Source organism: Rhizobium sp. P28RR-XV, assembly GCF_012641385.1.
GTDB lineage: Bacteria > Pseudomonadota > Alphaproteobacteria > Rhizobiales > Rhizobiaceae > Rhizobium.
Window position 1 is genome coordinate 55,554 of sequence record NZ_JABAIG010000008.1, and the last position, 115,343, is coordinate 170,896.

105 protein-coding genes and 1 riboswitch (2 of these 106 cut by a window edge) are annotated in these 115,343 nt (G+C 60.8%); of the genes, 55 read left to right on the top strand and 50 right to left on the bottom strand.

What is annotated here, in order from left to right:
* The 6 genes from HGP12_RS17865 to HGP12_RS17890 all read right to left on the bottom strand — a co-directional run.
* On the bottom strand, positions 1–573 hold the 5' portion of the coding sequence (locus HGP12_RS17865; RefSeq protein WP_168879532.1) for a DUF763 domain-containing protein. 717 nt of this gene lie to the left of the window's left edge; only the first 573 of its 1,290 coding nucleotides appear in the window; it begins with the start codon at positions 571–573; the stop codon falls past the left edge of the window.
* 108 nt (positions 574–681) lie between these two features.
* Complete coding sequence (locus tag HGP12_RS17870; RefSeq protein WP_168879533.1) at positions 682–1,425, bottom strand: aspartate/glutamate racemase family protein; 744 nt, start codon at positions 1,423–1,425, stop codon at positions 682–684.
* Between the two features lie 4 nt (positions 1,426–1,429).
* A complete protein-coding gene (locus HGP12_RS17875) occupies positions 1,430–2,251 on the bottom strand; it encodes an ABC transporter permease (RefSeq protein ID WP_168879534.1) in 822 nt (273 codons plus the stop codon).
* Between the two features lies 1 nt (position 2,252).
* Entirely contained in the window at positions 2,253–3,164 is a 912-nt protein-coding gene (locus HGP12_RS17880; protein WP_168879535.1) for an ABC transporter permease, read from the bottom strand.
* A 63-nt stretch (positions 3,165–3,227) separates the two neighbouring features.
* The gene (locus tag HGP12_RS17885) at positions 3,228–4,526 is read right to left on the bottom strand and encodes a PotD/PotF family extracellular solute-binding protein (RefSeq protein ID WP_168879536.1); all 1,299 of its coding nucleotides are present in this window, start codon (positions 4,524–4,526) and stop codon (positions 3,228–3,230) included.
* A 32-nt stretch (positions 4,527–4,558) separates the two neighbouring features.
* On the bottom strand, positions 4,559–5,647 hold the full coding sequence (locus HGP12_RS17890) for an ABC transporter ATP-binding protein (RefSeq protein WP_168879537.1): 1,089 nt from the start codon (positions 5,645–5,647) through the stop codon (positions 4,559–4,561).
* Between the two features lie 268 nt (positions 5,648–5,915).
* Between HGP12_RS17890 and HGP12_RS17895 the strand changes: the two genes are divergently transcribed.
* From HGP12_RS17895 to HGP12_RS17905, 3 genes are all read left to right on the top strand, one after another.
* The gene (locus HGP12_RS17895; RefSeq protein ID WP_168879538.1) at positions 5,916–6,629 is read left to right on the top strand and encodes a GntR family transcriptional regulator; all 714 of its coding nucleotides are present in this window, start codon (positions 5,916–5,918) and stop codon (positions 6,627–6,629) included.
* 61 nt (positions 6,630–6,690) lie between these two features.
* Complete coding sequence (locus HGP12_RS17900; RefSeq protein ID WP_168879539.1) at positions 6,691–7,893, top strand: amidohydrolase family protein; 1,203 nt, start codon at positions 6,691–6,693, stop codon at positions 7,891–7,893.
* A gap of 48 nt (positions 7,894–7,941) precedes the next feature.
* On the top strand, positions 7,942–9,168 hold the full coding sequence (locus tag HGP12_RS17905; protein WP_168879540.1) for an amidohydrolase family protein: 1,227 nt from the start codon (positions 7,942–7,944) through the stop codon (positions 9,166–9,168).
* 29 nt (positions 9,169–9,197) lie between these two features.
* Here HGP12_RS17905 and HGP12_RS17910 read toward each other — a convergent pair whose 3' ends face one another.
* Together HGP12_RS17910 and HGP12_RS17915 are read right to left on the bottom strand one after the other, a co-directional pair.
* Complete coding sequence (locus tag HGP12_RS17910; RefSeq protein WP_168879541.1) at positions 9,198–9,338, bottom strand: hypothetical protein; 141 nt, start codon at positions 9,336–9,338, stop codon at positions 9,198–9,200.
* A gap of 442 nt (positions 9,339–9,780) precedes the next feature.
* Positions 9,781–10,035 (bottom strand): hypothetical protein, encoded by a 255-nt coding sequence (locus tag HGP12_RS17915; protein ID WP_168840160.1) that lies wholly within the window; start codon positions 10,033–10,035, stop codon positions 9,781–9,783.
* Between the two features lie 193 nt (positions 10,036–10,228).
* On the opposite strand from HGP12_RS17915, the gene HGP12_RS17920 reads away from it, so the two are divergent.
* The 7 genes from HGP12_RS17920 to HGP12_RS17950 all read left to right on the top strand — a co-directional run bounded on the left by HGP12_RS17920 (position 10,229) and on the right by HGP12_RS17950 (position 17,515).
* Positions 10,229–10,924 (top strand): FadR/GntR family transcriptional regulator, encoded by a 696-nt coding sequence (locus HGP12_RS17920; protein WP_168879542.1) that lies wholly within the window; start codon positions 10,229–10,231, stop codon positions 10,922–10,924.
* Entirely contained in the window at positions 10,921–12,087 is a 1,167-nt protein-coding gene (locus tag HGP12_RS17925) for a PLP-dependent transferase (RefSeq protein ID WP_168879543.1), read from the top strand. Before HGP12_RS17920 ends, HGP12_RS17925 begins: the two co-directional genes overlap by 4 nt.
* A gap of 40 nt (positions 12,088–12,127) precedes the next feature.
* Entirely contained in the window at positions 12,128–13,387 is a 1,260-nt protein-coding gene (locus tag HGP12_RS17930) for an ABC transporter substrate-binding protein (protein WP_168879544.1), read from the top strand.
* 90 nt (positions 13,388–13,477) lie between these two features.
* Positions 13,478–14,413 carry a carbohydrate ABC transporter permease gene (locus HGP12_RS17935; protein WP_168879545.1) on the top strand — a complete coding sequence of 312 codons (936 nt, stop codon included), beginning with the start codon at positions 13,478–13,480 and terminating at the stop codon, positions 14,411–14,413.
* A gap of 3 nt (positions 14,414–14,416) precedes the next feature.
* Complete coding sequence (locus HGP12_RS17940) at positions 14,417–15,247, top strand: carbohydrate ABC transporter permease (protein WP_168840165.1); 831 nt, start codon at positions 14,417–14,419, stop codon at positions 15,245–15,247.
* Between the two features lie 4 nt (positions 15,248–15,251).
* Positions 15,252–16,310, top strand: coding sequence for an ABC transporter ATP-binding protein (locus HGP12_RS17945; RefSeq protein ID WP_168840166.1), 1,059 nt, complete (start codon positions 15,252–15,254; stop codon positions 16,308–16,310).
* Positions 16,311–16,465: 155 nt separating this feature from the next.
* On the top strand, positions 16,466–17,515 hold the full coding sequence (locus HGP12_RS17950) for a DUF2278 family protein (RefSeq protein ID WP_168879546.1): 1,050 nt from the start codon (positions 16,466–16,468) through the stop codon (positions 17,513–17,515).
* A gap of 71 nt (positions 17,516–17,586) precedes the next feature.
* Here HGP12_RS17950 and HGP12_RS17955 read toward each other — a convergent pair whose 3' ends face one another.
* Positions 17,587–18,729, bottom strand: coding sequence for a M24 family metallopeptidase (locus tag HGP12_RS17955; RefSeq protein WP_168879547.1), 1,143 nt, complete (start codon positions 18,727–18,729; stop codon positions 17,587–17,589).
* 235 nt (positions 18,730–18,964) lie between these two features.
* On the opposite strand from HGP12_RS17955, the gene HGP12_RS17960 reads away from it, so the two are divergent.
* From HGP12_RS17960 to HGP12_RS17990, 7 genes are all read left to right on the top strand, one after another.
* Positions 18,965–19,192 (top strand): DUF1127 domain-containing protein, encoded by a 228-nt coding sequence (locus HGP12_RS17960; RefSeq protein WP_168879548.1) that lies wholly within the window; start codon positions 18,965–18,967, stop codon positions 19,190–19,192.
* Between the two features lie 69 nt (positions 19,193–19,261).
* Positions 19,262–20,113 (top strand): helix-turn-helix transcriptional regulator, encoded by an 852-nt coding sequence (locus tag HGP12_RS17965; protein ID WP_168840169.1) that lies wholly within the window; start codon positions 19,262–19,264, stop codon positions 20,111–20,113.
* Between the two features lie 81 nt (positions 20,114–20,194).
* On the top strand, positions 20,195–20,356 hold the full coding sequence (locus HGP12_RS17970) for a hypothetical protein (RefSeq protein WP_168840170.1): 162 nt from the start codon (positions 20,195–20,197) through the stop codon (positions 20,354–20,356).
* A 337-nt stretch (positions 20,357–20,693) separates the two neighbouring features.
* Positions 20,694–21,314, top strand: coding sequence for a hypothetical protein (locus tag HGP12_RS17975; protein WP_168879549.1), 621 nt, complete (start codon positions 20,694–20,696; stop codon positions 21,312–21,314).
* A gap of 341 nt (positions 21,315–21,655) precedes the next feature.
* On the top strand, positions 21,656–23,080 hold the full coding sequence (locus HGP12_RS17980) for an efflux transporter outer membrane subunit (protein ID WP_168879613.1): 1,425 nt from the start codon (positions 21,656–21,658) through the stop codon (positions 23,078–23,080).
* Positions 23,081–23,084: 4 nt separating this feature from the next.
* Positions 23,085–24,401, top strand: coding sequence for an efflux RND transporter periplasmic adaptor subunit (locus tag HGP12_RS17985; protein ID WP_246703467.1), 1,317 nt, complete (start codon positions 23,085–23,087; stop codon positions 24,399–24,401).
* Between the two features lie 3 nt (positions 24,402–24,404).
* Positions 24,405–26,360, top strand: a complete 1,956-nt coding sequence (locus tag HGP12_RS17990; RefSeq protein ID WP_168879550.1) for a MacB family efflux pump subunit — start codon at positions 24,405–24,407, stop codon at positions 26,358–26,360.
* A gap of 400 nt (positions 26,361–26,760) precedes the next feature.
* On the opposite strand, the gene HGP12_RS17995 is transcribed toward HGP12_RS17990, so the two are convergent.
* The 8 genes from HGP12_RS17995 to HGP12_RS18030 form a co-directional block, all read right to left on the bottom strand.
* Positions 26,761–28,026, bottom strand: coding sequence for an ATP-binding protein (locus tag HGP12_RS17995; RefSeq protein WP_168879551.1), 1,266 nt, complete (start codon positions 28,024–28,026; stop codon positions 26,761–26,763).
* Positions 28,023–28,754: a response regulator gene (locus HGP12_RS18000; RefSeq protein ID WP_168879614.1), complete on the bottom strand. Its 732-nt coding sequence runs from the start codon at positions 28,752–28,754 to the stop codon at positions 28,023–28,025. Before HGP12_RS18000 ends, HGP12_RS17995 begins: the two co-directional genes overlap by 4 nt.
* 472 nt (positions 28,755–29,226) lie before the next feature.
* Positions 29,227–29,409: a hypothetical protein gene (locus tag HGP12_RS18005; RefSeq protein ID WP_168879552.1), complete on the bottom strand. Its 183-nt coding sequence runs from the start codon at positions 29,407–29,409 to the stop codon at positions 29,227–29,229.
* Between the two features lie 141 nt (positions 29,410–29,550).
* The gene (locus tag HGP12_RS18010; RefSeq protein WP_246703468.1) at positions 29,551–30,264 is read right to left on the bottom strand and encodes a helix-turn-helix transcriptional regulator; all 714 of its coding nucleotides are present in this window, start codon (positions 30,262–30,264) and stop codon (positions 29,551–29,553) included.
* 1,344 nt (positions 30,265–31,608) lie between these two features.
* Positions 31,609–31,785, bottom strand: a complete 177-nt coding sequence (locus HGP12_RS34840; RefSeq protein ID WP_409526832.1) for a hypothetical protein — start codon at positions 31,783–31,785, stop codon at positions 31,609–31,611.
* Between the two features lie 1,142 nt (positions 31,786–32,927).
* On the bottom strand, positions 32,928–33,173 hold the full coding sequence (locus HGP12_RS18020) for a helix-turn-helix domain-containing protein (RefSeq protein ID WP_168840176.1): 246 nt from the start codon (positions 33,171–33,173) through the stop codon (positions 32,928–32,930).
* Between the two features lie 312 nt (positions 33,174–33,485).
* Positions 33,486–34,007 (bottom strand): NUDIX hydrolase, encoded by a 522-nt coding sequence (locus HGP12_RS18025; RefSeq protein ID WP_246703469.1) that lies wholly within the window; start codon positions 34,005–34,007, stop codon positions 33,486–33,488.
* A gap of 308 nt (positions 34,008–34,315) precedes the next feature.
* The gene (locus HGP12_RS18030; RefSeq protein ID WP_168879554.1) at positions 34,316–35,644 is read right to left on the bottom strand and encodes a dicarboxylate/amino acid:cation symporter; all 1,329 of its coding nucleotides are present in this window, start codon (positions 35,642–35,644) and stop codon (positions 34,316–34,318) included.
* Between the two features lie 233 nt (positions 35,645–35,877).
* Between HGP12_RS18030 and HGP12_RS18035 the strand changes: the two genes are divergently transcribed.
* Both HGP12_RS18035 and HGP12_RS18040 read left to right on the top strand, forming a co-directional pair.
* Complete coding sequence (locus tag HGP12_RS18035; RefSeq protein WP_409527227.1) at positions 35,878–37,740, top strand: ATP-binding protein; 1,863 nt, start codon at positions 35,878–35,880, stop codon at positions 37,738–37,740.
* Positions 37,737–39,110 (top strand): sigma-54 dependent transcriptional regulator, encoded by a 1,374-nt coding sequence (locus HGP12_RS18040; protein ID WP_168879556.1) that lies wholly within the window; start codon positions 37,737–37,739, stop codon positions 39,108–39,110. The genes HGP12_RS18035 and HGP12_RS18040 overlap by 4 nt, the downstream gene beginning before the upstream one ends.
* Positions 39,111–39,133: 23 nt before the next feature.
* On the opposite strand, the gene HGP12_RS18045 is transcribed toward HGP12_RS18040, so the two are convergent.
* The 3 genes from HGP12_RS18045 to HGP12_RS18055 all read right to left on the bottom strand — a co-directional run bounded on the left by HGP12_RS18045 (position 39,134) and on the right by HGP12_RS18055 (position 42,552).
* Positions 39,134–40,741 carry a hypothetical protein gene (locus HGP12_RS18045; protein WP_168879557.1) on the bottom strand — a complete coding sequence of 536 codons (1,608 nt, stop codon included), beginning with the start codon at positions 40,739–40,741 and terminating at the stop codon, positions 39,134–39,136.
* A 212-nt stretch (positions 40,742–40,953) separates the two neighbouring features.
* Positions 40,954–41,829: a glutathione-dependent disulfide-bond oxidoreductase gene (gene yghU / locus HGP12_RS18050; protein ID WP_168840182.1), complete on the bottom strand. Its 876-nt coding sequence runs from the start codon at positions 41,827–41,829 to the stop codon at positions 40,954–40,956.
* A 576-nt stretch (positions 41,830–42,405) separates the two neighbouring features.
* Entirely contained in the window at positions 42,406–42,552 is a 147-nt protein-coding gene (locus HGP12_RS18055) for a DUF1127 domain-containing protein (protein WP_015342994.1), read from the bottom strand.
* Positions 42,553–42,786: 234 nt separating this feature from the next.
* Positions 42,787–42,883, top strand: a riboswitch (TPP riboswitch).
* A 51-nt stretch (positions 42,884–42,934) separates the two neighbouring features.
* Here HGP12_RS18055 and thiM point away from each other — a divergent pair.
* Genes thiM through HGP12_RS18075 form a run of 4 tightly spaced genes read left to right on the top strand, consistent with a single transcriptional unit; the run spans position 42,935 to position 45,951 of the window.
* Complete coding sequence (gene thiM, locus HGP12_RS18060) at positions 42,935–43,738, top strand: hydroxyethylthiazole kinase (RefSeq protein WP_168879558.1); 804 nt, start codon at positions 42,935–42,937, stop codon at positions 43,736–43,738.
* On the top strand, positions 43,735–44,370 hold the full coding sequence (thiE, locus tag HGP12_RS18065) for a thiamine phosphate synthase (protein WP_168840186.1): 636 nt from the start codon (positions 43,735–43,737) through the stop codon (positions 44,368–44,370). Before thiM ends, thiE begins: the two co-directional genes overlap by 4 nt.
* Positions 44,367–45,179, top strand: coding sequence for a bifunctional hydroxymethylpyrimidine kinase/phosphomethylpyrimidine kinase (gene thiD, locus HGP12_RS18070; protein ID WP_168879559.1), 813 nt, complete (start codon positions 44,367–44,369; stop codon positions 45,177–45,179). The genes thiE and thiD overlap by 4 nt, the downstream gene beginning before the upstream one ends.
* Positions 45,180–45,186: 7 nt before the next feature.
* The gene (locus HGP12_RS18075; RefSeq protein WP_168879560.1) at positions 45,187–45,951 is read left to right on the top strand and encodes a 3-oxoacyl-ACP reductase; all 765 of its coding nucleotides are present in this window, start codon (positions 45,187–45,189) and stop codon (positions 45,949–45,951) included.
* 80 nt (positions 45,952–46,031) lie between these two features.
* Here the strand turns inward: HGP12_RS18075 and HGP12_RS18080 are convergent, their stop codons facing one another.
* The 3 genes from HGP12_RS18080 to HGP12_RS18090 form a co-directional block, all read right to left on the bottom strand.
* The gene (locus HGP12_RS18080; protein ID WP_168840189.1) at positions 46,032–46,904 is read right to left on the bottom strand and encodes an undecaprenyl-diphosphate phosphatase; all 873 of its coding nucleotides are present in this window, start codon (positions 46,902–46,904) and stop codon (positions 46,032–46,034) included.
* A 201-nt stretch (positions 46,905–47,105) separates the two neighbouring features.
* On the bottom strand, positions 47,106–47,318 hold the full coding sequence (locus HGP12_RS18085; protein ID WP_168879561.1) for a hypothetical protein: 213 nt from the start codon (positions 47,316–47,318) through the stop codon (positions 47,106–47,108).
* Positions 47,319–47,418: 100 nt separating this feature from the next.
* A complete protein-coding gene (locus HGP12_RS18090) occupies positions 47,419–48,123 on the bottom strand; it encodes a transcriptional regulator NanR (protein ID WP_168840191.1) in 705 nt (234 codons plus the stop codon).
* Between the two features lie 184 nt (positions 48,124–48,307).
* Here HGP12_RS18090 and oiaX point away from each other — a divergent pair, with 184 nt between their 5' ends.
* The 16 genes from oiaX (at position 48,308) to HGP12_RS18170 (ending at position 66,793) form a co-directional block, all read left to right on the top strand.
* The gene (gene oiaX, locus HGP12_RS18095) at positions 48,308–49,567 is read left to right on the top strand and encodes a 3-oxo-isoapionate-4-phosphate decarboxylase OiaX (RefSeq protein WP_168879562.1); all 1,260 of its coding nucleotides are present in this window, start codon (positions 48,308–48,310) and stop codon (positions 49,565–49,567) included.
* Positions 49,568–49,590: 23 nt separating this feature from the next.
* Positions 49,591–50,925, top strand: coding sequence for a four-carbon acid sugar kinase family protein (locus tag HGP12_RS18100; RefSeq protein WP_168879615.1), 1,335 nt, complete (start codon positions 49,591–49,593; stop codon positions 50,923–50,925).
* Between the two features lie 90 nt (positions 50,926–51,015).
* Entirely contained in the window at positions 51,016–51,843 is an 828-nt protein-coding gene (locus HGP12_RS18105; RefSeq protein ID WP_168879563.1) for a phosphogluconate dehydrogenase C-terminal domain-containing protein, read from the top strand.
* Between the two features lie 78 nt (positions 51,844–51,921).
* Positions 51,922–52,863, top strand: a complete 942-nt coding sequence (locus HGP12_RS18110; protein WP_168840194.1) for a D-ribose ABC transporter substrate-binding protein — start codon at positions 51,922–51,924, stop codon at positions 52,861–52,863.
* 78 nt (positions 52,864–52,941) lie between these two features.
* Complete coding sequence (locus HGP12_RS18115) at positions 52,942–53,586, top strand: DUF2291 family protein (protein ID WP_168879564.1); 645 nt, start codon at positions 52,942–52,944, stop codon at positions 53,584–53,586.
* Positions 53,583–55,136 (top strand): sugar ABC transporter ATP-binding protein, encoded by a 1,554-nt coding sequence (locus tag HGP12_RS18120; RefSeq protein ID WP_168879565.1) that lies wholly within the window; start codon positions 53,583–53,585, stop codon positions 55,134–55,136. Before HGP12_RS18115 ends, HGP12_RS18120 begins: the two co-directional genes overlap by 4 nt.
* Positions 55,133–56,197 carry an ABC transporter permease gene (locus tag HGP12_RS18125; RefSeq protein ID WP_168879566.1) on the top strand — a complete coding sequence of 355 codons (1,065 nt, stop codon included), beginning with the start codon at positions 55,133–55,135 and terminating at the stop codon, positions 56,195–56,197. The genes HGP12_RS18120 and HGP12_RS18125 overlap by 4 nt, the downstream gene beginning before the upstream one ends.
* A 1-nt stretch (position 56,198) precedes the next feature.
* A complete protein-coding gene (locus HGP12_RS18130; protein WP_168879567.1) occupies positions 56,199–57,233 on the top strand; it encodes a Gfo/Idh/MocA family protein in 1,035 nt (344 codons plus the stop codon).
* The gene (locus HGP12_RS18135) at positions 57,230–59,107 is read left to right on the top strand and encodes a hypothetical protein (RefSeq protein ID WP_168879568.1); all 1,878 of its coding nucleotides are present in this window, start codon (positions 57,230–57,232) and stop codon (positions 59,105–59,107) included. Before HGP12_RS18130 ends, HGP12_RS18135 begins: the two co-directional genes overlap by 4 nt.
* Before the next feature lie 170 nt (positions 59,108–59,277).
* Positions 59,278–60,297 (top strand): dihydroxyacetone kinase subunit DhaK, encoded by a 1,020-nt coding sequence (locus tag HGP12_RS18140; RefSeq protein WP_168879569.1) that lies wholly within the window; start codon positions 59,278–59,280, stop codon positions 60,295–60,297.
* A complete protein-coding gene (gene dhaL / locus HGP12_RS18145; RefSeq protein WP_168840201.1) occupies positions 60,294–60,938 on the top strand; it encodes a dihydroxyacetone kinase subunit DhaL in 645 nt (214 codons plus the stop codon). The genes HGP12_RS18140 and dhaL overlap by 4 nt, the downstream gene beginning before the upstream one ends.
* Before the next feature lie 81 nt (positions 60,939–61,019).
* Positions 61,020–62,273: an extracellular solute-binding protein gene (locus HGP12_RS18150; protein WP_168840202.1), complete on the top strand. Its 1,254-nt coding sequence runs from the start codon at positions 61,020–61,022 to the stop codon at positions 62,271–62,273.
* 95 nt (positions 62,274–62,368) lie between these two features.
* On the top strand, positions 62,369–63,268 hold the full coding sequence (locus HGP12_RS18155; protein WP_168879570.1) for a carbohydrate ABC transporter permease: 900 nt from the start codon (positions 62,369–62,371) through the stop codon (positions 63,266–63,268).
* Positions 63,265–64,152 carry a carbohydrate ABC transporter permease gene (locus tag HGP12_RS18160; RefSeq protein ID WP_168840204.1) on the top strand — a complete coding sequence of 296 codons (888 nt, stop codon included), beginning with the start codon at positions 63,265–63,267 and terminating at the stop codon, positions 64,150–64,152. The genes HGP12_RS18155 and HGP12_RS18160 overlap by 4 nt, the downstream gene beginning before the upstream one ends.
* Positions 64,153–64,190: 38 nt before the next feature.
* Positions 64,191–65,705, top strand: a complete 1,515-nt coding sequence (locus HGP12_RS18165) for a DUF5060 domain-containing protein (RefSeq protein WP_168879571.1) — start codon at positions 64,191–64,193, stop codon at positions 65,703–65,705.
* A 23-nt stretch (positions 65,706–65,728) separates the two neighbouring features.
* Complete coding sequence (locus HGP12_RS18170; RefSeq protein WP_168840206.1) at positions 65,729–66,793, top strand: ABC transporter ATP-binding protein; 1,065 nt, start codon at positions 65,729–65,731, stop codon at positions 66,791–66,793.
* 29 nt (positions 66,794–66,822) lie between these two features.
* Here HGP12_RS18170 and HGP12_RS18175 read toward each other — a convergent pair whose 3' ends face one another.
* Positions 66,823–67,185, bottom strand: a complete 363-nt coding sequence (locus HGP12_RS18175; protein ID WP_168840207.1) for a hypothetical protein — start codon at positions 67,183–67,185, stop codon at positions 66,823–66,825.
* A gap of 96 nt (positions 67,186–67,281) precedes the next feature.
* Entirely contained in the window at positions 67,282–68,190 is a 909-nt protein-coding gene (locus HGP12_RS18180) for a DMT family transporter (RefSeq protein WP_168840208.1), read from the bottom strand.
* Between the two features lie 110 nt (positions 68,191–68,300).
* Between HGP12_RS18180 and HGP12_RS18185 the strand changes: the two genes are divergently transcribed.
* The gene (locus tag HGP12_RS18185; protein WP_168879572.1) at positions 68,301–69,176 is read left to right on the top strand and encodes a LysR substrate-binding domain-containing protein; all 876 of its coding nucleotides are present in this window, start codon (positions 68,301–68,303) and stop codon (positions 69,174–69,176) included.
* Here HGP12_RS18185 and HGP12_RS18190 read toward each other — a convergent pair.
* Positions 69,151–70,143 (bottom strand): GlxA family transcriptional regulator, encoded by a 993-nt coding sequence (locus HGP12_RS18190; RefSeq protein ID WP_168840210.1) that lies wholly within the window; start codon positions 70,141–70,143, stop codon positions 69,151–69,153. The genes HGP12_RS18185 and HGP12_RS18190 overlap by 26 nt on opposite strands.
* 106 nt (positions 70,144–70,249) lie before the next feature.
* On the opposite strand from HGP12_RS18190, the gene HGP12_RS18195 reads away from it, so the two are divergent.
* The 9 genes from HGP12_RS18195 (at position 70,250) to HGP12_RS18235 (ending at position 82,046) form a co-directional block, all read left to right on the top strand.
* On the top strand, positions 70,250–71,152 hold the full coding sequence (locus HGP12_RS18195; protein ID WP_168840211.1) for a 3-keto-5-aminohexanoate cleavage protein: 903 nt from the start codon (positions 70,250–70,252) through the stop codon (positions 71,150–71,152).
* A gap of 7 nt (positions 71,153–71,159) precedes the next feature.
* On the top strand, positions 71,160–72,650 hold the full coding sequence (locus tag HGP12_RS18200; RefSeq protein WP_168879573.1) for a carnitine 3-dehydrogenase: 1,491 nt from the start codon (positions 71,160–71,162) through the stop codon (positions 72,648–72,650).
* Positions 72,651–72,662: 12 nt separating this feature from the next.
* Positions 72,663–73,823: an acyl-CoA dehydrogenase family protein gene (locus HGP12_RS18205; protein WP_168840213.1), complete on the top strand. Its 1,161-nt coding sequence runs from the start codon at positions 72,663–72,665 to the stop codon at positions 73,821–73,823.
* A gap of 4 nt (positions 73,824–73,827) precedes the next feature.
* Entirely contained in the window at positions 73,828–75,885 is a 2,058-nt protein-coding gene (locus HGP12_RS18210; protein ID WP_168840214.1) for an acetate--CoA ligase family protein, read from the top strand.
* Positions 75,886–75,891: 6 nt separating this feature from the next.
* On the top strand, positions 75,892–76,674 hold the full coding sequence (locus HGP12_RS18215; RefSeq protein WP_168879574.1) for a carnitinyl-CoA dehydratase: 783 nt from the start codon (positions 75,892–75,894) through the stop codon (positions 76,672–76,674).
* Positions 76,675–76,802: 128 nt separating this feature from the next.
* Positions 76,803–78,392, top strand: a complete 1,590-nt coding sequence (locus HGP12_RS18220) for an ABC transporter substrate-binding protein (RefSeq protein WP_168840216.1) — start codon at positions 76,803–76,805, stop codon at positions 78,390–78,392.
* 198 nt (positions 78,393–78,590) lie between these two features.
* Complete coding sequence (locus HGP12_RS18225; RefSeq protein WP_168879575.1) at positions 78,591–79,598, top strand: ABC transporter permease; 1,008 nt, start codon at positions 78,591–78,593, stop codon at positions 79,596–79,598.
* A complete protein-coding gene (locus HGP12_RS18230; RefSeq protein WP_168840218.1) occupies positions 79,595–80,422 on the top strand; it encodes an ABC transporter permease in 828 nt (275 codons plus the stop codon). The genes HGP12_RS18225 and HGP12_RS18230 overlap by 4 nt, the downstream gene beginning before the upstream one ends.
* A complete protein-coding gene (locus tag HGP12_RS18235; protein ID WP_168879576.1) occupies positions 80,415–82,046 on the top strand; it encodes an ABC transporter ATP-binding protein in 1,632 nt (543 codons plus the stop codon). Before HGP12_RS18230 ends, HGP12_RS18235 begins: the two co-directional genes overlap by 8 nt.
* Before the next feature lie 61 nt (positions 82,047–82,107).
* Here HGP12_RS18235 and HGP12_RS18240 read toward each other — a convergent pair whose 3' ends face one another.
* A complete protein-coding gene (locus tag HGP12_RS18240; RefSeq protein WP_168840220.1) occupies positions 82,108–82,893 on the bottom strand; it encodes a helix-turn-helix domain-containing protein in 786 nt (261 codons plus the stop codon).
* A 121-nt stretch (positions 82,894–83,014) separates the two neighbouring features.
* On the opposite strand from HGP12_RS18240, the gene HGP12_RS18245 reads away from it, so the two are divergent.
* Together HGP12_RS18245 and HGP12_RS18250 are read left to right on the top strand one after the other, a co-directional pair.
* A complete protein-coding gene (locus HGP12_RS18245; RefSeq protein ID WP_168879577.1) occupies positions 83,015–84,595 on the top strand; it encodes an ABC transporter substrate-binding protein in 1,581 nt (526 codons plus the stop codon).
* 23 nt (positions 84,596–84,618) lie between these two features.
* A complete protein-coding gene (locus HGP12_RS18250) occupies positions 84,619–86,622 on the top strand; it encodes a CocE/NonD family hydrolase (RefSeq protein WP_168879616.1) in 2,004 nt (667 codons plus the stop codon).
* A gap of 1 nt (position 86,623) precedes the next feature.
* On the opposite strand, the gene HGP12_RS18255 is transcribed toward HGP12_RS18250, so the two are convergent.
* The 23 genes from HGP12_RS18255 to cydD form a co-directional block, all read right to left on the bottom strand.
* On the bottom strand, positions 86,624–87,544 hold the full coding sequence (locus tag HGP12_RS18255) for an alpha/beta hydrolase (RefSeq protein ID WP_168840222.1): 921 nt from the start codon (positions 87,542–87,544) through the stop codon (positions 86,624–86,626).
* 113 nt (positions 87,545–87,657) lie between these two features.
* Entirely contained in the window at positions 87,658–87,780 is a 123-nt protein-coding gene (locus tag HGP12_RS34510) for a hypothetical protein (RefSeq protein WP_281408223.1), read from the bottom strand.
* 198 nt (positions 87,781–87,978) lie between these two features.
* Positions 87,979–88,377: a cupin domain-containing protein gene (locus HGP12_RS18260; RefSeq protein WP_168840223.1), complete on the bottom strand. Its 399-nt coding sequence runs from the start codon at positions 88,375–88,377 to the stop codon at positions 87,979–87,981.
* A gap of 170 nt (positions 88,378–88,547) precedes the next feature.
* Positions 88,548–90,179 (bottom strand): FGGY-family carbohydrate kinase, encoded by a 1,632-nt coding sequence (locus HGP12_RS18265; RefSeq protein WP_168879578.1) that lies wholly within the window; start codon positions 90,177–90,179, stop codon positions 88,548–88,550.
* Complete coding sequence (locus HGP12_RS18270) at positions 90,179–90,907, bottom strand: SDR family oxidoreductase (RefSeq protein ID WP_168879579.1); 729 nt, start codon at positions 90,905–90,907, stop codon at positions 90,179–90,181. The genes HGP12_RS18265 and HGP12_RS18270 overlap by 1 nt, the downstream gene beginning before the upstream one ends.
* 25 nt (positions 90,908–90,932) lie before the next feature.
* Positions 90,933–92,183 (bottom strand): sugar ABC transporter permease, encoded by a 1,251-nt coding sequence (locus tag HGP12_RS18275; RefSeq protein ID WP_168840226.1) that lies wholly within the window; start codon positions 92,181–92,183, stop codon positions 90,933–90,935.
* Positions 92,180–93,001: an ATP-binding cassette domain-containing protein gene (locus HGP12_RS18280; protein ID WP_168840227.1), complete on the bottom strand. Its 822-nt coding sequence runs from the start codon at positions 92,999–93,001 to the stop codon at positions 92,180–92,182. The genes HGP12_RS18275 and HGP12_RS18280 overlap by 4 nt, the downstream gene beginning before the upstream one ends.
* A gap of 75 nt (positions 93,002–93,076) precedes the next feature.
* Positions 93,077–94,162 (bottom strand): sugar ABC transporter substrate-binding protein, encoded by a 1,086-nt coding sequence (locus HGP12_RS18285; RefSeq protein WP_168840228.1) that lies wholly within the window; start codon positions 94,160–94,162, stop codon positions 93,077–93,079.
* Between the two features lie 198 nt (positions 94,163–94,360).
* Positions 94,361–95,245 (bottom strand): AraC family transcriptional regulator, encoded by an 885-nt coding sequence (locus HGP12_RS18290; protein WP_168840229.1) that lies wholly within the window; start codon positions 95,243–95,245, stop codon positions 94,361–94,363.
* Positions 95,246–95,475: 230 nt separating this feature from the next.
* A complete protein-coding gene (locus tag HGP12_RS18295; RefSeq protein WP_168840230.1) occupies positions 95,476–96,429 on the bottom strand; it encodes an ABC transporter ATP-binding protein in 954 nt (317 codons plus the stop codon).
* Complete coding sequence (locus HGP12_RS18300) at positions 96,430–97,446, bottom strand: ABC transporter ATP-binding protein (RefSeq protein WP_168879617.1); 1,017 nt, start codon at positions 97,444–97,446, stop codon at positions 96,430–96,432.
* Between the two features lie 5 nt (positions 97,447–97,451).
* Positions 97,452–98,366, bottom strand: coding sequence for a dihydrodipicolinate synthase family protein (locus HGP12_RS18305; protein ID WP_168879580.1), 915 nt, complete (start codon positions 98,364–98,366; stop codon positions 97,452–97,454).
* 20 nt (positions 98,367–98,386) lie between these two features.
* The gene (locus HGP12_RS18310; protein WP_168879581.1) at positions 98,387–99,262 is read right to left on the bottom strand and encodes an ABC transporter permease; all 876 of its coding nucleotides are present in this window, start codon (positions 99,260–99,262) and stop codon (positions 98,387–98,389) included.
* Position 99,263: 1 nt separating this feature from the next.
* Complete coding sequence (locus tag HGP12_RS18315; protein WP_168840233.1) at positions 99,264–100,223, bottom strand: ABC transporter permease; 960 nt, start codon at positions 100,221–100,223, stop codon at positions 99,264–99,266.
* A gap of 54 nt (positions 100,224–100,277) precedes the next feature.
* Positions 100,278–101,870 (bottom strand): ABC transporter substrate-binding protein, encoded by a 1,593-nt coding sequence (locus HGP12_RS18320; protein ID WP_168879582.1) that lies wholly within the window; start codon positions 101,868–101,870, stop codon positions 100,278–100,280.
* Positions 101,871–101,898: 28 nt separating this feature from the next.
* Positions 101,899–102,609, bottom strand: a complete 711-nt coding sequence (locus HGP12_RS18325; protein ID WP_168840235.1) for a FadR/GntR family transcriptional regulator — start codon at positions 102,607–102,609, stop codon at positions 101,899–101,901.
* A gap of 184 nt (positions 102,610–102,793) precedes the next feature.
* Positions 102,794–103,198, bottom strand: a complete 405-nt coding sequence (locus HGP12_RS18330) for a DUF983 domain-containing protein (RefSeq protein ID WP_168879583.1) — start codon at positions 103,196–103,198, stop codon at positions 102,794–102,796.
* Positions 103,199–103,397: 199 nt separating this feature from the next.
* Positions 103,398–104,801: a PLP-dependent aminotransferase family protein gene (locus tag HGP12_RS18335; protein WP_168840237.1), complete on the bottom strand. Its 1,404-nt coding sequence runs from the start codon at positions 104,799–104,801 to the stop codon at positions 103,398–103,400.
* A gap of 294 nt (positions 104,802–105,095) precedes the next feature.
* Entirely contained in the window at positions 105,096–105,221 is a 126-nt protein-coding gene (gene cydX / locus HGP12_RS18340) for a cytochrome bd-I oxidase subunit CydX (RefSeq protein ID WP_168840238.1), read from the bottom strand.
* Between the two features lie 18 nt (positions 105,222–105,239).
* Positions 105,240–106,394 carry a cytochrome d ubiquinol oxidase subunit II gene (cydB, locus tag HGP12_RS18345; RefSeq protein ID WP_168840239.1) on the bottom strand — a complete coding sequence of 385 codons (1,155 nt, stop codon included), beginning with the start codon at positions 106,392–106,394 and terminating at the stop codon, positions 105,240–105,242.
* A 6-nt stretch (positions 106,395–106,400) separates the two neighbouring features.
* Complete coding sequence (locus HGP12_RS18350; RefSeq protein ID WP_168879584.1) at positions 106,401–107,996, bottom strand: cytochrome ubiquinol oxidase subunit I; 1,596 nt, start codon at positions 107,994–107,996, stop codon at positions 106,401–106,403.
* A gap of 79 nt (positions 107,997–108,075) precedes the next feature.
* Positions 108,076–109,761: a thiol reductant ABC exporter subunit CydC gene (gene cydC, locus HGP12_RS18355; RefSeq protein ID WP_205926529.1), complete on the bottom strand. Its 1,686-nt coding sequence runs from the start codon at positions 109,759–109,761 to the stop codon at positions 108,076–108,078.
* Positions 109,758–111,482: a thiol reductant ABC exporter subunit CydD gene (gene cydD / locus HGP12_RS18360; protein ID WP_168879619.1), complete on the bottom strand. Its 1,725-nt coding sequence runs from the start codon at positions 111,480–111,482 to the stop codon at positions 109,758–109,760. Before cydD ends, cydC begins: the two co-directional genes overlap by 4 nt.
* 628 nt (positions 111,483–112,110) lie before the next feature.
* Here cydD and HGP12_RS18365 point away from each other — a divergent pair.
* The 4 genes from HGP12_RS18365 to HGP12_RS18380 form a co-directional block, all read left to right on the top strand.
* Positions 112,111–112,566, top strand: a complete 456-nt coding sequence (locus HGP12_RS18365; protein WP_168840242.1) for a universal stress protein — start codon at positions 112,111–112,113, stop codon at positions 112,564–112,566.
* A gap of 117 nt (positions 112,567–112,683) precedes the next feature.
* On the top strand, positions 112,684–113,940 hold the full coding sequence (locus HGP12_RS18370; protein WP_168840243.1) for an arsenic transporter: 1,257 nt from the start codon (positions 112,684–112,686) through the stop codon (positions 113,938–113,940).
* Positions 113,941–114,002: 62 nt separating this feature from the next.
* Positions 114,003–114,596, top strand: a complete 594-nt coding sequence (locus HGP12_RS18375) for a TetR/AcrR family transcriptional regulator (RefSeq protein ID WP_246703470.1) — start codon at positions 114,003–114,005, stop codon at positions 114,594–114,596.
* Between the two features lie 41 nt (positions 114,597–114,637).
* Positions 114,638–115,343, top strand: partial view of a zinc-binding dehydrogenase gene (locus HGP12_RS18380; protein WP_168840245.1) — the 5' portion only. 272 nt of this gene lie beyond the right edge of the window; 706 of the gene's 978 nt are visible here — the first part of the coding sequence; its start codon is at positions 114,638–114,640; its stop codon lies off the right edge, out of view.

Below are 115,343 nucleotides of genomic sequence, written 5' to 3' on the forward strand. Positions count from 1 at the left end.
GGCCGCATGCGGCGAATCCAGAAAGCTCGTGAGGCCTTCGGATAACCAGTGATAGCGCCGCGCCTGCCGCCGTTCGCCATTCATGCCTTGCTGGATGACGACCCACTTGCCGTCATCCGCGACAATGAAGCCATGCAAGTAGAGATCGAAGCCATCCTGCACGGCTGCACTATCCACCTTCGCGATCAGCCGGCTCTTGGTGGCAAGGGACGCACCGTCAATACCGACGCGATCGCCGATATCAACCAGCTCGCCCGGCGTCTTGCGCGATTGCGCGCCACGGCCACCGCAGACATGAATGCCGAGTTCGCCGGAAAGCGGCGTCAGGCCGCGTTTCAAGGCGCCAAGAACGCTTGTCGTGATTCCGGAGGAGTGCCAATCCATGCCCATGACGGCGCCGAAGGACTGGAACCAGAAGGGATTGGCGAGACGACGAAACAGCTCGTCCCGCCCATAATGCTGCACGATCGCCTCGGTGATGACGGCGCCCAGGCGCGTCATCCGGTCTCCAAGCCAGCGCGGCACACGGCCGCCATGCAGGGGAAGGTCAGCCTTGCCAGCTCTTTGTGCCAAATCCACGACTCTCGTTCTTCATCGCGGCATTATAGGCTCGACACGCGAGATATGCCATCCGCGGGGCGAAGCGATCTGCCGAGGCTGCAATATGGGATCGCGATAAAGTTAAGCTGGCATCGGCATGGGCGCAAAATCCTGCATTGCGCCCGAAAACGGCTTGGGCAACGGCGAGGCATAGGAACTGCGTTTGCTGGTGGATAGCCCGAGCGACACCAGCGCCTCGGCCTGCTTGACCGCTGCGGCGACGCCATCCACGACCGGGACGCCATAGATCGATTGCAGTTCTCGTGCGAGATCCGCCATGCCGGCACAGCCGAGTACGATCGCCTCGGCTCCATCCTCCGCAAGCGTGCGCTCGATTTCCGCCCGCAACTTTCCGATCGCGCCGGAAGACGGGTCTTCGAGCTCGAGAACGGGAATGTCCGACGCTCGAACCTTCGCCCGCCCGCCCATGCCGTAGCGCTGGACGAGATTGTCGATGAGGATGCGCGAACGCTCGAGTGTCGTCACCACGCTGAAGCGCTGCGCCAGAAAACCAGCCGTGGCAACAGCGGATTCACAGAGCCCGACAACGGGAACGTCACAAAACATGCGGGCTGCTTCCAGGCCGGTGTCGTCGAAACAGCAGATGATCGCCGCATCATAGCCCACTGCCTGCCTCTCCCTCAATTCGCGCAGCATGCCAGGTACGGCTAGCGCTCCGTCGTAATAGCCTTCGATCGAAGCCGGCCCCATCTGTGAGGTGGCGGCGATGATTTCCGTGCCGGCGCTTGCCACGGCGCGCGCGGCGATCGCCGCCTTCTCCGTCATGGAAACGGTCGTATTCGGATTGATGAGCAGCAGGCGCATGATCTCAACTTTTCTTGGCTTGGCGGCGGCCGAGCATGGTCATGACGGCAAGCGCCAGCAGGATAATGGTGAAGGAAAAGAGCGTCGTCACCGTTCCGAGCGCATAGAGCACCGGCGTCGTCACGTTCGTCGTCATCCCGTAGATTTCAAGCGGCAGGGTGTTGTAGGTGCCCGATGTCATCAAGGTGCGAGCGAACTCGTCATAGGACAACGTAAAGCCGAACAGGCCGACGCCGATCAGGCTCGGCGCGATCATCGGCAGCACGACGTGGCGAAAGGTTTGCCAGGGGCTGGCCCCGAGATCCCGAGCGGCTTCTTCATAGGCCGGCGAAAACCGGTTGAAGACCGCGAACATGATCAGCACGCCGAAAGGCAAAGTCCAGGTCAGGTGCGCGCCGAAAGCCGAGGAATACCAGGCGGGCGCAAGACCGCCCTGCTGGAAGACTACGCCGATCCCGAGCGAAATGATGATCGACGGCACAACGAGGCTCGCAACGGTCGCATAGAACAGGAATGTCGATCCGCGAAAACGGCGGCGAAAGGCGAGCCCCGCCAGCAGCGACACGACGACGGTCACGAGCATGACCATCACGCCGAGTAACAGCGACCGCTGGAACGAAGCGCCGAAATCGCCGACCGCCTGCTTCTCGAAGAGATTGGCAAACCAATGAAGCGACACGCCGTTCAAAGGAAAAGTCAGCCCACCGTCTGGCCCCTGGAAGGACAGGATGACGATCGCCGACAGCGGGCCGTATAGGAACAGTACGAAAATGGCGAAGAAGATTGCCAGGACATAGAATTCGAGGCTGCGCTTTTCGTGGTTCATCTCAAAGTTCCTTGCGGATATCGACGACGCGCAGAATGGCTGCGACCATCAGCAGGACGACGATCAGCAACATGACGGCATTGGCGGCGGCGGCCGGATATTGCAGCAGCGACATCTGGTTCTTCATCATCAAGGCGATGGAAGCGCTCTGGCCGCCGGACATTACCTGCACAGTTGAAAAATCGGCCATGACGAGCGTGACGACGAAGATGCTACCGATCGCTATTCCCGGCTTGGCGAGTGGTATCACCACATTCCAGAGCACCTGCCATCCGCTAGCTCCGGCATCGCGCGCGGCCTCGAACAGCGAGCGGTCGATGCGCATCAGCGTGTTGAAGATCGGCGTCACCATGAACAGCGTGTAAAGGTGCACCATGGCCAGCACGACGGCGAAATCGGAGTAGAGCAGCCATTCGATCGGCTTTGGAATGAGACCCATCTCGATCAGTGTCGAATTGACCAGCCCGTTGCGCCCGAGAACGGGTATCCACGAGATCATGCGGATGATGTTGGAGGTCATGAACGGCACCGTGCAGACGAGAAACAGGATCATCTGCGTCGAGGTGCGACGGATATGAAAGGCGAGGAAATAGGCGACCCAGAAGCCGATGAACAGGGTCAGTGCCCAGACAATAGCAGTGAATTTCAATGTGTTGAGGTAGGTTTTCCAAGTAACCCATGAACCCAACGTGTCGGTATAGTTCGTGGTCAGGAAGGCAGGATAAAGACTGGCGAAGTCATAGTCCCAGAAACTGACGATGCCGATCATCGCGATCGGTAGCAGGAAGAAGAAGCCGAGGATCAGAAAGAGCGGAGTCGCCTGCAGATAGGCCACGGCCCAGGCAGGCACGCCAAATCCACGTCCAGCTTTTGGTGTTTCCTGCCCCGCGTCCGAGGAAGCGATCGTCGCCATGTTCAGGCCTTTCCGTTGATGAGCCTCTCCCCGCGAACGGGGAGAGGAGATGATGGACGCAGTTTATGCCGCGATGAATTCGTTCCAGCGGCGGACCATGTAGCGGTCTTCGTCCATGACGGAATTCCAGCAGGCGACCGCACCCATGCGGGCTTCGAACGAGCCACCGTCGCGAACGGCGCCGGCCTTCTCCATGACCTTGCCTTCCGGAGACAGAATATCGCCCTGTGCCGGCTTGCCTTCGATCCAGTAGCCCCATTCGTCGGCGGACATGAAACCCTTCGCGGTGTCCATGCAGGCGGAATAGTAGCCCTGGCGGTTGAGGTAGCCGCCAACCCAGCCGGAGGTGTACCAATTGATATACTCGTAAGCCGCGTCGAGCTGGGCACCCTTGAGATGCGAGGCAAGGCCGAGACCGCCGCCCCAGGCGCGATAACCTTCCTTGAGCGGCTGGAAGGTGCACGCAATACCCTTCGAGCGTACGGCGGCAACCGCCGGCGACCACATGGACTGGATGACGACTTCGCCCGATGCCATCAGGTTGACGCTTTCGTCGAAGGACTTCCAGAAGGCGCGGAACTGACCGTCACCCTTGGTCTTGATCAGGAAGTCGATCGTCTTGTCGATTTCGGCCTTCGTCATATTGCCCTTGTCGGCATATTTGATCTTGCCGGCAGCTTCCATGATCATCGCGGCGTCCATGATGCCGATCGACGGGATATTGAGGATCGCGGTCTTGCCCTTGAAGGCCGGATCGAGAATATCGGCCCAGCTGGTGATCGGACGGCCGGTGAGATCGGGACGGATGCCAAGCGTGTCGGCGTTGTAGATGGTCGGAACCATCGTCATCCACTGCGTCGGCTCCTTGGCGAACTTCTTCGAGCTTTGCCCCTCGACGAAGCCGACCGTATGCGGCGCCGTGCCCTGGGCAATGACGCTGTCGGGCTTCAGCTTGCCGTTGATGAAGAGCGGCACGATCTTGTCGTAATATTTGAGCTTCTTGACGTCCATCGGCTGCAATACGCCCGATGGAAACACCTTCTTGGCGATCCAGTATTCGATATCGGCGATATCGTAGCTGTTCGGCTGCGTCACGGCTCGCTGTGCAGCGGCATCGGAATCGGTCGCGGTCATCTCAAGCGTAATGCCGAGATCGGCCTTGCACTTCTCGGCAATGGCATTGATGTTCGAAACGCCGGTGCCGAACTGGCGCAGTGTGATGTTCGATTGCGCCCAGATGGTCGGAAAGCCGGTGATGGCACCGGAGCCGGCCATGGCGCCGAGAGCGGCGGCGCCGGTCTTCAGCAGCGAGCGGCGGGAAATGCCTTTCGTCGTCTTGGTAGTCTTGGTTTCAGTCGTCATGTCAGTTCCCCTTTTTTTGATGCTTCGGATTTTCATGCGGACATACGGCCCAGAAGGATCGCGTCCTCCTGAGCCCAGCTCAATGAGACGGCATCGCCGACCGCTATGGATTTGGCGGCGTCATCGTCGTTGCTTGCGATTACGGTGAAATCGTCGCTGCCTGCGCCGATGACGGTGATCTTCAGGGTCGCACCGCGATATTCGACATTGGAGACCACGCCGTTGAAACCGAGTCCTTTGTTGTCGGACTGCGAAAGCCGGATACGATCGGTGCGGATGGCGATATCAGCGGCTTCGCCGCTCCGGCGTCCTGACCCTTTTACGGAAAAGCCCTGCCCTTCCGGCACGGTCATGGTGATGACGCCGTCATCGCTCGACGTTACCCGGCCCGACAGGACATTATGGTCGCCCATGAAGCGTGCGACGAAGGCCGTTGCGGGGTGCTCGAAAACCTCCCGCGGCGAAGCGGCCTGCTCGATCCGTCCATCATTCATGATGACCATGATATCGGCGAGCGCCATCGCCTCTTCCTGGCTGTGCGTGACATGGACGAAGGTGATGCCCAATGTCTTCTGCAGCTTCTTCAACTCGGCGCGCATGCGGATCTTCAGGAACGGATCGAGCGCCGATAGCGGCTCGTCCAGCAACAGCGCCTCCGGATCGGTGATTAGCGCGCGCGCCAGCGCGACACGCTGCTGTTGGCCGCCTGAAAGCTGCGCCGGGCGCCGGGTCGCATAGGCCTCCATCTGCATGAGCTTCAGCATTTCGAGCGCCTTGGCACGACGCTCATCCTTTGCGATACCCTTCATCTTCAGGCTGAAGGCCACATTGTCGATAAGGTCGAGATGAGGAAACAGCGCGTAAGACTGGAACATCATCGCCGTGCCGCGCTTGGCGGGCGGGAAGTCCGTCACGACGGTATTTCCAAGGCGGATGTCGCCGGAGGAAATGTCTTCGTGGCCTGCGATCATGCGCAGGGTCGAGGTCTTGCCGCAGCCGGACGGACCAAGGAAGCAGCAATAGGAGCCTGCCGGTATCTTCAAGCTGATCGCGTGAACAGCCGTGGTCGCCCCATAGACCTTCGAAACGGACACTATATCGATCTCTGCCGCTTTCGACATCATCTTCCCCTTTGGTTTGGGAAAGACATTGCATCAATCGTGCCAGTTTCGCTGCAGCGCACTAAATTACTGAGATGCCTGCCTTATTCCGGAGAAAAGGAATTCTTGCCCTTCTTGGGGCAGTCCGATATCTGCTCATCAAATAGGCTATTGTGCTCGATTTGTGCAAATTATTGTATACAATTTAGCATCATCTTTGCATCAGATTTCGTTTAACTTCGGCCCGAAACCGGGCTATCATTTTTGCCAACCATTCAGGTAAGCGATTATGAATTCTTCAGCAGACGAGTTTCTGACTCCCATCGATTCCGCGGAGACCGGCGCACAGCAGATCCGCGACGCCATTCGCGACGCGATCGTCGAACGCAGGCTTGCACCCGGCACGAAGTTGTCCGAGAGCGATGTCGGCGGCCTGTTCAATGTCAGCCGCACTCTGGCGCGCGCCGCCCTGCAGGCGCTTTCCTACGAGGGTCTCGTCAGCGTCGAAAAAAACAGGGGCGCATTCGTCGCCTATCCATCGCCCGAGGAAGCCAGGCAGATATTCGCCGCGCGTCGCCTGGTGGAGCCGGGCATATTGAAAGCGGCGGCCGAGCGGATCACCCCGGTTCAGCTGAGGCAGCTGAGGCAGCTTCTCCTGGAGGAAGGTCGGCTGATGGGCGAGCGCGGTCAGTCCGCCCGCCGGGCCGAGATCAAGGCTTCGGGTGATTTCCATCTGATGGTGGCAGCCATTTCCGGCAATCTTATCATGCAGCGCTTCATGGAGGAGCTGGTCGCCCGCTCATCATTGGTGATCGCACTCTACGGACAATCGAGCGCCTCCAGCTGCGGCCATTCCGAGCACGGCGACATCATCACCGCTTTGGAGCAGAAGGACGTCGATACGGCCTGTGGCCTGATGCTTCATCATATCGCGCATATCGAAGCCGATCTCGACTTACGCGAGCGCAAAAGCTTCGGCCTGAAAGAAGCGTTCGAGCGGTGAGACGATCGTCTTACAGACCGCTCCCACTCAGGTCGTCAGCGATAGATCCAAGGAGAAAAAATTGAGCGCGATCGAAACCCTGTTTGCCCGGGCCAAGCTCGCTGACGGCTCTACCAAAGACATCGGCGTCGCGGATGGCCACATCGTGTCGATCGAGGAGGCCGGAGCAACCGTCTCCACATCTCAGACTATCGACCTCGAAGGCGCACTGGTGGTTCCAGGCTTCCTCGAGGGACACATCCATCTCGACACCAGCTTTTATGGTGACGCATGGATACCGCACAAGCCGTGCACCAACGGCTTCGACGTTCATGAACGCGTCGCGTTTCAGGCACAAAACATGGCGCAGGCCGCGCCGATGAACGAAAGAGCCAGAAACCAGCTCGACCTCTGCATCGCCAATGGCAGCACGCATATGCGCAGCCATGTCATGGTGGATGGCTCGGTCGGGCTGAAATCGCTCGAGACTATTCTTGCCGTGCGCGAGGAATATCGCGAGCTGATCGACATCCAGCTCGTTGCCTTTCCCCAAAGCGGCATCCTGAAAAGCCCTGGCACGCCTGAGCTTCTAGACGAGGCGATCGCCATGGGCGCAGACCTTGTCGGAGGGCTCGATCCGGCGAGTTTCGACCGCGATATTGAAAAGCATCTCGACGTCGTTTTCGGCGTCGCCGAAAAGCGCGGTGTCGATATCGACATCCATCTTCACGAAGGCGGCACGCTCGGCCTCTTCACCATCGAACAGATCTGCGCCCGAACCCGTGAACTCTCCATGGGCGGACACGTCACGATCAGCCATGCCTATGGGCTTGGCGATCTTTCCGTCGACGCCGCAAAGCGGGCGGCGGCACTCATCGCCGCGAGCGGGGTCTCGATCATGACCAATGCACCGGGCGCTCACCCCTTCCCGCCCGTCGCCTTGCTGCGCTCGGCTGGCGTTACCGTCTTCAGCGGCAGCGACAATATTCGCGATTCGTGGTGGCCCTACGGCGATGGCGACATGCTGGGGCGCGCGATGATGATCGGCTATCGTTCCGGCTTCTACACGGACGATGAGCTGAAGGCCGCCTTCGACGTCGTTACGGAAAGTGGCGCCAAGGCATTGCGGCTCAAGGACTATGGCTTGCGCGTTGGCGCAAAAGCCGATTTTGTAACGCTGAAGGCGGAACACGTGCCGGAGGCGGTCGTCGCGGTCCCGAAGGGACGGTCCGTATTCAAGGCCGGCAAGCTCGTCGCCAGGAACGGCGCTGTCGTGCGGAACTAACCCATAAGACAGACCCCTATCCCACCCTCTAGTGAACGAGGCAGTTTAATGCTCGATCTGGTGATTTCGAATGTCCGCATCGCCAGGCGGGAGGGTTGTTTCGATATCGGTATCAAGGATGGCAGGATTGCCGCGATCGAGCATGAGTTGATTGCGGATGCGCCGCGTCGCGATATGTGCGGCTGCCTGGCCTTCGGCGGCTTTGTCGATGGCCACATCCATCTCGATAAGGCCTGCATTCTCGATCGCTGCTTCATATGCGAAGGCACGCTGGAAGAGGCCGTCCGTGAGACGGCCAAGGCAAAGGCCGCCTTCACAGTCGAGGATGTCCATGCGCGCGCCGCTCGCGTGGTCGAGAACGCGATCGTCAACGGCACCACGGCAATGCGGACCTTCGTCGAGATCGACCCACGCGCCGGTTATCGGTCATTCGAGGCAATCAAGCAGATCAAGCGCGCCTATGCCTGGGCGATCGATATTCAGGTCTGCGCTTTCGCGCAGGAAGGGCTGACAAACGAGGCCGAGACGGCGGGCATGCTGAATCATGCACTGCGCAAGGGAGCGGATCTCGTCGGCGGCTGCCCCTATACCGATCCCGATCCTCTGGCTCATATCAGCCGGATTTTCGATCTAGCGGAACGCCATGATGTCGATGTCGATTTCCATCTCGATTTCGACCTCAACCCACAGGGCTCCGCAATCCCCGCCGTGCTGGCGGAAACGAAACGGCGGGGCTATGGCGGCCGCGTTTCCATCGGCCACGCCACCAAGCTTGCGGCCATGCCGGCGACCAAGGCCGGCGAGATTGCCGCGCGTCTTGCCGATGCGGGGATTGCGGTAACCATTCTGCCTGCGACCGATCTCTTCCTGCTTGGCCGGGACAGCGATCATCTTATCCCGCGCGGCCTTGCCCCGGCGATGCTGCTGACGGCCAATGGGGTCACCGTAACGGTCGGGACAAACAATGTCCTCAACCCGTTCACCCCCTTTGGCGATGCCTCGCTTGCCCGCATGGCCAATTTCTTCGCCAATATCGCCCAGCTATCGCGGGACGAAGACATCGCTGCAGCGTTCGACATGGTCACGATCAATCCCGCGCACGTGATGGGGCGTGACTATGGCCTCAAGCCGGGTGCCCAAGCCGATATCGTGGTGGTGGATGCGGTCGATTCGCTGTCGCTGGTTCGCGAGATCCGGCAGCCGATCGCCGGCTGGAAGAACGGCAAGCAGACTTTCACGCGCCCGCAGGCGCGCCTGCTGTCACCCGAAAGCTAGCAGATGAGGCCGGTCGCGTCGCGATGCCTCTACCGCTTCAATTCCCGTTCGAATTTTTCGATCTGCTGAAGAACCCACGGATCATCGGCGGAATGTTGAGCAACTTCCTGCTGCAGCCGCGGTTGGCGGCGGCGCAGGATCCAGTCGACGAAAGCGCGAAGCAGCCGCATGCCCATATCCAAGCTCATTTCAGTATTTGCGAGGCTCGGCGACAGGCCCGAAAGCCAATCGGACGCCGAGCCTCGACAACCGCAAGGCGTTGCGGCGATTGCCTTTTTGCGTGCGCGAAAATGAACGGTAGCTGAACAATGTTGCACGGTATAATGGTTTTCCCCTGTGTTTCTCGTTATGAGCAAGGGTGCTCTTCCTTGAGATCGACGGCGTTTCCTTCAAGCGAAGGGAAGGAATGCTTGCCGATATTTTTCCACCACCTCCCGAGCGGGGTTCACGAATGAAGAGCTTTTTTACGCAAGCGTACCGTTATCGGCAAAACTGACCTAGCCGAGAGCGAGAGCGGCTATTAAGAACGCCGCGTCGCTTCCGATTTCCCCGGAGCGGCACAAGCTTAGCCTCGCCCGTGCGAGGCTTTTTTCTTTTCTGCTCGCATTTTGTTCAGCGGCGCGGCTCGCCGCCGGGTGCATAGGCCGTGTCCTGCTCGAAAGGAAATACGGAGCCGCAACGGCAGCGCATCATATGCTTGCGCGGATCGGGTGATGGACGTTCGGTGGAAAAGCCACCGGGCATGTCATCTACCTTGAAATCCCGGCTGGGAGCCCAGCGGTCGTCGGTTTCGGAAACCTCGGCAAATCCGGTATGAGCGCATTTCGCGCATTCCAGCTTCCGTGAATATCGATCTCGCGCGGCCATTCTCTTCCAATCCGGGACTCACATTCGCCTCCTTCTAGCAGTGCCGTCGCTGCACTTGAAGGCCGTGAACGATCTGCCTCACAGCTCGATGTCCTTCCTCTCGAATTGCAGGCACGGAAAAAAGCGCGTCTTTTGAAAAAGAGATTGACCTGATGGCAGATGTCAGACCAATTTATCGACCATGACCAAACCGATGCTGACACCTCTCCCTTCCATCGACCGGACGCGACAAGTCATCGACGCGCTGTCGACCTTCATCGAATCGTCGAAGCTGCAGGCAGGCGACAGGCTGCCGACCGAGCGCGAGCTGATGGCGGCGCTTTCGGTGGGGCGCTCGACCATCCGCGAGGTGATCACCTACTTCCAGGCGCTCGGCGTCATGGAGACGCGCAAAGGCAGCGGCACCTATCTGCTGAAGCCGGTTTCTAAGGCGACCATCCACATGCCGCTTTCCCTCGATCCGCCGCACCTGCGCGATGCGTTGCTGCAGACGCTGGAGGTCCGCCGCGGCATCGAATGCGAGGCCGGCATGGTGGCGGCGAGAAAGCGCACGGACGAGGATATCGTCATCATCGAAGAGAAGCTCAACGAGATGGAGCGCGTCCATATGGCCAAGGGCACGTCCGGCCCGGAGGATCTTGCCTTTCACCTGGCGGTCTACGACGCCACGCACAATCCGCTGTTCCGGCAGCTTCTCGAACAGATGCGCGAAACCTTCGAACGCTTCTGGGATCATCCCTTTGATCGGCAGGATTTCGCCCGTCGGTCCTTCCCTTATCATCGCACGCTGTTCAACGCGATCGTCGACCAGGATCCCGAGGCGGCGCGCGCCGAAACACTGAAAATTCTCGACGTTGTCGAGGAAGACATCAAGGAAATGTCCAAATGACTGACGGGCTAGAGCCGTTCGAACTTGCGTCCCTTATTACAGCCCATGACGACGGCAATTTCGCCGAGGCCGTGGTGCCGCCGATCTTCCAGACGTCGCTCTTCACCTTCTCCAGCTACGACGAGATGATCGCCTCCTATCGCGGCGAAAAGGTACGGCCGATCTATACGCGCGGCCTTAACCCGACGGTGCGCATGTTCGAGGAGATGCTGGCAAAGCTCGAGGGAGCCGAGGATGCTCTCGGTTTTGCCAGCGGCATGGCGGCGATCTCATCGGCCGTGCTGAGCTTCGTCGAGCCGGGAGACCGCATCGTCGCGGTCAAGCATGTTTATCCCGATGCCTTCCGCCTCTTCGGCACGGTTCTGAAGCGCATGAAGGTCGAGGTGACCTATGTCGACGGCCGCGATGAGGAGGCCGTTGCCAAGGCGCTTCCCGGCGCCAAGGTCTTCTACATGGAGAGCCCGACCAGCTGGGTCATGGACGCGCATGATGTCGGCGCGCTGGCAGCACTTGCCAAGCAGCATGGCGTCGTCTCGATGATCGACAACAGCTGGGCCACGCCCTACTTCCAGCAGCCGCTGAAGCTCGGCGTCGACCTCGTCGTCCATTCAGCCTCAAAATATCTCGGCGGACATAGCGACGTGGTCGCCGGCGTCGTCGCCGGCTCGAAGGAAATGATCGCGCGCATCAAGGCCGAAGCCTATCCCTATCTCGGCGGCAAGCTTTCGCCCTTCGACGCATGGCTTCTGATCCGCGGCCTGCGCACCTTGCCGATCCGCATGAAGGCGCATGAGGCGGCGGCGATGACGATCGCCAAGCGGCTGCAGGAGCTTGATGCCGTCGAGCAGGTCTGCCATCCGGGCCTTGCCAACCGGCTGCCGGCCGGCCTCAACGGCACCTCGGGCCTGTTTTCTTTCATCTTCCGCGAGGGCGTCGATATCCGCGCCTTCGCCGATCGCCTCACGCTCTTCAAGCTGGGTGTGAGCTGGGGCGGGCATGAGAGCCTGATCGTGCCGGGCGAAGTCGTGCTGCAGCAAAAGGCGCAGCCGAATTCGGCGCATACCTTCGGCATCAATCCGCGCTCCGTACGTCTCCATATCGGCCTCGAAGGAACCGAGGCTCTATGGAAAGAGCTCGAGGAGGCGATCGCCGCCGCCTCGTAAAGTCGTCAATCTGAGAGGAAGACCTAAAAGGGGAACCAACATGAAAAGACTGATAACAGCAGCACTCTTCACCGCCATGATGACGGGCACCGCTTTTGCCGATACGACGCTGAAGCTCGTCGAAGTCATCACCAGCCCGGAGCGTACCGAAACGCTCAAGTCGATCGTCGCCAAGTTCGAGGCCGCAAATCCCGGCACCAAGGTCGACATCATCTCCCTGCCCTGGAACGAGGCCTTCCAGAAATTCGCGACCATGGTTTCGGCCGGCGACACGCCGGACGTGATGGAAATGCCGGACACCTGGCTGTCGCTCTACGGCAATAACGGCATGCTCGAAAGTCTGGAGCCGTACCTGGCGAAATGGGAGCATACGAGTGAATTGACGCCGCGCGCGCTCCAACTCGGCCGCGACGTGAAGAATACCGCCTATATGCTGCCCTACGGCTTTTATCTGCGCGCCATGTTCTACAACAAGAAGCTCCTGAAGGAGGCCAGCATCGCCGAACCGCCGAAGACGTTGGACGAGTTCGTCAAGGCATCCGAAGCCGTCTCCAAACTGCCGGGCAAATACGGCTACTGCATGCGCGGCGGTCCGGGCGGTCTCAACGGCTGGATGATCTTCGCCGCCTCCATGGCCGGCGACAACAAATACTTCAAGGATGACGGCACATCGACGATGAACAGCCCCGGCTGGGCCAAGGGCATCGAGTGGATGGTCGATCTCTACAAGAAGGGCTATGCGCCGAAGGACAGCGTCAACTGGGGCTTCAACGAAGTCGTCGCCGGCTTTTATTCCGGCACCTGCGCCTTCCTCGACCAGGACCCGGATGCCTTGATCGCTGTCGCGGAACGCATGAACAAGGATGACTTTGGCGTAGCACCACTGCCGAAGGGTCCGGACGGGAAATCCTTCCCGACCATCGGCTACGCCGGCTGGTCGATGTTCGCGACAAGCCAGAACAAGGATCTGTCCTGGAAGCTGATCGCAACCCTTGAAGGCAAGGAAGGCAATCTGGAATGGAACAAGAAGATCGGTGCGCTTCCGGCCTACACGGCTGCGGAAAAGGACCCCTTCTATGCCGGCGATCAGTTCAAGGGCTGGTTCCAGGAACTGGCCGACAAGGATACGGTTCCGACCGTCATGCCGACCTATCTTGAAGAATTCGCCTTCTTCAAGGATTCGCTCGCCATCAAGACTTCGCAGCAGGCGCTGCTCGGCGATATCTCGGCCAAGGATCTCGCCGACCAGTGGGCCGATTATCTGACCAAGGCCCAGCAGAAATTCCTCGCCAAGAAGTAAGTCTTACATGCGGCGGCGGAGCGATCCGCCGCCTCTCCTGCCCACTTGAAACAGACGGTGTCCGAACGCCGCGAATGGGAACTTTTGCAGATGACTTCGATCACCGACACGCTCGACAGGCGTCACGACCGCAGGCCGTGGCTGAAGCGCCTCGCCGACGCCTCGGAGCCCTATCTCTACAGCGCCCCTGCCCTCATTCTCATCATCGCCGTGATGCTGGTGCCGCTGGCAATCGGCATATCCTACGCCTTCCGCGATATTCAATTGCTCAATCCGTTTTCCGGCGGCTTCATCGGTCTGGAGCACTTTCGCGATCTCTCCAAGGATACGGCGTTCTATTGGGCGCTGAAGAATACGCTTTGGTGGACCGGCGCCTCCGTGGCGCTGCAGTTCATCTTCGGGCTGATCCTGGCGCTGCTGCTGGACAAACCGTTTTTCGGCCGGTCGATCGTGCAGGCGCTGGTATTCCTGCCCTGGGCGGTACCATCGTTTCTGGCCGGCCTTAACTGGTCGTGGCTGTTTAATCCGGTCATCGGTCCGATACCGCATTGGCTCTATGCCTTGGGCTTGATGAGCGAGCCTGGTAACATCCTGTCCGATCCACACTACGCCATGTGGGGGCCGATCGTCGCCAATGTCTGGTGGGGCATCCCCTTCTTCGCCATTACGCTTCTGGCCGCACTTCAGGCCATCCCGCGCGATCTCTATGAGGCGGCATCGATCGATGGTGCCGGCTGGTTCGAGCGCTTCCGCTCGATCACGCTTCCCTTTCTGGCACCGACCATCGCCATCACTGTTCTCCTTCGTACCGTCTGGGTGTCCAACTTCGCCGACCTGATCGTCGTCATGACGGGTGGCGGACCGGCGGATCGCACGCAGATCGTCGCCAGCTACATCTTCACGCAGGCCTTCAAGCGACTGGATTTCGGCTATGCCTCGGCCATCGCGCTGGTGCTGCTGGTCTTTCTTCTCACCTATTCCATGCTGATCATCCTGCTGCGGCAGACCCTGCTGAACAAGGATTGAGCCATGAGACGATCCGTCCTTCCCACCATCGCGCATCGCCTGGCAATTCTTTGCTACGTCGTCTTCGCGCTCTTTCCGCTCTTCTGGCTGCTGAAGGTCTCGGTGACGCCGAACGACCTGCTCTATACCGAAGGCGTGCGCATGTGGCCCTCGCGCACGACCTGGGAACATTATGCTTTCGTGCTGCAGCACAGCGACTTCCCGACCTTCTTCAAGAATAGCCTGATCGTCTCCGCCTCGACGGCGATTGCCGTCACCATCTGCGCGTCGCTCTCCGGCTACGCGCTCTCGCGCTTCAATTTCCGCGCCAAATACTGGATCGTGGCGCTGATGCTGCTGACCCAGATGTTTCCGCTGGTCATGCTCGTCGCGCCGATCTTCAAAATCCTTTCGCCACTGCATCTGACCAACAGCCTGACCGGCCTTGTCATCGTCTACACGGCATTCAACGTGCCCTTCGCCACCTTCCTGATGCAGTCCTTCTTCGACGGCATTCCCAAGGATCTGGAGGAGGCTGCCATGATCGACGGCGCGACGCAGTTCACCGCCTTCAGGCAGATCATCCTACCGCTGACGCTGCCCGGCATCGCGGCAACGCTCGGCTTCGTCTTCACGGCGGCGTGGAGCGAGCTGCTCTTCGCGCTCATGCTGATCAACGGCAACCAGGCAGCGACCTTCCCGGTCGGGCTTCTCACCTTCGTCTCGAAATTCTCCGTGGATTTCGGGCAGATGATGGCGGCGGGCGTCATGGCGCTCATTCCGGCCGCGCTCTTCTTCCTGCTCATCCAACGCTATCTCGTGCAGGGCCTGACGGCCGGCGCGGTCAAGGGTTAGTCATATGGCATCGATCGATATTCAGAACGTCAAGAAGGCCTATGGCCATGTGCAAGTCCTGCACGACATCGATCTCAGGATCAAGGACGGCGAATTCGTCGTCCTCGTCGGCCCCTCCGGCTGCGGCAAATCCACTTTGCTCCGGATGATTGCCGGCCTCGAAGACATCAGCGGCGGCGAGATCCGCATCGCGGACAACCGCGTCAACGAGCTGCATCCGAAGGATCGGGATATCGCCATGGTGTTCCAGTCCTATGCGCTTTATCCGCACATGAATGTCGCCGGCAATATGAGTTACAGCCTGCGGCTGCGGAAGATGGCGAAGGATAACATCGCCAAGGCGGTCGCCGGTGCGGCCACAAAGCTCGGTCTCGATCCGCTGCTCGAACGCCGGCCGAAGGCGCTCTCGGGCGGCCAGCGTCAGCGTGTCGCCATGGGCCGCGCCATCGTGCGGCAGCCGAAAGCCTTCCTCTTCGACGAGCCGCTGTCGAACCTCGACGCTCGCTTGCGCGAGCAGATGCGCGCCGAAATCAAGAGGTTGCACGGCGATCTTAAGGCGACGTCGATCTATGTCACCCACGACCAGATCGAGGCGATGACGCTGGCGGACCGGATCGTCGCCATGCATGGCGGGGTGGTGCAGCAGGTCGGCAGCCCGCTGGAACTCTACGACCGTCCCGCCAACCTCTTCGTCGCCGGCTTCATCGGCTCTCCGGGGATGAATTTTCTCGATGCAACTTACGAAGGCAATGGCGTCAAGCTCAAGGACGGCACGCTCGTTCCGCTTTCGGAGCCGCTGAAATTGGCCGCCGGCACGAAGGTCACGCTCGGCATTCGGCCCGAGCATGTCGTGCTATCGTCAGATCAGTCCTGCATGTCCGCCAATGTCGAACTTGTCGAACCCACGGGCTTCGGCATCATCCTGCATCTTTCGCTGCATGGCCTGCCGTTCAAGGTATTCACGCTCGATCGCAGCGCACTGAGCGCCGGTCCGCAGGTGAAGGTCGCCTTCCCGCCGCAGTATCTGCATGTCTTCGGCGAGGATGGAACAAGAGCGGCATAAGGACTGTCCGTTCGGCCGAGATGATCGCCGCGGCGGCGCGGCACGCCTCGCAAAGTCGGGAAAACCTTGGGACGCCCATGGATTCCTCCGGTGTCGCAGAAGCTTCATTCTGATGCGACACTATGTGCTGCTTATGTGCACTGAGGGAGGATGTCGTGCCGCTTAACAACTACGCCGTGCTCAAGGGCAGACCCATCAACAATCGATTGGCAACCGGCTCAAGCCCGCATTATCAGGTGCTGGTTTCGGAGAACGGGACGCCGTATCGCATCGCCATCAATGTGCGTTCGCAGGATGGAAGCGAGGTCGAATTCCTCGTGCGCTCCCGCTTCGAACACCCGATCACCGCGCAGTTGGCGGAGCTGCCGGAGGGCTTGCACGCGACAGCAAGCCGGCCGGGCGGCGTCGCGCTCGATTTCATCCGCGGCAATCTCATGCAGCCCTGGGAACTGAAACCACTTCCGATCTCGGCGGCAGGTCCGGATAATGATCTCAACGAAAAGATCGATAGCTACATTCAGCGCGCCATGTCAGACGAGGAGGCAATGATCTACGCCTTCGGCGAGACCTGGGGACCGGAGAACGACAAGGCCGATCAGTATTTCGGCTTCAAGCCCGGCCGCGGCATTCACGACATTCATTTCAACCAGGGCAACCCGTCTGGCAAATATGCCTCGCAGAACGGCCCCTGGCAGGACGGCGGGCTGATACTGGAATTTCCCCGCGAGCAGCAATGGGTTGCGATCTTCATGAAATTCCAGACGCAGGCATGGCACTCGGACGATGTGGACGGGTCCGTCATCGTGCCGCGGGATCAAGATCATCCGAACCTGCCGCACACGCCGGTCGATCGCGACGCCATTCCCACTTTCGATGTCCCGGATGGGCTGGTGCGCATTATCGCTGCCTATGTCAACGACGTGAAGACGCCCGAGCGGGAAACCGTCACGCTGCTGAATACCGCCGACGTGCCGGTCGACCTCACCGGCTGGCAGATCAAGGACAAACAGAAAAATGCGATGGTGCTCAGCGGTTCGATCACCGCCGGAGCGACGCAGGTGATCGAAATCCGGTCGCCCGTCACCCTATCCAACAAGGGCGGGATCATTACCCTGCTCAACGCACAGGGCCTCAAGGTTCACGGCGTTTCCTATACCAAGGAGCAGGCAAAGCAGCCCGGGCGCACCATCCCGTTCCAGGGGTAAGAGTTTCGGCTAATGCCGAAAGCCGATATCGGGCATTGCCCGGCGCCAGAGCGCCGAGCTGGTTTCTCCCATCAGGCGAAAGGTTCGGTCGGCCCCTTGGATGGCTGGGTAAACCAGCGCGGGCCGTCCGCCGTCATGTAGATATGATCCTCCAGCCGGATGCCGAATTTCCGCGGAAAGACGATCATCGGCTCGTTCGAAAAGCACATGCCGGGCGCAAGCGCCGTCGCATTGCCGCGCACGATGTAGGGCTCCTCATGGATGTCCAGCCCGAGGCCGTGGCCGGCGCGGTGCGGCAAGCCCGGCAGCTTGTAGTCGGGGCCGAGTGCATGTTTCGCCAGTACGGCCCGTGCCGCATCATCTAGGCTTGAACAGGCAGCACCGAGCTTCGCGGCCTCGAAAACCGCTTGCTGCGCCTCGCGCTCGATCGCCCATGCGTCTTCAAATGCGCTGTCACCGGCCTTCAGCTTGTATGTTCTCGTCAGGTCGGAATGATAGCCGTCGATGCGTGCGCCCGTGTCCACCAGGATGACGTCATCTTCGCCGAGCGTCTGATCGCCGTCTGCGCCATGCGGAAGCGATGTCGCCTCGCCGAAGGACACAATGCAGAAGGTCGATCCGCCATGGGCGCCTGCCTCGCGATGCCGCTGGTCGATGAACGCGACCACGTCCGAGGCGCGGATTCCCGGCTTGAGCAAGGCATGGGCCTGCTTGTGCACATCGAGCGTCAAGTTCATCGCATATTGGATAAGCGCGATTTCCGCGACAGATTTGATCCGGCGCAGGCTGTTGATGAGCGGTCCGCCATTGGCCAGCCTTTCGGCCCCAAGCTCGGTCGCCAATGCGTTGTAGAAGTAGAGCGGCATGTTGTCGTCAAGTGCCAAAATGCCCGAACTACCAAGGACACGCGCGATTAATGCCACACTGCTCTCTTCTTCCTGCCATTCGAGGATTTCGGCCGGCAGATGCGGCAGCGTCTCCACGCGGCTGCGCTCGAAACCGGGGACGATGTAAGAGAGGGTGGTCGGCGTCACGAGTGCCCCCAGAAATCTCTCGCTCGCATGCCAAACGAGCCCGGTGAAATAACGCAGGCTTTCGGTCGGCCCGAGCAGCATGCCGGCTAGTCCGTGCGCATCGAGCAGCTGGCGAAGCCGCGAAAGGCGTTCGTGCCTTTCCTGTTCGGTGATCCGGGGTGCGGGATGTTGCCACGACATTTCACTCTCCTCAGTAACCTTGGCCTATGCTAGTCGGCTTCGACACTATTGCCGCTGTGGGCAAGATGTCGACAATGAAAATATTGACGCCACAGGGCTATCCACGACTGTTTGGCGCTTTCGCCATATAGCGCTCTCCGACTCAGCCGCCTCGCCGATCGCTAAATTATCTGACAGCGCGGATGCGGTTCCAATGGTTCACTGGCTCCATCGAAACAAACCGTGGAGTATCGCCATGCAAGTCGCAAACATCACAATTCTTTCCGAATGCAGCCACGCCGTCCGCAAGGTCCAGCGCAAACCAGCTTCGGTCTTCGTCGATCTGATGCGTATCCTCGCGCGCAAAATGGCCGAGCGAAGAAACCGCAATGCGCTGCTCGAGCTTTCGGACGATCAGCTGAAGGATATAGGGCTTTCTCGCGGGCAAGCCGGAAGCGATGTGCATATTTACAGCCGCTACTAAAAAGATGAATCAGAACGTGCTAAGTTCACGACATGCAACCGGCCCAAACGGTGGGATGAGGATTACGGCATGCTACAATTTTCGACAGCCGTGCTGCTGAAGACGAAAACGGTCCTCATCCGCGATGTCGTCTGCAATGGCGACTGTCGGCATAAGAGCGATGAGGAATGCGCCCACAAGACAAGCCTCGTCTATACCTATCGCGGCGTCTTCAAGCGCCATGTCGGTCAAAGCGAGGCCGTTTCGGAAGCCAATCAGGTTGTCTTCTTCAATCGCGGCCAGGACTACAGGATCAGCCACCCCGTCGAGGGTGGCGATTCCTGTCTAGATCTCATGATCGACGAGGCCATGCTGCATGAGCTCGCGCCAAAGGAACAGATACAATCCGGCGAAGGCGTCGTCTTCCGCCGCCAGCGCCGCCGCATCGACCCGCGAGCGCAAGCGCTTGTGGCGATGCTTCGCCACGGGCTCAGCCGCAACATAGCCGAAAGCCTGGAGGGCGAAACACTGGCACTGACGCTGGTGCGCCGCTCGCTCGGCGAGAGTACCTCGCATGAGGCAGGCGCAAGCTTCGGCCGGCAGAAACTGGTCGATCGGGCGAAACTCGTCCTGTCCTCTGATCTAGCCCGGCGGTGGACGCTTGCCGAGATCGCCAAGGAGGTCGGCGTCTCGCCGGTATATCTGACGCAGGTTTTCCAGCAGGTCGAAGCCATTCCGCTCTATCGCTATCAATTGCGGCTGCGGCTGGCGCGAGCGCTCGATCTTCTCGGTTCCTATGACGACCTGACCATGCTCGGACTCGATCTCGGCTTTTCCAGCCATAGCCACTTCAGCGCCGCCTTCAAGCAGACCTATGGGCTGACGCCGGCGGAGTTTCAGCGCTCAGCGCAATTGAAGCCGAAGCGCTACACGGTTCGCTAAAGATTCCGACAGCGTATATGCCTCGATCGGTGATTTCCTGATCTTGCCCCTGTGGGGGATCAATGAGGAAAGGATCACGACATGAAGAAAACAACATGCGCTGCCTGTGACTGCGAACTCGGCGCAGATACGATCAAGGTCAATCTCGGCGGCAAATCAGTCGAGGTGTGCTGCGAGGAATGTGCGGCTGCCTTGAAGGAAGCCGGTCAATCGACATCAGCCGCTGCGACCGGCAAGGAATAGAAGCTGCCGGGCCGCCCGGGACCGGCATGCCGACAACATCCAGGAAGGAGCCGCACACTCGATGCGGCTCTTTTCATAGGCGTGCTCGCTTGTGCAGAAATCGCTGCCTCATGACCCGCAGCGGTATCGATTTTGGATCGATTCTTGACGTGGCTGCAGTTTTCGCTCCCCGCGTGTTCCGTCAAGAAAAGTTGTAATAAATTGTTGCCGCCAGGCTCCTGGCAAACTTCATTCGCAACATTCCCCCGGCGGGAAACATTCGGAAATATCAGGACGTATTGCGTTCATACGGTCCCGCTAGCCTCAGCATCAGTCAATCGTAATGAAGGCACTGATCATGAGGCAACGACATATCGTCGCAACTTTGTTGATAACGGCTATCGGCGGCATCGCCGCTTCGGCACTTGCCGGCGAGCCGGCCGTTACGCTGGACGCTCAGACCCCACCGGTCGCCGAGATGGCATCACCACGACCGCCGGCTCACATGTCGCCGGAAGGTTGGGGCTTCCCCGGTCCACCTCCCCAAGGCCCGATGATGGCCTTTGGCGAAGACATGCCAATGCCGCCGCGTGGCTTTCCTCATCCGCCAAATCCGGCCCTGGAACTGGCGGACAAGTTGTCGGCGATGGAAACCTTGATCGGCGTTCGCAGCGCTCAGCTTGATGCCTGGAGGGATTATACCAGCGCGCTCACGGATTTTCTGGCCTTCCCAAAGCATCGGCCCCCTGGCCCGCCGCCCGCCAATGACGATGCCGCGCGGCAGCCCGATCACGATGACGACAAGCCGACTGAGCTCTTTGGCGAGCGTGTCGCCGATGGCGTTCTTGATCGTGCGGCCAAGGCAACTGCCCTCAAGGACAAGGCGACGGCTCTCCGCAAAGTTTTGACGGCGGATCAGCTTGCAAGGCTTGAGGATGTCGAACGATCGCTCGTTCCCGGCCCTCTTGCATTCCGCTGACCGCAATAGAGGTTCGATCAGGGAAAACCCCGCTGCTTAGTCGATCCAGACCATTTCCTCTCCGCCTCCAATCGATCGAGATTCCCCCCGGACGCCCTTGTCGGTTGGAAGGAGTAGCCCCTCTGGGGCTGAATGGTCCGGGAGCGCCCCGCCCGGCGCTCCCGGACCATTCGCGTGCAAGATCCGCCCTTTCGGCGGGAAAAGCCGACTGTCCGTCGCCTGCACGAGGATCGGCAAAAGCCGGCGCAAAGACCAATTGAGCAGGGATAAAAATCTTGTCGACATGTTCGCGTGCAAGCAAAAGCTTGCCAAATATAGCCATAGCCGCCGCACTTGCCGGGATGCTGACAAGCTGCGTCGTCGGCCCGGATTACCGGACACCCGACCTTGCCATGCCGTCGCATTGGGGCAGCAAAGCCAGAACGAAGCCTTCGAAGGCGCCGCGATTGTCCCAATGGTGGAAGCAACTCAAGGATCCGACGCTTGATGCACTGATCGAGGCGGCGCTGGCCAGCAACCTGGATGTGGCGACGGCCAAGGCAAAAATCCGCGAAGCGCGCGCCACCTACCGCGAGCAGAAAGGCGCATTGCTGCCGAGCGTCGAGGGAACCGGTTCGGGGACGCGAACACGCACGTCGGCCGCATCAAGCGGCACCACCGACGCGACCTTCTCCACGCTTTATAACGGCGGTTTCGACGCCAGCTGGGAGCTCGATCTCTTCGGTGGCAACAAGCGCGCCACCGAGGCGGCAAAATATGGTGTCGATGCTGCCGACGAGCAGCTACGCGACACCATGCTGACATTGATCGGCGACGTCGCGTCCTACTATGTCCAGGCGCGCGAATACCAGGCTCTGCGCGATCTCGCCAAGCGCACCGCCGTATCCCAACGCAAGAGCGCAGCCCTGACGCGTATGGAGTATCTGGCAGGCAGCGCCACCGGCGTCGACTCGGCCAAGGCCGACGCTCTCGCCAGCAGCACCGAGTCGGATATTCCGACCTACGAAATCTCCTATGCGGAAGCGGTCCATCGCCTGAGCGTGCTGCTGGGCAAGCCGCCGGCCACGCTTGAAGACACGCTCAGGACGGGCGGCTCCATTCCGAGCCCCAGGATGAATATCTCGACCGGTATTCCGGCCGATATCCTGACGTCTCGGCCGGACGTCCGTCTCGCGGAGCGGCAACTTGCACAATACACGGCGAAGATCGGTCAGGCTGAAGCCAATCGCTATCCGTCCATCTCGCTAACGGGCGACATTTCTTCGTCGGCCGCCAATATCGGCGATCTGGCGAAAAAGTCCTCCATCGGATGGACGTTCGGCCCGTCACTGACGGTGCCGATCTTCCAGGGCGGCCAGCTGAAGGCCGCCGTCGATGTCGCCAAGGCGGAGCGGGATCAATATTTCATCGCCTATCAGTCGGCCGTGCTTTCGGCCATGGAAGATGTCGAGAACGCAGTCGTGTCCCTCACTCAGGAGCGGCTGAAATATGCCAAGCTCGTTTCTTCCAGCAGCTCCTATCGCCGTGCATCGGATCTCTCGCGCACGCTGAACCAGGCGGGCGTCACGGATTTCCTCGATGTGCTCGATGCCGAACGTTCGCTCTACAGCGCCGAGGAGTCCGTCATTCAAAGCAAGGCTTCGATCGCCACCGATTATATCTCGCTCAACAAGGCGCTCGGCGGAGGCTGGGACGGGCAGGTCGATGTTTCCAAACCTGCGGTGGTCGATACCAATACCGGCCCGCACCTAACGATGGCCAAGTAGTTCCATGCTGAACATCTTAGATCGCGAAGCGCCAACGACCATCAATCCCAAGCGCGCCGAAAATCCAGCACCGGCAAAGTCGCCGTCACGCCGGCGTATCAAGCTGGCACGTCCGGCGCTCGCAGGCGTGCTGGCACTTGCCATCGTGGGCGTCATCCTCTTCTGGCATGGCTACTTCGACCGGCAGACATCATCCGCCATCACCGCGCCGGTGACACGCGGCAATGTCGAGGAGGCGGTCCTCGCCTCCGGCACATTCAAGCCAACCAAACTGGTTGCCGTCGGTGCACAGGTTTCCGGGCGGATTACCGCGCTTCACGTCAAGCTCGGCGATACGGTGAAGAAGGATACGCTGGTTGCCGAAATCGACTCGACCACGCAAAGCAACGACCTGAAGACCGCGCAGGCTTCCCTCGCAAACGTCAAGGCACAGCGTCAGGAAAGCGAGGCCGATCTTGCGAACGCACAGCTCACGCTCGTCCGCCAGCAGACGGTATTCCGCAATCAGGCGGGCTCCAAGGCCGACCTTGATAGCGCGGAAGCGAGCGTTAAGAAGATCACCGCGCAGATCGCGGCTCTCGATGCGCAGATCACCTCGGCCGAAGTTGCGGTCGAAACGGCGCGCGCCAATCTTTCCTACACGCGCATCACGGCGCCGATGGACGGCACCGTGCTTGCCATCGTCAACCAGCAGGGCCAGACGGTCAATGCGGCCCAATCGGCGCCGACCATCGTCATTCTGGGGCAGCTTGATACGATGATCGTCCGCACTGAAATATCGGAAGCCGATGTCGTCAAGGTCAAGGCCGGACAGCCTCTCTATTTCACCATTCTGGGTGATCCCGGCACGCGCCATGACGCCACGCTGCAATCGATCGAACCGGCACCGGAGTCGATCACCAGTGACAGCAGCGTCACCTCCTCGACCACCACTTCGTCTTCCAGCAGCAGCACGACATCGTCGTCCTCGTCCTCGGCGATCTACTACAACGGGGTTTTCGCGGTGCCCAACCGCGAGAAATATTTCCGAACCTACATGTCGGCCGAAGTTCACATCGTGCTCGGCGAGGCCAAGAATGTGCTCACCATCCCCTCCTCGGCATTGGGCGCCAGGTCGGCAGACGGTTCCTATGTCGTTCAGACGCTGGGCGACGATGGTAAGCGAAACCAGCGCAAGGTCACCGTCGGCCTCAACAACAATGTCTCCGCCGAGATCCGGTCCGGCCTATCGGAGGGTGAGAATGTCGTTATCGGCGAGGCGAGCGCCACGACGACGAAGAGCAGCAGCAATGGCGGCCCGCCGCCGCCCATGGGATTCTAAGCCGTGCCCTCCCCCATCATCGAATTGCGGCGCGTGCGGCGCGAATACCAATCGGGCGACCGCACTATCGCGGTGTTGCAGGATGTCGATCTGTCGATAACCGAAGGCGAGATGGTTGCCATCGTCGGGCCTTCCGGCTCCGGAAAATCGACCCTGATGAATATCATCGGCCTGCTCGATCGCCCCACTGGCGGCACCTACGCGATCGCTGGCGTGCATACGCATAGCCTCGACAGCGATGCCCTGTCCCGGCTGCGGCGAGAACATTTCGGTTTTATCTTTCAGCGCTACCATCTGCTGTCGGAATTGACGGCAATCGGCAATATCGAGGTACCGGCGATCTATGCCGGACGGCCGAGCGAGACGAGACGTGAACGTGCTATCGCCCTGCTTGAACGTCTCGGCATGGGCGAGCGCGGCAGCCATCGGCCGAGCCAGCTTTCCGGTGGCCAGCAGCAGCGCGTCTCGATTGCGCGTGCCTTGATGAACAATGGCAATGTCATTCTTGCCGATGAGCCGACCGGTGCGCTCGATCGGCAGAGCGGTGAAGAGGTGCTGCGCATTCTCGGCGAGCTGCATGCCGAGGGGCATACGGTCGTCATCGTCACTCACGACATGAATGTCGCTTCGCGCGCCGACCGTATCATCGAAATTTCCGATGGTCGCATAGTCGCCGACCGACGGACGCGAAACGAAACGGCGGAACCCCAAGCCTCCCTTGCCGAGACCCGCGCCGGCAAGTCGGGCTGGGGTGAAATGACGGGTCGGCTACTCGAAGCGTTCCGGATGGCGATGCTTGCACTGCAAGCACATCGGCTGCGTACCTTTCTGACCATGCTGGGAATCATTATCGGCATTGCGTCGGTCGTCAGCGTCATAGCGCTTGGCGAGGGATCGCAGCGAAAGGTTCTGGCAAATATCAACAGCCTCGGCACGAACACGCTGGAGATCTTTCCCGGCAAGAGCTTCGGCGATACCCGGTCCGGACGCATAAAAACTTTGGTGGTTGCCGATGCCGATGCGCTGGCAAAGCTCACCTATGTCGCCGCCATCACGCCGACCGTGTCCACCAGCAACACCGTGCGATTCGGTGCGACGGAGGCAAATGCTTTGATCAACGGCGTCGGCGACGCGTATTTTTCCGTGAAAGGATCAAAACTGGTCGCGGGCCAGCTGTTTGATTCCGACGGCGTCCGAGGAATGACGCAGGATGCGGTGATCGATCAAAACACCGCGACGGCGCTGTTTGCGGACAAAGGCCTCAGCCCGATCGGGCAGACGATCTTCGTTGGCAAGGTCCCCGCGCGCGTCATCGGTGTTATCGCCGCGCAGCAGGGAGGCTTCGGCTCCAGCGACAATCTTTCGGTCTACCTTCCCTATACCGGCGTACAAGCCCGCTTCCTTGGCGACATGTCGTTGCGCAGCGTCACCGTACGTGTTGCTGACGACGCCGATAGCTCGACAGCCGAGGCGGCGGTGACGCAATTTCTGGAACGTCGCCATGGCACCAGGGATTTCTTCATCCTCAATACCGACGATATCCGTCAGACAATCACGAGCACCATTCGGACGATGACTCTGCTTATCTCGTCCATCGCCGTCATCTCGCTGCTGGTCGGCGGCATCGGCGTCATGAACATCATGCTCGTCTCGGTATCCGAACGCGTTGCCGAAATCGGCGTGCGCATGGCAGTCGGTGCAAGACGCCAGGACATCCTGCAGCAATTTCTCATTGAAGCCGTGCTGGTTTGTCTGCTCGGCGGCGCTTTGGGCATTGCAACGGCACTTGGCTTCGGTGCCGCGTTCAATTATTTTGGATCCAATTTTACTTTGGTCTATTCGGCGGGTTCAATCATCCTCGCCTTCACCTGCTCCTGCGCCATCGGCCTTACGTTCGGCTACCTGCCGGCGCGCAACGCGTCGTTGCTCGATCCCGTGGCGGCACTCTCAAGAGACTGATTATTCTGGATAAAATCGCGGTGGCGTTGCCGGGAAGCAATCCGGCTTCGCCATTCGTGTTGGGGGCGTCATGGCGAAGCCGGGTATGCGGGGCGATCAAAGCCTGCTCGAGCCAAGCTGCTGATCGACAACAATTTTACATTAATTGGCGCTCAGGACATTTCCGAATGTTGCTGAAAGAGGGCATTTTGATGAATTTTGGTGTCTCGGCTTTTCTATCGGGAAAACATTATTTGGTAAGTTCTACAAGCTTACTGCAAATACTGTCGTTCATAGAATTTTCGAAAATCCTACGCAAGTAAATCCTGTTTTGAGGCAAAATTCGGATCGTTACCCGACCGCTACCTTGGAGCGTGGCCGAATCTGCATGCCGCTAATCCGTTCGGTCTTTTTTGCTCGGTCAGCCTGCGGCCTTCGCTTCGGCGCTCTTGAATGACACGACTTGCTCCAGCCCCCGCGGCTGGCGGTTTCGCACGGTGATTTCGCCCTCGAATCGGGTGACGATTTCGCGCGCAATAGCCATGCCGAGGCCAGCGCCGGGGAAGGATCTTTGCCTTGCGATATCGATTCGGAAAAAGGGTTCGAACACCTGATCCAATCGATCCTCGGGGATGCCGGGACCGGTATCGATAATCCTCACGACGGCCCGGTTGCCAAGATGCGTGACCGTCACCGTCGCCGACTGGCCATGTGTCGCGGCATTGATGAGCAGGTTGCGCAACGCGCGTGTAACCGCCAGCGGCCCCGCGCAGATCGTCGCCTGCTCCAGATCGCCGCTCTTGACGTTCATGTCGATCGCCTTCAGTTCAGTGACGATACCTTCGACGATCCTGTCGAGCCGCACCTGTTCCAGGCTGTCCTTGGAAATCTCTTCGCGAACGAGGCCGATGGCGCTATCGGCGATCCTGTCCAGCTCCTCCAGATCGGCAAGCCATTTGCGCCGCTCGTCCTCGTCCCGGATGAACTCGGCACGCAACCGCATTCGGGTCATCGGCGTTCGCAGATCGTGTCCAGCGGCGGCAACAAGCCGCATCCTGCTTTCCGTGGCAGCCTTCACTCTCGCGGAAAGGCCGTTGAGCGCTTGCGCGGTGGCGCGAATTTCGCCCGGGCCGCTTTCGGGTATGTGCGGCAGCGTGCCGTCGGGATTGACTGCCGCCACCGCCTGCTCCAACAGACGCAGCGGCTTCATGATCTTGGAAGCTGCAAAGATCGAAACGAGCACGCTGCCGATGATGATGAGGCCGAGCCAGCCCACAAGAACCTTCCAGCCGTCCGGAGGCGGGCCGTGCGGCCCCATCGGCATGACCAGCCAGTTGCCGTCGGAGAGCTTCAAGGACGCGATCAACCCGCCCGTCGATTGGCGCGATATGATTGCCTCGCGCATTCCGGAAATGCGAAGCAGCGCCTCGGTGAGAAAGCGGGAGAGCTCTACGTCAGTCGGGCCGCCGGCTGGCATGGAAGCAACGATCAGCCCTGCCGATTCCGCCATGGCGCGATCCTTCTCCGCGAAGGTCGCGAGAACGGCAAGCTGCCGGGCCGTCCCATCAATCGTCATGTCCGGTCGCGGCCCTCGCATGACAAGGCTTGCCACGAAGGACGACGAAATGACGACCAGGACGATGGCCGTCAGCAGGAGTAGTGCCAGGCGCGCACCAAGTGACCTCATGAATCGCCTTTGATAGCCGTTACCGGGACGACGAGCTGATAGCCGCCGTTGCGGATCGTTCTGAAAATGGGATCTTCCGTCGTTTCTCCCAGCTTGCGACGAAGCCGGCTCATCAGGACGTCGATCGAGCGATCGGCGGGGTCGCGATCGCGCCCCTGCGTCAGGTCGAGCAGCTGATCGCGCGACAGCAGCCGGCCGGCGCGCTCAAGGAACGCCTTGAGAAGATCGAATTCGGCACCCGTCAGCGAGATTACCTCGCCATTGTCTCGGCTCACCCGGCGAAGCTGCGGATCAAGCACCATATCCGCGAACTGATAGCGTCTTTGCTCAGGCTCTACCGAAGAGTCCTCGTTCGTGCGACGCAGCACGGCGCGAATGCGCGCCGCCAGCTCGCGCGGATTGAACGGTTTACCGAGATAATCATCAGCACCGATCTCAAGACCGAGGATACGATCTATGTCCTCCTTCAAGGCGGTCAGCAGAATGACGGGAACCCGCGGACGGCGGCTTCGCAAGTCACGGCAAAGATCAAGGCCGGATCCATCGGGAAGCATGACATCCAGCACCAGCAGGTCGGGATGGCGGCGGTTCAGCGCGTCGTTGCATCCGCGAAGGTCGCTCGCCGTCGACACACGGAACCCCTGCTCCTCGAGATACCGGCTCAGGAGCGAACGTATCTCGTGGTCATCATCGACGATCAGAATATCCGGTGTGGCGCTGGCGTTCATAGGCTTCATTCCGTTTTCTCAACCCTTATACAAACTATCAATCCTCTGAGAAAAAGGGTTTTTGCGGCGCCAATACGGAATTTTCAGCGCGGGAAACGTTGGTTTACAAAATTCATGGAGCCGGAAATATTGAGCAACAAAATAATGTTCGGCACAGCAAAACCAGCCGGCAATCTAAATGCCCGTCGCCGCCGAATGCATGTCCTAGCTTCCATGACGCATGAAGCCAGCGCTGTGGTCGGATCAGGCAGCTCGCTACCATTCGACGCTCCAGACGGAAGCGGCTCATAACGGAAGAGGAAGATGCTCGAAATATCTGTACGGGTATCCTGAAGTCCTCCCGTGCGCCGCCGCGTTTGCGATGGTCAGATGCTGTCGCTAAAGGGTACTTCGCCATTCTGCCCCGACGCGCCGGGGAGCGCGTAGGTGGTCGGCTCGCGCACGACAGTGACCACGTTCTCATGCCGCAATCTTACATTGTCGCGCGGGTTCCGGACAATCGCGGCACGGCGATCCTTAGGCCGAGATCACGGGCGCCTTCGCAGAAATAAGCCGCCAGCCCCCCGGCCGCGGGGCACTTCTGTTCATTGCCGGTCGATATCATGCCGACAAGCGCAAATGGCGGCACGATACGCGCCGCTGCTGCCTCGGACATGCGGTTGGCCTTCGGTTTGGCCTCAGAAAATGCACAGCCCCTAGGAACGCAGGCGAGAACGCACAATCGTCCGACCTTCCGCGGCATCGACAATTCTGAGCGGCATGGAGTAGTTTTGATGAGGCATCATTGCTCTGACCACTACGCCGTTTCGGCATCGTCACTGCGCTCCCGGGTAAACCGAAGGATCGATGAAGGGCTGGAACCGTAGGCATGCTTGTAAAGAACCGAGAACCGCCCGGGATTGGAAAACTGCAGGCTCATAGCGAGATCGGTGATACTGTCGGTCTGGCCGCCCTTGATGGCGCCGTGAGCCGCGGCCAGCCGATAGTTGCACAAGATTCCCATCGGCGTGTCGCCCCGATAGGTCTTGAACATGCGTTGCAGTGCACGCGGGCTGCAGCTCGCGGCATGGGCGAGATCTTCCAGCATGATCGCGTTGTGCAGATTGTCGCGCATGAAGGCCTCTGCCCTCAGAAGCTGGCGCGGCGCGCTTTCCAATGTTCCGCGATGAAAAGCGTCGGAAAGATTGTGCGGAAGCTTCGTAAACAGCTTGACTAGAAGAAGCTCGCTATAGGCCTTTGCGAGCATCACCCTTTCGACCGGGCGAGCGGTCATGAGATCCTTTTCGGCCTGGCGGAGTGTTTGGTATAGCCCCTGCGCACCGCCCTGACGGAAGCTTACCGGCGCTAGGGCGAATTCCTGCACATAGGGCTTGCCCGTCAATTCCTCGAAGTGCTGCCTGATAACCGGTTCCGGAATTTGAAATAGCAGCCAAGAGCTCCGTGGCTTTATCTCCAGCCGCTTGCCGGCGCGGTCGCTGATGCTGGCGACGTTATTGATGGGAATGCGCAATGATTTCTGCATCCGTCTGTGATTAATTTCTAACTCGCCTGCCAGAACGAATATGATGCTGACACGCGGTACGTCCTGCTTTGCAATAGCTTCCAGGCCGGCGGAGTGCTGCGCACTTATGATGAACGTCGATTGAACGGGCTGCTTGCTGAATTTAAAGGAATAATCGCCACTGGATTCCGACGGAACACTCCACTTCCAGTTTGGTTCAAGCAAGTCGAGATTGCGAACAATTGCAGCACGAGAATAGACCTCAAAGGTGCCAACGCATTGTTCGGCAACTCTTTCCAACGTCGCCATCCGCTATCCTACTCAAAATCTCAGATTGCATAGTCGCAACCGCCGCCACATGATTTTTTCGAGGCCAAATTGCTTCAAGACTTCTCTATGAGGCCTCCATGGTCCTGCCCGTTTGATCATTCAAATCACCCCGATAATAACTTATAGTTGAATTCGTTAATATTAAATTAGCATGGTAAATTTTAGCCATACAGTACAGATAATGACGGCGTTATACAGATTGCTCACACCTTCGTATGCTTACTCTCGACCGTCTTCGGGCACGAGGCCATCAAACAAAATGTCTTTACCAATATTGCCATTACCCCAGCGAAGCACTACCATTGCTTGCAGATGTAGTTACTAATCTATGCGTCGCGATAGCCGGATGATGAGCGTAATCGGATATTTGTCGTTCGTCGCCAAAAGACGTGAGGAGAATGGCCCCGATTTTAAAAGCAATTAGAAGGCGAGATAATTTCGCTTGTCTTAATTTATCACATGCTTTGACCGGGCGGACCGATAGGGTCTGAGATTTAACGGCATTGTTTCGATGGTCGACGCGAAGATGCGACCATGCTCGATCTGTCAGCTTCCGATACTGTCTCATTTGCGCAACCGGCGGGCGGCGTTTGTCATCGGTACGCGAACAAGTCAACCAAAAAAGCAAATCGACCTGCAATGCAGAGTGGATCCGAAACGCCGCTCCCATTGTCATCGAAAACGCGGCCCCAGCCTGTTTTTAGGACAAGCGCAGGCTTGCACTAATCACCAATCACATTGACGTTACGTCGCACGACTATCATCGAAAGATCGTTGCGTATAACGAAGTGCTCTTCGAAGGAGGCAGGTGGAATCGCTTTTCGCCGACGGAAAGCACCTCGTCGATGAGATAGCAGTCGAAATCGATGGCAAGTGACATGCCGAAGGCCAGTCGCGCCCGGATGCCGGACGAGTATGCTCGGTGGGCATGCGCAGATGGCAACCAAGCTCGCTGAAATACTCTACCAGATCGCGATTTCGTCGAATGGCTTATCGCAGATCAGTTACAGGAAGCGCATCCGGTCAAAGCCCGTCATTGAGCCACCGAACCCGCCGCTCAATGCAGTCGGACATGACATCGACATGTTGCGTACGACTTTGCCTCATGCCCGGCTCGTCTATGCCTGCGATCATCCGCGCCAGCGACGATCTGCCCGCGCCGTTATGACTAAGAACAGCGATCTTCTCCCCACGGCCGATCTTAAAGTCACACCGTCAAGATCGCGGCGCATGCGCCCGTTCACTTCATACTCCTTGACAAGATCGAATACGCCGACAATGCCATCTTCGAGCTTGGGCGCCTCGGCTTCAAGACCGGGACTGCCGATGGCGCGAATCGCGCGAGACCGAACGCAAGATAGGTCCTTGCTGAGCCGCGTGCTCATAAACCTGGATGAACGAAGAAGCGTACGACGCCGGGCGAGCACACCGTCACCAACGTGAAGAAATCGCCGAATCCTTGTTATTCTCGATAGGGCTCATATGGGACCATCAATATCTCGAAGAATGATCGGAGCGATTCAATAGCCGTCTTGTCGGAGCTTCACACCTGGATTCTAGGCTGTTGCCTGCTTCAATTGCGGCTTTCCAAAGTCGGGCGCAATCAGATCTCCCGCGTCGTTTCCCGTATGGACGATACGTCGGTGGCAGGTCACATCTTTGCAACTATCGCAACCGCCAAATTGCGATGGTCGGGAGGTTCGATCGCCTGCATCGTGCAACGGTCGGACCTCCTCGTATCCTCAAGACCTCTGCTCAATCGTCTCTCTGGCGGAACTCCAAAGATTGACGAATGGACTATAACCGGCAGAAAGACGGCGGATTGCTCTTCGTTCAGAGTGTCATTGAGCCGCTAACCACCTTGGCGGCCGCGATGAATGCAAATCGGACCTGCGGCTGCGACGCCCTGCCCTTGACGTTGACAATCCAAGCCTGGAGCGCGTCTCGAACGCCTCTCCGTGACGCACCGGCCATTGTATCGGCAGATATTCCACAGCGCGGCTGACGGGATCGACAATCTGAACTTCGCCATCGTCGTCGATGACTGATTTTGACCGGCTCGAACGCAACGCTTCGGAGATTGTCGGAATCCCCCCTGGAGAAATCCCGCCGTTCCTGAACGGTAGTTCAGTCAAGCCCTGCGCATCTTCGCTTCCTGACCAGCTGGGTCAACAACGTCATGTCGCGAGCGGGATCATCTGATTACGCCAGAACGCAGATGGGAGGAGCTCGATAAAAATGGGCATCCCCCTGCGCGATGTCATGCGTAGCCATATTGGAACGAACGAGCGCCGCTTTTCTGCGGGAGAAATCGAAGGGGCGCACCGAAGTGCGCCGCTTGTTCAGACGATGAAAAAAGTCGAGGGTGGGATCTGCAACGCGGTGGCAATGCGGCGAAGTTTTGCCGGATCAGCCTCCGCGCCGGCCTCGATTTCAATGATTTCCTCACTGGTGAGGCCACAGGTCTCAGACAGATCGTCAACCGTATAACCGATGGTTTCACGCGCCTGCCGCACGGCAGCTGCGATTTCGCCATGGGGAACGGTAGAAGCCTTTGAACTATCGATATTATTCGGAGTAATGGACATGAAATTTCTCCTTCCAGAGTCCGCCGGCCAGCTCGTTGCCGGGTGAAGGCAGCTATTGCAGCCATGAGGCATATCGACCTAAACAGACGCGGCCGAACGCTGGGTCAATATAGGCATCAATGCGGCAAGGGCAAGCATGGAAGCGCATAGCTGCCCATCGCCTGGCTCTCGGCTCATGTCGTATTTTAATATTCAGTGATATCGCCGCACGCCACGGTTACAAAATAGCCGAGCGCTACCGCGGACCATTCTCGCGATCGTTCACCGTCACGAGATATGGAAGGAGAGCCCGTACCACCCGCCCAGGCAAAGTTACTTCTTGGCCCTTGCCTTGCGTATCTTCCGTTCGGCCTCGATCAGAAGGCCCTTGAGTTCCGGTTCGCGCACACGATTGGCCGCTTCGATGAAGGAGACCCATTCGACGCGGCGCTGGCCTCGCTCCGGGAAATCCTGAAGCATCTGATCGACCTCAAGTAGATGCAGCCCGACGATACAGGGAACGCGATTGCCGTCGGCAAGCTGCTTCAGATAGGTGAAATAGCCAAAAGGCTTCTTCTTCACTTTTCCGCGCACGCCAGCCTCCTCATAGGCCTCTATGGCTGCGACTTCATGCGGCTTCTTGCCCTTGATCGGCCAGCCCTTCGGGACAACCCAGCGCCCGCTTTCCCGGCTGGTGACGACGAGCACCTCAGCATCGTCGCGTTCAGCTTCTTTCCTGTAGCAGATCGCAGCATATTGTTCGTAAACGCGGCCGTGAAGCAACGCATCCGTATGGGACGCAAGTTCGGACAGGAAACTTTCCGAACGCCTCAAGACCTTATGCTGCGTTGACATTGAAGACGCCATGCGCGGTTACCCGCGATAAGGTCGATAGAGGCAAATCCACCCAAAGGCCGGCTGGCGTGCGCCCACAAAATACGTCTGCGACACGCTGCCCTCCTGTCCTGCGGCTCTGCCGAAATTCACAATTGTCAATACGATGCTGTGAGCCGTTGCGGTGACAGTTTTATGAAGCCTGCTGTTGATGAGGACAGTTGCATGGGTTGTAGCCGGCGATACACGAAACTGTGACCGCCCAGGGTGCCGAACAGAAAACGGCCCCGCATGGGGGCCGTTTCGTTCTTGGGAGGATGAAGCGAAACCTACTCGGCCGCCTGCAAGGCAGGCGCCTCGATTTCCTCGCTCAATTGCCCCGCCATGGCGGCGGCAAACTTGGTCTGGTCGAGTTCGTTTTCCCAGCGGGCGACGACGATCGTCGCAACCGCATTGCCGACGAAGTTCGTCAGAGCGCGGCATTCCGACATGAAACGATCGATCCCGAGGATCAGCGCCATGCCGGCGATCGGCACTGAAGGCACGACGGCAAGGGTAGCGGCAAGCGTAATGAAGCCCGCACCGGTGATGCCGGCGGCACCCTTGGAGCTCAGCATGGCCACGAGCAGCAGCAGGATCTGGTCCGCGAGCGACAGCGGCGTGTCGGTTGCCTGGGCGATGAATAATGCCGCCAGCGTCATATAGATGTTGGTGCCGTCGAGATTGAAGGAATAGCCCGTCGGGATGACAAGGCCGACGACCGAACGCTTGCAGCCCGCCCGTTCCATCTTGTTCATCAGGCCCGGCAGCGCGGCCTCCGACGACGAGGTGCCGAGCACGAGCAGCAGCTCTTCCTTGATGTAGCGGATCAGCGCCAGGATCGAGAAGCCGTTATAGCGGGCAACGGCGCCGAGCACGACCAGTACGAACAGAAGCGACGTGGCGTAGAAGGTGCCGATCAGGAAGGCCAGGTTGGCGATGGTGCCGATGCCGTACTTGCCGATGGTGAAGGCCATGGCGCCGAAGGCACCGATCGGCGCGAACTTCATCAATATGGCAACCATGCGGAAGATCGGCGTGGTCAACGCCTGCAGGAAGTCGACGACCGGGCGACCGCGTTCGCCGGCAGCGCCGAGCGCGATACCGAAGACCACCGAGAAGAACAGGACCTGTAGAATATCGCCTTTGGCGAAAGCGCCGACGATCGTATCCGGAATGATGTTCATCAGGAAGCCGACGACCGTCGCATCATGGGCCTGCGCCGCATAATTGGTGACGGCCTTCGTATCCAACGTCGCCGGATTGATATGCATGCCGGCGCCCGGCTGCACGACGTTCGAGACGATGAGGCCGACGATCAGCGCCAGGGTCGAGAACGTCAGGAAGTAGATAAACGCCTTGCCCACGACACGGCCGAATTTCTTGAGATCCGACATGCCTGCGATGCCTGTCGTGACGGTCAGGAAGATGACCGGCGCGATGACCATGCGGACGAGCTTGATGAAGGCATCGCCGAGCGGCTGCAGCGATGCGCCGAGCTGCGGATAATAATGGCCAAGCAGGATGCCGGCGGCAATGGCGGTCAGGACCTGCACATAGAGATGCCGGTAAAAGGGAAGTTTGCTGCGCGTTTCGGCGGCAGCGATGGGAGCAATCATGATGTCCTCCGTTAAGCCCAACCGATCTCTCGGCCCTCCGGGCGACGACTAGAATTCAACAGCCTCCGACTGTTCCACTTGGCTTTGCAACGAGCGTGCCAATTAAGGGGGATGGATTTAACTACTTGATTTCATGACATCTATAAAATCGGCGAGAGAGCCTGCCGCACAGAATGTGCGACAATCCGCACAGATTGATTTGCGATGCGCGCGAAAACATGCACAATATGGCGATGCTACAGCGCGCGCCCACAGACCGACTTTTGACGCCGGAGCAACTGAGCCGGCGCTCCCGCCGGGTTTGGTTGGCGTTCGCGTTCCTCTGCGCAGCCGTCATTGCGGCTGCCCTTTATGGCGCAAGCTTCTATGGCCGCATCTCCGCGATCGAGACACTGCAGAGGCAGGGGCATACGGATGCCAATCTCAAGGTCGCACTTTTGCGGGCAGTCCTCGAACGCCCGCGCGCCTTGCCGCTATTGCTGGCGGACGATCAGCAGGTGCGTGATGCTCTCGCGGGGCGACGGATCGACGATATCGTCGCCCTGGATCGCAAGCTGGAGAGCCTGGTTTCGGGGACAAGCGCCTCGGTGCTCTATGTCACCGGCAAGGACGGCGTTGCGATGGCGTCCAGCAACTGGCGCGAACCCTTGAGCTTCGTCGGCAACGACTATTCTTTCCGCGACTACTTCCGTAGGGCTATGGAAGACGGCACCGCCGAGCATTATGCGCTTGGTACCGTCAGTAACCGCCCCGGTCTCTATATTTCGCGCCGCGTCGGCGATGCTGGTTCAGCGTTGGGTGTCGTCGTGGTGAAGATGGAGTTCGATCAGCTGGAGGCCGACTGGAGCGAGACCGGTCGTCCTGCCTATGTGACCGACGAACGCGGCGTCATCCTCATCACCAGCTTGCCTTCATGGCGCTTCATGACGACGGCGGCGTTGGGCCGAGAAGAAGCGGCAGCCATTCGCAAGAGCCTGCAGTTCGGCGCCGCTCCGCTGTCGCCGCTGCCGGTCAGCCGCCCAGAGACCGTAGGGCCGGATGCGACCATCGTCCGCGCCGTCCTGCCCGGCAGCAGCGCGGCTGAATATTTGCGGCTGACGACAGCAATCCCTTCGACGCCCTGGCAGCTCGGCTATCTCATTCCGACGGATCAGGCGATTGCGTCTTCCGTGCGCGAGACGCGTTTCCTTACCTTGACCGTCTTGCTGCCGATCCTTGCCTTCGCCGCCTTCCTGTTGCGTCGCCGCGATGTCTCCATCACGCAGATCGCCGTCAGCAGGATCGCCCGCGAAGAGCTGGAGCGCCGTGTTCTGGAACGCACCGAGGATCTCAGCCAGGCCCGCGATCGGCTGGAGGCGGAGATCGCCGACCATCGGGCGACAGAGGCCAAGCTGCAGGGCGTGCAGCAGGATCTCGTGCAGGCCAACCGCCTCGCCATTCTCGGTCAGGTCGCCGCCGGCGTCGCTCACGAGATCAACCAGCCCGTCGCGACGATCCGTGCCTATGCCGAGAATGCGCATATCTTCCTCGACAGGCGGCAGACGGAGCCGGTCAAGGACAATCTGTCCGCGATCACGGCGCTGACCGAGCGCATCGGCACGATCACCGAAGAACTGAAGGCCTTTGGCCGCAAGGGAAGAACGGCACCCGAACCGGTGGACATCAGAAGCGCGATCGAAGGGGCGGTCGTGCTACTCAGGAGCCGGTTTGCCGGCCGTCTAGACGCGCTGAAGATCAATCTGCCGCCGACAGGTCTCCTCGTCGTCGGCACGCGCATCCGGCTTGAGCAGGTGCTGATCAATCTTTTCCAGAATGCACTGGAAGCTCTGGAGGGCCGGGAGCGGGCCAAAGTCGAGGTTTCGGTGCGCGAAACCTCCGACGATATCGAGATCGTCGTCTCGGATAACGGGCCGGGCATTCCCGCTGCAATCCTCGACCAACTGTTTACGCCCTTCAATACATCCAAGGAAAAGGGCTTGGGTCTGGGTCTTGTCATTTCCAAGGACATCGTCATCGACTACGGCGGCCGGATCGATGTCGAGAGCAAGGACAATGGCACCCGCTTCACCATCCATTTGCGCAAGGCCACAGCATGAACGAACTTCCCCCCGTCTTCCTCATCGATGATGACAAGGATCTCCTGAAGGCGACGAAACAGACGCTCGAACTTGCAGGCTTTGCCGTCTCCGCCTTTTCGGCGGCGACCGATGCCCTCAATGCCCTGGATGCCGGCTTTGCCGGGGTCGTCGTCTCCGATATCCGCATGCCGCAGATGGACGGCCAGCAGCTCTTCGCCCGCATCAAGGAGTTCGACGCCGATCTGCCCGTTATTCTGATGACGGGTCATGGCGATATACCGATGGCGGTGCAGGCGATCCAGGATGGCGCCTATGATTTCATCGCCAAGCCTTTCGCCACGGATCGATTGGTGCAGAGCGTGCGGCGCGCAACGGAGAAGCGGCGGCTCGTTCTGGAAAACCGCGCGCTCCGGCAGGCCGCCGAACAAGCCCAGGGCGATCTGCCACTGATCGGCCAGACGCTGGCGATCGAGCGCCTGCGTCACACCTTGCGGCAGATCGCCGATACGGATGTGGACGTGCTGGTGACAGGCGAAACGGGCAGCGGCAAGGAAGTGGTGGCCAGCCTGCTGCATCGCTGGAGCCGCCGCGCCAAGGGCAATTTCGTTGCGCTGAATTGCGGCGCCCTGCCCGAAACCGTGATCGAAAGCGAGCTCTTCGGCCACGAACCGGGCGCCTTCACCGGCGCGCAGAAGAAGCGCATCGGGCGCATCGAGCATTCGAGCGCGGGAACGCTGTTTCTCGACGAAATCGAAAGCATGCCGCCGGCGATCCAGGTGCAGATGCTGCGGGTGCTGGAAATGCGCGAGGTGACGCCGCTCGGGACAAACGAAGTCCGCCCTGTCGACCTGCGTGTCGTCGCGGCGGCAAAGGTCGATCTCGGCGATCCGGGCCAGCGCGGCGATTTTCGCGAAGACCTCTATTATCGTCTCAACGTCGTCACGCTTTCCATCCCGCCGCTGCGGGAACGGCGCGACGATATCCCCCTGCTCTTCGGTTATTTCGCCGAACGCGCCGCCAGCCGCTTCAAGCGCGACGTGCCGGCCGTTACGACCACCGTGCGCCGCCATCTGCAGCAGCACGAATGGCCGGGCAATGTTCGCGAACTCTCGCATTTCGCCGAACGCTTCGTGCTTGGACTGGAGGCGGATGTCCTGCCGAAATCCGGCGACGCGGCTGCGCTCGAGGCAGGGCTTTCACTGCCCGTTCGCGTGGAACGCTACGAGGCAGAACTCATCCGCGAGACCCTGCAGCAAAACAATGGCGATGTGCGCCGGACCATCGAGGCGCTGGGCATTCCGAGGAAGACTTTCTACGACAAGCTCCAGCGCCACGGGATCGTCAGGGGTGATTTCGCCGGCTTTGACGGCGACGACCGAAGAAGCTGAGGGGATTAAAGAGATGCCGATCTCTAGGCGCTTGCAAGCCTTACGGCGGGCATGGAAGCATGCCGTGCCGCAATCTCCGCGGTCCGGTCGAGCACCAGCATGGCCTGATCAATAACGCTTGCAAGCGCTTCGGCGCTCTTGGCAGCCCGGACAATCAAGGGCGCGCTCAGGCAAATGCGCAGGGCGCTGACTGGCATCTCGCCGAAATCTGCGCAACGCACGGGCTGGCCAAGCCGCACGGCGGCGAACCCATCTTCCTCGATGGCCAACTCCTTATAGACGGCTGCGGTCTCGGCCGCGTTTAAGACACCTGCATTGCCGGCGTCGCGCAGATAGAACGAAAAGATCGAAGGGATTTCGTCCCAATGGCGCACAGAGGGCACGGTCCATAGGCAGCGGCGATCAAGGGGACGGCTGTCCAGCAACGCAAAGGCAGGGTCGTTGGCAAGCCGGGCGGTTACCGCTTCGGCGAAGGTGGAAAGAACCGCGGTAACCTGCACTTCCGGAACGGCGACAAAGGATTGCAGCTCGAACAACGCCGCCTTCCAGCGCAACAGCAGGCCGAAATTGGCGCGTTCGGGCAAGGCTTCACGCGCTGCCCAGCCCTCCGGCCACTCGGCCTTGCCGCAATAGTCCGCCAGAGCCGCCGGTAGGCAGCGATGCTTGAAGCGCTCCGATATCTGCGGCGGGCACAAAAGGGCGCCGCTGAAAATCGGTCCGGCAAGAAACTTCGAGCCGGTCAGGGCCACCATGAAGCCATGCGCGAGATAGGCACGGATCGTCGCCGCCGACAGGCGGAACTGGCAGCCATCGATCATGATATCGAGCGCGTTGCCGAAACGCGCCTTCAGCCGCAGCACGCTTTCCAGGCCCGGCGCTAGAAGGCTGGTCTTCGACACGTCGGTCACGACGAGCAAGCATCGGAGCCTGGCGGCACGGCCGAGCTCGATCAGGCCCCGCAATTCGTCCTCGACTTCGCGGTCGACGCGAAGGGAGCCATCCTTATTGCGGACGGCGATGGTCGCGTTGCGCGTTGCGTCGCCGGGCCGCAACTCCTCGCCCTTGGCAACGGCGCGATCGCTGCTGACACGGCCCATGAAGTGGCGACCTGCTGAGGCCGTCATGACGCCGCTGCCCGTCTCGTTGCCCATCAACGTGATGGTCATCAAGGCGCAATCATCCTCGCGCGCCAGAAGCGAGGCTGCAAAGAGATGGATGTCCGTGCCCGAAGTCGCGACGATCGCGTCGACTTGCGGTTGTCCGGCGGCCTGATTGAGATCAAGCAGACGCAGCAAATCCGACCGCACTCGTCCAATTTCACGCTCATAGATAGCTGCGGGCGAGCCGGTTTCCATTTCGCCGACCAGACCGGCAAAGTAAGTGTCGATCTCGGCAAAGGCATCGGCGGAAATCGTCGACGCCGTGGAGGAGCCGAAAGCCAGATCGTTTGGACGAGGCGCCGGGCCGTAACCGTACATATTGAGACCGCTGACGGCATCGCAGTCCAACCGCTCGTCGCCACCCGAAATCAGGCACTTCAAGAGCGCTTCTCTCTCCTTGCTTGATTGCTGCGACGGCACGCCCGCGATGATTTTATTGTCCAGGGCACGGTCACCAGCAATTTGCTGCATGGAAAAGCATTCCTCTTGCGTCATCGGTGAAACGCATTGCAGAGTGCGTTGCGTTCTCTGCCGGGCGATAAAGCTTCGGCAGGGAGACATTAGACCCGACAAGATGGAGCGAGGCTGACTTGGCCGCCTCACGAACATCGCTGGCAAAGCCAATAAAAAAACCCGCAATCCGGAGACCGCGGGTTCAAGGAAATAACGAGCGAAACTGCCTATCAGCCTGCAGGCGCGATCTTGTCTTGCGTCTTGGTCTCGAAGTCGCTGGCATCGTGGCGCTCACGCAGCTGCTCGGACGGTTCGCCCGACATGCGGTTGACCATGCGGCCACGCTTGACGGCGGGACGCGCGTAAACCTGCTCGGCCCAGCGCTGAACGTTCTTGTAGTCCTGCACCTGCAGGAACTCGGCCGCGCCGTACTGCCAGCCTTTGGCGAGACCGCCATACCACGGCCAGATGGCAATATCGGCGATCGTGTAGTCGCTGCCGGCGATATATTCGCTTTCGGCCAGGCGACGGTCGAGCACGTCAAGCTGGCGCTTCACTTCCATGGCGAAGCGGTCGATCGCATATTCGATCTTCGTCGGCGCATAGGCAAAGAAATGGCCGAAACCGCCGCCGAGGTAGGGCGCGCTGCCCATCTGCCAGAACAGCCAGGACAGGCATTCGGCACGGGCCGGCTGTTCCGTCGGCAGGAAGGCACCGAATTTTTCGGCGAGATACATCAGGATCGAGGCCGATTCGAAGACGCGGACCGGCTTCGGGCCGCTGCGGTCCAGCAGGGCCGGGATCTTTGAATTCGGATTGACGTCGACGAAACCGCTGCCGAACTGGTCGCCCTCGCCGATCTTGATCAACCAGGCATCATATTCCGCGCCGCTGTGGCCGAGCGCCAGCAGCTCTTCGAGCATGATGGTGACCTTCACGCCATTCGGCGTCCCGAGGGAATAGAGCTGCAGGGGATGGCGCCCTACAGGCAATTCCTTTTCGTGAGTCGGCCCGGCGATCGGACGGTTGATATTGGCGAACTGACCGCCATTGGCCTTGTTCCAGGTCCAGATTTTCGGCGGCGTGTATTCGGCAGAACCGGTCATGGGCATCCTCCTGTTGCAGGGAATCACGTTGGGGTTGGTCTTCGATGTAGCGCGCTACAGGCGTCGCACATAGGGACGGCCGTTCATTTTTGCGAGAGGAGGCCGTCGGTTTTCAGACAGGCTGGGATCGGAGATGGCCGAAGCAAGGACCGCGTTCCGACGCGCGCTGCAGACCGGCAAAGATGAGGAGGAAATCCGATATTGCCTGAAACGAAAAAGCCTGCCGCGGGAGGAGGTGCGGCAGGCTTTTTACAAGAACCGAACAGCGAACGGGAGGAGGAATGCCGCTGTTCCCGCAGTCGTCCCTGGGAGGAGGAGAAGGACGTCTGCAAAAACGAAGGGATGCGGGAGGAGATGCATCGCTTCGATGGAGTTGAGAATAGCTGATTTTTGCTCACAGGATAGGCATTTCTTTGCAAGGCAGTTATGCGCTATGCGAAAAGCGGCCGGCTTTGCCGATCTGCTTGCAGCGCACGCAAAGAGCCTGAATCCGTCCCCTCCGGACAAACCAAAAGCGCCTGCTCGGGACGAACAGGCGCTGGCATAATGCAGCTTTATAAGGAGCCGTTGCGGCCGTTAGCGAGCGATGGCTGCGCGGGCAACATTGCGGATTTCGCCGCGATCGATACCCAGATCATGCAGTTCGCGCGTGGACATACGGCCCAGTTCGGCGACCGTCTGACGATACTTGCGCCAGTTATTGAAAGAGCGTGCTACGTTCATGATGATCCCCTTTCGTTGGGCTTTCGAAGCTGAGCTGCCGTGCTTGGCGCCCCCTTCGCTTCGATGAGTGACATATAGTCGAAACCTCTCGGCTTTTGCAGGGCTAAGGAATCACTGCACCCATGCATTCATTGCATGGGTCGCCTGGAAATTAACAGAGCCCAACTCCATTCATCGCCAGGGCTTTGGTGATTTGCTGATGACAGCGCCGCCGTTGTCTGCGAAAAGAAGGGAGATGAGAGACAGGGGCGTCCGCTTTCCGGCGGGCTGAGAAGGACCCTTTGAACCTGAACCAGATCATGCTGGCGGAGGGAGTCGCTCGGGACCTCGCGAAGCTCAGCACGTCGTCCCTTTGCGTCTCGCCTGCCCTGAAAGGCGCGATATGCAAGACCAAATCACAGCAGGCAATCAGCTTCACATCATGCGGGCGAACCCACCGCTGGTGCAATGCATCACCAATTTCGTCGCCATGAATATCGCGGCCAATGTGGTGCTCGCCGCCGGAGCATCGCCGGCGATGGTGCATGCCGAAGAAGAATCGGGTGAATTTGCCGCCATCTCCGGCGCGCTGACGATCAATATCGGCACGCTCTCGTCCGGCTGGCTTGCGGGCATGCTGAAAGCAGCGCGCTCGGCCAACGATGCCGGCAAACCCTGGGTTCTCGATCCCGTCGCCCATTATGCGACAGAGTTTCGTCGCAAGGCGATCGCGCAATTGCTGGAGCTGCAGCCGACGATCATTCGCGGCAATGCGTCCGAGATCATCGCGCTTGCCGGCGGCACCAGCCGCGGCCGGGGCGTCGATAGCCGTGATGCCGTCGAGCAGGCGGAAGAGTCCGCCCGGCAGCTTGCTGAAAAGCACGGCTGTGTCGTTGCCGTCACGGGCGTTACGGATTTCGTGACGGACGGACGGAGGGCCAAGCGCATTGCCGGCGGTTCGCCGCTCATGCCGCAGGTGACCGCGCTCGGTTGCTCGCTCACCTGCCTCGTCGGCGCCTTTGCGGCGGCAACGCCGGATGATCCATTCAATGCCACCGTAGCGGCACTCGCGGTCTTCGCCGTTGCCGGCGCCCAGGCAGGAGCAGCAGCGGACGGTCCGGGCTCCTTCTCCTGGCGCTTCCTCGATGCACTCGCCGCGCTCACGCCGGAGATGCTGGATCGCGTTGCAAGGATATCGGCGGCATGAAGGACTTCGATCTCTCGCTCTACCTCGTGCTGGACCCGGTGCTGTGCGCCGAACTCGGCATGATCGAAACGACCCGTGCGGCCGTTGCCGGCGGCGCCACGATCGTACAGCTGCGTGACAAGCATGCCCCCACCGCAGCCATGATCGAGACGGGCCGCGCCCTCAAACAGATCCTGCACGGGACCAACGCCCGACTGATCGTCAACGATAATGTCGAGGCCGCCATCGCCGTCCGTGCCGATGGCCTCCACATCGGTCAGGAGGACATGAGTGCCGCCGACGCACGCCGCCTCATCGGGCCGGACATGATCCTCGGCCTTTCGGTGGAAACGGAGGCTCTTGCTATCGCCATAGATGCCGGCATTGTCGACTATGCCGGAATCGGTCCGGTCTTTGCGACCCCCACCAAGCCCGATCACAAGCAACCGATCGGCTTCGCGGGCCTTGCCCGCATCGTCGGGCTCTGTCCGGTTCCATCAGTCGCGATCGGCGGCCTCAAGGCAGAGCACACGAGAGAGGTTTTCTCGGCCGGCGCGGATGGTCTTGCGGTCGTCTCCGCCATCTGTGGCCGTCCGAACCCGCAAGCGGCGACAGCCCTCATCGCGAACGTCATCAAGGAGGCTCGCCAATGATCCGCAATGTTCTGTCCATCGCCGGTTCCGACCCATCAGGTGGTGCCGGCGTCCAGGCCGACCTGAAGACCTTCTCCGCCCGCGGCGTTTACGGAATGGCAGCTTTGACCGCCTTGACGGCGCAGAACACGCAGGGTGTCTCCGGCGTCCATCCGGTACCCCCCTCTTTCGTGGCGGACCAGATCCGGGCGATCTTCGGCGATATCCGTGTCAATGCCGTCAAGATCGGTATGATCGCCAACGCCGAGATCGCTGATGCTGTCGCGGATATTCTGGCACGACATCGCAATGTGCCTGTCGTGCTCGACCCTGTCATGATCGCCAAGGGCGGCGCTGCCCTGCTTGCTGCCGACGCCGTCGACGTGCTCACCACGCGGCTGCTGCCGCTTGCGACGGTCATCACGCCGAACCTGCCCGAGGCGGCGGCGCTGCTGCACGACGCCGAGGCGGCAAGCCGCGACGACATGGCCCGCCAGGCGCTTGCGCTGGCAGCGCTGGGGCCTTCGGCTGTTTTGGTCAAAGGCGGTCATCTTGAGGGTGACGAAAGTCCGGATGTGCTGGCAAGCGCCGGCCACCTGACCTGGTTCGAAGCCGAGCGGCTGCCGACGAAGAATACACACGGAACGGGCTGCACGCTCTCCAGCGCTATCGCCGCCGAGATCGCCAAGGGCGCCCCGCTCCCCGAGGCCGTCGCCGCCGCCAAAGCCTATCTTGCCGCCGCGGTTGCCGCCGCAGGCCAGCTTTCCGTCGGAAGCGGCCACGGACCCGTGCAGCATTTCCATGCTCTCTGGCACACAAACAAGGAGTAGAGAAGAAATGAGCCTGTCACTCAAGGGCCAGATCGTCATCGTTTCCGGCGCAGGGCGCGGTCTTGGCGCCGCCATCGCGACGGCCTTTGCCCGCGAAGGCGCGAAGGTTGCCATCAACTATCGGGCAAGCCGCGAACGGGCTGAGGCGCTAGCGGCAGAACTTGGCAATCACGCGAAAGCGTTTCAGGCCGATATCCGCGATCTTGGAAGTACGAAGCGGCTCGTCGCCGAGGTGACCGAGCACTTCGCAGCGCCGACGGCGGTCGTCCACAATGCGCTCGCCGATTTCAGCTTCAACGGCGATGCGCGCTCGAAACTGGACGCCTTGAGCTGGGCGGAGATGGCGATACAGATGGAAACCGCGCTGCAGGGCGCCTTGAACCTGATACAGGCGGCGCGGCCGGCAATGGCGCAGGCAGGCTTTGGCCGGATCGTCACCATCGGCACGAACCTCTTCCAGAACCCGGTGGTGCCCTATCACGATTATACCGCCGCCAAGGCGGCGCTGTTGTCGCTGACCCGCACGGCCGCGTCCCAACTCGGCCCGCTCGGGATCACCGTCAACATGGTCTCCGGCGGCCTTCTGCGCACGACGGCCGCCAGCAGCGCCACGCCGGAGGCCGTTTTCGACATTATCGCCGCGAATACGCCGCTGCGCCGCGTCACCACCCCTGAGGAGGCTGCCGATGCGGTGCTCTTCTTCGCAAGCCCTTGGGCACGTGCCGTCACCGGGCAAAATCTTATCGTCGATGGCGGTCTCGTCTTCGGATAGCGGTCTTAGAACGAAAAAGGCGCTGCCTTTACGGGCAGCGCCAATATTCAAGTCTTGGCAAGCCGTATGGTTCAGGCCGCTCAAGCCCATCCCATGGTCAGTACGCCGAAGAGAATGATCACGCCGAGCGCGATACGGTAGATAACGAAAGGCCAGGTCGAAAAGCGCTCCAGAAAACGCATCAGTCCCCAGATGGTGATGAAGGACGATATGCTGCCGACGATAAGGCCGACGATCAGAACCGACCAGGCCTCCATCGGGATATGCGCCTTGTAGAGCTCGAAGAGTTCCTTCAAACCGGCGAGCGCAATGGCCGGCAGGCCGAGCAGGAACGAGAACCGTGCGGCTTCATCGCGCTTCAGGCCAAGGAACAATGCACCGGTCAGCGTCGAACCCGAGCGCGAAACGCCGGGAACCAGCGCGCCGACCTGGGCGATGCCAACGAACAGGGCATCCATCAGCGTCATCTGCTCGATGCCCTTCCTGTGACGGCTATAGAGTTCGGCGATCGCCAGAAGCAGGCCCATGACAACGCAGGCGATGCCGATCACCCAGAGGCTGCGGAACGACGTGCCGCAGGCGTTCAACGACTTCGAAAGCAAGAGGCCTGCGATGACGATCGGCACGGTCGCGATAACGATGGCGATCGCAAGCCGCATCGCGGGCGAGCGCCAGTCCCTTTGCCTGATGGCATCGAGCGATCCGAAGGTGACGTAGCGAACGTCGCTCCAGAAGTAGGAGATGATAGCGGCAAGGGCCGCAAGCTGCATGGCGGCCGAAAAGGCCGAACCCGGATCCTGCCAGCCGAGCAAGGCCGGTACCAGGCGCATGTGGGCGGTGGAGGAGACCGGCAACAGCTCGGTCAATCCCTGCACGACACCCAGTATCGCGATCTTGGCATAGCCCAGGGCAACAAAGCCCGTGTCTACGCCTTGCGTACAAACATCAGCCACGTTTTGACATCCTCAGTTCTTCATGGGGGCTTGGCACCGGAACGGTGCGATGAACTTGCTGTGGAACCGTTTTCCGACACGAAACCGACAGCCGCCTTGTAGGACGCCGTCAACTCCGCGTTATGACAGGCCGAGGATATAGCCGCGTAGGCTGAACGCTATCTGAAATTGCCAGCATTGATTTCCGAGTTTACCGGATTTCTAGCCTTCATCGTCAGGCAGTGCCTGCATGTAGCGGATGATGGCATAAAATGCGACGAGAAGCACCAAACCGCCCGGCGCGCGGTGCACATCGTGCAATATCGCATGATGATGCCTCACCATGAGGCAGGCCAGATTGTAAAGGGTTATGGCGACCACTGTCAGAACAGGGGCCAGAAAAAGCGCCACATTCCGCTGAATGAAATTGACCATTACGCACACCTCGTTTGCATATGGCCAGATTCCATAAGGAATAGGGAGGAATTAGGACAAAGGCATTTCGCCTGTCAGCGTTGCGGCATGCAGGCCAAGGTCACTTCGTATAGAGCGCGCGTGATCTTTCCAGATGCTTGAGCATCGCCTGTTCTGCCCCATCGGCATCGTTCTCCGCCATACGCGCGAGGATCTCCTCATGCTCGACCAGCGTAAACTTTTCCTTGCCGGTCCAGATCAGCATGTCGGTATGATAGGCCTTCAGCCATGCCAGCATGGCCTCGCTGACAGCGGCAAAAATCGGATTGCCGGAAATCTGGGCGATGCGCGTATGGAACTGCATGTCGGCCGAAATGAACGCCTCGGCGTCTCCCAGCGAAGCCCGCTGACGCTCGATGATTTCATGGAGTTCGGCGATATCCTTCTCGGTGGCGCGCTGGGCCGCTTCGCGCGCCATGCCGCGCTCGAAGAAGATGCGCGCGCTCTTCAAATGCTCGAGCGAGTCGGACGATTGGGAGAGCATGATCTTGGCGGTCAGGTCGACTTGCCGGAAAATCGATTTCGCCGTGAGCTGGAGCACCTTGGCGCGCTCGCCATGCGAGATGTTGACCAGCCCCATATTGGCAAGCGCCTGCATGGCCTCGCGGATCGCCGGCCGTCCGACACCGAAGCGCTCCATGAGGACACGCTCGGATGGCATCTCATCGCCGGGCTTGAGCTCTCCCGATGTGATCAACCGCTCCAGGCGGTCGAATACCTCATCGGACAGCTTTCGACGTACAATTTGTTCGACAGGCTGGCCCATGAAACCCCGCTTTCCCAAAGCTTTTCTCCCTTATGCATTTTTGGTTGCCGTGGCGGAAGCCCATACGAAACGTGTTATCGACTGCCGGGCAAAAAAATCGTTGCAGAAGTTGGAATACTCATTATACCAGATCACCAGTTTGCGCCACGCGAAAATCGTCGGCGAGAGGAGCATTCATCCACTCATGACCATCACTGTTACCTACCGTATCGAAACCTCAGGCAGCATCGAGGCGATGGCAAGTAAGATCGCCAGCGATCAATCGACCGGCACTTTCGTCGCTGTTCCCGGTGAAACGGAAGAGCTCAAAGCGCGCGTCGCCGCACGCGTCACCGCGATTCGCCTCCTTGCCGATGCGGAACGCCCGACCTGGCCGGAGGTTGCGGAAGGGCATGGGTCGATCCATCGCGCCGATGTCGATATCGCCTTCCCGCTGGATGCGATCGGAACCGATCTTACGGCACTCATGACGATCGCGATCGGCGGCGTCTTCTCGATCAAGGGCATGACCGGCATCCGGATCGTCGACATGAAGCTGCCGGATGCCTTTCGCGATGCGCATCCAGGCCCGCAGTTCGGCGTCGCCGGCAGCATGCGCCTGACCGGCGTCAGCGGCCGTCCCATCATCGGCACCATCGTCAAGCCGGCTCTCGGCCTTCGGCCGAAGGAAACGGCTGCGCTGGTCGGCGAATTGATCAGCTCAGGCGTCGACTTCATCAAGGACGACGAGAAACTGATGAGCCCGGCCTATTCGCCGCTGAAGGACCGCGTCGAGGCGATTATGCCGCTGATCCTCGATCATGAGCAGAAAACCGGCAAGAAGGTGATGTACGCCTTCGGCATTTCGCATGCCGACCCCGACGAGATGATGCGCAACCACGATCTGGTGCTGAAGGCCGGCGGCAATTGCGCCGTCGTCAATATCAACTCCATCGGCTTCGGCGGCATGAGTTTCCTGCGCAAGCGCTCCGGGTTGGTGCTGCATGCGCATCGCAATGGCTGGGATATCCTGACCCGCCATCCCGGCGCCGGCATGGATTTCAAAGTTTACCAGCAATTCTGGCGCCTGCTCGGCGTCGATCAGTTCCAGATCAACGGCATCAGGGTCAAATATTGGGAACCCGACGACAGCTTCGTCGAATCCTTCAAGGCGATCAGCACGCCGCTCTTCGATCCCACAGACTGTCCACTTCCGGTTGCTGGTTCCGGTCAATGGGGAGGACAGGCGCCCGAAACCTACCAGCGCACCGGCCGGACCACGGATCTTCTCTATCTCTGCGGCGGCGGCATCGTCAGCCATCCTTTCGGACCCGCCGCCGGCGTGCGAGCGATCCAGCAAGCCTGGCAGGCAGCGGTTTCGGACATACCTCTGGCCGATTATGCCAAGGACCATCCGGAGCTTGCCGCTTCCATCGCAAAATTCAGTGACGGCAAGGACGCCTAACAGCAATGTCCAGTCTTCCAACGATGTCCGATCTTCTTCTCAGCTATTACGGAGATGATTTCACCGGCTCTACCGACGTCATGGAGGCCCTCGCCTCGAACGGCGTGGAGACGGCCCTCTTCCTCGGCATTCCGAGCGAGGCTATGCTGGAGCGGTTCAAGGATTGCCGCGCCATCGGCATCGCCGGCACCAGCCGCAGCGAAACGCCGCAATGGATGGACGAGCATCTGACGCCTGCATTCAAATGGCTCAGCAGTCTCGACGCGGCCATCTGCCATTACAAGGTCTGCTCGACCTTCGATTCCAGCCCCAAGATCGGCAATATCGGCAAGGCGATCGAGATCGGCAAGGCGCTCTTTGCACAATCCGTCGTGCCTGTTGTGGTCGGGGCGCCGCAGCTGAAGCGTTACACCGCCTTCGGCCAACTCTTTGCGGCCTATCAGGGCCAGGTCTTTCGCATCGACCGACATCCGGTCATGAGCCGGCATCCGGTCACGCCGATGGATGAGGCCGATCTAGCCGTGCATCTGAGCAAGCAGACGTCCCTCCCCGTCAGCCTCGCGGATCTCGTCGCGATCCGGGCAGCCAATGCCGACCTGCGGATCGATGCGCTGACAGGGGGCAATCAGGGTATCCTGCTGCTTGACGTCGACAGTGCGGAAACCCAGGCCGCTGCGGGACACCAGCTATGGCGTCTTGCAAACAAGGGCCATGCCTTCGTCGCAGGCTCGTCCGGTGTCGAATATGCCCTTCTCAATGCCTGGCGCCGCGAAGGTCTGATCGGAGAAAAACCGGAATTCGCAGCTCCCGGCAGCGTCGATCGCCTCGCGGTCGTTTCCGGCAGCGTATCGCCGACGACGGAACGGCAAATCCGCCGCGCCACGGCGGACGGTTTTGACGGCATCGATCTCGATCCCTTGGCGCTTGTTGGCGAAAATGCCGAACGGGGGCTGGACGCAGCGGTCGCTGCGGGAATTGCCAGCCTGAAGGGCGGCCGCAGCGTCATTCTTCATACCGCGCTCGGCCCCTCCGCCGACCGCGGCGGCGATATCGACCGTATTCCCGGCGCACGGCATCGTCTCGGGCAGGCCCTCGGCACAATTCTGCGGCAGCTGATTGAACAAGAAAAACTCGGCCGCGCCGTCATTGCCGGCGGTGACACGTCCAGCCACGCCCTGAAGGAACTGCGCGTCGAGGCACTGACGACGCTCCTGCCATTGCCGCAGACACCAGGCTCGCCATTGTGCACCGCCCATGGCAGCTACGCTCCCACCAACGGCCTGCAGATTGCGCTGAAGGGCGGGCAGGTCGGCACCGACGACTACTTCGCGCAGATCCGCGACGGCAGAGGGTCTTAAGCGCGCCATTTTCTAGCGCATCGATGGCATACTCATTGACTCATCATACCACTTGCGCTACCACACTCTGAAAGTGAACGAGGTACTAACATGACAGCAATTGCTCTTTTCGGCGCCGGAGGCAAAATGGGCTACCGGCTCGCCAAGAACCTGAAAGGCTCACGCTTCGATGTGCGCCACGTCGAGGTCAGCGATGCCGGCAAGGCGCGCCTGAAGAACGATCTTTCCGTCGATTGCGTACCTGCCGACGCAGCGCTTGATGGCGCAGACGTCGTTATCCTTGCCGTGCCGGATACGGCGATCGGCAAGGTTGCCGCCGGCATCGTCGACAAGCTCAAGCCCGGCACGATGGTCGTCGCTCTTGACGCCGCCGCCCCCTTTGCCGGCCATCTGCCGCAGCGCGACGATCTCACCTATTTCGTTACCCATCCCTGCCATCCGCCGATCTTCAACGACGAGACCGACATGCAGGCGAAGAAGGACCATTTCGGTGGCCTCTTTGCCAAGCAGCATATCGTTTCGGCCCTGATGCAAGGCCCGGAAAGCGCCTATGCTCTCGGCGAGGAAATCGCCAAAGTGATCTGGGCACCCGTCATGCGCTCGCACCGTGTCACCGTCGAGCAGATGGCGATGCTGGAGCCTGGTCTTTCCGAAACGGTCTGCGCCTCGCTGCTAGTCATCATGCGCCAGGCCATGGATGAGTGCGTGGCCCGCGGCGTTCCGGCGGAAGCCGCCCGCGACTTCCTGCTCGGCCACATGAACGTGCTCGGCGCCGTCATCTTCAAGGAAGTCGACGGCGTGTTCTCCGATGCCTGCAACAAGGCAATTGAATTCGGCATTCCTGCCCTGATGCGCGACGACTGGAAGAAGGTGTTCGAGCCGCAGGAAATCGCAGACAGCATCCGTCGCATCACCTGATCGACGTCCCGGGGAGGGCGTCGCCCTCCCCTACTGCCCTGCCGGGAACAGGGCCTGTTTCATAACTGGGAGGAGACCATGAAACTAACACGCAGACTGACACTTGCAGCCTTCGCCGGCGCACTCGCTCTGGGAACGGCAATGCCTGCCTTCGCCGCCGACCTGATCGCCATCATCACGCCGGCCTTCGACAATCCATTCTTCAAGGCAGAGGCCGTCGGCGCCGAAGCCAAGGCAAAAGAGCTGGGTTACGAGACGCTGGTCATGACGCATGACGACGATGCCAACAAGCAATCGGAAGTCATCGACACGGCCATCGGACGTGGCGCCAAAGCGATCATTCTTGACAATGCCGGCGCGGATGCGACGGTCGCCGCCTTGAAGAAGGCCAAGGATGCGGGCATCCCCTCCTTCCTCATCGACCGCGAAATCAACGTCACCGGCATCGCCGTCGCCCAGATCGTTTCCAACAACTATCAGGGCGCACAGCTCGGCGCGCAGGAATTCGTCAAGCTGATGGGCGAGAAAGGGAACTATGCCGAACTCGTCGGCCGTGAAGCCGATACCAATGCCGGCATCCGCTCGCAGGGCTATCACGACGTCATCGACGACTATCCGGACTTGAAGCTTGTCGCCAAGCAGTCGGCGAACTGGAGCCAAACCGAGGCCTATGCCAAGATGGAAACCATCCTTCAGGCAAATCCCGACATCAAGGGCGTGATCTCGGGCAACGACACCATGGCGATGGGGGCGATTGCCGCCCTGCAGGCGGCCGGCCGCAAGGACGTGATCGTTGTCGGCTTCGACGGCTCCAACGACGTGCGCGACTCGATCAAGGCCGGCGGCATCAAGGCGACGGTCATGCAGCCGGCTTACGCCCAGGCCCAGAAGGCGGTCGAACAGGCCGATGCGTACATCAAGAACAAGACGGCACCGAAGGATGAGAAGCAATTGATGGATTGCGTTCTCATCAATGCCGACAATGCCGACAAGCTTGAGACCTTCGCACTGAAGAACTGATGGCGGACCAGCTAGGTTGGAGGGCGCGGGAAAACCGCGCTCTCCGAATGTTTTTCCTGCGACATCGAGGTGCATTGCATGTTGAGGATCAGAGGCGCGCTCGTGGCCTTTGTTTTGGCCGCGGCATTGCCCGGCTGCAAGATTATCAAGACACCGACGCCCGAGGAAAAGGCGGCGCAGGCGGCAAAGGGTGCCTTCGATCCGGCGGCGAAGGTCGAGGCGATCTGGCAATCCCAGGTACTGCCCGGCATCGAGAAGCGCGCGGGCGACATCAAGACCGTGTTGCAGGCCGTAGCATCGAACCCGGATGATGCCGGGGCGAAATACGGAAATCCGCGGAAACAGGCTTCATCGCCCTGGACCTATGCCGTCAAGTTGAGCGGCAAGATCGTCGCTGCCGACACTGCCTCCCGTGCAGGCACGCTCGATGTCGATGTGGATGGCGACGGCAAGGCGGACGCGAAGGTACAGATCGGCCCGGCGATCCGCGGCACAGCGCTGCGCGACGCGCTGGATTTTCTGGACTTCAATGAATTCAGGAACCAGATCGAGTGGGCTCAGTTCGGCAAAGCCTTCAATGAGAAGGCGAACTCATCCTTTCTGGCGGCCCTGCCCCGGAACGGGCTGACCGGAAAGACGATCACGGTGACGGGCGCCTTTCCGCTGCCCCCATCCGGTCAGCTTCCCCTGATCACGCCTTCGGCCCTGACATTGGGGCAATGACCATGAGCGAAACGCCAAGCAACGACATCATCCTGCGCCTGGAGGACGTTTCCAAGGTCTATTCCGGCATTGTCGCCGTCAAGCACGCCAATCTCGAGCTGCATCGCGGCGCGGTCAACGTGCTCGTCGGCGAAAACGGCGCCGGCAAGTCTACCCTGATGAAGATCATCGCAGGCGTCGAGCGACCGACCGCCGGCCGCATCTTGCTTGAGGGCGAGGAGGTTTCGTTCGATAGCCCGGCCAGCGCGCAAGCTCGTGGCATAGGCATGATCTTCCAGGAGCTCAATCTCTTCGCCAACATGACGGTGGCCGAAAACATCTTTGCCACGCGGGAAATCACCCGCGGCGTCTTCGGTATCGATCACAAAGCGCAGATCATAAAGGCCAACGAGTTTCTGGATCGGCTGGATGCCGGCATAGACGCCGAAACCATGGTGGAGGACCTGCCGATCGGGCAGCAGCAGCTTGTCGAGATCGCCAAGGCCATCTCTCTCGATGCCCGCATCCTGATCATGGACGAGCCGACATCGGCGCTGTCGGCGGCGGAAGTCGACATTCTGTTCAAGGTCATCGCGGAGCTGAAGGCTCAGGGCGTTGCGATCGTCTATATTTCGCACCGGCTGGAAGAGCTGATGCGGATCGGCGACCACATCACCGTCCTGCGCGACGGGCAGATCACCGGCCACGCCATGGTTCGTGATATCGACACGAAATGGATCGTCCGGTCGATGATCGGATCCGATGCCAAGGATTTCGCCAGGGACGGAGGCCATGCGATCGGCAAGGAGGCCTTCCGCGCCGAGGAGATCAGCCTGCCGAGACGCACGGGCGGCCTCGCCGTCGATCATGTCTCGCTGTCGGTGCGCGCCGGCGAAATCCTCGGCATCTACGGCCTGATGGGTGCCGGGCGCAGCGAATTCTTCGAATGCGTCATGGGCCGGCATACGCATTCGACCGGGCGGATCTATATCGACGGCGTCGAGGTCCGCGCACGCGACACCACCCGGCGCATCCGGCACGGCCTGGCGCTGATCCCCGAGGATCGGCAGCGCGAAGGGCTGGTGCAGGTATTATCCATCGCCAGCAACCTGACGCTTGCAAGCCTTGGGCGTTTCGCCCGGCTGCTTTTCCATATCGATCCGGGTGCCGAAAAGAGCGCCATCCGCGACATGATCCGCGATCTTTCCATCAAGGCGCCCAATCCCGATTTCGAGGTCACCTCCATGTCCGGCGGCAACCAGCAGAAGGTCGTGATCGGCAAGGCGCTCATGACCGATCCGAAGGTGCTTTTGATGGACGAGCCGAGCCGCGGCATCGATGTCGGCGCCAAGGCCGATGTCTTCCGCACCATGCGCCGGCTCGCGGGCAAGGGCCTGGCTATCTTGTTTTCAACTTCGGACCTTGAAGAGGTCATGGCTCTTTCGGACCGCATCGCAGTGCTCAGCAACGGCAAGCTCGTGACCGTTCTCGACCGAAGCGAAGCGACGGAAGAGGCCATCATCGCAGCATCCGCCAAGGGACATGGACATACAGGGAAACTCGCGTCATGACGGCAGATACGTCCTCCGGCCTCGCGGCCAATCGCTCGAACGGTTCCGTTCTCTTGACGCTGATGAAGCTCAGGACCTTCATCGCGCTGTTTGCCGTCATCATCTTCTTTGCGATCTTCGCACCGAACTTCACCTCGACCGCCAACATCATCCTGATGTCGAAGCATGTCGCGCTCAATGCCTTTCTGGCCATGGGCATGACCTTCGTAATCGTCACCGGCGGGATCGATCTTTCGGTCGGTTCGATCGTCGGCCTTTGCGGCATGGTGGCGGGCGCCCTCATCCTGAACGGCGTCGAATTGCCGATCGGATATACCGTCTATTTCAACATCTACGAGATCATCCTCATCACGCTGGCCGTCGGGCTATTGATCGGCCTCATCAATGGCCTGCTCATCACCAAGCTCAATGTCGCGCCCTTCATCGCCACGCTCGGAACGCTCTATATCGCCCGCGGCCTCGCGCTCCTGTCTTCGGACGGGCAAACCTTCCCGAACCTGGTCGGGCGGCCGGAATATGATACGACGGGCTTCGACGTCTTCGGCGCCGGCCGCCTGCTCGGCCTTCCCGTTTCCATCTGGATCCTGATCGTGCTGGCGCTCGCCGCCGCCTATGTCGCCCGCTCGACACCGATCGGCCGGCACATCTTCGCCGTCGGCGGAAACGAGCGCGCCGCACGCATGTCGGGCATCCGCGTCGATGTGGTCAAGATTTTCGTCTACATGTTCTCGGGGCTCTGCGCCGCCATCGTCGGTATCGTCATATCGTCGGAACTGATGGCGGCGCATCCAGCAACCGGCGAAAGCTTCGAGCTGAATGCGATCGCAGCAGCCGTGCTCGGCGGCACCTCCATGTCGGGCGGACGCGGCACCATCGGCGGCACGATCATCGGCGCCTTCGTCATCGGCATTCTTTCGGACGGCCTTGTGATGATGGGCGTATCTTCCTTCTGGCAAATGGTCATCAAGGGGCTGGTCATCATCATCGCGGTGGTCGTGGATCAGGCACAACGGCGCCTCCAGCAGCGTGTAACTCTCATGCAGATGGCAAAGGCAGGCTGAAATGGCAGAACTTAAGGGCGCGTTGATCGGTTGCGGCTTCTTCGCAATCAATCAGATGCACGCGTGGCGGGACGTCAAAGGTGCCAGCATCGTCGCGATCTGCGATCGGGACCCGGAGCGGCTGAAGAGCGTCGGCGACCAGTTCGGCATAGAGCGCCGCTATGCGGACGCCGCCGCCATGTTTGCCGATGGTGGCTTCGATTTCGTCGACATCGCAACAACGGTGCAAAGCCATCGCGCTTTGGTGGAAATGGCTGCCTCCCACAAGATCCCGGCCATCTGCCAGAAGCCGTTCGCAAAGACGCTGAGCGACGCTAAGGCAATGGTCGCAGTCTGCGCCCAGGCCGGCGTGCCGCTGATGGTGCATGAAAACTTCCGCTGGCAAACACCCATACAGGCCGTCAAGACCGTCCTGCAGTCGGGCGTGATCGGCGAGCCCTTCTGGGGCCGCTTCTCGTTCCGCTCCGGCTACGACGTTTTCTCAGGTCAGCCCTATCTGGCCGAGGGCGAACGCTTCATCATCGAAGATCTTGGCATCCACACGCTCGACATCGCCCGCTTCATCCTCGGCGACGTCGCCTCGTTGACCGCCCGCACCAAGCGAGTCAATCCGAAGATAAAGGGCGAAGATGTCGCCACCATCCTGCTCGATCACGAGAACGGCGCGACATCGATCGTCGATGTCAGTTATGCCTCCAAGCTTGCGACCGAACCCTTCCCGGAGACGCTGATCGAGCTCGACGGCGCGCAGGGTACCATTCGGCTCTCACAAGGCTATCGCCTTGAGGTCAACGGCCCGGCTGGCGTGACCATCACGGATGCCTCGCCGCAGCTTCTGCCCTGGGCCTCCCGTCCCTGGCACAATATCCAGGAGAGCGTTCTCGCGATCCAGCAGCATTGGACCGATCGCCTTGCCAATGGCGGTGAGACCTCCACGTCAGGTGCTGACAATCTCAAGACTTTCGCGCTTGTCGAGGCCGCCTATGAGAGTGCGGCCAGCGGGCGCCCGGTCGATATCGGGGCGATGTTGCGATGACGACCGGGATCGATCCGTTCCAGCTCTACGGCACGCGCGAAACCGAAACGCCGCCGGTGCGGCTGACATCGGGCAGGCTTGAGGTCGACTTCAAGGACGGCAATCTCCGGGCCATTCGTTACGACGGTGCCGAAGTCCTGCGGGCCGTTTCCTATCTGGTTCGCGATCGCGATTGGGGCACCTATGCACCGGATATCGACGACCTGCGGATCAATCAGCATCAGGATGGCTTTTTCGTCAGCTATGTCGCGCGTTGCGCAGGCCCTGAAAATACCGAACTCGCAATCGACGTTCGGATAGCGGCTGAGGCCGACGAAGCCCTGACCTTCGAAGCGATAGCGCTTTCGATGACCGGCTTCGAAACCAACCGCTGCGGCTTCTGCATCCTGCATCCGATCGTCGGCGTTGCCGGCATGCCCGTATCGGTCGAACATGTCGATGGCAGCCGAAAGAGCACGCATTTCCCTGACCTTATCGAGCCCTGGCAGCCCTTCAAGGACATGCGGGCGATTACGCATAGCGTGACGTCGAACGTGACAGCCGAGTGCCGCATGGAAGGCGACACTTTCGAAATGGAAGACCAGCGCAACTGGTCGGATGCCTCCTACAAGACCTATGTTCGCCCGCTGGCCCTGCCCTGGCCCTATCGAATTCCGCCCGGCGAGCCGATGCGGCAGCGCATCGTTCTCACCATAGGGGACATGCGGCGTTCGCCACCCTCTTTTTCCCATAGTTCAGATGCAGCGATCACCCTAAGCCCGGGAACAAAATCCGGCACCATGCCGTCCATCGGCCTTGTCGTTACACCCGAAGAAGCGGATGCGACGCGGGCTGCGCGCGACCGGCTGGCTGAAATTGGGCCGCAGGAGCTGCTGTTCCACTTCGATCCGAATGCCGGCCACGGCGCTGACGCCTTCGAACGCTTCGCCGCGGTTGCCGCGCTTCATGCCGGCAAATCGACGCTGGAAATCGCGTTGCCCTGCCGCCAGGCGCCGCTTGTCGAAGCACGGCAGATAGCAGGCTGGATGCGAGCGGTCGATTTCAAACCTGATGCAATCGTGATCTCCCCTTCGGTCGACCGGCAATCGACGCCGCCGGGCAGCAAATGGCCCGAGTGCCCGGCCCTTGAGGAGGTCTATGCAGCCGCGCGGGCCGCCTTCCCCGATGTGCGCCTTGGCGGCGGCATGCTGAGCTATTTCACCGAACTCAATCGCAAACGGGTGCCCGCCGACACTCTCGATTTCATCACCCATTGCACCAATCCCATCGTGCATGCGGCCGACGATCTCAGCATCATGCAGACATTGGAAGCACTGCCGTTCATCACCCGTTCCGTGCGCGCCATCTACGGAGACAAGCCTTACCGTATCGGCCCTTCCACCATACCGATGCGGCAGAACCCCTATGGCAGCCGGACGATGGACAATCCACACGGCCGCCGCATCGCCATGGCCAATGCCGATCCCCGCCACAATGCCCGTTTCGGAGAAGCCTTTGCGCTTGGCTATGCCGCCTGCGTCCTCGATGCCGGATTGGAATGCCTGACACTGTCGGCACTGACCGGTTCTTCCGGGCTGATTGCCGGGGAGAACGAACCATCAGCGGCAGGAACCACACGACCGCTCTTCAACGTGGTCTCGACCTTGTCCCGCCTCGCGGGCGAGCAATGGCACGAGTGCCTGTCGTCCGATCCGACGGCGGTACTGGCCTTCATCACCGCGCAGTCCAACGGATCGCGGTCGCTCCATTTGGTCAACATCACACCCATCTCTCAGCTGGTCGAGCTGGGGAAACTCCGCCTCATGGAACAGACCGGAAATAACAGGCTCATGCTGGATGCCTATAGCGCTGTTTCGGCGATCTTGATGGATTGACCTTCGATCGCAGACGCGCATGTTAGAGCGTGATGCCGAAAAGTGTAGGCGGTTTTCGGACGACATCACGCTCTACTTATTTGATTCTAGAGCGGATTCAGATTTTATGTCCAACAGACCTAAAATCATCCGGCTCTAGTCCCAGCAATCGCAATAATTTGGAGGACCGCGTGAAGACGAAGAAGCTGATCAACGAAGGTGCGGCCGCCGTGGATGAGATGCTGGCCGGGATATTGACAGCCCATCCGCGTCATCTCCACGCCGTTGACGGTTCGCCGCGCTCGATCGTGGCGAACCATGGCCCACGAACCGGCAAGGTCGGCCTGGTCATCGGCGGTGGTTCCGGGCACGAGCCGACATTTCTCGGCTTTGTCGGCAAGGGGCTGGCCGATGCCGCCGCCATCGGCAATGTCTTTGCCTCACCGCCGCCCGATCCGATCATCGAATGCGCCAAGGCCGTCGATGGCGGTGTCGGCGTGCTGTTCATGTATGGCAATTATGCAGGCGACGTCATGAACTTCGACATGGCGGCGGAGATGCTGGCCATGGACGATATCGAGGTGCGTACCGTGCTGACGACAGACGACATCGCGTCCGCACCGGTCGATCAGACGGAACGCCGCCGGGGCGTTGCCGGCAACGTCTTCATCTTCAAGGCGGCGGGTGCGGCCTGCGATCTGATGTACGGTTTCGACGAGGTCGAACGGGTGGCGCGCTGGGCGAATAAACGCACCTATACGATGGGGGTTGCGCTTTCGCCTTGCTCCCTGCCGCAGACGCGCAAGCCGAATTTCGAGATCGGCGCCGACGAGATGGAAATCGGCATGGGCATCCACGGCGAGCCCGGCGTCGCCCGCGGACCGATGCGATCGGCGGACGAGGTGACGAACGAACTCGTCGGCAAGATCCTCGACGAGATGAAGCCGGCTCGCGGTGACCGGGTCGCCGTGCTCGTCAACTCGCTCGGCTCGACGCCGCTCATGGAGCTCTACATCATGATGCGCAAGCTCAAGGTGATGCTCGACGACGCAGGCCTTATCATCCATCTGTCGCTGGTCGGCAATTATTGCACGTCGCTGGAGATGGCCGGCGCCTCGATCACGCTCATGCATCTGGACGAGGAACTGCAGCGGCTGATCGACCATCCCTGCGATTGCGCCATGTTCCGTTCCGGCGAGGCCCTGTCATGACGACGGTTGCAACGGAAGATCTGAAGGCGCTTTTCGCGCGGATCGCCGAGGCGATGGCGCGCGAAAAGGATCGCCTCTGCGAACTGGACGGCGTCATCGGCGATGCCGATCATGGCATTGCCATGGAGCTCGGTTTTGCCGCCGCCGCCAAGGCGGTTTCGGAGCTGGATCCGATAGCTGCCGATCCGACGCTGGTCTTCAATACGGCGGCCAAATCCTTCCTCAACGCAGTCGGCGCCTCGTCGGGGCCGCTCTATGCGACTGCCTTCATGCGTGCGGGCGCGGTCGCCAAGGGGAAGACCTCGCTGAACGACGACGACATGGTCGAGATATTTTCAGCCTTTGCCAAGGGCATCCAGGACCGCGGCAAGGCCGAAGTCGGTGAAAAGACGATGGTCGATGCATGGGTGCCGGCCGCAGCGGCCTGCCGAGCCGCCCGGGATCAAGGCTTGCCGCTGGCCGCATGTCTGGCCGCCGGTCTTGAGGCTGGCGCAGCGGGAGCGGAAGCAACGAAGGGCATGATTGCCGCAAAGGGCAGATCCTCGCGCCTTGGAGAACGAGCCTTGGGCCATATCGATCCCGGAGCGGCTTCAGCGGTGGTGATCATATCCTGCTTCAAAGTCCATTTCGCGTCAGAATGATGATGATCTCATCATACCAGTTGACATGTTGGTAACGATTTGTCAAAACCGCCCTCAGCTTGTTCAGGAGGAGGACGGGAGATGGCTATCAATTTCAAATATGCGCGTTGGTTCGGTGCCGCGGCGATCGCGACCGCGGCTCTTTGGTCGACCAATGTCGCCGCGGAAGACCTGACACTATGGACACTGAACTTCGACAACGGCGCGGCGAACGGCGCGCTGAAGAAAGTGGCGAAGGACTTCGAGTCCGCCAATCCCGGCACGCACATCGAAATTGTCCAGCGTGGCGTCGATGAACACAAGACTGCCCTTCGCGTCGCGGCAGGCTCCAGCAAAGGCCCGGATATCTATTTCAGCTGGGCCGGGCTTGGCCTCGGCGGCGAATATGTGAAGGCCGGCCTGTCTCTGCCGCTCGACAAGTACTATACCCAGTACAAGTGGAACGACGAGCTGCTTCCGTCCGCCGCCGCCTTTGCCGATCTCTATCCAGGCGGCAAGCATGGTGTCCCCTTCACCTTCAAGGGCGAAGCGATCTACTACAACAAGAAGCTCTTCCAGAAGGCCGGCATCACGCAGGAGCCGAAAACCTATGAGGAGCTGCTCGCTGCGGCCGACAAGCTCAAGGCAGCCGGCATTCCGGCCTTCACCTTCGGCGGCTCGGTCAACTGGCATGTCATGCGCCTGATGGATGTGCTGCTCGAAACCAAGTGCGGCGCCGACAAGCATGACGCGCTGATGGCCATGAAGACCGACTGGACCAAGGAGCCCTGCGCGACCGACGCGTTCACCGAATTTGCCAAGTGGACGAAGGATTACACGCTGAAACCCTTCATGGGCATCAGCAACCAGCAGTCCTACACGCTGTTCGTCGCCGGCCGCGCTGCGATGATGCTCGAAGGCGACTGGCTTGTCAGTCAGCTGAGCGGCAGCAAGGTCAACCTCGACGACTACGGCCTTGTGCCGTTCCCGACGAACACCAACCGCCTCTACGGCTTTGCCGAGTACAATTACGTCAGCACCAAGAGCAAAAGCCCGGATCTCGCCGCGAAGTTCCTCGATTACTTCCTCTCGACCAAGGTGCAGCAGGACCTCGTCGGGCAGATCAGCTCGATCTCGGTCAACAAGAATGTCCAGTACACCGACCAGAAGCCGCTGGAGGCGAAGTGGCTCGATATCTTCAAGACCTATAGCAAGGTCTACATGAACGGCGACCAGGCCTTCCCGCTTGACGTCACCACCGAATATTTCCGGGTGATCAATGACGTGGCTGCCGGCAATATCCAGCCGGCCGATGCCGCCAAGCAGCTGCAGACCTTCATCTCCGGCCGCAGCTGATCGATCGAGGGAGGTCGCCGCTCCGATTGCCGATCGCGGCGGACGGCTTCCCTCACCTTATGCCCACGCGCCAGCTGCCGCCGGGAGCAATCAGAATGTCATTCCGCAATCGAACCGATGATCCCCGCGTTCAGGCAGTGATCCTGCTCGCCCCAGCCATGCTGATCTACGCGATTTTCGCGCTTTATCCGATGCTGAACGTGGTGGTGCTGAGCTTCCAGAAATGGAATGGCCTCGATCCGCAACGCCCGTTCGTCGGACTGGCAAACTATCAATATGTCTTCACGCAGGATCCCGTCTTCTGGGTCGCTTTCCGCAATACGGTGATCTGGACGATCATGTGCGTGATCTTTCCGCCCATGGTCGGCCTCTTGCTGGCGCTGAGCCTCAATCAGAAGCTTTTTGCCCGCAATACCTTTCGCGCCATCTTCTATCTGCCTGTTATCATCGCCCCGATCGCGGTCGCGACCATGTGGAAGTGGATGTACGATCCCTTCTTCGGCCTCTTCAGCGAGATCCTCACATCGATGGGGATGCAGGGCTGGATTCAGGATTGGCTCGGCGACAAGGACGTCGCGCTCTATTCGGTCTTCGTCGCTTATCTCTGGCAGTCCGTCGGCTTCTCCATGGTGCTGTTTCTCGCAGGCCTGCAGAACGTCTCGCAAACGCTCGTGGAAGCCGCGCGTATCGACGGCGCCGGGCGCTGGAACATCTTCCGCTACGTCACCCTGCCCGCGCTGCGCACGACACTGACCATCGTGCTGGTGCTCTCGGTCATCTCTTCGCTGAAGGCCTTCGACATCGTCTACGGCCTGACGGGCGGCGGACCGGCGCAATCCACACAAATGCTGGCGCTCTGGGCCTTCACGCAGGCCATGCAGATCTTCGATTTCGGCCGCGGCGCTGCGATCTCGGTCGTTCTGCTGCTCATCACCATTGCGATCGTCATTCCCTACCTGCGATGGACGCAGAAGCATGAGGAGGCCGAACAATGACCGCAGCATCGGCAACATCCATGTCGGACGACTTCGAAACCGTCGTCCCCGCCAAGCGCAAGCGGGATCCGGTGCTGATCGGCCTGTGGATCGCGCTTTTCGTCGTCGCGGCGATCTGGTTTGCGCCTTTCGTCTTCATCGTCTTCACCTCTTTGAAGACGCAAGCCGACGTGACATCGACCGGCGCCTTCATGCCGCCGCTCGATCCGGCTTTCGAAAATTATTCGAGCGCCTGGGGCCGCGGCAATTTTGCCAATGCCTTCCTGAACAGCACCATCATCACCGTCATCAAGGTGCCGCTTGGGCTCATCCTGTCGGCGATGGCGGCCTATGCGCTTGCCAAGATCCGCCTGAGGTTCGGCAAGCTGCTGCTGCTCGCCGTCGTCTTCGGCACCATGATCCCCTTTCAAGTCATGCTGGCGCCGTTGTTCACGCTGGTCAATTCGCTCGGGCTGATCGATACCTATCCGGGCGTGATCCTGCCCTATATCGCCTTCGGCGTGCCCTACCAGGTCTTCATCCTGCATGGTTTCTTCAAAGGCATTCCCAAAGAACTGTCGGAAGCAGCCCTGATCGACGGCGCAAGCCACTTCACCATCTTCCGCCGGATATTCCTGCCCGTCTGCCTGCCGGTGCTCGCGGCCCTGCTGATCCTGGATTTCGTCTCGACATGGAATGAGTTCGCCATGGCGCTCGTGCTGCTGCAGGACCAGCACATGTGGACATTGCCGCTCGGGCTCATGTCGTTCCAGGGGCAGTTTTCCAATGATTACGGACAGTTGAACGCGGCGATCGTTATGACCGTACTGCCGGCCACCATCGTTTATCTGATCTTCCAGCGCTACTTCGTCTCCGGCCTCACCTCCGGCGCGGTCAAGGGCTGAGCGGTCGCACCATCCCTACATCTTCCGAGGAGAACATCATGTCCAACGCGTCCGTCGAAAAATGGGGAGTCTTCGAAGCGGCCCTCAACGGTCCTTCAGGCGGCAATCCCTATCTCGATGTGGCATTCGATGCCGTTTTCAGCCAGAACAGCCGCGAGGTCCGCGTACCCGGCTTCTACGATGGCGACGGCGTCTATCGCGTTCGCTTCATGCCCGACAATGAAGGTGAGTGGTCGTTCCGCACCCGCTCGAAGACGTCGGAACTGGATGGCAAGACTGGTTCCTTCGTCGCGAGCAAGCCATCCGAGGGCAACCACGGCCCCGTGCATGTCCACAACAAGTTCCATTTCGCCTATGCCGACGGCAAGCCTTTTCTCTCCTTCGGCACGACCTGCTATGCCTGGACGCACCAGCCGCTCGACATGCAGGTACAGACCCTTGAGACGCTGAAAAAGTCACGCTTCAACAAGATCCGCATGGGCGTCTTCCCCAAGGACTATCCTTATAACGTCAACGAGCCGCTCTATGCCTGTTTCGAGAAGGGCACCGACGGCAAAGAGGATTTCGACAGGCCGAACCCCGTTTCCTTCCGCCATTTCGAGAGCCAAGTCGCGGCCCTTTGCCAGCTCGGCATCGAGGCCGATATCATCATGTTCCACCCCTATGATCGCTGGGGTTATTCAGACATGTCGGCCGAGCAGGATTTCCGCTACGTCGCCTATCTCGCCGCGCGCCTTGCCGCCTATCGCAATGTCTGGTGGGCGCTTGCCAACGAGTATGACTTCCTTCTCGACACCAAGCCTTTGCAGCAATGGGACCGCTATTTCCACATTCTCGAGGAGAACGATCCCTACGGCCATCTGAAATCCATCCATAACGGCGAGCCGACGATGAACTTCGATCATCGCAAGCCCTGGGTGACCCATACCTGCATCCAGAACTGGGATGTAAAGCGCACGCAGGAGTGGCGCGAGGCCTATGGCAAGCCAGTCGTCAACGACGAGCCGGAATATGAGGGCAACATCATTCAGTCCTGGGGCAACCTGACGGCTGAGGAGCTGGTGCATCGCTTCTGGATCACGATGACGCGCGGCGGCTATGCCGGCCACGGCGAAACCTATTCGCACCCGGAAGACCTGATCTGGTGGGCCAAGGGCGGCGAACTGCGCGGCGAAGCCTGGAAGCGCATCGGCTTCCTGCGCGACCTCTTGGAGCAGGACGTTGTCAACGGCCTTGAGCCGATGGCTTCGTTCGGCGAATGGCCGTGGACACGCGTTTCCGGCGCGCGCGATGGTGATGTCACTTACATCTATCTCGGAGAGCACCAGCCGGTCATCTGGTCGACGGGCTTGCCCAAGGACGGCACGGATTATGACGTGGACATCATCGACACATGGGAGATGACGATCACACCGGCCAGGAAGGTGGAAGCGCCGATCCCGCATCCGACGCGGCACGGCGCGATCGTGCGTGGCGGCAAGGCGGATGCGGCTTTCGGCGTGGAACTGCCGGGCAAGCCATACCAGGCCCTCCGCGTCAGCAAGAAGCACTGATCGATCCTCAAGGGAAGAATGTCATGTCCGGATTGACCATCAAGAACGTCAGGAAGTCCTACGGCGCAGTAAATATCATCCATGGCGTCGACGTCGAAATCTCGGACGGCGAATTCGTCATTCTCGTCGGCCCGTCGGGCTGCGGCAAGTCAACGCTGCTGCGTATGATCGCCGGGCTCGAGGATATTACCGGCGGCGAGATCTCGATCGGCGGGCGGGTCGTCAACGACCTGCCGCCGAAAGATCGCGATATCGCCATGGTATTCCAGAACTATGCGCTTTATCCGCAGATGACGGTGGCGCAAAATATGGGCTTTGCGCTGCAGCTTGCCGGTGCAAAGCGTGCGGAGATCGACCAGAAAGTCGGCGACGCCGCCAAGATATTGGGACTGCAGCCATTGCTGGAACGCAAGCCCGCCCAGCTTTCCGGCGGCCAGCGCCAGCGTGTCGCCATGGGCCGCGCCATTGTGCGCGATCCCAAGGTTTTCTTGTTCGATGAACCGCTCTCCAATCTCGATGCCAAGCTGCGCGTGAAGATGCGCGCGGAAATCAAGGCTCTGCATCAGCGCTTGAAGACGACGATCGTCTACGTGACCCACGACCAGATTGAGGCCATGACCATGGCCGACAAGATCGTCGTTCTGCAGGGCGGCAAGGTCGAACAGGTCGGTTCGCCACTGGAACTTTACGACCGGCCAAGAAATGTCTTCGTCGCCGGCTTCCTCGGTTCGCCGGCTATGAATTTCCTCGAAGGCAAGATCACCGGCGGCGCCTCCCCAGCTCTGACGCTGGCGACCGGCACCCGCGTCGAACTCGTCAGTGCTCCGGCTCAGTCGGAGGGCCGGGAGGTCGTTCTGGGCATCCGGCCGGAAGATATCTCCTTTGCGTCAGACGACGGAGTGACAGCAACCGTGACGGTCGTGGAGCCGACAGGCTCGGAAACGCATGTCGCGCTCGATCTGGAAGGCAAGGAACTGACCTGGGTCATGCGGGAGCGCGCCGAACTCAACCCCGGCCAGAAGATTCAGATCTCCCTGAAGACACCGAACCTTCACTTCTTCGACAAGACCAGCCAGCAACGACTGTAGAGAGTGGCCGAAGTGCTGGCCGGCATGGGTCAGCTGGCGATGCGCCTCTGGGCGCCATTCATGACCAGGAAAACCCGTTTGACGAAGGCGTCGCCATCAAACTGCCGGGCAGCACCCTCGGTCGCATGATCTGGGCGATCGAATATGAAGGCTTCGATGTTGACGACAGGCAGGTTGAGGCGACTGCGCACCTGGCCGATCATCGCGGTATGCGTGATCACAAGCTGGCACCCGTTGGGCTCGAACCACTCCTGAAGCCCGGTCGTCGGGATAGTCAGCACTGTCAGTCCCTGTTGCGACAGAACCGTACCGATGCGGGACGCAACCTGCTGATTGTCGAGACAGATCAGCACATCGGATTGTGAAGGGGACGGCGCTTGGTTAGCCAGCATCAAGAGACCTCTCGTTCAAACACGAGCGGAATATAATGATTCGCGGCGTAACGGGGTGTTATTAGTTGTTACATTTTGTTTCAGGATTACGAACCGCTAGACCGGCACGCGAGCGCGGCGGCTATGCCGCAGATCGATAGCCGTGTGCCAGACGATCGTCGCAAAGATGATCGCCCCGCCGACGAAGGTAGCGACCGGCGGCATCTCGGAAAAAAACAGCCAGACCCAGAACGGCGTCAATACGATCTCCATCGAGCTGATGAGCGCGGCGTCGGCGGCAGGCATCTTTCTTGATCCGAAAAGGAAAAGGACGAAGGCCAGCGCGAAATTCGTCGCCCCGAAAGCCGCGAGCAAAAGCCAGTTTTGAACGTCCACCGAGCCTGTAGACGCAAAGGGCACGAAGACGACGAAGGTCAGAAGCCCGCTGACAACGCTCGACGGCAGGATCGGGATAGCGGGATCCATGCGCGGGATAACGATGATCAGCGCGAAGGTGACCGTCATGCCGAGTGCGAGCAGATCACCAATACCCGTGCCGCCGCCGATCGACGACGCCACGATGACAGCGACGCCGATGAGGCAGACGCCGCCGGCGATCAAGGTCCGCTTTGCTACGCGCTCCTTAAGCATGGTCCAGCTGAGAAACGCCGCGATGAACGGCGCCGTCGCGTAGATCATCGTTACGTTCGCGACGGTGGTCGTGTAGAGCGCGCCGATGAAGCAGGCCTGGCTGATCGTCTGGCAGGCCAGCATCGCCAGCCCGGCAGGATGAAAAATCGATGCCCATTGCCGACGCGAAAACCCACCTTCGAGGAAAAAGCTGGGGATCAGCAGGAACAGGCCGCCGAACAGCGATCGCCAGGCGATCGCCGTCCATATGTCCGTGGTCAGAAGGCGCGCATAGATGCCGCTGCAGCTCCACGCAAGCATTGCGGTGGCCACGAGTATGACGCCCCTCTCATAATCGCTGGCAAAAGCGGAGCGGGTCGGAAACTGGAATGTCATGTATGGACTCAAAGAATGAGCAGAAGGAACATGACCTGTGTGCGCCGATATTTGACATCAGGCAAACGAATAGTAGAGATAGTAGCTATCAGAAATATTTGTGACGTGTCATGCGCGACCCCATCGAAAGCGACCTGCTGCGGACGTTTCTCGTCATCACCGAGACATCCAACTTTTCCACGGCCGCTCAAAGGATCGGCCGCACGCAATCGGCCGTCAGCGCGCAGATCAAGCGGCTGGAGGAGACGATAGGCGAAACGCTCTTCGAAAGAAGCGCACGGGGAGCGATGCTGACCCGCGCCGGCACTCAACTGCTTCCCTATGCGCAACGCGTGATCGAGCTCCTCAACGAGGCGGCGGCGAATATCCGCACCAAGCCTCTGGACGGCCCTGTCCGGATCGGGATTCCGGAAGAATACAGCCAGACTGTGTTGCCGGCGGCGCTGGCCGCTTTCGCTATCCGGCATCCGGCCGTCGAAGTCACCGTTTCATGCGATTACACGGCACATAACCTGGCCGCGCTGGAAAAAGACGAGCTGGACCTCGCCGTCGTCTTCGATTGGAACAACCAGAGCAAAGGTGAGGTTCTCTGTATCGACCCGACTGTCTGGGTGACATCGTTGGTCCATCGTGTGCATGAGGCGACACCCCTGCCCATCGCTGTCTATCGGGATTCGACATGGTGCCGCGATTTCGCTCTGAAATCATTGGAGCAAATCGGGCGGCGCTATCGTATCGCCTTCATTGCCGACACGAGTTCCGGCTTGAAGAACGCCGTGTCCGCCGGGCTTGCCGTAACGACGCTGTCGCGCAGCAACATTCCACATGGCTGCCGGGACCTGACGGGCGATGACGGTTTCCCGCCGGTCGATTCTTCCCGCGTCGTGCTTCGCCGCAACCCCTATCATTCGAGCGAGGCGATCCGCGAATTGGCCGAGATGGTACGCGAGGCCTTCCAGCCTATGTCGACTCTCCTGCAGGCGTAGTGCGGCGGCACAAGCGGCGACGCGTGCCAGATGGGCTTTCCGAAAAGCTGGCACGATAGCTGCGGGAAAATGCCGATGCCGAATTGAAGCCGGTCGCATCGGCAATCTCGGCAAAGGAGGCTTTCGTCTCGATGACCTTGCGCCGGGCCGCATTGAGCCTGAGCGCCAGGTAATGCACATGCGGCGGCGCACCGATGCTCTCCTGGAAGAGCGCTTGCAGATGGCGTGCGCTGACGCCGATGCGACGGGCAAGACGCGTGAGCACCAGCGGCTGCTCTATATGATCCTCCATCAGGCGAATGGCTTGAGCAACCCGCGGATCCCGCATGCGCAGGCCGGCCGTCGATGGCGAAAGTTCCGCCGCGCTTTGCGGGCTTGCCGGCTCGTAGATGAACAGGCGGCTCACTTCCAGCGCCAGCGAATAGCCCTGCCGCCGCCGGATGATCTCGAGCATGAGATCGACCGTCGGCAGCGAACCGGCGGTGGTGATCCGCTTGCCGTCGATCACGTAGCGATCCCTGACGGCGCGCACCTGCGGATAGGCGAGCGCGAAATCGTCGTAGTCCTCCCAGTGGACGGCGGCCGAGACATTGTCGAGCAGGCTTGCTTCAGCAAGCAGCCAGGTGCCGGATTCGATGCCGGCGACCATCGACCGGTGACGCGCGGACTGCGACAGCTGCATCTTCAACGCCTGCGTCGCGCTTCGTCGCCAATTGTAGCTCCCAAGCACGAAAAGCGGCGCCGTATCCGAGGTCGGCCGGAAGCTGGAACATGCAGGCACCGGGATGAGGCTGGTCGTTTCCGCCGGCGATCCATCCGGCGTGAAGAGGCGCCAGCGATAAAGCTCCGCTCCGGAAATGCGGTTGGCCCCACGCAGCGGCTCGATAACCGAAGCGATCAAAATCAGGTTCGTCTCCGGAAGGATCAAAAGGTCGATGTCGAGTGTCTCATTGGCCGATGTCCGCATGCAGCATTCCTTCGATCGTTCTGAAACTGTATCGAATTCTTCCGATAATGCAAAGCATGACAGCCTCTCATGGCTCGTAATGTCCTCAATACGAGGGAGAACAAAAATGCCTCTTGCGATGAACCGCGATGTCTTCATCACCTGTGCTGTGACCGGCGCCGGCGATACGGTTTCGAAATCCAGCCATGTTCCGATCACTCCCAAGCAGATCGCGGACTCCGCGATCGACGCCGCCAAGGCTGGGGCGGCAGTGGTCCACTGCCATGTCCGCGATCCGGAAACGGGCGCTGCCAGCCGCCGCAACGAACTCTATAGGGAAGTCACGGACCGCATCCGTTCGGCCGATGTCGATGTGGTGCTCAATCTGACCGCCGGCATGGGCGGCGACCTGATTTTCGGCGATGTTGAACGTCCCTTGCCCCTGAACGACAGGGGTACCGACATGGCCGGCGCCACGGAGCGCGTCAGCCATGTTGCCGAATGCCTGCCGGAGATCTGTACGCTCGATTGCGGCACGATGAATTTCAGTCTCGGCGACTATGTCATGACCAACACGCCCTCGATGCTGCGGGCGATGGCGAAGAAGATGACCGACCTCGGCGTTCGCCCCGAAATCGAGGCTTTCGACACCGGTCATCTCTGGTTTGCCAAACAGCTTGCCGAGGAAGGTTTGATTGAGGACCCAGTCCTCATCCAGCTCTGCATGGGCATCCCCTGGGGGGCGCCCGATGACCTCAACACCTTTATGGCGATGGTCAATAACGTTCCCAAAAGCTGGACCTTCTCGGCCTTTTCCATCGGCCGCAACGCCATGGCCTATCCGGCGGCCGCGATCCTTGCCGGCGGCAATGTCCGCGTCGGGCTGGAAGACAATCTCTATGCCGGAAAGGGGATGCTTGCGACCAATGCGCAGCTCGTCGAAAAGGCGGTGCAGGTGGTGGGAGGCATGGGTGCACGCATCATCGGCCCCGAAGATGTCCGCAAGAAACTGAAACTGACGAAGCGCTGAGGCCGCGATGACCAAGATCAACAAGGCGGCCTGCATCGGCGGCGGCGTCATCGGCGGCGGATGGATTGCCCGTTTCCTGCTGGCGGGCATCGATGTCGATGTCTACGACCCGCATCCGGAAGCAACACGCATCGTCGGCGAAGTCATTGATAATGCAGAAAAAGCCTATGCGATGCTGACCGGTGCGCCGCTTCCGCCACGCGGCAAGCTTACATTCAGTGACAAGCTGGAAGCAGCCGTCGATGGCGCCGACTGGATCCAGGAAAGCGTGCCGGAGCGGCTGGATCTCAAGCGCAATGTGCTGACGCAGATCGATGCGGTCGCGCGGCCGGATGCGCTCATCGGCTCATCGACTTCGGGGCTGCTGCCATCAGATCTGCAGCGCGACATGCGCCATCCCGAGCGCCTTTTCGTGGCTCATCCCTATAATCCGGTCTACCTGCTGCCGCTCGTCGAGATCGTCGGTGGCGAAAAGACCAGCGCTGCCACGATCCAGGCTGCGATGGAACGGCTGCCGCCGATCGGCATGAAGGGTGTGCATATCGCCAGAGAGATCGAGGCTTTCGTCGGCGACCGCCTGCTGGAAGCGCTCTGGCGCGAGGCGCTATGGCTGATCAAGGACGATATCTGCACCGTCGAGACACTTGACGATGTCATCCGCTATTCCTTCGGCCTGCGCTGGGCACAGATGGGCCTGTTCCAGACCTATCGCATTGCCGGCGGCGAAGCGGGCATGCGTCACTTCCTGGCGCAGTTCGGTCCCGCCCTACAATGGAACTGGACGAAGCTGATGGATGTCGTCGATCTCGACGATGCCCTTGTCGAAAAGATCGGCCAGCAGTCGGACGAACAGGCGGATGGCCTGTCGATCCGCGAACTCGAGCGTATCCGCGACGAAAATCTCGTCGGCATCCTCCAGAGCCTGAAGGGAAGCCATGGTGGCAAGGGCTGGGGCGCCGGCAAGCTGCTGAAGGATTTCGAGCAGCAGCTTTGGGCCGCCGGCGGCGGAGAGAAGCGGGAGCTCGACGTTACAAAACCGCTGCGGCTGATCGATACCAAGGTCAGCCCGGCCTGGGTCGACTATAACGGCCATATGACCGAACATCGCTATCTGCAGGTCTTCGGCGACACATCGGACGCGCTACTGCGCCTGATCGGCGTCGATCTCGACTATGTCGAGCGCGGCCGCAGCTACTATACGGTGGAGACCCATATCCGCCATCTCGGCGAGGCCAAGCTCGGACAGGCCATCCATTCGACGGCGCAGATCCTCGCATCCGATGAAAAGCGGCTGCATGTCTTCCATGCGCTGCACGACAGCGCGAGCGGCGAGGTGATCGCCACGGCGGAACAGATGCTGCTGCATGTGGATGCCAAGGCAGGCAAGGCTGTCGCCGCACCGGAGGAGGTGCTGGCGAAGCTAAGGCCGATGTCCGCCGCGCATACGGTCTTGCCGGTGCCGGAGGGCGCGGGCCGTCACGTGGGACAAAAACGCTAGGAGGAGGCGATCGTGAATTTCGGACTCAGCGAAGAACAGGAGATGATCGTCAAGACGGTCAGGGACTTCGTGGAGACGGAGATCTATCCGCACGAAAACGAGGTTGAGCGCACCGGCCTCGTGCCGCCTGAAATCGGCGACGAGATCCGGCGCAAATGTATCGAGCTCGGCTTTTATGCCTGCAATTTCCCCGAGGAAATCGGCGGCGCCGGCCTCGATCACCTGACCTTCACCCTCGTCGAGCGCGAGCTTGGCCGTGGTTCCCTTGGCCTCACCGTCTTCTTCGGCCGCCCATCCGGCATCCTGATGGCCTGCGAGGGCGAGCAGCGCGAGCGCTATCTCCTGCCGGCGGTGCGCGGCGAAAAAGTGGATGCGCTCGCCATCACCGAACCGGACGCCGGCTCCGACATGCGCGGCATGAAATGCGCAGCACGGCAGGATGGTGATGATTTCGTGCTCAACGGCACGAAGCATTTCATCTCGCACGCCGATGTCGCGGATTTCGTCATCGTTTTTGCCGCCACCGGCGAGGAGGAGACGCATAGGGGCGTCAAGAAGAAGATCACCGCTTTCCTGGTCGATCGTGGCACGCCGGGCTTCGAGATCCTCAGAGGTTATGACTCGGTTTCCCACCGCGGCTACCACAATTCCATCTTGAACTTCACCGATTGCCGCCTCTCCAAATCGCAGGTGCTGGGCGAGGTGCATCGCGGCTTCGATCTTGCCAACCAGTGGCTCTACGGGACGCGCCTGACGGTGGCCGCGACCTGTGTCGGCCGGGCTCGCCGCACCTTCGACCTCGCCCTGCCCTATGCCGCCGAGCGCAAGCAATTCGGCAAGCCGATCGGCGCCAATCAAGGCGTGTCGTTCAAGCTTGCCGATATGATCACCGAGATCGACGCCGCCGACCTCCTGACGCTGTCGGCCGCCTGGAAGCTCGATGCCGGCATCCCGGCCAATCGCGAGATCGCCTCGGCGAAGCTCTATGCCTCGGAAATGCTCGCCCGCGTCACCGACGAGGCGATCCAGATCTTCGGCGGCATGGGACTGATGGACGACCTGCCGCTCGCCCGCTTCTGGCGCGATGCCCGCGTCGAGCGCATCTGGGACGGCACTTCGGAAATCCAGCGGCACATCATCAGCCGCGACCTGCTTCGGCCGTTCGGAGCATGAACCCATGACACAGCGCTCGCTCGACCGCCTGATCCGACCCGGAACGATCGCCGTCTTCGGCGGTAGAGAGGCGCGGCGCGTCATCGAGCAATGCGACCGTATGGGGTTTGCCGGCGAGATCTGGCCGGTGCATCCGACACAGGAAAGCGTGCTCGGCCGCCGCTGTTATCGGTCGGTCGCCGAGTTGCCTGATGCGCCGGACGCAGCCTTCGTCGGCGTCAACCGCACGCTGACCATCGATATCGTCCGTGATCTAGCAGCCAGAGGCGCCGGCGGCGCCGTCTGCTACGCCTCCGGCTTCAGCGAAGCGGTTGCCGAACTGGCTGATGGGGCGGATCTGCAGCGCTTTCTCGTCGAAGCGGCGGGCGCCATGCCGATCGTCGGGCCGAATTGCTACGGCATGATCAACGGCCTGGACGGTGCCCTGCTCTGGCCGGATCAGCATGGCGTCGTGCGCAGCGAGCGCGGCGTTGCCATCCTTACCCAATCCTCCAATATCGCCATCAATTTGAGCATGCAGAGGCGCGGCCTGCCCATCAGCTATCTGATGACGGCAGGCAATCAGGCGCAGACGGGCCTATCGAATCTCGCCCATGCTGTCCTGGAAGACCCGCGCGTCACGGCGGTCGGCCTGCATATCGAAGGCTTCGGTGACATCCGGGCTCTGGAGGCACTTGCAAAACGCGCCCGAGAGCTGAAGAAGCCTGTCATAGCGTTGAAGGTCGGCAAATCCGAGCAGGCGCAGCGTGCCACCGTTTCGCACACGGCCTCGCTCGCCGGCAGTGATGCGGTGGCCAGCGCCGTTCTCGATCGCCTCGGCATCGGTCGTGTCGCGACGCTGCCGGAACTCATCGAAACGCTGAAACTCCTGCATGTCGCGGGTCCGCTCGACAGCAATGCGATCTCCTCGATGAGCTGTTCGGGCGGCGAGGCATCGCTGATGGCCGATGCCGCCGTCGGCCGCGATGTCGCGTTCCGCGCCTTGAAAGCCGAACAGCTGCCCGCCCTGCGCGCGAGCCTCGGCCAGATGGTGACGCTTGCCAATCCGCTCGACTACCACACCTTCGTCTGGGGCGATCTTGCGCGGCAGACGGAGGCTTTCAGCGCCATGTTCGCCGGCGGCTATGCCCTCAATCTCCTCGTACTCGACTTCCCGCGAGAGGACCGCTGTGACGGCGCCGACTGGATGATCACCGTTTCGGCCGTTGCTGCCGCCGCAAAACAAACCGGTGCGCGCGCCGGCATCCTGGCGACGCTGCCCGAAAACATGCCGGAGGCAATCGCGCAGCAACTGATCGAGGCCGGCATCGTGCCGCTTTGCGGCATCAGCGAGGCGCTGGCGGCAGTCGACATTGCCAGCCGGATCGCCCATGCCTGGAAGCGACCGCAACCCTTGCCGCTTCTCAGCACGGCGGCCAACTCGGGCGAAATCGAGACCCTGAGCGAGGCAGCCGCCAAGGCCGAACTTGCAGCCGCAGGCCTTGCGGTGCCGCGCGGCAAGACTGCCATGACGGCAAGCGATGCAGCCAATTGTGCGGAGCAACTCGGATTCCCCGTCGCACTCAAGGCGCTTGGCATAGAACACAAATCCGATGTCGGCGCCGTCAAGCTCAACCTATGGGATAGGAATGCCGTCAGAGACGCGGCCGAAGGCATGGCTTCTGTCGCACGTGGCTTCCTCGTCGAAAAGATGATCGACCGTCCGCTCGCGGAACTGATCGTTGGCGCAGCCCGTGATCCGGTCGTCGGCCTCACCCTGACAGTCGGTGCCGGCGGAATCCTGGTGGAACTACTTGAAGATTCCGTCGTTTTGCCGCTTCCGGTGACGAAAGCCGAGGTCTTGGAGCGGATTTCGCGGCTGAAGGTCCGGAAATTGATCGAAGGCTATCGCGGGAATCCCGGAAGCAGCCTCGAAATCGTTGCCGACGCCGTCCTATCAGCGGCAGAATATGTCGTAAAGAACGCCGCACAGCTTGAAGAACTGGACATTAATCCATTGATGGTCCTATCAGAATCCCGCGGCGTCATCGCCGCGGATGCTCTCATCCGGCGAAGGAGGTAGCAGAAGTTGCAAGACCCCATTCGAACCCGATGCGACAACGGCATCCTGGAGGTGACGATCGATCGACCGAAGGCGAATGCCATCGATCTGGCGACGAGCCGGCAGATGGGGCTGATCTTCCGCGACTTCCGCGACAATCCCGATCAGCGCGTCGCCATCGTCACAGGCGCGGGCGAGAAATTCTTTTCTGCCGGCTGGGATTTGAAGGCCGCCGCCGATGGTGATGCGGTCGATGGCGACTATGGCATCGGCGGTTTCGGCGGCCTGCAGGAATTGCGCGATCTCAATAAGCCCCTCATCTGCGCCGTCAACGGCATCTGTTGCGGCGGCGGGCTCGAAATAGCGCTTTCGACCGATCTGATCATTGCCGCCGCCCATGCAACTTTTGCTTTGCCGGAAATCCGCTCGGGCACCGTTGCCGATGCGGCATCGATCAAGTTGCCGAAGCGCATCCCCTACCACATCGCGATGGACATGCTGCTGACCGGTCGTTGGCTGAACGTCGAAGAGGCGCATCGCTGGGGCTTCGTCAACGAGATCGTCCTGGCCGACAAGCTGATGGACAGGGCATGGGAACTCGCCCGCCTGCTCGCAAGCGGGCCACCGCTCGTTTACGCGGCGATCAAGGAAATCGTTCGCGAAGCGGAGGGCACGACATTCCAGACGGCCATGAATAAGATCACCAAGCGGCAGTTTGCGACCGTCGACGCCCTTTATTCAAGCGAGGATCAATTGGAAGGCGCACGGGCTTTCGCGGAGAAGCGAGCCCCAATCTGGAAAGGAAAGTAGAGCCGGCGACAACCGCAGCATTTTCCCGCATGATCGCGGGCAGCAGGCTTCAGGCGGAAGAGGAAACCGCGACGTGAAGTGGCTTGCCCGGGAGTTTTGTCAACACGGCAAGAAGAAGGAACAGGGGAATGAACGACTATACGAAATATCTGGCAAGCCGCGTCACGGCGGGCGGCCTCAGCCGCCGCGAATTCATGGGACGCGCAATGGCAGTGGGCGTGACTTTAACGCTCGCCGACAAACTCTTTACCGAAAGCGCAATGGCAGCCGAACCGAAACGCGGCGGTCATCTGAAGCTTGGCCTGGAAGGCGGCGCCGCGACCGATTCCAAGGATCCGGCGAAATTCCTGTCTCAGGTCATGTTCTGCATTGGCCGCTGCTGGGGCGACATGCTGGTGGAATCCCACCCGCTGACCGGTGCAGCCGTTCCGTCGCTCGCAGAATCCTGGGAGCCGTCGAAGGATGCCGCCACTTGGACCTTCAAGATCCGCAAGGGCGTCAAGTTCCACAACGGCAAGGATCTGACGATCGACGACGTCGTCGCCACGCTCAAGCGTCATACGGATGCAAAATCGGAATCGGGCGCGCTCGGCGTCGTGAAGTCGATCAAGGAGATCAAGGCCGACGGCGACAACCTCGTCCTGACGCTGACCGAAGGCAACGCCGACATGCCGTTGCTCCTGACCGACTATCACCTCGTCATCCAGCCGAATGGCGGCTATGACGACCCCCTCGCCTCGATCGGCACCGGCCCCTACAAGCAGGTTAGCTTCGAACCCGGCGTGCGCGCCACGTTCGAGCGCAACAAGGACGACTGGCGCACGGACCGCGGCTTCGTCGATTCGGTCGAGATCATCTGCATGAACGATGCGACGGCGCGTATCGCCGCCCTGTCGTCCGGTCAGGTCCACTACATCAACCGTGTCGATCCGAAGACGGTAGATCTTCTGAAACGCGCGCCGACCGTCGAGATTCTCTCTACCGCCGGCCGCGGCCATTACGTCTTCATCATGCATTGCGACAAGGCGCCCTTCGACAACAACGACCTGCGCCTGGCGCTGAAATACGCCATGGACCGCGAGACCATGGTCAAGAAGATCCTCGGCGGCTACGGCAAGGTCGGCAACGACTTCCCGATCAACAGCACTTATGCCCTCTTCCCCGATGGCATCGAGCAGCGCGCCTACGACCCCGACAAGGCCTCCTTCCACTACAAGAAATCCGGCCACAGCGGATCGGTGCTGCTGCGCACATCGGAAGTTGCCTTCCCCGGTGCCGTCGATGCGGCGGTGCTTTACCAGGAAAGCTGCAAGAAGGCCGGCATCAACATCGAGGTCAAGCGCGAGCCGGGCGACGGCTACTGGACGAACGTCTGGAACGTCCAGCCCTTCTCCACCTCCTACTGGGGCGGACGTCCGACGCAGGACCAGATGTATTCCACCGCCTATCTGTCGACGGCGGACTGGAACGACACGCGCTTCAAGCGTCCGGACTTCGACAAGCTGCTGCTTCAGGCCCGTTCCGAACTGGACGAGGCCAAGCGCAAGGAGCTTTATCGCGCCATGGCGATGATGGTGCGCGACGAAGGCGGAGTCATCCTGCCGATGTTCAACGATTTCGTAAACGCCTCCACCAAGCAGGTGAAGGGCTACGTCCACGATATCGGCAACGACATGTCGAACGGCTACGTCGCCACCCGCGTCTGGCTAGAGGCCTGATGCCCGAAGCCGGGCGAAAACGCCCTCATCTCTGACGCAGCCGGGACCGCGGAAGCCTTTCGCGGTCCTCCCGACGTTTCAAGCAATTCCAGGAAAAGTGCGCAGCAGTTTTCCGTCCGGAATCGCGTAAAACAACAAGATTGAGCGGTTCGACGGTTCCTTCAAACCCCGAACCGCTCCAAGCGAGAGGCATCGGCCATGTCCAATCTGCCCCCCGGAACCGTTTTGCCCGGGCTGAGGTTCAAGCAGCGTTTTCCGCTGCTGTCCCTCGTTTTCGAGCGTTGCCTGCTCAGCATCGTCCTGCTGTTTGCGGTCTCCATCCTGATCTTCGGCGGGCTCGAAGCCCTGCCCGGCGATTTCGCCACCACCTATCTCGGCCAGTCGGCGACGCCGCAGGCCGTCGCCAATATCCGCGAGGAGCTGGGCCTCAACCGGCCCGTCGCCACCCGCTATGTGCAATGGCTTGGCAATGCAGTGCAGGGAGACTTCGGCACCTCCTGGGCCAGCAAGAATTCCGTCGGCGAACAGATCGGCAAGCGGCTTGGAAACTCCCTGTTTCTCGCCGGCTTTGCCGCCTTGATCTCGGTGCCGCTGGCCGTCTGCCTGGGCATGCTGGCCGTTCATTTCCGCAACCGCATGCCCGACAAGATCATCAATGTCATTTCGCTGGCGGCGATTTCGCTGCCGGAATTCTTTATCGGTTATCTGCTTATCATGTTCTTCTCCGTCAAACTCGGCGTCGCGACCTTTCCGGCGACGGTCTTCGACGGTATGGGCCTCATCGACCGGCTGAAGGCGATCGCCCTGCCGACGGCAACGCTGGTTCTGGTCGTGCTCGCGCACATGATGCGCATGACACGGGCGGCCATTCTTTCCGTGATGTCGTCGGCCTATATGGAGACGGCCGAGCTGAAGGGACTGTCCGCCTTCCGCGCCATCGTCAAGCATGCCGCCCCCAACGCGCTGGCGCCGATCATCAACGTCATCGCGCTCAACCTTGCCTATCTCATCGTCGGCGTCGTCGTCGTCGAGGTCGTTTTCGTCTATCCCGGCATGGGTCAGTACATGGTCGATGCGGTGACGGTGCGCGACATGCCCGTGGTCCAGGCCTGCGGCCTGATCTTTGCCGCCGTCTACATCTTCCTCAACATGACGGCCGATATTCTCGCCATCGTCGCCAACCCGCGCCTGAGGCATCCGCGATGAGATTGAAAGATATCCCCATTACCGCCTGGGTCGGCATCATCGGTATCCTGATTGCCTTCATCTGCGCGATCTTCGCGCCGTGGATCGCCCCTTACGGCGAGACGGAAGTCGTCGGCAATGTCTGGCAGCCCGCCGATACGCAATATTTTTTCGGCCTCGACAATCTCGGCCGCGATATCCTGTCGCGTCTGATCTATGGCACCCGTACGACACTGTTCGTCGCGCTGGCAGCAACGATCATTTCCTTCTCGCTCGGCATCATCCTGAGCTTTACCGCCGCCGTCTCACGCGGATGGATCGACACGGTCTTTTCGCGTTTCAACGACCTGATGATGTCGATCCCGACGCTGATCTTCGCGCTCGTCGTATTGGCTGTGCTGCCGCAGAACCTGATCGTGCTGATCCTCGTCATGGCCATCCTCGATTCCACTCGCGTCTATCGTCTCGGCCGCGCCGTGGCGCTCGATGTCGCGGTCATGGAATTCGTGGAGGCGGCCAAGCTTCGCGGCGAAGGCAAGATCTGGATCATCTTCCGCGAGATCCTGCCGAATACGCTGTCGCCGCTGCTGGCGGAATTCGGCCTGCGCTTTGCCTTTTCGATCCTGTTCCTCTCGACGCTGTCGTTCCTTGGCCTCGGTATACAGCCGCCTTCGGCCGACTGGGGCGGCATGGTCAAGGACAACAAGGACGGCATCATCTTCGGCATCTCCGCCGCGCTCGTGCCGGGTTCCGCGATCGCGGCGCTGGCGATCTGTGTCAATCTGGTGGTCGACTGGCTCTTAAGGCGCACCTCCAGCCTCAAGGGAGGGCGTGGCGATGCCTGAGCTTCTTTCCGTTCGCGATCTCAAGATCGAGGCGACCAGCTATCCGCCCGGCGAGCCGCCGAAACGTGTTACCATCGTCGATGGCGTCTCCTTCGATCTTCAAAAGGGCAAGGTGCTTGGGCTGATCGGCGAGTCGGGCGCCGGCAAATCCACCATCGGCCTTTCCGCTCTGGCGTATGGCCGTGGCGGCGCCGAAATCACCGGCGGCAAGGTGCTGCTCGACGGCACCGACATCCTGCCGCTCGGCAAATCCGGCATCCGCCGGATCCGCGGCGCGCGCGTCTGCTATGTCGCCCAATCGGCCGCTGCCGCCTTCAATCCGGCGCATAGGCTGGGCGATCAGGTGATCGAAGCCACAGTCAAGCACCGCCTGATGACGAAGGAGGAGGCGAAGAAGCGAGCGCTCTATCTCTTCCGCGTCCTTGGCTTGCCCAATCCGGAAACGTTCGGAGAGCGCTATCCGCACCAGGTTTCGGGAGGGCAGCTGCAGCGCGCCATGACCGCCATGGCACTCTGCTCCAATCCGGAACTGATCGTCTTTGACGAACCCACCACCGCGCTCGACGTGACGACGCAGATCGACGTGCTTGCGGCGATCAAGCATGCGATCGAAGAGACGAATACGGCAGCGCTTTACATCACCCATGACCTTGCCGTCGTCGCCCAGATTTCCGACGACATCATGGTGCTGCGGTACGGCAAGACAGTGGAATATGGTAGCGTCCAGCAGATCATCGAGGAGCCCCGACAAGACTATACCCGCGCCCTCGTCAACGTGCGCCAGGAGGCACGAACCGAAGCCGCCGACCAGTCGGCCGCGCTTCTGAGAGTCGAAAATATCAGCGCGCAATACTCCAACGGTTTCAAGGTATTGCACGATGTTTCTCTACATCTTCCGAAAGGACAGACGCTGGCGGTGGTCGGCGAATCCGGCTCCGGCAAGTCGACACTTGCCCGCGTCATCACCGGCCTGCTGCCGCCAAGCGACGGCCGGATCTCCTTCGATGGCAAGCCACTGACACCCGCCTTGAAAAATCGCTCGCGGGAGGAATTGCGGCGTATCCAACTGATCTACCAGATGGCGGATACCGCGATGAACCCGCGCCAGACCGTGCGCGACATCATCGGTCGCCCGCTGACCTTCTATGACGGCCTGCGTGGCGCGGCAAAGACGGCACGCGTGAAAGAGTTGCTGGATCAGATCGAGATGAGCAACGGCTTCATCGACCGCTATCCGGCCGAGCTTTCCGGCGGCCAGAAGCAGCGCGTCGCCATCGCCCGCGCACTTGCGGCCAAGCCGGAACTCATCCTTTGCGATGAGCCGACATCGGCGCTCGATCCGCTGGTTGCCGAAGGCATTCTGAAACTGCTCATGAAGCTGCAGGAAGAGGCGCATCTTTCCTATGTCTTCATCACTCATGACATCGCCATCGTGCGCGCCATCGCCGACAGTGTCGCGGTGATGCATTGCGGCAAGCTCGTTCGCTTCGGCCCGAAATCGCAAGCGCTTTCCCCGCCCTTCGACGACTATACCGACCTGCTGCTAAAATCCGTGCCTGAGATGGAGATCGGCTGGCTGGAGCGGGTGCTGACGACTCGGAGAATGGAGAGCGCCGGAAATTGAAGGCTCGACATTTTCGGGCACTCACCCGGATTTGAGGGCCTCGTTGCGAAAATCGGTGTCATCAATACTCTGCCGGCACCGCGTACACTTCGGCGGAGGGATCTGCGAGGAATGAGCGTACCGTGGGTGGCAGCTGGCGTGACGACAGCGGCAGAGGTCCGCAGCGCGCGAGAAGTTCACGCAGGTCTGGCTCGGCGCCGACATGCCGCCAGATCATCCGTGACGCATAGGGGAGATTTTCCTTTCGCCAGGAGACCCCCATTGTCGTTCCACGCAAGTAGACGCGCTGATACTCGTCGAATGGCAGGAGGATCGTCTGTGACAGTATGGGGTTCGGGCCGACGACGCGCTCCGTAATGAATATCCGGTTTCGATAGAAGGCCGCCAAACCCACATATTTTGAAAACTGCTGGATGCCGTTTCCAGGATCCCGCAGGCGCTCCATTGATTTGACATGCACAAGCCCGCCCTGCTCGATAAGGCGACTGCACGAACACACGACCATTCCAGGCCAGGACGGCGAGCGATGATAGGTCTGAAAATAGCCGATATGGCGCCGTAGCGCGGTCAGATCTCCGGGGAACGCTCTTAGGAGTTCGGAACTTTGATTGAGGTCTAGGTTCGGTTTGCGAAGCCGCTCGCGAAAGACCCTGGGAGCGAGACCAAAGTCGGCCGAATCGAGATCGAAATACTTGGCTATGCGCGCTAGGTTATGGGCAGACGGTCTCGTCTGGCCGTTGATGTATCGGTTGAATTGCTGCCGATTGATATCAATCGCGCGGCAAAGATGCGAAATGGAACGCTGCGTGGCACAGGCAATCTTGAGGTTCTCGACCAGGTGAGGCATTGGCAGCTCCGTCTTGATGAAGCTAGCGTAAACTCGCTTAAAGATGCGTCAAGTCGCGAAGTTGCGTGGGCCAGCCTGACCTCTACGTTCCCTCTTACAAAATGGAAAAGAGGGAACTGCAATGACGCATCAAAAAGATCAATCTTCGCACCTTAAAATCGGCCGCCGCCACTTTCTCGGCGGTGCCGTCGCGCTCGGCGCATTGCCGAGCCTTGCCTCAAGCCTGCTGATGCCGCGCGACGCTCGCGCTCAGGAAGCAAAACATGGCCGCCATCTGAAGCTCGGCCTCAAGGGCGGCGCCACCAGCGACGCACTCGATCCCGCAACATACAGTGCCTCCGTCCTGTTCGTCATTGGCCGCCTTTGGGGCGATACGCTCGTCGAATCCGATCCCAAGACCGGTGCGCCCCTGCCGTCGCTGGCGGCTTCATGGACGCCATCGACGGACGCGTCCGTCTGGACTTTCAAGATCAGGAACGACGTGCAGTTTCATGACGGCAGCAAGATGACCATTGCCGACATCGTCGCGACGCTGAAGCGGCACGCAGACAAAAATTCACAGTCCGGTGCTCTGGGGCTAATGGCCTCGATCACCGGTATCGAAGAAAAAGCGGGTGACCTTGTCCTGACGCTTTCGGAAGGCAACGCAGACCTGCCCCTTCTCCTGACCGACTACCACCTGATCATCCAGCCGAAGGGTGGCGCGGACAAGCCCGCAGCCGCCGTCGGCACCGGCCCTTACATTTTGAAAAGCTTTGAACCCGGCGTTCGTGCCTCCTTTGAGAAGAACCCCAAAGATTGGCGCGCCGATCGCGGCTTTGTCGACAGCGTGGAAATACTCGTTATCAACGACAACACCGCCCGGATCGCCGCCCTGGCATCCGGCCAGGTCCATTTCGTCAACAACGTCGACCCGAAGACCGTCGCGATGCTGAAGCGCGCGCCGAATGTCGATATCGTCCGCAGTGCCGGTAAGGGCTTCTACAGTTTTCTGATGCATTGCGACACGGCACCGTTCGACAACAGCGACCTCCGGCTCGCGCTGAAATATGCCGTCGATCGCCAGTCGATCCTCGACAAGGTGCTGGGCGGCTACGGAACGATCGGCAACGACTATCCGGTCAATTCCAATTACGCTCTCGCGCCAACCGATATCGAGCAACGTCCATATGATCCTGACAAGGCCGCCTTCCATTTCAAGAAATCGGGTCTCGATCGCCCAATTCTGTTGCGCACATCCGACGCCGCCTTTCCCGGCGCCGTGGATGCGGCAATCCTCTTCCAGCAAAGCGCGCGCAAGGCCGGAATCACAATCGATGTGAAGCGCGAACCGGAAGACGGCTACTGGACCAATGTTTGGAACAAGCAGCCCTTCTGCGCCTCCTTCTGGGGCGGCCGTCCGACACAGGATTCGCGCTATTCGACCTCCTATCTATCGACCGCGGAGTGGAACGACACGCATTTCAAGCGCCCCGAGTTCGACAAGATGGTGCTGCAGGCAAGGTCCGAACTCGATGAGAGCAAACGCAAGGAACTTTATCGACATCTGGCTCTGCTGGTGCGAGACGATGGTGGTCTGATCCTGCCCGTCTTCAACGACTATCTCATGGCCGCCACGAAAACGCTGAAAGGATATGTCGACGACATCGGTAACGACATGTCCAATGGCTATATCGGCAGCCGCGTGTGGTTCGACGCGTAAACATCTTTGAGATATATATGATCATGGCAGACCGCAGCTTCACCACCATCGAAAATCACTGGATCACTCTCAAGGACGGCACGCGGCTCGCCGCGCGCATCTGGATGCCCGATGGCGCGGAGAGCGATCCCGTGCCGGCAGTCTTCGAATTCCTGCCTTACCGCAAGCGCGACGGGACGAGCCCGCGCGACGAATCCACTTATCCGGTCTTCGCCGCAGCCGGCATTGCCGGGGTCCGTGTCGATATCAGAGGCTCCGGCGAATCCAGCGGCATCATCGATGGTGAATATACCGAGTTGGAGCTCGCCAATGCCTGCGAGCTGATTGCCTGGATCGCGGCGCAGCCCTGGTCGAACGGCTCGGCCGGCATGATGGGCATTTCCTGGGGCGGCTTCAACTGCCTGCAGGTCGCGGCCTTGAAGCCTCCGGCATTGAAGGCCGTGATATCGATCGCTTCCACGGTCGACCGCTACAATGACGACATTCACTACAAGAACGGCTGCCATCTCTCCGCCCAGCTTTCCTGGGCGGCGACCATGCTGGCCTACCAATCACGCTCGCCCGACCCGGCCATCGTCGGCGACGAATGGCGGGATATGTGGCTGCAGCGCCTCGAGCAGGAACCCTTCTTCATGGAAGAATGGCTTCAGCATCAGCGCCGCGACGACTTCTGGCGGCATGGGTCGATCTGTGAGGATTTCGCGGGCTTTGATATCCCGGCCCTCGTCATTGCCGGCTGGGCGGACGGCTATCGCAACACTCCGCTGCTTGCGGTCGAGGGCCTCGGCGAGAAGACGAAGGCGCTGATCGGTCCATGGGTCCACAAATATCCGCATTTCGCCTGGCCGAAGCCGCGCGCCGATTTCCATGGCGAAGCCATCACGTGGTGGAACCGCTGGCTGCGCGGCGAGCCCAACGGCGCGGAGACCATGCCATCCGTGCGCGCCTATATTCTCGATTCGATAAAGCCCGCCACGCGCCGCGATTTCGATCCCGGTTTCTGGATCGCCAAGCGTCGTTGGCGGCCGCCTGACATGCAGTGCTTCTATGTCGAGCAGTTCGGCAGCTTGATGGAAGGCATGCCGATCCCGCACGCGCCGGAACATCCCGTCTATTTGCGCTCGCCGCTCGATACGGGCACAGCCTCGGGCGAGTGGTTTACCCTGAAGCCGGACGCAGAATTGGCGATCGACCAGCGCGTCGACGATGCCGGGTCGCTGACCTTCCAGACGACACCGCTGCTGGAAGACCATGATTATCTCGGCCGCCCCGTCGTGACCCTGACGCTGCGATGCGACGCCGAAACCGCCAATCTCTGCGCAAGGCTTGTCGACATCCATCCGGATGGCACGGCGACCCGCGTCTCGTTCGGCGTGCTCAATCTCGCCCATCGCAATGGCAATGCTGCTCCGGAGCCGCTGATTAAGGGTCAGCTGACCACCGTGACCGTGACGCTCGATGCCTGCGGCTATCGCTTCCGCAAGGGGCACCGCATCTGTCTGTCGCTGTCGACAGCTTATTGGCCGATGGTCCTGCCGCCGCCGGAAAATCCGGGGCTGACGATCGACATCGCCTCCATCGGTCTCGCCTTGCCGCAGCTCGGTGCGCATGAGCTCATCGATGTGAAGCAGCCCGACAATCCCGATCCGCTGCCGAAATATATCGAGCATGCGCCGTCTCTAACGAAGCGGCAGGTCGTTCACGATCTGTCGGAAGGTCAAACTCGTTATGAAATTCAAGAGGATACCGGACTTTTTGAACATCCTACTACAGGTCTTTCGACCCGACAGCTGCGCGAGGAAACCTGGTCGATCGCGCCGGACGATCCGCTGTCGATGAGCGGCATCTCGACATGGACCTGCGACATGCAGCGCCCCGGCTGGTTCGTCCGCACGGTCGCGACATCATCCATATCCTGCACGGCAAAGGATTGGATCATCAGCGCCTCCGTCATTGCCTATGAAGGCGAAATACAGATTTTCGAGAAGATATTCGAAGAGAAGCGTATTGCGCGCGACCTGATGTAGGTCAGCGCTGACGGGCAAACCGGCTTGCCGCCGCACAGACGGCGGCAAAGCCGGCCCGCGCGCCTTCGCTCATATGCCGTGCCCGCAGCCAGGCATGCACCATCTGCGGCTCCTCGCGGAACCAGACTTCAACGCCCGCCTGCGCCAGACGCGCCGCATAATTACGGCCGTCGTCACGCAAGGGATCATAATGTGCCACCGTGATGAAGGTTGGCGGAAGACCGGCGACGGAAGACAAAGCAAGCGGCTCGGAGACCGGATTACCCGATGGAGCCTGCAGGACACTGCGGTAATAGGCGACATCCGCGGTCGTCAACCCCGGCGCATCGGCCATTTCCTCATAGGAGCCGGAGGTAAGGTCGCCGCCGAGCGCGGGGTAGATCAAGATCTGCCCGACAATTCCTGAAAGCCCCTCGGCTTTCGCCCGCACAGCCAATCCTGCCGCCAAATTGCCGCCGGCGCTGTCGCCGATCAGGACGACCGATTTCTTTTCGGCGAGAAGCTGCTTGAGGACGGTAAAGCAATCATCCGTTTGAGCCGGCCAGCGATATTCCGGCGCCAGCCGGTAATCGACCGAGATCAGCTCCGCGCCGGCATGATCGGCAATCTCGGCGCAGATGGCATGATGGCTCTCGAGCGAGCCAACGACGAAGCCGCCGCCATGGAGATAAAGGAGGTTCGTTGCCGTACGGAGATCGGCCGGCCTGTAATGCCGGACCGGGATCGTCCCGACGACCAATTCATTTCTGGTGTCCATGCCCTCGGGCAAGCGGCGATCGAAACGGGCGCATAAGGCGTCATACCACTCACGCTGCTGCGTGATCGAAGCCGCGACCGCATCCGGCGGATAGAAGGAATCGCAGATTTCCATGAACTGCAAGATGCCTGCCTCGCTCGGCATGGGACGCTCGGCAGTAGCCATCGGATATCCTCGATTCGTGCGTATCCACCAAGGATAGCGCGCGGTTGCAACCGAATGCTTATCTCCCTACGGCCATCGTCGCCACGATGGCGACATTCGCCGATCGCGACGGCTCAGTCAGCTGCAAATACGCTGCTCGACGGCAAGGGAAAACCCGTCGGCATCTGCATGCACTGCGCGTTGGACCAGGTGAGCGCTGCAAGCGCGAGGGCCGCGCCAATTACAAGCCGAAGCATGATATTTCCTCATCCATGTTGCTACTATCGCAAGGTCAGTTGCCTTGCGGGCGCATTCAATCAGTACGCCTGCGCCGTGGAAGCGGCGGAGCTCCATCTATATCGGCCTGTTGAGGCTGACTTATGGCCAAGCCGTGACAAACGTTGATTGCTCGTGAACGATCCGCTCGGCGCTGGCCCGACCGCGGGGTTGGACCTTCACCTTGCGTGATATTGCTCGTCCGTCACATGTTCCAGCCAATCCACAACCTTGCCGTCCAGATGTTCCTGGATGGCGATATGGGTCATGGCCGTCGTCGGCGAAGCGCCGTGCCAGTGCTTCTCGTCCGGTTCGAACCAGACGATATCCCCCGGCCGGATCTCCTCGACCGGGCCGCCTTCACGCTGAACGAGACCCAGGCCAGCCGTGACGATCAAGGTCTGGCCGCGCGGATGGGTATGCCACGCCGTCCTGGCGCCAGGTTCGAAGGTGACGCTGCCGGCCGCCGCCCGGCGGGCGTCATTGGCAGCAAACAGCGGGTCGATGCGTACCGTACCCGTGAACCAGTCGGAGGGGCCTTTGCCAGAGGGCTGCGTGCCGTTCTTCTTGATGTCCATGATGACGTCCTTCCCGAGATCGGTTGCGATGGCGCGACCGTGTGGGACTTAATTTAGCTCACGATTCACGAAGCGGTAGAGGGCCGTTCACGCATAGACTTGTGAATTAGGACGATAAATCCCCTTCGAGTTGGAGGAAGCAGATACCCAGGGTGACCGTGTCGCCATGTCTATCGCGACATCATCGCACGGATGCTGCGATCTACCGATTGCAGCAGCTCGAAAGCTTCGTAGCGCCGCTCATGCAACGCTTTAACGGCGCCTTCGGCTGGCTCGAACCGTTTCGCCAGCCGCGACATGGCTGCCATGGCTTCGACGAGAGAGCCGCAATGTCCGCCAGCCGTAGCGCCGAGCATGGCGGCACCGAGAAGAACGGGTTCTTCCGTATCGGAGACGGCGACCGGCCGGCCGGTCGTATCCGCCAAGAGCTGTCGCACGAGGCCGCTCTGGGCAGCGCCGCCGCTTGCAATGATGAGATCGCAGGCAATGCCATCCTGTGCCAGCTTTTCGAGCAACTGCTTGAGGCCGTAACCGATGCCGCAAAGGCCGGCGATGTAGAGAGCGGTGAGATCGTCAACGCCGGTTTCCAGCCCAAGGCCGGAAATGACGGCACGCGCATCGGGATCGGCATAGGGTGAGCGGTTGCCGAGGAATTCGGGAACGACCTGGATGGATCGCGCGAGCTTCACGGCGTCGGACGCGTTGTTGCTCACCTTTATGGCCTGCCGGTCGAGCCAGGCGACCAGCGACAGGCCCTCCGCCTCAGCCTTCTGACGCGCCTCGCCGGATGCCGGATGCATGGTGACGAGATGATCGATCGCAGCACCTGCCGCCGATTGGCCGCCTTCAGTCAGCCAGAGACCGGGCACCATCGCCGAATAATAAGGTCCCCATACGCCATCGACGAACACGGCTCCTTCGCTCGACGCCATGGAACAGGCCGATGTGCCGAAGATATAGGCGAGCCTGTTCCTGACATCGGCCTGGCCGTCCGACCCCTGCCCGCCCAGTGTCCCGACGCCGCCGGCATGGGCATCGATCAACGATGCGCCGACCGGCGTGCCGATAGCAAGGCCGAGATCGCGCGCGGCTAACTCGTTCAAGCCCTCGCCAAGCGCCGTACCCGGCTCGACGATCTCGGTGCCGATCCGCGCAAAGCCTCCATCGGCCAATTCGCCGAGGCCAATATTTTTAAAATACTCGGTATCCCAGCGCTTCTCATGGGCGAGATAGGTCCATTTGCACGTCACCGTGCACACCGATCTCTGCAGCGAGCCTGTCGCGCGCCAGGTCAGATAATCGGCTAGATCGAAGAAATGGTCGGTTGCCGCGAAGAATTGCGGCAGGTTTCGCTTCAGCCACAGCAGCTTCGGCGTCTCCATCTCCGGCGAGATGCGGCCGCCGACATAGCGCAGCACGGCATGATTTCCGGCATTGATCTCCGCTGCCTCGCCGGCGGCGCGATGATCCATCCAGACGATGATGTTGCGATCGGCGTCACCCGATGGTCCCACAGCCACGGGCCGACCGTCCGCTTTAACCGCAACCAGCGAACACGTTGCATCGAAGCCGATGCCGGCGACATCACCGGCTGCTATTTTAGCCGTGACGACTGCCTCCTTGACGCTGTCGCAAACAGCCTTCCATATCTGCTCGCTCGACTGCTCGACGATGCTGCCGGCCTCGTGCCAGATGGTGATCGGCCGCTTGGCTGCGGCGAGCAAATGGCCATTTGCATCAAAAACCCCGGCCCGGGCGCTGCCGGTGCCGACATCGATGCCGATGAAATATGGTGCCGTCATCACAGATCCGTACTCAAGGGCAGGATCACCAGATCCCGGATTACGATGTTGCGCGGTCTCGATAGCATGAAGAGCACCGCTTCCGCCACCTCAGTCGCCTCCATGAGGCCGCCGGCGGCAATCGCTTCATCAAGCTTTGCCTGCGGCCAGTCGCTGATCAGCGCTGTCACCACCGGCCCCGGCGCCACGGCGCCGACGCGGATGCCATGCTTGGCGACCTGACGCCGCACCGTGTGCGTGAAGGCCTGAACGGCATGCTTCGACGCCGTATAGATCGGCTCCCAGACTACGGGCACCAGGCCGGCAATCGAGCTGGTCATGATGATGTCGCCGGTCTTGCGCTCGATCATATGCGGCAGCACCATTCGGACCGAGCGGAAGGCCGCGTTGATATTGAGACCCAGCATCCGGTCCCAGGCGTCTGGATCGCCTTCCGCGACCTCGCCGCCGATATAGGCGCCGGCATTGGCATGGAAAATGTCGAGCTTGCCGAACTTGCCGAGAATTTGCGGCATCATCGTCGCCACGCTCTCGGGCTTCAGAAGATCGACGACGACGGGATGGGCGTTCGGCCCCAGTTCGGCACAAATGCTTTTCAGGCTGTCTTCGGTTCGGTCGACGAGGGCGACGCTAGCGCCCTCGTTCAATAACGATTTGGCGCATTCCAGGCCAATTCCAGAGGCAGCCCCGGTGATGGCGGCGACTTTGCCGGCAAAATCCTGTTTCATGGCAATCCTTACCTTCTTGAAGAAATCAGCCGCGCCCATGCGAGGCGCGGGAACGGCGGGCCAGCGAGTCGACGATGACGGCAATGGCAAGAACTGCGCCTGTTATCATGTAGCGAAGCGCCGACGACAGATCGAGCATGGTGAGGCCACTGGCGATCGACTGGATGACGATGATGCCGAGCAGGGCTGAATAGGCGCTGCCGCGGCCGCCGAACAGGCTGGTGCCGCCAATGACGGCCGCAGCGATCGCATTCAGATTAACGTCGCCGGTCCCTGCCTGCTGGCTGGCGGACGCCAAACGTGCTGCCGCCAGCACGCCGCCAAGGGCCGCGAACATGGCACAAAGCACGAAGGCGCTGGTATAGATCCGCCGTACATTGATGCCGGCGCGCCGCGCGGCCTCGCGATTGCCGCCGACGGCGGACATCGACCGGCCCCATTGCGTGCGCGTCAGCGCATAATTCATGACGATCGCGAGCACCACGAACAGGGCGAACATCCAGGGAATGCCGCGATCCTGATTGAGATAGAAGGCGACGAATTCCAGCGCCACCGTGATCACAGCTGCCTTCGCCAGCAGACCACCCACCGACGGCGCGGAGAGATTTGCCTGCTTGCGCCGCCGCACAGCGCCTAAGCCGGTCACCAACAGGACCGCACCCGGAATGAGCGCGAAAACATAGGCGAGCGGGCGGGGGATGACGAGAAGCTGGCCGAAATTCACGATCGCCGAACCATAGGGCAGATTGATGGAACCGGTCGCGCCGAGCAGATAGAGCTGCATACCGAGCACGGCGAGAAGACCCGCCAATGTCGCAACGAAGCTCGGCATGCCCAGCCGGTTGAACAGCACGGCATAGACAGCACCGATCACGCCGCCGACGACGAGTGCGGCGAGGATCGCCAAGGCCACCGGCCAGCCTTCATTCACCCAGAGCATGCCGACCATGGCCGATGCGAAGCCGCTGATCGAACCGACGGAAAGGTCGATCTCGCCGACCATCAGCACGCAGACGATGCCGAGCGAGATGATGCCGACGGTCGAGGCGTCGAACAGCAGGTTGGCGAGATTGTTGCTGGAGAGGAAGGTCGGGTTGAGCGTACCGAACACCGTCCAGATGATGACAAGGCCGACGACGACAGGCAGCGAGCCTAAATCGCCGGAGCGCACCTTGTCGATCGACGAGCGGATTGTGGCCGCAAGCCCGGTGTCATGGTTGACGCGAACGTCGCTGCGGTCGAGCAGCAGGGTCGATTGCTTGCCGTTCTCACTCATGGCTGGCCCCCTTCTCCGAGTTCCTGTTGGGCCTGGCGCCGCACCGCGCGCCGCGATACGGCGTTTTCCGTGGCTCCGGTGATGGCGCTGACGAGCTCCTGGTTCGAGGCGTCGGGATAGAAGATGCCGTTATTGCGGCCGAGACGCAGAACGACGATGCGGTCGGCAACGGCGCGCACGTCCTCCATATTGTGGCTGATCATGAGGACGCCGAGCCCCTTGTCGCGGACGCGCTCGATGAGGTTCAGCACTTCGGCTGTTTGAGCCACGCCAAGTGCAGCCGTCGGCTCGTCGAGCATGATGAGTTTCGGCTCGAGCAGCAGCGAGCGGGCGATCGCCACCGTCTGCCGCTGGCCGCCCGAAAGCGATGCGATCGGGATGCGAACGCTCGGGATGCGCGCCGCAAGCTCATTGAGCAGCGTCCAGGCGCGAACTTCCATGGCGGTCTCATCAAGCTTCATCGGGCTCAATTCCCGGCCGAGAAAGATGTTTGCAACGACATCCAGGTTCTCGCAAAGAGCCAGATCCTGAAAGACCGTGGCGATGCCAAGGTCAAGCGCGGTTGCAGGATCGCTGAGCGTCACCTGCTTGCCGCGGAATGTGATCGTGCCTGAACTCGGCTGGTGGACGCCGGCCAGAACCTTGACGAGCGTCGATTTGCCCGCGCCATTGTCGCCGACGAGTGCCACGACTTCGCCGGCATGCACATCGAGGTTGATATCCGTCAGTGCCGAGACGGCGCCAAAGTGTTTCGAGATCCCTTTGAGGCTGAGCACCAGCTCGCCCGATGGGGCTCTTTGATCGGAAGCGTCACTCATTTCTCGCCACCTTCCCGGGTTGAAATGCTGTTGGTTTCCGGCCGCCGAAGCGGCCGGTTCTGGATGGTGCGGAGCTTAGCTGCCGATACCGAGCTTCTTGCAGCCATCGGCATAGCGGTCGATGCAGAGCTGGTCCGGCGTCTGGATCGGCTTGCCGTTGACGGTCTTGTCGATGATTTCGGCCTTGAGGTTTTCGGACGTCACCAAGGCCGGCGTGAACAGCTTGGTCGGCGTGTCGAAGAGCTTCGTGTCGGCCTTCGGCGTCTCGCCCGAGAGCAATTCGATCGCGACATTGGCAGCGGCAGCGGCAACGATCTCACTCGGCTTGGAGATCGTATTGTACTGGTCGCCGGAAATGATGAGCTGCAGGCCGGCGATCGTCGCATCGTTTCCCGTGACAGGCGGGACCGGATCGAAGCCGGCGGCCTTGAACGCGGCAACAGCCGCGCCGCCAGTGCCGTCATTGGCGGCAACGACGCCGAGGATTTTCTTGCCGAAGCGGGTAATCTGCCCGCTTGCCCATTGCTGCGCCTTCGGCGGCGCCCATTCCGGCGTATCGAATTCCGCCAGCACCGGATAGCCGCCCTCTGCGAGACCGGCATGAATGCCCTTCTTGATCAGGCCGGCGGCAGCATCCGTTGGCGAACCATTGATCTCGAGAAGGCCGCCGTCGCCTGCCTTGACGTTCTTCGCCTTCAGGTGATCGACCAGCGACTTGGCGATCATCTTGCCGATCTCTTCATTGTTGAAGGACACATAGTAATCGGCGGCAGCCGACGGGATCGGGCGGTCATAGGCGATGACGCGCACGCCCTGGCTCTGCGCCAGCTTCACCAGCGAAGCGGCGGCCGTGGAATCCACCGGATCGAGCACGATGGCCTTTGCGCCCTGCGAGATCGCCGAGTTGAACTGCTGCTGCTGGCGCGAGGCGTCACCATTGGCGTTCTGATAGATGACCTTGCAGCCGGCGCAGAGCTTCTTCATCTCCGCCTGGAAACCGGGGAAATCGTGCTCTTCATAACGCGTGGAGCTCTGGTCTGGCATGAGGAAGGCGACAGTCGCGTCAGTCACCTTGGCCGACTGTGCGAAGGCGGACGTGCCGGCCAGAAGACCGACGGCAAGCGCGGCTGCGCCAGCGATTTTCAGTGCGAAATGGTTCATTGGAATTTCTCCGTTCCAAATGGTCATGGTTTCCCTCGATCATCACGGCTGTCCGCACGCAATGCTCTTGTTTGATGCGTCGTCGAGAACGGTCCCAAACCGACGCGGCGGTAAATTTTGCACAAGCCTTCTCCTTCGGGCGACAGAGGTCCCCGTTCGCTTGCCCTCAATCTTATCTCTCCTCCCTGTCCTCCTGTGTTAGGCGGCCTCCACCGCGCGTGCATGCTGTGCCAAGAGCGATCTGAACCGGGAGGGCGCCATGCCCTTCTGGTCCAGAAAACGCCGATTGAAGTTCGAGATATTATTGAAGCCTGCCGCAAAGCAGATATCGGTGATCGTCATGTCAGCCTTGCTCATCAGCAGATGACAGGCAAAGTTGATGCGCAGCCGATTGACATATTGCACCAGTGCCATGCCGGTGTGCCGGCGGAAGCTGCGTGAAAAGGCGCTCGGGCTCTGACCGGTCAATTCGGCCAGATCGCACTCGCTGAACGGCTCGGTCAGGTGCGCGTTGATGTAAGCCAGCGCCTGGTTGACGCCGGCCGACATGAAACCGGATGGGTCCGGCTGATAGCCGGCGCTGGCAAGCGTGCGCGTGCCTTCAGCGCGGCTCATCGCATCAAGAATATTCATGAAGAGCTCGATGCGGCGGATGCCGGTCGCGTCCACCAGCTCGCCGAGGATCGGGCCGACGATGGCAGCTGTTTCAGGCGTAAAGAGCGCACCACGGCGGCTCGTTTCAAGAATACCGGCGCAAGCCGACAGCTCCGGAAAGACTTTACTGGCATCGGCAAAGAAGGATTCGGAAAATTGCAGCACGCGGCAGCGCAGCGGTAAGGTGACGCCGACGGGAACGTCGCTCACCCAATTATGCGGCAGGTTCGGCCCCGTCAGCACGAGATTGCCCGGCTCGAACTCGCCGATGAAGTCGCCGATGAAATATTGGCCCGTCGTCGCGACGACGTGGTGGATTTCATATTCGGGATGGAAATGCCAGCGAACGGTGCGGTAGGGATAGCCGTGTTCCCAGGCCTTGAAGGATTCTCCGCTGCCGATTGCGACCACTTCCAAATCGGGATTCATCGGCAAGCCTCCTTTCATCCGTCCGCGTTCACTACGGTTACGGCGCCTCCTCCCAGAGGCCATCGCGTCTTTTATGTGGTAAACCTACCCCTCATAGCCGCCTGCCGCTACTACGCCTTATACGCTCGACCGATACTTTTTTGACATGAAGGGCAGTGTCTTTGGTCAAATGTGCAGTGCGGCATGACAAATCGCACCGCCAAAACGGCTGTATTCGACCAGAAGCGGGATCAATCGAGATCGTCGCGAATGCAGGCCTTAAACTGTCCGGGCGCAACCTCCCGCAACTGCGGAACCGCCGCGGCACAGGCGTCGAGCGCTAGGGGACAGCGCGTGCGGAAGACGCAGCCGCTCGGCGGGTTTGCCGGGCTTGGAATATCGCCTTTCAGGATTTGCCTGTTACGCCTGCGATCCGGGTCCGGCGACGGGATCGCCGATAGCAAGGCACGTGTATAGGGGTGTCGCGGTCTGGCGTAGAGATCAGCGCTTGCGGCAACCTCCATGATCCGCCCGAGATAGAGCACGATGACGCGATCGCAGAGATATTCGACCACGGCAAGGTCATGCGAGATGAACAGCATGGTGAGCGCCAGCCGTTGCTGCAGACCGCGCAGCAGATTGATGACCTGCGCCTGAATGGAGACATCCAGCGCCGAGACGGGCTCGTCGGCGACGAGAAATTCCGGCCCAAGTGCCAGGGCACGCGCAACCCCGATCCGTTGGCGCTGGCCGCCGGAAAATTCATGGGCATAGCGATTGATGGCGTCAGCAGGCAAATCCACCTGTTCGAGCGCTGCCCGCGCCCGATCCAGCCGATCGAGGCGGCTGCCGATGCGTTGGATTTTCAGACCCTCTGTCAGGATCTCGCCAATGGTCATGCGCGGCGATAGGCTCGCGAAGGGATCCTGAAAAATATACTGCATGCGCGGCCGCATCCGCCTGAGATCACCGGCGCCAAGCCGCGTCAATTCCGTGCCATCGAAGCGCACGCTGCCCGCCGATGGCTCGACCAGCCGCAGGATAGACCTGCCGATTGTCGTCTTGCCGCTGCCGGATTCGCCGACGAGCCCCACGACTTCGCCTTTTCCGATGTCGAAGGAAATATCGCGAAGGATGGAAAGCTTCGTACCTCGGGACACATAATCCTTGGCAAGATCGCGGATCGAGACAAGCGCTTCGGCCATCTAAATCTCCCGCCAGCGGATGCAACCGCTTGCATGGCCTGCCTCGACGGTTTCGAGAGCCGGTACTCCGTCACTGCAGGCCTGGATGGCATAAGCGCAACGCGGCGCGAAAGCGCAGCCGGAAGGCATTCGCGTCAGGCTCGGCACGACGCCGGGAATGGCGTAGAGCGGCTCGCCCGCCTGCCGCATCCGTGCCGCCTCGCTAAGCCGCGGCATGGAAGCCAAAAGGCCGCGTGTATAGGGATGCCTCGGATTGCGGAAGACTGCTTCGGTCGGCCCCTCCTCCACGATCCGGCCGGCATACATGACTGCCAGCCGATGAGCGATCTCCGCCACCACACCGAGATTATGGGTAACGAATAGGATGGCCATACCGCGCTCCCGCTGCAGCCGCTGCAGGAGATCGAGGATTTGTGCCTGTATCGTGACGTCGAGCGCCGTCGTCGGCTCGTCAGCGATCAGCAGCACCGGATCGCAGGCGAGCGCCATGGCAATGGTCGCTCGCTGGCGCATGCCACCCGACAATTCATGCGGATATTGCCTGACGCGGCGCTTGGCATCGGAAATGCCGACACTCTCCAGCAGCGCGACCGCTTCGCGCATCGCCGTGGCGCGGTCTGCGCTGCGGTGGATGCGGATCGGCTCGGCAATCTGGTCACCGATGGTCAAGACCGGATTGAGGCTCGACATTGGCTCCTGAAACACCATGCCGATATCGCCGCCGCGTATCTCGCGCATGTGGCTGTCATCCAGCGTCGCGAGATCGCTGACAATGCCCTGCCGGTCCCGCAACCTGATGCTGCCGGCTGCGATCGTCCCGACATTACGGGTCAGAAGCCGCATCACCGAAAGGCTCGTCACCGACTTGCCCGAACCGGACTCGCCAACCAGCGCCAGCGTCTCGCCGGCGTCGATGGTCAGGTCGATATCCCGCACCGCGGTCAATTCGCCACCGCGGGTGCGGAAGACCGTCCTCAGCCCCTTTATATCGAGAACAGGTTGGGCAGCCGGCGTCATCATGTCTATAGCAGCCCCGTATTTTTCAGGATCGCATCGATCCTGGCCGTTTCATCGGCGTTCAGCGCCGCGCGCGGGCGAGGCATGACAGCGGTATCGATGATGCCGAGGCTTTTCATCGCGGCCTTGAAGGCACCGATGCCAGCAGCACCGCCGCTGACACGCCCCCGCGCGACCCAGACGATCTCGAACAGGCGGCAAAGCCTCTCCTGTTCGCGCCGGGCTGCGGCCCAGTCGCCGCGCTTTGCTGCATCCCATAGCCGGACGTAGCCATGCGGATCGACATTGGCGATGCCGGGAACCACGCCATGGGCGCCCATCAGAAGCGCATTGTCGACGACGATCTCGGAGCCGGTCATCAGGAAGATATCCTTGTGATCGGCAAGATCGAGCAGCGCATAGCGGAAATTGCCGTCGTCGCCGCTGGAATCCTTCAACCCGATGATGGTTCCCTCCTTGGCGAGCGTCACCACGGTCTGGCGCTGCAGCTTCACATGCACGCAGACCGGGATGTCATAGGCGACCAGCGGCACATCGACGGCATCCCGAATATAGCGGAAATGATCCAATATCTCGGACTGGCTGGTCACCGTGTAGAAGGGAGCGGTAACGACAACGGCATCGGCTCCGGCCGCCTTGGCAATTTTCGAATGGGTGATGACCCGGTCGGTCGTGGGATCGATGACGCCGACCAGCAACGGCACCCGCCCGTTCACGACCTTGGCGGAATGTTCGATGATCTCGCGCCGTGTCTTTTCGTCGTGAAAGACGACTTCGCTGGTGGAACCCAGCACGAAGACACCGTGGCAGCCGCCATCGATCAGATGCTCCAGCACCCTTGTATAGGATTGGTAATCCACGGTGAAATCGTCGTTCAGCGGCGTTACGACGGGAGGCACCACGCCCTTGAATTTGCTCATTGTCTCTTTCTTTCTTGGGTTCAGCGAAGCTCGGCGCGCGGATCGAAGGCATCCCTCAATCCGTCGCCGATGAAATTGATGGCAAGGACGGCAAGAACCAGCGCGGCGCCGGGAAACAGCCATTGCCAGGGATATTGTTCGAGGACGGCGGTGGAGCGAGCCGCATTCAGCATGTTGCCCCAGCTCGCTGCGGGCGGTGCGATACCAAGCCCGAGAAAAGAAAGCCCGGCCTCCAAGAGGATCGCGTTCGCCACCTGCGTCGTGGCGTAGACCACCAGAATATCGATACAGTTCGGCATGCCGTGACGCAGCAGCAGGTGCGGCAGCCCGGCCCCCATGCCGCGTGCCGCCGTCACGAAATCACGCTCGCGCAGTTCCAGCAGCCTCGAGCGCACCATGCGGGCGAGCAGCGGCCAGGACAGAAGCGATATGACTACTATTGTCGGTAGAATGCCCGTGCCGGTGATCGAGGCCAGCACCAGCAAGAAGATCACCGGCGGCAAGGTCATGACCAGATCGACGAAGCGCATGCTGAGCGCATCCGCCCAGCGACCGGCAAAGGCCGAAACGAAGCCGAACAGGAAGCCGATAACAGCCGAAATGACGGTGGAACCTGCCGCAACCATCAGCGATATGCGGCCGCCTTCGAGCACTCTGGCGAAAACATCACGCCCGACACCGTCCGTCCCGAACCAATGCGTGGTATTGGGCGGTGCGTTCATGGCCAAAAGATCGATGTCGTTGGGCTGGAACCGCCACCACAGCGGATATGTGGCGATCAGCAGCAGCATGGGCACAGCGATGCAGACGCCGAAGAGGGCCGCGCCGTTCAGCCGGAAGCGGTCGAGTGCCCGGGCAAGCGGGCCATGGCTTGGTCGCTCGGTTCGCGCCAGCATCTCAGCTCACCTTGATACGCGGATCGATCACCGCATTGGCGATATCGGTCAGCAGGTTGACGATGATGACGCAGGCGCCGATGACAAGCGTCGCTCCCATGATGACGGGGTAGTCGCGGGACGTAACCGCATCGACGAGCAGCAGGCCCATGCCCGGCCAGTTGAAGACGCTTTCGACGAAGATCGCGCCACCGATCGCAAGCCCGATGGTCGAGCCGATGACCGTCACCACGGGCAGCAGCGCATTGCGCAGGGCGTGCTTGACGATCACCCAGAACTCAAACACCCCCTTGGCACGCGCGGTGCGTACATAGTCCTGGTTCAGGACTTCCAGCAGCGACGCCCGCATATAGCGCATGATGAGCGCGGCCTGGGCGATCGCCAGAAGCGAAGCCGGCAGGATGAGATGCCAAAGCAGGTCGCCGAGAGAAAAATCCTCGCCGGGCGTCAGCATGCCGCCCGATGGCAGCCAGCCGAGGCGCACGGCGAAGATATAGAGGCCGAGAAGTGCGCTCAGAAATGCCGGGCTCGATATGCCGGCCAGCGCCAGCACGGAAAGCGAGACATCAGTCACCGAATTGCGTTTCACGGCACCGACGACACCTGCGGCAATGCCGGCGATGATCGCCATGATCAGGGCGGTGCCCATCAGCAGCACCGTCGGCCCGATGCGCGACAAGACCAGCGTCAAGACCGGCTGATCCAGCCGCTTGACGGAGTAACCGAGATTACCCTGCGACGCCTCTAGCAGCCAGCCGACATATTGCAATGGCAGAGGTCGATCCAGCCCGAGTCGTTCACGCAGATCGGCCATGGCAGCTGGCGACAGAGGCGTGCTCGGATCGATGTAGGCATCGATCGGATCGCCCGGCGTCAATCGCAGCAGGACGAAGACCAGCATGCTCAAGGCCACGAGCATGCCGATGCCGATCACGAGACGCCTGAAACCATAGTGAAGCATAGCGAACCTGCGTTTCGAGGAATGCGCCGGCACAGCCCGCGGCTGGCTCAAAACCTAGTTTGAGAGCTTCCACGCTTCCGGATGCGCGATGTAAGGCCCGCCGCCGGGCGCCGGCGTCCAGACGAAATCCTTCACCTTGGACGAAACGACGCCGTAGCGGTTCGCCACCCACATGGTCGCCCAGGGCAGGTCCTTGTTCATGACCTTGCAGACATCCTGATAGCGTCGATCGCGCTTGCCGGCATCCGTCTCGGCAATCGCGGCATCGAGTGCCTTGGTCAGATTGGGCATGCGCGCGCGCACCACATTTGCGCCCGCCGGCGGGATCTGCTTTTCGTTGAGCCCGGTGTTGATATTGCTTGGATCCGGCCCGTTCTGCAGGCCGGCATAGACGAGCTGGAACTGCGATGTATCGGCGTTGGGGTTGAGCACGATGCCATTATAAGTCGGCGCATCGACGGCGCGCGGCACGACATTGATGCCGACCTGCGCCAGCATAGCCTGCACCGCGGCCAAGACGTTCGTCGCAAGCGGCGTGTTGTAATAGGTCAGCAAGGTGATCGGCTTGCCGCCATTGATCTTGTCCCAGCCGGCCTCTTCTAGCAATTGCTTGGCCTTGGCTGGATCGTAGGCATAGGCTTCAATGCCATCCGGCACGAGCTGATTGGCGACATAGGCGCAATTGGCCGGCTTTGCCGCGCCGCCATAGAGACTCTGGATGATCGCATCGCGATTGATGGCATGCATGACCGCCTGGCGGACCCGCAGGTCCTTCCACAATGGCGAATCCTGATTGAAGCCTAGATAATTGACGACGAAGGAATTGCCCTCGATGACCTGAAAGGACTTGTCTTCCTTGAAGGTCGGGACATCGTTGGAATCGACATAGGTGAACTGGATTTCGCCGGCACGCAGCGCTGAGATCGCCGCCGCCGGGTTGGCGAAGTAGCGGTTGATCAGCCGATCGAGAACGGGCTTGCCGCCGCGATAATCGGAATTGGCGGTGAGTTCGACATACTGATCCTGCACATATTTGACGAATTTGAACGGCCCCGTCCCGACCGGCGACGTCGACCACCAGGTGCTCTTGGCAAGCTGATCGGCCGGCACGGCAGAAAGTGCATGCTCGGGCAGAACCATGATCTTGGCCAGCGTATCAAGCAGGCTCGCCGAGGGCGCGGAAAGCTTGATGACGAGGGTATGATCGTCGGGCGTCTCGACCGATGACAGGAGTTTAAACCGGGCGGCAAAGACCGAGCCGGTCTTGGAGTTGGCGGCAAGGTCAATGGTGAACTTGGCGTCCTTGGCCGTAAAAGCCTTGCCGTCATGCCATTTGGCATCGGCAAGCTTGAACGTATAGGTCAGTTGATCCGGGCTCACCTCATAGGAGGAGGCAAGCACACCGACGATCTTTTGCAGCTTTTCGTCGTAGCTGACCAGAGGCTCGAAATAGGTGCTGAGCCAGGTGAGACCGGCCGTTGCCGCCAGCGGATTGAAGTTGCCCTGAAAGCCGCCCGGACCGACATCGAAGCCCCCGGACATGGCCGTGCCAGCAGCAGACGCCGCCGTGCCGGTCAAAACCGGCATTACAGTGGCCGACATCAATGCTCCCAACGCGATTGCCGGCAGATGAAAAACTTTCCTCATCACGATCCTCCTCCCTTGTTTGCGGTCGCTATTCTTTCTTGTTGTTGGCGATCACCTGCGAAATTCCCTCGTAGTGACGGTCGAGGCGCATGCGCACCTCCTTGAGGTTCTTGGATTCCAGCGCATCGACGATCGCCTCATGGTCACGCCAGGTGGCCATGGGATCGACATTCTCCAGATCGAAAAACCGGGAGGCCTTGTAGAAGGCGAGCCAGAACACATCGATCAGGCGAACGAAGGTCTCGTTGCCCTGGCAGCGAAACAGCAGCCGGTGAAAAAGCTGGTCATCTTCCGCGAAGGGCTCGCCACGCACGGCGTGAGCCCGCATTCGGTCAGTGGTAGCGCGCAACTCAGCCAAGTCCTCAGGCCCGATCATCTCGATGGTCTTGCCGATCAGGCCGACTTCGAGCGTGCGGCGGATCTCCAGCACTTCCTCCATATGCCGAAGCGCATCCCCGAGGCCATAGGCGAGATTGTCGAGCAACGGCGCGAAGGAAAAGGCCTTGACGAAGATGCCGATGCCGCGGCGCGTCTCCAGCACACCGAGAGATTCCAGCGCCTTGATGCCTTCACGCAGGGAATTGCGGCTGACGCCCAATTGTACCGCGAGTTCACCTTCAGCCGGCAGCATCGTGCCAGCCTGAAGACCGTTGTCCGCAATGTAACTGCGCAAACTTTCCTGCACGGAGACATGCAGCAATGGCGCGCGCGTCAAAGGCTGCATTACTTTGCCGACCATAGAACGGACTCCCATAGAGATCGGCATTGATCCTATGAACTTGTAGGATATCCGTCAAGTGGACAGATGAGTAGGCAATATCCGTCGGGTCGGTTGCGCAAAACCAGGCCCGCCAGGAGCGACCAAGGCGATAATCTTCATGCCGAACGATGGCCTGCCCGGGCTTGGGAGGTGGTGCCGATGCTCATTTCGCCGCGTGCGGCGCATCCCGTTCCGGCAAACGGACGAGCTTGCCCTCCTCGGCCTTGTAGAAATACTGGCTGGCAACCAGCCACCCCTTTAGCGGCCGTAGCGGTGGAATGCAGGTCGCCAGCATGAATGGCCCTGTCACCAGGAACTGAACCCAGATCGGCGCCGAGAAGGCAACCTCCAGCCATACGCCGAGAAGCACGCTCGGAATGCAGGCAAAACAGATGACGAAGAAAGCCGGGCCATCGGCGGGATCTGCAAAGGAATAGTCGAGGCCGCAGGCTTCGCATTGCTTGCGCAGCGTCAAGAACCCATCGAACATGCGCCCTTGCCCGCAACGAGGGCAACGGCAATGAAGGCCGGTCTGAACCGGGCTCAACGGCGGATATTCAGTTTCCATGGCGGCATCGCTCCTGAATCAATATTCTCGCGAATTGCGATCAATATCGCATATTGCATGCATTCAATATAGTTACGATGAATGCATTCGACGAGTCCATCTGGCAGAGTGACGCAGGAGGCCACTCGGCAAATGCCGAAAAAGCCAGCGAGCCGGAGCTTACGGTCCGTCTGGATCGTCCGCGAATTGCGATTGAATTCTAAAAGAACGATGCCGCCATTTCCGGCGGCGCCTCCAGCGCATGCGCCATGAAGTCCAGCGCCGCTTTCAAAGCTTCACGACCTATCGGGCCGCCGAGGCAGACGCGGACGGCTTCAGATGCAGGACCCTCCACCGTGAAGGCATCGCTTGCGACAACGCCGATGCCCGCATTGCGCATATGGCTGGCGAAGGTGGCGCGCGTCCAGCCATTACCCAGCGGCAGCCAGATATTGAAGCTGATGGGATCGGCGCGATAGCTCCGGGATGGCAATATGTCGGCCACCATCTTCTGGCGGGCGGCTGCCTCCGCGCGAATGAAACGCAGAATGCCATCGGCGGTGCCGTCCTCGATCCAGCGCGTCGCAAGCGCCATATTAAGCGGCGACGCCATGACGTTGCTGCTGCGCATTGCGCTCATGAAGGGCCATATCGACTTAGTGTCCGGCGCCACGACGAAGGCAAGGCGCAGCCCCGCGCCGATGCACTTCGCCAATCCTCCGATATGCCAGGTGATATCCGGTGCGACCGCAGCCATTGGCGGCGGCGCGTCCAGCGGAATGAAGCCATAGGCATCATCCTCGATGATCGGTACGCGATATCTGCGGGCGACGGCGGCAATCGCCTCGCGGCGCTTGAGCGGAATAGTCAACGTCGTCGGGTTTTGCAGAATGGGATTGAGGTAGAGTGCTTTCGGTTGCCGGCGTTGGCACTCCTCGGCAAAGGCGTCCGGCAAAATGCCGTCCTCATCCATCGGCAGCCCCGCGAGATTAAGCCGGAGCTGGGCCGCGATCGAGCGCATGCCCGGATAGGTGATATTTTCCGAAAGCACCGTCTCGCCGGGCTTGGCCAACAGGCCGAAGATCGCCAGCAAGGCCGGATGAGCGCCGGGCGTCACGAAGATGCGCTCCTGGGATGGGGTCAGTCCGCGCCGGCCAAGCCAGGCGCCGGCGGCTTCCTTGTCCATACCCGAGCCGCCGAATCCTTGATAGCGGAGCAATGGAATGAGATCGGCCGCGACCACGGACAGTCCTTCCCGCATGCGGGCGATGAGATCCGGATCGTTCGGCTCCGGCGGCAGGTTCATCGAGAGGTCGATCGCCGGGGCACGGCGCGGGTCCGAGGCGACATCGAGAACCGAGCCGCGGCGCTCGCGCTCCTGTCTACCGGTGACGAAAGTCCCGCGCCCGACATGGGAATCCACAAGGCCGCGTTTCTGCGCCTCGACATAGCCTCGCGCCACGGTCGTGAAATCGATATTGAGGCGCTTGGCAAGCGCGCGCTGCGGCGGCAGCCTGTCGCCCACGGTCAGAACGCCACTGCGCAAATCCATTTCGATCAAGTCGGCGATGGCGATATAGCGGGGACTGGAGGAGCGACTGAGATCTGGATGCCAGTTTTTCATTTCATGCTCCGCGACGGGATCGGCCCCGAACTGCAACCTGACTGATATTGATTGCATATTGTTGCATACAATTTACGTCAAATGGAACCATCGGTTCCGATTTTTATCTCCGACGCGATCACATGCCGCGATATTTCCAATTGAATGGACGGTGACAGGATTTCGTTTCATGGGAGGCCGCCAGCGCAAGGCGTGCCCCGACGGAAGGAAACCACTCGAACGACAAGCGGCACGCCGACTCCAGCCGGCATGCCGATCATCTGGCAGAACGCCTTCAAACAGGGATCATGCAACTCATTTCTCTTGAGTGCGAGCCGCTTTCGCCTTTGCTTGATCATCCATGAGTTCGTACCACATGGCGTTGAGAACCGCGAATGCCGCGGCGAGAGGAAAGCCGAGAAGCCAGGCAAAGTACCACATGCAAAATCTCCTTCAGGATCAATAGGCGTGACCGCTCTTGTCGTTGACCGTCTCCTCGTCGACCTTGCCCCACAGCACGCGATAGACCCACGCAGTGTAAGCCAGGATCATCGGCAGAAAGATGATGGTGACGACAAGCATGATGAACAGCGTCAGGTGGCTGGACGACGCATCCCAAACGGTCAGACTGGACCGCGGATCGAGCGATGACGGCAAGAGGAAGGGGAACATCGACAATCCCACGGTCGAGATGATGCCGAAAATGGCGAGCTTGCTGAACAGCAGCACCGTAACCTCGCGCCGGCCCAGCATCGCAAGCAAAGCTGCCGCCGCACCGATGAAGCCGAGAACCGGGGCGATCATCATCCACGGATGCGCACTGTAATTGGCAAGCCATGCCCCGGCACCATGCTCGACCGTCTTCAACAGCGGATTGGACGGCCCATCGGCATCGATGGCACTCGCGATGCGATAGCCGTCGATGCCCATCCACAGGAACAGGCCACCGAGCGCAAAGAGCACGATGACCGCCAGGGCCGCCAAAGTGCCAAAGCGGCGCGCGCGTTCGGCAACCGCGCCATCCGTCTTCACCTGCAGCCAGGCCGCGCCATGCATGACGAGCATGGCGACGGACAAAAGACCACAGAGTAGAGCATAGGGGTTCAGGAGAGCAAAGAACGACCCTTCATAATAGATGCGCATATCATTATCGAAGCGGAAGGGCACGCCCTGCAGCACGTTGCCGACGGCGACGCCAAAGATCAGCGACGGAACGAAGCCGCCGATGAAGAGTGCCCAATCCCAGCCTGTCTTCCAACCGGCGCCGTCGCGCTTGGAGCGGTATTTGAAAGCGACCGGCCGCAGGATCAGCGCGAAAAGGATGGCGAACATGGCGAGGTAGAAGCCGGAGAAAGACACGGCATAAAGCGGTGGCCAGGCGGCGAAGATGGCGCCGCCGCCGAGGATCAGCCAGACCTGGTTGCCTTCCCAGGTCGCGCCGATCGAGTTGATGGCGATGCGCCTCTCCGTATCGGTCTTGGCGACGAACGGCAGCAGCGTGCCAACGCCCAGATCGAAACCATCGGTGACGGCAAAGCCGATTAAAAGTACGCCGAGAAGCAGCCACCAGATGATGCGCAGGGTCTCGTAGTCGATCAATTCATGCAGGATCATGGCAGGTCACTCCGCAGCCGGAACGAGGTTTTCGGAAATCAGCTTGGCCTCCGGCTCGTTGTCCGGTTCGGGGCCTTGGCGGATCGCCTTGATCATCAAGGTCATCTCGATGACGATGAGGACGGTATAAAGCGCGGCAAAGCCGAGGATGGTCAGAAGCACCGTGCCGGCGCCGAGGTTGGAGACGGCAGCGGCCGTCGGCAACACGCCTTCGATGATCCATGGCTGGCGGCCGAATTCCGCAACGACCCAGCCAAGCTCGATCGCGACCCATGGCAACGGGATGGCGAAAACCGCAATCCGAAGCAGGGTTGGATACCGGTCGAGTTTCCGCCGCGCCGAAAGCCAGAAGAAGACCGTCATCAGCAGGATGAAGAACATGCCGAGGCCGACCATGATGCGGAAGGACCAGAAGAGCGTCGGCACATGCGGAATGGTGTCGCGGGCGGCCTGGGCGATCTGCTCGTCCGTCGCCTGGCGCGGATCGTCGACATAGCGCTTTAAAAGCAGCGCATAGCCCAGTTCATGGCCAATATCCTCGAAGGAGGTGAGCGCGGTGGCGACGTCCTGCGAAGCCTCACCCGGCGTTGCCGGATTTGCCGCGCGGATCTTCATCAGCGCGTCATAAGCCTTGATGCCCTGGCGAATATGGTCCTTGGCCTGCGCCTCGAGCTTGTCGATGCCGGCGATTTCCGTCGTCAGCGACCGCGTGCCGATCAGACCCATGGCCCAGGGGATATGGATGGCATAGTGGGTCTCGCGCGCCTCCTGATCCGGAAAGCCGAAGGCGGTGAAGGCGGCCGGCGCCGGCTCGGTCTTCCACATGGCCTCGATCGCCGCGAGCTTCATCTTCTGATGCTCGGTTGTCAGATAGCCGCTCTCGTCACCCAGCACGACGACCGACAGCGCAGAAGCGAGACCGAAAGATGCGGCGACGGTCATTGAGCGCTTCGCGAGCTCGATGCTGCGGCCATTCACGAGATACCAGGCCGAGACGCCGAGCACGAAGACCGAGGCACAAACGTAGCCGGCTGAGACGGTATGAACGAACTTCGCCTGCGCCACCGGGTTGAAGAGGACATCGAAGAAGCTGACGATCTCCATGCGCATGGTCTGCGGGTTGAGCGCCGAGCCTGCCGGGTTCTGCATCCAGCCATTGGCGATCAGGATCCAGAGTGCCGAAAAGTTCGATCCCAGCGCCACCGCCCAGGTGGCGACCAAGTGGCCGACCTTGGAGAGCTTGTCCCAGCCGAAGAAGAACAGGCCGACAAAGGTCGCCTCGAGGAAGAAGGCCATCAGCCCTTCGATCGCCAGGGGGGCGCCGAAAATATCGCCGACATAATAGCTGTAATAGCTCCAGTTCATGCCGAACTGGAATTCCATCACGATGCCCGTGGCAACGCCGAGCACGAAGTTGATGCCGAAGAGCGTCCCCCAGAACTTCGTCATCTGCCGCCAGATCTGGCGGCCGGTCATGACATAGGTCGTCTCCATGATGGCAAGCAGCACGGAAAGGCCGAGCGTCAACGGCACGAATAAGAAATGATACAGCGCCGTCATGGCAAACTGCAGGCGCGACAGCGCCACGATATCTAGTTCCATAGTCTTTCTCCCACCCCCTACGGTGTGTCTGACAGGAATGCGACGCTATTCGAAGCGCCGCGGGCATGTTGGGTACCCCTCAATCCGGCCGCAGCCGATTGAGAAGCATGTCGAATTCCGGTGTGTCGCGCCGCGCGCTGGCAGCGATCCGTCCGTCGTCCAGAAGCACGATGCGGTCTGCCAAGGCGGCCTCACGACGAATATGCGTGGCAATCACGATGCTGCGCGCATCGGCGGCCGAGGCCAGCCGCGCAAGCACGGCGCGGGCCGTCGTGGCATCGAGGCCTTCCGTCGGTTCATCGAGCAGCCAGAGCGGCGTGTCGCACAGCAGAAGTCTCGCAAGCGCCAGCCGGCGAAGCTGACCGCCGGACAAGCCGCCGCCGCCTTCGCCGAGACGGGTCGAAAGGCCGTGCGGCAGCGCTTCGACGTCATCAAGCAAGCCGGCCATTGCGAGCGCGCCGCGCAACCGGTTGTCCTCGGCATGCGGGTCCGCGAGCTTCAGGTTGCCCCGCACCGTGTCCTGAAACAGCTCCGTGCGCTGGGTTAGGGTTGCCGCAGGCAGGCTCGCCACCGAACCGCCGGCGGCGGCGATCTCACCGGCGAGCAGGGCCAGCAATGTCGACTTGCCGACACCGCTCTGCCCGACAATCGCCAGCCGTTCGCCGGCCGAGAGCGATAAGGAGACGTCCTTCAAGACGGGTGCGCCATCATGACCGGCTACGACCTTAGCGAGCTGGAACGCATAGCCAGGCTGTGGCTCGACACGTCCCAACGGCACGGCGGCCGGGTTCAACCTCGGCGCAATACGTCTTGCGGCGAGCAAGGTTCGCCCGAGATCGAGAGCTCCGCGTCGCATACCGGCGAACGGCTCGGTCGCAGCAAAGGCAATGAGCAGTGCAAAGGCCGCCGCGGGCGCGCCGATCGTCCCCTGCTTGGCAAGAAGGGCGGCCGCCAAAAGCGTGGCGGTCAGCAACACGGTCGAGCCAAGCGAGAAACCAGCCGCGACAGCGCTATCGATACGGTTCAGATCGCTATCCGCCCTGGCCAGCCGCTCGTCGGCTTCGGCGATAGCGGCTCGCTGGGCCTGCAATTGCCCGACCATTGCGAGATCGGTCTGGCCGGCGACAAGATCGATGGCGCGTGCACGCAATGCTTCCATAGCATGGGCGCGACGGCGGCCCGGCTTCAACGCCAGGCGTCCGGCAACAAACGAAAGGCCAAGACAGAGCACGACGAGCCAGGCTCCTACCGCAACCCCGAGCCACGGATCGATGAAGCTGAGGGCGATGGTGACGGCGATGGCGGCAAGGACGGCGACCGCAGCCGGTACCAGCACGCGCAGATAGAGGGAGTCGAGCGCATCGACATCATTCGTCAAACGGAACAGCAGCTTCGCCGGCCGGCGGATCATCGCCGCGGCGGCTGCCGGCTCCGCCCAGCCGCGAAACAGCCGCTCGCGAAGGGCTGCGAGAACCCTGAGCGTCGCGTCATGGGTGACGAGCCGTTCTCCGTAGCGGGCGGCGGTGCGGCCGATCGCAAGCATGCGTATGCCGGCCGACGGCGCGAAGACGTCGAAGACCATGGCAGTTGCAACCGTCAGGCCGGCAAAGGCCGACGCGGTGATGAACCAGCCGGACAATCCCAGCAATCCGCCGCCGGCGAGCATCGCGAGCACGGAGAGTCCTGCCCCAAGGGCTAGGCTCGCACCGCGCTCACGCCAGAACAGGCCGATGAGTGGAAGCAGGGTCTTGAATGAACGCATCATGCCGCCACCTTCCGTGCCTGCTCGTCAAGGCGGGCGACGCGATGCATCCGCGCCGCAAGTTCCGGATCATGTGTCGCCACGATCAGGACCCGCCCTTTAGCGAGCGCGAGCAGCGCATTGGTCACGGCAGCGGCGGTTTCTGCGTCGAGATGGGCGGTCGGTTCGTCGGCAAGGATGATGTCGGCGCCCTCATCGACCATCATGCGCGCAAGCGCCAGTCTCAGTGCTTCGCCGCCGGAAAGGCCCAGCCCTCCCTCACCGACCGCCGACACCCGTTCCGGCGTAAAGACGCGATCGAGAGCAACACCTTCCAGAGCCTCAGTGACGGCCGCGGCATCGATGTCCCCGCGTCCGAGCGCAACATTTCGTTTCACGCTGCCAGCAAAAACGTGTGGCGACTGGCCGATCCAGGCCATGCGACGGCGCAATCCGTCGGCGGTATCGTCGCGCAGCGGAATACCGCCGATCCGGATGACGCCGGCGTCCTGCCGGGCGAGACCGGCGATCAGCGACAGAAGCGTGGTCTTGCCAGAGCCGCTTGCGCCCCAAAGCGCTACATGTTCTCCCGGCGCGACCGAGAGATCGAAATGATCGATCGCCGCACGCCGCTCCGGCCCATGCCGGAACACCAGACCTTCGATCTCGATCGATGGGGTGCCTGTAGTTATGACTGGTCGCGCATCCAAGCCGCCAAGGATGGTCTGTTGCGGAGATGCCAGCTCCCTCAGTGCCGAGAGTGCAGCCTCGCCATTGGCGCGGTCATGCCAGACAGCGGACAGTTCGCGCAGTGGCTCGAAAAAGGCCGGCGCAAGCAGGAGAATGAAGAGGCCCTGCGTCAAGGTAAGGCGGCCTTCCCATGTGCCGATCCCGATCGAGCCCAGCAGGCTGAAGCCGACATAGACGGCCGTTGCGGCAACGCCGAGCGCGGCAAAGAACTCGAGCACCGCCGAAGACAGGAAGGCGATCCTCAATACGGCCATGGTGCGGACCCGGAGTGAATCCGCGTCCGCGCGTAGTCGTCGTGCCGTGATGCCGACGGCATCGAGCGCGCGGATAGCCGCGAGGCCGCGCAGACGGTCGAGCAGGAAGGCGTTGAGGCCGCCGGTTTCAGCAAGCTGCTTTTCACTGGCAGCCTTGGCGCGCCAACCGATCAGCGCCATGAAAATCGGAATGAGTGGCGCGCAGAGCGCAAGGATCACGACAGCCAACCAGGAGATCGGCAGGATGCAGGCGAGGATGACAAGCGGCACCAGGGTCGCTCTCATGCGCACCGGACGGAACCGCGCGAGATAAGGTACGACCGCCTCGGCCTGCTCGCCCACGACGCTTGCCGCCAAACCGGATGCCGGCCTGCCGCTGTCGAGGGGTGAGCGCAGTGCAAGCGCCTTGGTCGCGGCGGCGCGCCGAAGGCTCAACTCGCGACGCGCGGCCCGAAATGCTAGCCGACCACCGGCCGCATCCAATCCGGCGCGCAGGACCCCAATGCCTGCGACGAAGGCTGCCGGGACCGCGACATCAGCAACGCCGCCGCCTTGGCTGATCGCACCGACGCCGATGGCAAGCATCGCCGCCTGCCCGATCCAACCGAGCGACGACAGACATTGCAATGCCGAAGCCAGGCCGAGACCAGGACACTTTTCGAACGTCCGATCGGCTACGGCACCGGCAGCGGCTGGGCTCCCTGCCGAAGCGGGGTTTGCGGCCTTGCGTCTTTCCAACATTCCATCGGTGGCGGAGGAAGCTGTCACGTGAGCCCGTCCTTTCCCATACTGTGCCATCAAGGAGGGTCCGCCGACATATGCTGACCGACAGATCTGCAGCGCAGACACCTTTGGTCTTCGTCGAACCCAGAACGCACTTGCCGCAATCGACGATATCGGAGCCCCAATATGACTGGCTTTCCGCGTCTTGTCAGCGACAAGAGTAACGGAAACTGTCTCGCCGAAGGGTTGAGCCCGCAGCAAGTGGTTCGCGAAATGGTTCTAGGACAAATTGTGCAGTGCGCAAAAGCGTGCAGGATGTCGCAGGTCCCCTATCCGACGATGGCAGATTGACGCAGAAGCCAATGATATTTCTGTAGTCTCGCCACGACGACAGGCTGACAATCGCCGCCCTGTCCGTTTGCAGCGCAGCAATTCGAGGGCGCGCTTCGTTCTCGTGAAGGACGGGATTAAATCTGTGCAAATGGCGAGCCACGCGCCATCGAAAGCACAAACAGCGGCCAAATCGCCACCACTCGGCTAACAATCATCGCCGAATCAACGAGCACGCGTCATACTGCCAATGACGGCCGCCGCGATCGCAGACCGAGTTTACAGACCGCTTCGGCATAGGCTTGGGGAGAGTGGAATGTATGAGAAAATTATCTGCGCAATAGGACTGGGATCTCGCGAGCGCGCCGAACGTCTACTGCGCACCTCCCACGCTCTTCTGTCGCCGGGCGGGGAACTGATCGTGGTTCATGTGATCGAGCGTTTTCCCTCGGGCAGCGAAAGCCCGGACAATTGGGCCGTGTCTGTCATCAAGGAAGCGGAAGACAAGCTCGATGCGCTTTGCAGGCGTCTCGGCATTACCGCATCGATAGAAGTGCGCACCGGCACCGCATCGAGAACCTTGCTGGCGGTCGCGCAGGAGAAGAAGGCCGATCTCATCGTGCTTGCAACCCATACTTCCGATATTCTCGACCGTATCTTCGGCTCGACGGTCGAATATGTCATCCGGCATGCGGAATGTTCCGTCCTTGTCGAGCGTGCCGACAAATCACATGACAATGCAGCGAAAGAAGCCAAAACGAAAAAAGCATAACCTCTGGCGAGGTCGTCCGGCAGCGAGCCTCCGTGAAGGCCGAACCGAAATTACCGTTTGCGCTCCAACGCCGCAATGCTACATATCCGCTCCCTTTCGATAGCCACGACGAGCCGAATGACTGAATCCGCCATCACCTGGAGCATTGCCGGCCTGACGGCCCTCGGTGTCGTTACGCGCCCGTTCCGCTGGCCAGAAGCGATCTGGGCGGTTCTCGGCGCGGCGGTTCTCCTCGCCTTCCGGCTGATCGGCCCGGCCGACGTTTGGGCAGGTGTATCCAAAGGTTTCGATGTCTATCTGTTCCTGATCGGCATGATGCTTCTGTCGGAGCTGGCACGGCGCGAAGGGCTTTTCGACTGGGTTGCGGCGATCGCCACCTCGCATGCCAAGGGGTCGCCCCGCCGGCTGTTCGTCCTCGTCTATGTGGTTGGCGTCGTCGTCACGGTTTTCTTGTCGAACGACGCCACTGCCGTGGTGCTCACGCCGGCCGTTTATGCCGCATGCCGGGCGGCACGGGTGAAGGATCCCATGCCTTACCTGCTGGTCTGCGCCTTCATCGCCAATGCCGCCAGCTTCGTGCTGCCGATCTCCAACCCGGCTAATCTCGTTATCTTTGCCGGTGGCGAAATGCCGCCTTTGTCACGGTGGATGCAGACCTTCCTGCTGCCATCGATCGTCTCGATCATCGTGACCTTCGCCTGCCTCTACTGGACACAGAGGCGCGCGCTCATCGAAGACACGATCGCACGCGATGTCGCGGAACCCTCCCTTTCGCACGCAGCCCGGCTGGCCGGATGGGGGCTTGTGGTCACCGCTCTTGTGCTGATTGCCGCATCGGCCATGAGTTTCGACCTGGGAATACCGACATTTGCCGCAGGCGTCATCACGACGGTCATTGTTCTCGCGCTTACGCGGCAAAGCCCGATCGAGACGATGCGCGGCATAAGCTGGAGCGTGTTGCCCCTGGTGGCAGGCCTTTTCGTGATCGTCGAAGCAGTCAATCATACCGGCCTGACCGCGCTTCTGTCCGAAAAGCTCGCATCGCTTGCCGCACAATCCCAGACGCAGGCAATCGGAGCCGCCGGTTTTTCGGTCGCGATCATCTCCAATCTCGTCAACAACCTGCCAGCCGGCCTTTTCGCCGGCAGCGCGGTGCAGGCGGCCCATGTTCCTGATTCCGTTGCCGGCGCAGTGTTGATCGGCGTCGATCTTGGTCCCAACCTTTCGGTAACCGGCTCGCTTGCCACCATCCTCTGGCTCGCCGCCCTTCGTCGGGAGGGGCTTCACATGGGCGCACTGGCCTTCTTGAAGATCGGTGCCATCGTCATGCTCCCGGCCCTGATCCTCTCGCTTGCAACGCTCGCACTGATCTGACGGCAAACAACGAGTTTATAGACGACCGGTCGATTATTTGTTACGCACCGCTCATGGTGACAATGAAGAAATCAGAGCTCACTCGAAGCCATATTCTCGCAATCGGGCGGGAACTGGTGCTGCGCAAGGGGTTCGGAGGCGTCGGCTTGAAAGAGCTGCTTGAGCAAAGCGCCGTGCCGAAAGGGTCGTTCTATTATTATTTCGCATCGAAAGAAGCCTTCGGCTGCGCCCTGCTGAAGCAATATTGCTCCGACTATGCGGAGCGCCTCGATGCGCTTTTCGGCTGGAAGGGCAACGGCCGCCAACGTGTGATGCACTATTGGAACGCCTGGCTTTCCGATGGCAATAGCGCAAGCCTTGCCGAGCGGTGCCTGGTCGTGAAACTTGCCGCCGAAATTTCCGACCTCTCGGACAATATGCGCGTGATCCTTCTCGGCGGCGTCGAGGATCTCATTCGTCGCCTAACCAAGACGATCACCGAGGGCCGCGAGGATGGCTCCATTTCGCCATCCTGCATCCCGGAAAAAACAGCCCGCTCGCTCTATAGTCTCTGGCTCGGGGCGGCGATCCTGGCGAAACTTGGCAGGGACAAGACGCCGCTCGACCAGGCCATGCTTGCCACTGAACAAGCCCTTACCGCACCCGGCGGCCTTTGATCCACGACAGGACTAGCATGTCAACACGCAAGGAATGCAAAATGCGCAGTGCCATCCACGATGTCTTCGGCGACCCGGCAGACGTCCTTTATCTGGCCGACATGCCGCTGCCCGAACCCGCCGCGGGAGACGTGCGCATTCGCACCATTCTCTCGCCGATCCATAATCACGACCTTTGGACAGTGCGCGGCGCCTATGGCTACAAACCTATACTGCCAGCGATCGGCGGCAGCGAGGCTGTCGGCTTCGTCGATGCCGTTGGCGCGGGCGTCGACAAGACGCTGATCGGCAAACGCGTCGTTGCGGCCGGCGTGCATGGCACCTGGGCCGAGCAATTCACGGCGCCGGCGGCCAGCCTCGTCCCCGTGCCCGACGCCATTACCGACGAGGCCGCGGCGCAGCTGATCGCCATGCCGTTCAGCGCCATCTCGCTGCTGGAATCCCTTAATGTCGAGCGCGGCGACTGGATCATCCAGAACGCCGCCAACGGCGCGGTCGGCAAGACGCTCGCCATGCTGGCCCGCAGCCGCGGCATCCATATGATCAATCTTGTTCGGCGCGACGGCGGCATTGACGAGCTGTCGGCATTCGGTATCGGCAACGCCGTGTCGACCGCTGCCTCCGAATGGAAGGCGAAAGTGCGTGCCATGATCGGCGATGCGCCGATCCGCGCCGCAGTGGACTCCGTCGGAGGCGTTGCGAGCAACGACCTTGCCGATCTGCTGGGTGAAAACGGTCTGCTGGTGT

Coding starts and splice junctions, on each gene's coding strand:
- HGP12_RS18020 (WP_168840176.1), bottom strand. CDS start 33,173: ATGTCCATTACTCCGAATAATATCGATAGTTCAAAGGCTTCTACCGTT.
- HGP12_RS17875 (WP_168879534.1), bottom strand. CDS start 2,251: ATGAACCACGAAAAGCGCAGCCTCGAATTCTATGTCCTGGCAATCTTC.
- HGP12_RS34510 (WP_281408223.1), bottom strand. CDS start 87,780: ATGCTTCGGCTTGTAATTGGCGCGGCCCTCGCGCTTGCAGCGCTCACC.
- HGP12_RS18075 (WP_168879560.1), top strand. CDS start 45,187: ATGAGCCTGTCACTCAAGGGCCAGATCGTCATCGTTTCCGGCGCAGGG.
- HGP12_RS17985 (WP_246703467.1), top strand. CDS start 23,085: ATGCTGAACATCTTAGATCGCGAAGCGCCAACGACCATCAATCCCAAG.
- HGP12_RS18055 (WP_015342994.1), bottom strand. CDS start 42,552: ATGAACGTAGCACGCTCTTTCAATAACTGGCGCAAGTATCGTCAGACG.
- HGP12_RS18245 (WP_168879577.1), top strand. CDS start 83,015: ATGACGCATCAAAAAGATCAATCTTCGCACCTTAAAATCGGCCGCCGC.
- HGP12_RS18135 (WP_168879568.1), top strand. CDS start 57,230: ATGACGACCGGGATCGATCCGTTCCAGCTCTACGGCACGCGCGAAACC.
- HGP12_RS18165 (WP_168879571.1), top strand. CDS start 64,191: ATGTCCAACGCGTCCGTCGAAAAATGGGGAGTCTTCGAAGCGGCCCTC.
- HGP12_RS18130 (WP_168879567.1), top strand. CDS start 56,199: ATGGCAGAACTTAAGGGCGCGTTGATCGGTTGCGGCTTCTTCGCAATC.
- HGP12_RS18300 (WP_168879617.1), bottom strand. CDS start 97,446: ATGACGCCGGCTGCCCAACCTGTTCTCGATATAAAGGGGCTGAGGACG.
- thiD (WP_168879559.1), top strand. CDS start 44,367: ATGATCCGCAATGTTCTGTCCATCGCCGGTTCCGACCCATCAGGTGGT.
- HGP12_RS17955 (WP_168879547.1), bottom strand. CDS start 18,729: ATGTCGTGGCAACATCCCGCACCCCGGATCACCGAACAGGAAAGGCAC.
- cydC (WP_205926529.1), bottom strand. CDS start 109,761: ATGATGCGTTCATTCAAGACCCTGCTTCCACTCATCGGCCTGTTCTGG.
- HGP12_RS17940 (WP_168840165.1), top strand. CDS start 14,417: ATGAGACGATCCGTCCTTCCCACCATCGCGCATCGCCTGGCAATTCTT.
- HGP12_RS18150 (WP_168840202.1), top strand. CDS start 61,020: ATGGCTATCAATTTCAAATATGCGCGTTGGTTCGGTGCCGCGGCGATC.
- HGP12_RS18025 (WP_246703469.1), bottom strand. CDS start 34,007: ATGTCAACGCAGCATAAGGTCTTGAGGCGTTCGGAAAGTTTCCTGTCC.
- HGP12_RS18045 (WP_168879557.1), bottom strand. CDS start 40,741: ATGCAGCAAATTGCTGGTGACCGTGCCCTGGACAATAAAATCATCGCG.
- HGP12_RS18285 (WP_168840228.1), bottom strand. CDS start 94,162: ATGAACCATTTCGCACTGAAAATCGCTGGCGCAGCCGCGCTTGCCGTC.
- HGP12_RS18365 (WP_168840242.1), top strand. CDS start 112,111: ATGTATGAGAAAATTATCTGCGCAATAGGACTGGGATCTCGCGAGCGC.
- HGP12_RS18100 (WP_168879615.1), top strand. CDS start 49,591: ATGTCCGATCTTCTTCTCAGCTATTACGGAGATGATTTCACCGGCTCT.
- HGP12_RS17980 (WP_168879613.1), top strand. CDS start 21,656: ATGCTGACAAGCTGCGTCGTCGGCCCGGATTACCGGACACCCGACCTT.
- HGP12_RS18120 (WP_168879565.1), top strand. CDS start 53,583: ATGACCATGAGCGAAACGCCAAGCAACGACATCATCCTGCGCCTGGAG.
- HGP12_RS18240 (WP_168840220.1), bottom strand. CDS start 82,893: ATGCCTCACCTGGTCGAGAACCTCAAGATTGCCTGTGCCACGCAGCGT.
- HGP12_RS18235 (WP_168879576.1), top strand. CDS start 80,415: ATGCCTGAGCTTCTTTCCGTTCGCGATCTCAAGATCGAGGCGACCAGC.
- HGP12_RS18375 (WP_246703470.1), top strand. CDS start 114,003: ATGAAGAAATCAGAGCTCACTCGAAGCCATATTCTCGCAATCGGGCGG.
- HGP12_RS18230 (WP_168840218.1), top strand. CDS start 79,595: ATGAGATTGAAAGATATCCCCATTACCGCCTGGGTCGGCATCATCGGT.
- HGP12_RS18280 (WP_168840227.1), bottom strand. CDS start 93,001: ATGAGTGACGCTTCCGATCAAAGAGCCCCATCGGGCGAGCTGGTGCTC.
- HGP12_RS18110 (WP_168840194.1), top strand. CDS start 51,922: ATGAAACTAACACGCAGACTGACACTTGCAGCCTTCGCCGGCGCACTC.
- HGP12_RS18225 (WP_168879575.1), top strand. CDS start 78,591: ATGTCCAATCTGCCCCCCGGAACCGTTTTGCCCGGGCTGAGGTTCAAG.
- HGP12_RS18195 (WP_168840211.1), top strand. CDS start 70,250: ATGCCTCTTGCGATGAACCGCGATGTCTTCATCACCTGTGCTGTGACC.
- HGP12_RS17905 (WP_168879540.1), top strand. CDS start 7,942: ATGCTCGATCTGGTGATTTCGAATGTCCGCATCGCCAGGCGGGAGGGT.
- HGP12_RS18305 (WP_168879580.1), bottom strand. CDS start 98,366: ATGAGCAAATTCAAGGGCGTGGTGCCTCCCGTCGTAACGCCGCTGAAC.
- HGP12_RS17965 (WP_168840169.1), top strand. CDS start 19,262: ATGCTACAATTTTCGACAGCCGTGCTGCTGAAGACGAAAACGGTCCTC.
- HGP12_RS18105 (WP_168879563.1), top strand. CDS start 51,016: ATGACAGCAATTGCTCTTTTCGGCGCCGGAGGCAAAATGGGCTACCGG.
- HGP12_RS17870 (WP_168879533.1), bottom strand. CDS start 1,425: ATGCGCCTGCTGCTCATCAATCCGAATACGACCGTTTCCATGACGGAG.
- HGP12_RS18030 (WP_168879554.1), bottom strand. CDS start 35,644: ATGATTGCTCCCATCGCTGCCGCCGAAACGCGCAGCAAACTTCCCTTT.
- HGP12_RS17920 (WP_168879542.1), top strand. CDS start 10,229: ATGCTGACACCTCTCCCTTCCATCGACCGGACGCGACAAGTCATCGAC.
- HGP12_RS18200 (WP_168879573.1), top strand. CDS start 71,160: ATGACCAAGATCAACAAGGCGGCCTGCATCGGCGGCGGCGTCATCGGC.
- HGP12_RS18260 (WP_168840223.1), bottom strand. CDS start 88,377: ATGGACATCAAGAAGAACGGCACGCAGCCCTCTGGCAAAGGCCCCTCC.
- HGP12_RS18290 (WP_168840229.1), bottom strand. CDS start 95,245: ATGAATCCCGATTTGGAAGTGGTCGCAATCGGCAGCGGAGAATCCTTC.
- HGP12_RS18320 (WP_168879582.1), bottom strand. CDS start 101,870: ATGAGGAAAGTTTTTCATCTGCCGGCAATCGCGTTGGGAGCATTGATG.
- HGP12_RS17915 (WP_168840160.1), bottom strand. CDS start 10,035: ATGGCCGCGCGAGATCGATATTCACGGAAGCTGGAATGCGCGAAATGC.
- HGP12_RS18115 (WP_168879564.1), top strand. CDS start 52,942: ATGTTGAGGATCAGAGGCGCGCTCGTGGCCTTTGTTTTGGCCGCGGCA.
- HGP12_RS18170 (WP_168840206.1), top strand. CDS start 65,729: ATGTCCGGATTGACCATCAAGAACGTCAGGAAGTCCTACGGCGCAGTA.
- HGP12_RS18190 (WP_168840210.1), bottom strand. CDS start 70,143: ATGCGGACATCGGCCAATGAGACACTCGACATCGACCTTTTGATCCTT.
- cydB (WP_168840239.1), bottom strand. CDS start 106,394: ATGATCCTGCATGAATTGATCGACTACGAGACCCTGCGCATCATCTGG.
- HGP12_RS18265 (WP_168879578.1), bottom strand. CDS start 90,179: ATGACGGCACCATATTTCATCGGCATCGATGTCGGCACCGGCAGCGCC.
- HGP12_RS18270 (WP_168879579.1), bottom strand. CDS start 90,907: ATGAAACAGGATTTTGCCGGCAAAGTCGCCGCCATCACCGGGGCTGCC.
- HGP12_RS18005 (WP_168879552.1), bottom strand. CDS start 29,409: ATGTCCGAGGCAGCAGCGGCGCGTATCGTGCCGCCATTTGCGCTTGTC.
- HGP12_RS18085 (WP_168879561.1), bottom strand. CDS start 47,318: ATGGTCAATTTCATTCAGCGGAATGTGGCGCTTTTTCTGGCCCCTGTT.
- HGP12_RS18125 (WP_168879566.1), top strand. CDS start 55,133: ATGACGGCAGATACGTCCTCCGGCCTCGCGGCCAATCGCTCGAACGGT.
- HGP12_RS18155 (WP_168879570.1), top strand. CDS start 62,369: ATGTCATTCCGCAATCGAACCGATGATCCCCGCGTTCAGGCAGTGATC.
- HGP12_RS18180 (WP_168840208.1), bottom strand. CDS start 68,190: ATGACATTCCAGTTTCCGACCCGCTCCGCTTTTGCCAGCGATTATGAG.
- HGP12_RS18210 (WP_168840214.1), top strand. CDS start 73,828: ATGACACAGCGCTCGCTCGACCGCCTGATCCGACCCGGAACGATCGCC.
- HGP12_RS18310 (WP_168879581.1), bottom strand. CDS start 99,262: ATGCTGGCGCGAACCGAGCGACCAAGCCATGGCCCGCTTGCCCGGGCA.
- HGP12_RS18370 (WP_168840243.1), top strand. CDS start 112,684: ATGACTGAATCCGCCATCACCTGGAGCATTGCCGGCCTGACGGCCCTC.
- HGP12_RS18295 (WP_168840230.1), bottom strand. CDS start 96,429: ATGGCCGAAGCGCTTGTCTCGATCCGCGATCTTGCCAAGGATTATGTG.
- HGP12_RS18000 (WP_168879614.1), bottom strand. CDS start 28,754: ATGAACGCCAGCGCCACACCGGATATTCTGATCGTCGATGATGACCAC.
- yghU (WP_168840182.1), bottom strand. CDS start 41,829: ATGACCGGTTCTGCCGAATACACGCCGCCGAAAATCTGGACCTGGAAC.
- HGP12_RS18275 (WP_168840226.1), bottom strand. CDS start 92,183: ATGAGTGAGAACGGCAAGCAATCGACCCTGCTGCTCGACCGCAGCGAC.
- HGP12_RS18160 (WP_168840204.1), top strand. CDS start 63,265: ATGACCGCAGCATCGGCAACATCCATGTCGGACGACTTCGAAACCGTC.
- HGP12_RS18250 (WP_168879616.1), top strand. CDS start 84,619: ATGGCAGACCGCAGCTTCACCACCATCGAAAATCACTGGATCACTCTC.
- HGP12_RS17895 (WP_168879538.1), top strand. CDS start 5,916: ATGAATTCTTCAGCAGACGAGTTTCTGACTCCCATCGATTCCGCGGAG.
- HGP12_RS18220 (WP_168840216.1), top strand. CDS start 76,803: ATGAACGACTATACGAAATATCTGGCAAGCCGCGTCACGGCGGGCGGC.
- HGP12_RS17880 (WP_168879535.1), bottom strand. CDS start 3,164: ATGGCGACGATCGCTTCCTCGGACGCGGGGCAGGAAACACCAAAAGCT.
- HGP12_RS18040 (WP_168879556.1), top strand. CDS start 37,737: ATGAACGAACTTCCCCCCGTCTTCCTCATCGATGATGACAAGGATCTC.
- HGP12_RS17930 (WP_168879544.1), top strand. CDS start 12,128: ATGAAAAGACTGATAACAGCAGCACTCTTCACCGCCATGATGACGGGC.
- cydX (WP_168840238.1), bottom strand. CDS start 105,221: ATGTGGTACTTTGCCTGGCTTCTCGGCTTTCCTCTCGCCGCGGCATTC.
- HGP12_RS18350 (WP_168879584.1), bottom strand. CDS start 107,996: ATGGAACTAGATATCGTGGCGCTGTCGCGCCTGCAGTTTGCCATGACG.
- HGP12_RS18335 (WP_168840237.1), bottom strand. CDS start 104,801: ATGAAAAACTGGCATCCAGATCTCAGTCGCTCCTCCAGTCCCCGCTAT.
- HGP12_RS17890 (WP_168879537.1), bottom strand. CDS start 5,647: ATGTCGAAAGCGGCAGAGATCGATATAGTGTCCGTTTCGAAGGTCTAT.
- HGP12_RS18330 (WP_168879583.1), bottom strand. CDS start 103,198: ATGGAAACTGAATATCCGCCGTTGAGCCCGGTTCAGACCGGCCTTCAT.
- HGP12_RS17935 (WP_168879545.1), top strand. CDS start 13,478: ATGACTTCGATCACCGACACGCTCGACAGGCGTCACGACCGCAGGCCG.
- thiM (WP_168879558.1), top strand. CDS start 42,935: ATGCAAGACCAAATCACAGCAGGCAATCAGCTTCACATCATGCGGGCG.
- HGP12_RS18255 (WP_168840222.1), bottom strand. CDS start 87,544: ATGGCTACTGCCGAGCGTCCCATGCCGAGCGAGGCAGGCATCTTGCAG.
- HGP12_RS18175 (WP_168840207.1), bottom strand. CDS start 67,185: ATGCTGGCTAACCAAGCGCCGTCCCCTTCACAATCCGATGTGCTGATC.
- HGP12_RS17975 (WP_168879549.1), top strand. CDS start 20,694: ATGAGGCAACGACATATCGTCGCAACTTTGTTGATAACGGCTATCGGC.
- HGP12_RS17995 (WP_168879551.1), bottom strand. CDS start 28,026: ATGAGGTCACTTGGTGCGCGCCTGGCACTACTCCTGCTGACGGCCATC.
- cydD (WP_168879619.1), bottom strand. CDS start 111,482: ATGTTGGAAAGACGCAAGGCCGCAAACCCCGCTTCGGCAGGGAGCCCA.
- HGP12_RS18035 (WP_409527227.1), top strand. CDS start 35,878: ATGCTACAGCGCGCGCCCACAGACCGACTTTTGACGCCGGAGCAACTG.
- HGP12_RS18315 (WP_168840233.1), bottom strand. CDS start 100,223: ATGCTTCACTATGGTTTCAGGCGTCTCGTGATCGGCATCGGCATGCTC.
- HGP12_RS17925 (WP_168879543.1), top strand. CDS start 10,921: ATGACTGACGGGCTAGAGCCGTTCGAACTTGCGTCCCTTATTACAGCC.
- HGP12_RS18325 (WP_168840235.1), bottom strand. CDS start 102,609: ATGGTCGGCAAAGTAATGCAGCCTTTGACGCGCGCGCCATTGCTGCAT.
- oiaX (WP_168879562.1), top strand. CDS start 48,308: ATGACCATCACTGTTACCTACCGTATCGAAACCTCAGGCAGCATCGAG.
- HGP12_RS17885 (WP_168879536.1), bottom strand. CDS start 4,526: ATGACGACTGAAACCAAGACTACCAAGACGACGAAAGGCATTTCCCGC.
- HGP12_RS18185 (WP_168879572.1), top strand. CDS start 68,301: ATGCGCGACCCCATCGAAAGCGACCTGCTGCGGACGTTTCTCGTCATC.
- HGP12_RS17960 (WP_168879548.1), top strand. CDS start 18,965: ATGCAAGTCGCAAACATCACAATTCTTTCCGAATGCAGCCACGCCGTC.
- HGP12_RS17945 (WP_168840166.1), top strand. CDS start 15,252: ATGGCATCGATCGATATTCAGAACGTCAAGAAGGCCTATGGCCATGTG.
- thiE (WP_168840186.1), top strand. CDS start 43,735: ATGAAGGACTTCGATCTCTCGCTCTACCTCGTGCTGGACCCGGTGCTG.
- dhaL (WP_168840201.1), top strand. CDS start 60,294: ATGACGACGGTTGCAACGGAAGATCTGAAGGCGCTTTTCGCGCGGATC.
- HGP12_RS17910 (WP_168879541.1), bottom strand. CDS start 9,338: ATGCGGCTGCTTCGCGCTTTCGTCGACTGGATCCTGCGCCGCCGCCAA.
- HGP12_RS18090 (WP_168840191.1), bottom strand. CDS start 48,123: ATGGGCCAGCCTGTCGAACAAATTGTACGTCGAAAGCTGTCCGATGAG.
- HGP12_RS17970 (WP_168840170.1), top strand. CDS start 20,195: ATGAAGAAAACAACATGCGCTGCCTGTGACTGCGAACTCGGCGCAGAT.